The organism is Klebsiella sp. WP4-W18-ESBL-05, from assembly GCF_014169075.1.
Lineage (GTDB): Bacteria > Pseudomonadota > Gammaproteobacteria > Enterobacterales > Enterobacteriaceae > Kluyvera > Kluyvera ascorbata_B.
In genome coordinates, this window is sequence record NZ_AP022057.1 from 2,052,149 (window position 1) to 2,166,802 (window position 114,654).

A 114,654-nucleotide genomic window follows, 5' to 3' on the forward strand; every position below is an offset into this window, starting at 1 on the left:
AGGTTGCGGCACTTGGTCAGCGCAGTCGGACGACCGGCGTAGTTTTTCAGCAGGTCGGTAAATTCGGCCTGAAATTCGGGATCCTTCTGCGCGCTGACAAACGCTTCTTCCAGCTGGCGCAGGGCGGGCATCAGAATCTGCGGAACGTACATGCCGCCAAATTCGCCGAAGTAGGGGTTCAGTAAAGTACTCATTCTTGCTCCTTAATATGCGCGCAGCGTCTGAAACACCGAGGCCAGTTTGCTGGCATCTTTAATACCCGGTTTTGACTCGACACCTGAATTGAAATCCAGCCCGACGCAGCCGCTTTTGGCTGCATCTACGCAGTTGTCTGCGCTTAACCCACCGGCCAGCATCACATTGCTCAGATCCTGACCTTGTAACAGTGACCAATCAAACCGCTGGCCGGTGCCGCCCTGGCCGTTGTCGAACAGATATCTGTCGACGTGCTTCAGGCTGCGCGGCGGCAGTGCATTGGTGACGCTCAGCGCTTTCCAGATTTGTACATCGGCCGGTAGCGCGGCGCGCAGGTCATCGATGTAGGCCTGTTCTTCATCACCGTGCAGCTGTACCGCACGCAGGGAAAGCGCAGTCGCGCGACCAACAACCTCCGCAACCGGGGCATTGCGGAATACGCCGACGTAGCTCAGCGGCGCGGCGGCGATAACCTCGCGAGCCTGCTCAACGCTTACCGCGCGCGGTGAAGTGGGGACAAAAATCAGTCCGCCATAAATAGCGCCCGCTTCATAGGCCGCCTGGGCATCCTGCGCGCGGGTCAGCCCGCAGACTTTATTCTCCCCCAGCAGTACGCGGCGGACCGCCGCGTTGAGGTCATCGTGCGCCATCATCGCTGAACCGATCAGGAAACCGTTGGCGTAATGGGCCAGCTCACGAACCTGGGCATTCGTGTTGATACCGGATTCGCTGATGACGGTGACCTCGTGACCCAAACGCGGTGCCAACTGGCGGGTACGGTTGAGGTCGATGGAGAGATCGCGCAGGTCGCGGTTGTTGATGCCGACGACTTTTGCCTTCAGCGCAATGGCGCGCTCAAGCTCTTCTTCATTGCTCACCTCGGTCAGCACGCCCATGTTCAGGCTATGCGCCACCGCGGACAGCTGACGATACTGTTCATCGTCCAGCACGGAGAGCATCAGCAGACAGGCGTCCGCCTGGTAGAAACGCGCCAGATAAATCTGATAGGCGTCGATAATAAAGTCTTTGCACAGAATCGGTTGCGGTGCGATACCGCTGACGATCGGCAGAAAATCAAAGCTGCCCTGGAAGTACTTTTCATCGGTCAGTACCGAAATGGCGGAGGCGTAATGCTTGTAAACGTTGGCAATACGTGCCGGATCGAAATCATCGCGAATGACCCCTTTTGACGGAGAGGCTTTTTTGCACTCCAGAATAAACGCGGTGCGGGTGCCGCTGAGCGCATCATAAAAATGACGCTGGCTTGGTTGCACGTCGTTCTGGAACGAGGCTAACGGTTGTTGTTGTTTGCGGGCTTCTACCCAAATCGCTTTATCGGCAACGATTTTTGCTAATACGGTCTGCATTTATTATCCTCTTGCCGCTAATGCGGTTACGCGGTCGTAGGCTGCACCGCTGTGTAGCACGTCCAGCACTTTCTTGACGTTCGCCTTCAGGTCTTCATGACCGTACAGGCGCATCAACATGGCGACGTTTACCGCGACGGCGGACTCATGCGCGGTCTCGCCTTTACCTTGTAGCAAGCGCGTCAGAATGTCACGGTTTTCTTCCGGCGTACCGCCCGCCAGCTCGGCCTGGTGGTAGGGCTTGAGGCCGAAGTCGTCGGCAGTCAGCTGATAGCTTTTGATTTCGCCATGGTTCAGCTCGGCAACCACGGTCGGTGCATGCAGCGACACTTCATCCATGCCGCCGCTGTGTACCACCGCCGCACGCTCATAACCCAGCACACGCAGAGTCTCGGCAATCGGCAGCACCAGCTCCGGGCTGTAAACGCCGATCAGCGCCATCGGCGGGTGCGCCGGGTTAATCAGTGGCCCCAGCACGTTAAACAAGGTGCGGGTTTTCAACTGCTGGCGAACCGGCATGGCGTAGCGGAAACCGGTGTGATACTTCGGTGCGAACAGGAAACAGACGCCCAGTTCGTCCAACGCCGCGCGAGACTTGTCGGCGTTCATGTCGAGATTGATACCAAATGCCGCCAGCAGGTCTGACGAGCCTGATTTACTGGAGACGCTGCGGTTACCGTGCTTGGCGACCTTCAGACCACAGGCCGCGGCCACAAAAGCGCTGGCGGTAGAGATGTTAATGCTGTTGCTGCCATCACCGCCGGTGCCGACAATATCGGCAAACGGATAGTCCGGGCGTGGGAACGGTGCGGCGTTCTCCAGCAGCGCGGTGGCGGCGCCGGCGATTTCGTTCGGGCTCTCGCCGCGAATTTTCATACTGACCAGCGCGGCGGCCAGTTGCTCCGGTTTCACTTCGCCGCGCACCACGGCGGAAAACAGTACGTGGCTTTCCTGCTGGCTCAGCGTTTGTGCCTGATACAGTTTTTCCAGAATCGGCTGGATGGTGTTGCTCTGCTCCAGCTTCTGCAACGCCCATGCCAGCGTTTGTTCCAGCAGACGCGCACCCTGGGTAGTCAGGATGGACTCCGGATGGAACTGAAAGCCGCAGACGCGATCGGCATCGTGACGAACCGCCATCACCATGCCATTAAAGTGGGCGTTGATGGTCAAGCCGGCCGGAATGTTGCTGCCGACCAGCGAGTGGTAGCGCGCTACCGGTAGCGGATTGCTTAAGCCTTCAAACATGGCCTGGCCGTCGTGCTCAATGCTGGACGCTTTGCCATGCAGAATTTCGCCGGCCTGGCCGACGTAGCCGCCGTAGGCTTCCACGATGGCCTGATGGCCGAGGCAGATGCCGATAATCGGCAGCTTGCCGCGCATACGGGTCAGCAGCTCCGGCATGCAGCCGGCTTCGGACGGCGCCCCCGGCCCCGGGGAGAGCATCAGCACCGGGTTATCCATAGTGCCGAGACGGTCGATTAAGGTCTGAGCTGGAACGTGATTACGGTAAATGACCACGTTATGCCCGTTCGCGCGCAGCTGATCTGCCAGGTTATAGGTAAATGAGTCGATGTTATCGAGCAGCAGAATGTCAGCCATCAGAAAATCTCCTGTGCATGATGCGCGGTGGCAATGGCACGCAGCACCGCGCGCGCTTTATTACGGGTTTCATCGGCTTCAGACTGCGGGATGGAATCCAGAACCACGCCTGCGCCAGCCTGAACGGTGGCGATACCGTTTTCAACAAACGCAGAGCGAATAACAATACAAGTGTCCAGGTCGCCGTGTGCGGTGAAGTAGCCCACCGCACCGCCGTAGCTGCCGCGGCGCTTGCCTTCGGCGGCGGCAATCAGCTGCATCGCGCGCACTTTCGGTGCCCCGCTAAGGGTGCCCATGTTCATGCAGGCGCGATACGCGTGCAGCACGTCGAGATCTTTACGCAGCTCGCCGACCACGCGGGAGACGAGATGCATGACGAACGAGTAGCGATCAACTTTGGTCAGGTCCGCGACGTAGCGGCTGCCCGGGGTGCAGATGCGCGCCAGATCGTTACGCGCGAGGTCAACCAGCATTAAGTGCTCCGACAGCTCTTTGTGGTCGGTGCGCATCTCCAGCTCAATACGGCTGTCGAGGTCGCGATCCAGCGAACCGTCGGCGCGACGGCCGCGCGGACGGGTACCGGCAATCGGATAAATTTCAATCTGGCGGCTGGTAGCATCGTACTTCAGCGAACTTTCCGGCGATGCGCCGAACAGGGTGAAGTCGTTGTCCTGCATAAAGAACATGTACGGGCTCGGGTTGCTCTTCTTCAGCACGTCGTAGGCCGCCAGCGGTGACGGGCAGGGCAGTGAGAAGCGGCGAGACGGCACCACCTGGAAAATTTCCCCGGCGCGAATCGCTTTTTGCATCTTGCGCACGACGTCGCCGTACTCTTCATCGCTTTGGTTAGTTTCACAGCGCATGGTGCTGATTTCTTCTACCGGTAGCGCCGACGGCGGCTCATTGAGCTGCTGGCGAACCTGGGCAATACGCTCAAGCAGGCGATCTTTTTCCGCTGCTGATGGCGTAAACAGGCTGGCCTGAATGCGGGTGCTTTTGGTCTGATGGTCGATCACCAGCAGCGTTTCTGCCAGGTAGAAGCAGTAGTCCGGGCAGGCGGTGTCGCTGTCAAGATGCGGTAAATCTTCAAACCCGGCAACCAGGTCGTAGGCGAACAGGCCGCCAAAGAACATGGCTTCGCGTTCGTTCTGCGGCACGTTGACCAGCGTTTGTAACAGACGGAAGGCGTCGAAGACCGACAGCGAGCACAGGCGGGCATCTTCATCCAGCAGCGCACTGACCGCCGGGAAGCGCAGGACGCGGCCGTCAGGCTGATGCGTATTCTCAACGCCCGCGGGCAGTACCGCGTCCAGCAATGGCAGCAGAGACGCGCCGTTGGCGGAGAGCGCCTGAAGGGTGACGGTATCGCCCAGCGCGGTGATGCGCAGTGCGCTATCCACCAGCAGCAGGCTTTTTAAATCGTTTTTACTGTCAATGTCGGCTGATTCAAGCAGCAGCGTGGCCGGGCGCTTCGCGCAGAGTTGGTGAAACAGTGCGGTTGGGTTTTCACGGTAAATCGCGTCACTGGTCAGAAGCTCGAGCATGGGTTTTGGTGTTTGCATCGTTGTTCTCGCCTGTTCTGTATAATCTTTGCTTAATAAAAAGCCCGCTCATTGGCGGGCTGGTATCTGTATGCGTAACGCAGACGTGATGACTTCGCCCTATAGGGAAGTACGCCACCAACCGCCGTGCAGAGCAATCATTTTGCGAGCCATTTGCAGATACCTTTACTAAGTGAACTTGCGTACTAGTTAACTGGTTCATGAAGGCAAAGTCAACCCCTGATTTTAGAATTTCCCGTATTCCCGCTATGATAGGTCGCGAATAACTCTGAGTAGCACAAAGGAAGCCGTTTTGAGCGACACCAATTACGCAGTGATTTACGATCTGCACAGCCATACTCTCGCCTCGGATGGCCGCCTGACGCCGGAAGAACTGGTGCACCGCGCCGGGGAGATGCGCGTGGGGACGCTCGCCATCACCGATCATGATACCGTTGACGCCATTCCGCGCGCGCGGGCAGAAATTGCCCGCGCCGGGCTGCCGTTAACGTTAATTACCGGCGTTGAAATTTCGACGCTGTGGGAAAATCACGAAATTCATATCGTCGGGCTGAATATTGATATTGCTGACCCGGCGTTGACGGCGTTTTTACGCGCCCAGATCGAACGCCGCCAGCAGCGTGGCATGATGATTGCCGAGCGCCTGGAAAAGGCGCATATCCCCGGCGCGTGGGAAGCGGCGCTGGCGCTGGCCGACGGCGGAGCGGTTACCCGCGGCCACTTTGCCCGTTTTCTGGTCGAGCAGGGCAAGGCCAGCAATATCGGCGATGTCTTCAAAAAATATCTCGCGCGAGGGAAAACCGGTTACGTTCCGCCACAGTGGTGTACAATAAGGGAAGCTATTGATGTCATTCATCATTCGGGTGGGGTCGCCGTACTGGCCCATCCGGGGCGGTACAATTTGTCCGCCAAGTGGCTGAAAAGACTGCTGGCACACTTCAGTGAACACGGCGGTGACGCGATGGAAGTGGCCCAGTGCCAGCAGGCGCCTCACGAGCGCGCTCAGCTTGCCACCTATGCCCGTGAATACGGATTACTGGCGTCACAGGGGTCGGATTTCCATCAACCCTGCCCGTGGATTGAGCTGGGCCGCAAACTGTGGCTCCCGGCGGGCGTCGAGGGCGTCTGGCAGCGCTGGGAACAGCCGCAGAATACAACTGAGAGGGAAGCATGAGTCAGTTTTTTTATATCCATCCGGATAACCCGCAGGCGCGTCTGATTAACCAGGCGGTCGAAATTGTGCGTAAGGGCGGCGTTATCGTCTACCCAACCGACTCCGGCTACGCGCTGGGCTGCAAAATTGAAGATAAAGGCGCGATGGAGCGTATCTGCCGCATTCGTCAACTGCCGGACGGCCACAACTTTACGCTGATGTGTCGCGATCTGTCCGAGCTGTCGACCTATTCCTACGTCGACAACGTGGCGTTTCGCCTGATGAAAAACAACACGCCGGGTAACTACACGTTTATCCTGAAAGGGACGAAAGAGGTACCGCGTCGGCTGTTGCAGGAGAAGCGTAAAACCATCGGGATGCGCGTGCCGTCCAACCCGATCGCGCAGGCGCTGCTCGAAACCTTAGGCGAGCCGATGCTCTCTACCTCGCTGATGCTGCCAGGCAGTGAGTTTACCGAGTCTGATCCGGAAGAGATTAAAGATCGCCTCGAGAAAGTGGTCGATCTGATCATTCACGGTGGCTATCTCGGACAGCAGCCGACTACGGTTATCGACCTTACCGAAGATGCACCGGTGGTGGTGCGTGAAGGCGTGGGGGACGTTAAACCGTTCCTGTAATGCTTCTTATAACCCGGCGCCCGCCGGGTTATTGCTATTTCAAGGCTGCAATCTGCGCCAGCATCCACTGCTGTGCTTTTGCCTGTCCGCTGGATGGGCGGTAATAGACTTTTAGCGTATACGGTGGAATAGGGAATGGCGGTGCGTGTAGCGCCAGCTGGCGGGTATCAAACAGTTGATGCACACCACGGCGCGGTAGGGTAATCGCCAGATCGGTTCGACTGACGATGAACGGCGCCGACATAACGCTTGGCAGCTCTACCACCGTATTGCGGCTGACGTGGCGTGATAGCAGGTAGCTGTCAATCGGACGGTGGTGCTCGTTCCATGGGCTAACGACCACGTGACCGAGCTGGAGATACGTTTCTGGGGTCAGCGTCTCTCCCGCCAGCGGATGCCCTTTACGCACCGCAACAACATAATCATCGGTAAACAGCGCCAGCGACGCCAGGCCGTGGCGCGGTTGAACTTTTTCCTCTTCAAATCCCACCGCGAAATTAACGCGCCCTGCGAGTAAGTCTTCCAGCGCATCATATTCCCGTGAATAGATGATACGGACACGAATTCCCGGTGCAGCGGCCTGCAGGCGGGCAATCAGTTCGGGAAAGAAAACGGCGGCGGTATAATCGGTAGCCGCAAAGGTAAAGGTCTGAGTGCTGGTGGCGGGATCGAAGCTGTCGACTTTCCCCAATTCCCCATTGAGCGTTTCCAACGCACGGGAGATCGCGGGAAAAAGCGCGTCGGCTCTTGGCGTGGGCTGCATCTGGCTGTCCTGGCGGACGAAGAGCGGATCCTCTAACGCAACACGCAAACGCGCGAGCGCATGGCTAAAAGCCGATGGGCTGATGGCGAGCTCGCTGGCGGCTTCCGTCACGCTGCCAAGCCGGTAAAGCGCGTCGAACACCAGCAGCAGATTGAGATCGAGCAGGCGAAGATTATGATGCATGATATTCAGTTTAGTAGTGAAAAGAATGCAGCGTGTTCATATCATGTTAGCGCTAAAATAGCGACTTCTTATCGGAGTGCGTTAATCAGGAGGCATTGTGTCACACGTGACTTTTCGTCAGGCGACCGCGGCGGATATTGACCGCTGTTATGAAATCGAATCGGCGGCCTATCCGGCCGACGAGGCGGCAACCCGGGAAAAAATCGCCATACGTATCGCCCGCTATCCACAGGGCTTTTTGTGTATGGAGCTGCACGGAGAAGTGATCGGCTTTATTAATGCCGGCTGCGCCTGGGAGGTGGTGATGTCGGATGAGGCTTTTAAAGAGCTGGTCGGCCACGATCCGGCGGCACCCAATGCGGTCATTATGTCCGTCGTGCTGCATCCGGATTATCAGGGCCAGGGGCTGTCGACGCAAATGATGCAGGCCTTTATCGCCCACCTGCGTCAGCAGGGAAAAACGGCCATTTATCTGATGTGTAAGGCCCAGTACCTGGAGATGTATAAGCGTTTTGGCTATCAATTCCTTAAGCGCTCCGACTCGACGCACGGTGGCGAAGAGTGGTTCGAGATGATGCAAACCCTGTAGCGGGCGGCGGCGCTTTTGCTTCATTCAGACGCTATCATGTCGCGCGCGGTAGAAAAGGGCAGGAACAAGCTGCCCATTTCTTCTAAAATTCGTGTAGTATGTGCGGTCACCATTCTGGGCGGGTAGCCTGCGCTGTTGTAAAGCGCCGCTGCCGGCCTGTTTATGCGGCCCGGTGTATACTTCCCGCGCGGCTAATGAAGTCTCTAAGACGCCTGTGAAGGCGACACCTGAAGGAAGCTCAATGAGCGATAAAAGCGAAAAACTGCAAAAAGTGCTGGCACGCGCTGGCCACGGCTCCCGTCGTGAAATTGAAACGATTATTGAAGCGGGCCGCGTGAGCGTCGACGGCAAAATCGCCAAGCTGGGCGATCGCGTTGAAGTCATCCCTGGTCTCAAAATTCGTATCGACGGGCATCTGATCTCCGTTAAAGAATCCGTAGAACAAATTTGTCGCGTTCTGGCTTATTACAAGCCGGAAGGTGAACTGTGTACGCGTAATGATCCGGAAGGGCGTCCGACCGTGTTCGATCGCCTGCCTAAACTGCGTGGCGCACGCTGGATTGCCGTGGGGCGTCTGGACGTCAACACCTGTGGTCTGCTGCTGTTTACTACCGACGGTGAGCTGGCTAATCGCCTGATGCACCCAAGCCGTGAAGTTGAACGTGAGTACGCGGTACGTGTGTTCGGTGAGGTCGATGACACTAAGGTGCGTCAGCTTTCCCGCGGCGTGCAGTTGGAAGATGGCCCGGCGGCGTTCAAAACCATTAAATTCAGCGGTGGTGAAGGTATCAACCAGTGGTACAACGTGACCCTGACTGAAGGCCGTAACCGTGAAGTACGACGCCTGTGGGAAGCCGTTGGCGTACAGGTTAGCCGACTGATTCGCGTCCGCTACGGCGACATTCCGCTGCCGAAAGGCCTGCCGCGCGGCGGCTGGACCGAGCTGGATTTGGCGCAGACCAACTATCTGCGTGAGCTGGTTGAACTGCCGGCAGAAACGTCCTCAAAAGTGGCGGTGGAAAAAGACCGTCGCCGTATGAAGGCCAACCAGATTCGTCGCGCCGTGAAGCGCCATGCGACCACCGGCAATAGCGGTAACGGCGGCAACCGTCGTTCCAGCACGCGTAACAACCCGAAAGGGTAATGACGTAGGTTCCGGCGGGCGTCCGCCGGAACCATCTTCTCGTTTTCATTCTCTCCTGTGATTGCATTCACACTTCTGTATAAAGACAAAAAACAGGAATTCCCCAGACAAAGAACGCAAAGTGATAAAATAACCCCCGCCATATACTGTCGCTACAGATTACTTAAACAGGTAGCCCGAAATGGAAACAACCCAAAAACTCTCGGCAAGCTATGTGGTTATCGGCGTAAAAGAAAAAATTGGCTATGGCTTTGGCGATTTTGCCTCTAATTTATCCTTCGGTTTTGTTTCGCTCTTTTTATTATTTTTCTATACCAATATCTACGGCATTAGCGCCGTTCAGGCGAGCCTGATATTTGTGATTGCGCGGGTGGTTGACGCCATTTTCAATATTCTGATTGGCTTTGCGATTGATAAAACCCGCAGCCGTTACGGCAAGCTTCGCCCCTGGTTATTATATGGTTCAATCCCCCTTGGGTTATTAACCGTACTCTGCTTCCTGCCGTTTGGCGGTGAGGTGAAATTCTGGTTTGCGCTGTGCTCGTATACCCTTTATTGCCTGGCGTATACCGCCGTCAATACGCCGTATTCGGCCATGACTAACCGCTTAACGCAGCATGAAGCCTCGCGTTCATCGCTGTCCGTATATCGCTTCGTGCTGGCGATTGTCGGCTATCTGATTGTATCAACGACTGCAGATATTCTGATTTCTCCGTTTGATGACAAGCAAATGGGCTACGTTTTTGCCGTTTCCTGTTTTGCGCTGCTGGCGACGTTTTTGTTCCTGGCCTGCTTTGGCATGACCAAAGAGCGCGTGGGGGCAGAGGAAGATACGCCCGCGCCAACGCTGCGTGAAATGTTCCGTGCGGTAATGGGGAATGCGCCGTTGATTAACCTGTCTCTGTTTACCGTCTTTTTCTATATTGCCTATACGGTCTGGATGGCGATTGCTATCTACTTTATTAAATACATTATTGGTAATGAAGGTTTTACCTCCTCGTTCTTTATGATCCAGTCGGCGGCCTATATTTTGGGGACAGTCATTTCTGAGAAAGTCATCGCCGTCATGGGCAAAAAGAAAATGACCCTGGTGGCGCTGCTGATAGGCGTACTGGGGATGCTCATGCAGTATTTTGTTGCCGGTCATAATATCTGGCTGATTATGACCGGCGTCTGTTTATTCAGTATTACGCTAGGCATGGGATTCGTCGCCATGTGGTCAATGATTGCCGATACCGTTGAGTATGCTGAATGGCACCATGGCGTGCGTACGGAAGGCGCCATATACGGTTTCTTCAATTTCATCACCAAAATTGCCATGGCTATCGGCGGCGGCTGTGCCGGATGGATGCTCGATTACTACCACTACGATGCGGCTAACGTGAGCGCCAGCGCGCTGGCGGGAATCAATATTCTGATGACGCTGTTCCCCGGCGCGATGTTTGCGATCGGTGCCATCTTTGTGGCCAGTTACGCGCTGGATGAGAAAACCTATCGCGACATCGTACAAAAAATCAGCCTGCGTAAGCAGAATGCGCTTTAACCTCAGGGAGTCAGAGAAATGAATCGTGATTTTACCAGCATCATTACGGCAATGAGCGCCGAAGAGAAAGTTGCGCTGCTTACCGGAAGCGGCCTGTGGCGCACGGCGAACCTGCCACAGCATGGCATCCGCGACATTGTGATGACCGACGGCACCTATGGCGTGCGCTACAGCAGTGCGCAGATAGACGGTAGCGAGAAGTGGAGCATGGATGACTTCATCTCCGTCATCACGCAAACCGCCAATCAGGCCAGCGCTGAAGAATCGGCCGCGAAAGGGGGCAGTGAGGCTCTGTTTAGCGCGTCACTGCCGGCAACCTGCTTCCCGAACGGCTCCAGTCTGGCCTGTAGCTGGGACAGTGAACTGGTCTACCAAATGGGGCAGGCGCTTGGGCGTGAGTGCCAGCATATGGGTGTCGGCATTCTGCTTGGGCCGGGGATCAATATTCGCCGTACGCCGCTGGCCGGGCGCGGTTATGAATATTATGCCGAAGACCCGGTTGTAAGCGGCGATATTGCCGCCGCGCTGATTAACGGCCTGCAGGATGAGGGGGTGGGGGCAAGCCTCAAGCACTTTGCTGCCAACAACTCGGAATACCGTCGTACCGAGATGGATTCGATTATTGAAGAACGCGCGCTGCGTGAAATCTATCTCGCGGGGTTCCAGCGGGCGATTGCGAAGTCGCAGCCGTGGACGGTGATGTCCTCCTATAACCGCCTCAACGGCGTGCAAACCTCTCAGGACCCGTTCCTGCTGACGCAGGTGCTGCGTGAAGAGTGGGGATACGACGGTCTGGTGATGTCTGATTGGTACGGCGTGAAAGATCGCCCGGCGTCGCTGCTGGCGGGCAACGATCTGGCCATGCCGGAAACGCGTCGCGATAAACAGACGCTGCTGGCGGCCATTGAGGAAGGGACTGTACCGATGGCGGTGGTGGATCGAGCCTGTCTGCGAATGCTGACGCTACTGGATAAAGTACATCGTCACCGGCGGCCTGACGTGCAGGCGGACTTCCCTGCACATCACGCGCTGTCTCAACAATTGGCTGCTGAATCCATTGTATTGTTGAAAAATGAGCACGATCTTCTGCCGCTGCGTGCGGAAAAAACGCGACGTATTGCCGTTCTGGGCAAGCCCGCGCAGGAGCCGGTTATTCAAGGTTCAGGCTGTGCAACCACGGTACCGTACCTGCTTGACCGCCCGCTGGACGAAATTTTTGACCTCGCCGGGGACGATTTCAGCGTGAGCTGGGCGGTAGGGGCACCGGATGATGTCCACAGTGACGAAGCCGCGCTAGCGCAGGCGAAAGCGGTGGCCCAGGAAGCTGACGTCGCGGTGATTTTTGTCAGCACGGCCGTCGGTGAGGACGGTGAAAACGGCGATCGCCAGGATCTGAATATTCTCGCCGTGCATGAGCGGTTGATCCGCGAAGTCGCCTCGGTACAGCCTAATGTCGTGGTGGTGCTGGCTAACAGCGATGCGGTCGTGATGCCGTGGCTGGGGGAATGTAAGGCGCTACTGGAGACGTTCTTCGCCGGGCAGGGCATGGGGCGCGCGGTGGCCGAGATCCTCTTCGGCTTGCGTAACCCCAGCGGTAAGCTGACGGTGACGGTGCCAAATACGCTGGAAGAGACGCCCGCCTGGCTGCATTACCCGGGGGAAAACCTGCGCCATCACTACGGCGAAGGGCTGTTTGTTGGCTACCGCTACTATGATAAACGCCGCCTGACGCCGCTGTTCCCGTTCGGGTTCGGCTTAAGCTACACGCAATTTACCTACGCGAATTTGACTCTGGAGGCCACTCGGTTAGGGGCGGAGGACACGCTGGCGGTATCATTTGATTTGAGCAACGTGGGCCAGATTGACGGTAAAGAAGTCGTTCAGCTTTACGTCAGCGCGCCGCAGGGCGAGCTGATTCGTGAAGTCCGTGCCCTGAAAGGTTTTGATAAAATTGCGTTGGCGGCCGGGGAAACGCGGCGGGTAACGCTGAGGCTGCCGGTTGCGGAGCTGGCTTGCTATCATCCGGGGCTGGCAGATTGGCTGGTAACCCCGGGGACATGGCAGGTCCAGATTGGCGGCTCTTCCCGTGACCTGCCGTTGCAGGCGGAATTTACCGTTGACTGCCCGGCTCGCCATGTTCCGTTGCGCGACGATAACTCGCTGCAGCAGCTGATTCAGCAGCCGGAAGCGTTTGCCCGCGTGGTGCAGCTGATTAGCGATAAAAGCCATCTGCCTGCGGATCGGGTGCGGGAAAAGCTGATTCGCCTGGCCCCGGATCTGTTTTGCGGCCTGCTGATTGCATTGACGGAGTTCCTTGCGCTGGATATTGAGCGCGATGAGCTGAATGCAGTACTGGCAGGGCGGCCTTACCCGTAAGTACACAGGAGAGCGCGCGTGTTTCCTTTTTCAGTCACTCACCCGGGCCCGGTGGTACAAACCGGGCGGCAGACGGCCCACAGCGGCTATGAGCTGATTGCCTTCGACGCCGAGAAGCTGAACGTATTTGCCGCGGAGGTTCGCTACTGCGAACCCCACTGGCATCTTGCGCCGGAGCTTATCACCGTCCTCAGCGGCCGTTTTTCATTGACGGTTGGTCAGCGCAATGTGGAACTCGGGCAGGGGGAGATGCTGTACATCAATGCGGAAGAGGTACACGCGCTGAGTGCGCTAGAGGACGGGAGTCAACTGGTGACCGTCCAGTTTTCCCCCGGACTTTTTGATGAGCTGCACCCGGCGCCGGTACTGGACTGGCGGACATCTCGCCAGGCGCCGACTGACGCAGCTCGGCAGGTGTTTCAGCGGCTCATCGCGCTGCTGGCGCAGATTATTGATGAACGTGCGCCGTTTCAGCGCATCGCGGCAATTTACCTGTTGCTGGATGCATTAGTTGCCGGCGGCAAACCTACCCAGCGGGCGGAAAGTACGCTGCGGGAAGAGGCGATGATAAAAGAAGGCATTGACTACATTAACCAGCATTTCGACCGGCCGTTGACGCTTAGCGATGTCGCCCACCATAGCGGCATGAGCTACTCGTGGTTTTCCAGGCTGTTTAAAAAGGTCAGTCGACACAATTTTAAAGAGTATCTGACGCTGGTGCGGCTCAACAAAGCCCGCACGCTGCTGCGTGATACGCGAACGCCGATTACGGAAATCAGCCACAGCTGCGGTTTTCAGGAGCATAAATCGCTGATCGCCGCGTTTAATAAATACTGTGGCCTAACGCCGACCGAATACCGAAAGCGCTTTATTTCGCGTCAGAATCTGGCGGAGAGTACCCTGGCACAGGGGGAAGATTGCCTGTGCCTGCCGCTCAACCGCGCGTTGCTCGACAGGCTCACGCTGCTTAGTAATCGATGCCAATCTGCGCCTTAATACCGGCTTCGAACGCGTGTTTTACCGGGCGCAGTTCGCTGACCGTATCGGCATAGTCGAGGATGTCACGGTGACAGCCGCGACCGGTGATGATGACCGTCTGGTGATGCGGGCGGCTTTTCAGCGCGGTTAACACCTCTTCCAGCGGCAGATAATCATAGGCCACCATATAGGTCAGCTCGTCGAGCACCACCATATCCAGGCTATCGTCGGCCAGCATTCGTTTGGCATGCTGCCAGACTTCAAGGCAGGCCGCCGTATCGCTTTCGCGGTTCTGCGTATCCCACGTAAAGCCGGTCGCCATCACCTGAAACTCAACGCCTAGCGGCTCAAGCAGGTTACGTTCGCCGTTAGGCCACGTGCCTTTAATAAACTGAATCACGCCGACGTTATGGCCGTGGCCCACAGCTCGGGTGGCGGTGCCGAAGGCGGCGGTGGTTTTACCTTTGCCGTTGCCGGTAAAGACAATCACGATCCCCCGGCTATCCTGGGCGGCGGCGACGCGGGCGGCCACGCGCTCTTTTACGCGCTGCTGGCGTTCACGGTAACGTTCATCACTCATTGGGCAATTCCTGGTTTACGCCCTGGCTGGGCATCAAAAGTCATGCCGGTTTTCCGCCGGCTATCGTCGCCCATCAGCCACAGGTAAAGCGGCATAATATCGGCAGGGGTTTTTAACTTCATTGCATCTTCCGTCGGGAACGCACTGGCGCGCATTTTAGTGCGCGTGCCGCCCGGGTTAATGCAGTTTACGCGCAGATGGCGGCTTTGGTACTCCTCGGCCAGCACCTGCATCATACCTTCGGTGGCGAATTTAGACACCGCGTAGGCCCCCCAGTTAGCGCGGCCCTCGCGCCCGACGCTGGAGGAAGTGAAGACCAGTGAACCGGCTTCAGATTCCAGCAGCAGCGGCAACAGTGCCTGGGTGAGCATAAAGGTGCCATTGACGTTCACCTGCATCACCTGCTGCCAGACCTGCGGATCCTGCTCGGCCATCGGGACCACGTCGCCCAATAGCCCGGCGTTGTGCAGCACGCCGTCAAGGCGCGGGGAGTGCAAACGGATTCGCTGCGCAAGCTGCTGGCAGTCCTGCGGGGTGCAGGTTAACAAATCCAGCGTGTAAATGTGGGCAGGCAATTCGCTGATTTTGCTGATTTCCTGCGCAACTGAACGCAATTTTTCTTCGCTGCGGCCCAGTAAAATGACGCTGGCGCCGTAGCGCGCGTAGGTGATTGCGGCTTCCCGACCGATGCCGTCGCTGGCACCGGTGACCAGAATGATACGGTTTTGCAACAAGTCGAGCTGGGGTTGATAGTGCACGGTTGCTCCTCTATGGCCCTTGCTGACCATATTTTATGTACTTTTCATGGCTTTTGGGCTTTATGCCTGAATCTGCTCGCTATTTCAATCAGCGAGCCGGAGAGACAACGTCTGATTAACAATTTGCAATGATTTCATTTGCAAAAAAGTCATTTGGAAGCCGCCTCGAAGGCTGATACTCGGGCCGAGACGCGCCGGGCTCGGTGTTGTACACTGAGCGACAGAATATGTGATTTTTGTACAAGGTGGATGTGTGGAATTACTTTTTCAGTATGGTCTGTTTCTGGCGAAAATCGTCACCGTTGTCGTTGCCATCGCCGTGGTGGCGGTGCTGATTGTTAATCTGACGTCGCGTAAGCGGCAGCGCGGCGAGCTGCGGATCACCAACTTAAGCGAGCAGCACAAGGACATGCAGGAAGACTTAGCCGTGGCGCTGCTTGATGGCCCGCAGCAGAAGCTGTGGCAGAAAGCGCAGAAGAAAAAGCTGAAGCAGGAGGCGAAAGCCGCGAAGGCGAAGGCTAAACAGGGTGAGTCGTCAACATCCAGCAAGCCGCGCGCCTGGGTTCTGGATTTTAAAGGCAGCATGGACGCTCACGAAGTGGCCTCGCTGCGCGAAGAGATTACCGCCGTATTGACGGTTGCGACTCCGCAAGATCAGGTGGTGCTGCGTCTTGAAAGTCCTGGAGGGGTGGTGCACGGCTATGGTCTGGCGGCTTCCCAGCTACAGCGTATCCGCGATAAGCAAATCCCACTGACGGTGGCGGTGGATAAAGTCGCCGCCAGCGGCGGCTACATGATGGCCTGCGTGGCGAACAAAATTGTCGCGGCGCCGTTTGCGATCCTCGGTTCCATTGGCGTGGTGGCGCAGATCCCGAACCTGAATCGTTTTCTGAAAAATAAAGATATCGACGTAGAGCTGCATACCGCCGGCCAGTATAAGCGCACGCTGACTCTGCTGGGCGAGAACACCGAAGAAGGGCGACAGAAGTTCCGCGAAGAGCTCAACGAAACCCACCACTTATTTAAAGACTTCGTGAAAGCGATGCGTCCGTCGCTGGACATCGAACAGGTTGCCACCGGTGAACACTGGTACGGTTCGCTGGCGCAGGAAAAAGGGCTGGTGGATGAAGTGGGCACCAGCGATGAGCTGCTGCTGGGGCTGATGGCCGACCATGAAGTGGTGAACGTGCGCTACACTCAGCGTAAAAAAATGATGGATCGCTTTACCGGCAGTGCTGCAGAAAGCGCCGATCGTCTGATGATGCGCTGGTGGCAGCGTGGGCAGAAGCCGATGCTGTAAGAGGCCTCCGTCTGAAATGACGACGCCCGGTAAACATCGTTTACCGGGCGTTTTTGTTGGGGCTTAGGCCAAGGCCTTACGCTCAGTCAACCAGGTGATACTTTTCAGATAGCTCGTGGGCGAGATACTTGAACATATTAAACACGGCTGTGCTTTTCGGCGTCGGCAGGCCCTGTTCATCCAGGAAGTACTCTCCGCTGAAAACCAGCACGCCGTTACGCTGTTCAACGCCCGTTGCTTCAATTCCGGCCAGGGTATCTTCGTGTTCGCGGATAAGGCGATTGGCTTCAATCAGCAGCGTCTGACGATCGATAGGTTGGCTATTCTTTGACATATTCAACTCCTCAACATTCTCGCGCTAGTGTACGCCGGGAGGATGCTGTGGGCAAATATTCCCGACGTTTACCAGGGGCAATCATTTTATCGCAAAGTTGGCACGAATGGTGTTTGCATGCTAATAAAGTTGCGTAACGAATTTTATCAGGTACAGTGTGACGCTTTCGGCAATCTGGCAGCAGATTTGCTTGACATTCGACCAAATATTCTTCGTGCTATAGCACCTGACGAAAAAAAGTCTGTAAACTCAGCCGCCTGGCCGCTTGCCTCAAAAGCCGGTCAGTAAAGGGTTGATATCCATTGGCGTTGCCGCAACATACAAGGTTTGTCGCCAGTGGGATGTGGAACATGTGCGATGTATTCCTGGAAGAATCAAATTAGGTAAAGGTGAATATGGGTAAAGCTCTCGTTATCGTTGAGTCCCCGGCAAAAGCCAAAACGATCAATAAGTATCTGGGTAATGACTACGTGGTTAAGTCCAGCGTCGGTCATATCCGCGATTTGCCGACAAGTGGCTCAGCCGCCAAAAAGAGCGCTGACTCTACCTCCACCAAAACGGCCAAAAAGCCTAAAAAGGATGAACGAGGCGCGCTGGTTAACCGCATGGGCGTCGACCCATGGCATGACTGGGCGGCACACTATGAAGTGCTGCCAGGCAAAGAAAAGGTAGTTTCGGAACTCAAACAGCTGGCGGAAAAAGCCGACCACATCTATCTCGCAACCGACCTTGACCGCGAAGGGGAGGCCATTGCATGGCACCTGCGGGAAGTGATCGGTGGAGATGAAACGCGCTACAGCCGCGTGGTGTTTAACGAAATTACCAAGAATGCGATTCGTCAGGCTTTCGAAAAGCCGGGCGAACTGAATATCGACCGTGTTAACGCCCAGCAGGCGCGTCGCTTTATGGACCGCGTTGTGGGTTATATGGTCTCGCCGCTGCTGTGGAAAAAGATCGCCCGTGGTTTATCCGCCGGTCGCGTACAGTCCGTTGCGGTGCGCCTGGTCGTAGAGCGCGAGCGCGAAATTAAAGCCTTCGTTCCGGAAGAGTTCTGGGAAGTTGACGCCAGCACTACCACGCCGAGCGGCGATGCGCTGGCGCTGGAGGTAACCCATCAGGGTGACAAGCCGTTCCGTCCGGTAAACCGTGACGAAACCATGGCGGCGGTCAGCCTGCTGGAAAAAGCCAGCTATAGCGTGCTGGAACGTGAAGATAAGCCGACCAGCAGCAAGCCGGGTGCGCCGTTTATTACCTCCACGTTGCAGCAGGCGGCAAGCACCCGTCTGGGCTTTGGCGTGAAGAAAACCATGATGATGGCGCAGCGCCTGTATGAAGCGGGCTACATCACCTACATGCGTACCGACTCAACCAACCTGAGTCAGGATGCGGTCAACATGGTTCGCGACTATATCGGCGATAACTTCGGTAAAAAATATTTGCCGGAGAACCCGAACCAGTACGCCAGCAAAGAGAACTCGCAGGAAGCGCACGAAGCGATTCGTCCTTCCGACGTTTCCGTTCAGGCGGAAGCGCTGAAAGACATGGAAGCGGACGCGCAGAAGCTGTATCAGCTGATCTGGCGCCAGTTCGTGGCCTGTCAGATGACGCCGGCACAGTATGACTCCACCACGCTGACCGTGAAGGCCGGGGATTTCAAACTCAAAGCGCGCGGTCGTACGCTGCGCTTCGACGGCTGGACTAAAGTGATGCCAGCGCTGCGTAAAGGCGATGAAGACCGCACGCTGCCGATGGTCAACCAGGGCGATAAACTGAGCCTGGTTGAACTGACCCCGGCGCAGCACTTCACCAAACCGCCTGCGCGCTTTAGCGAAGCATCGCTGGTGAAAGAGCTGGAAAAACGCGGAATTGGCCGTCCGTCTACCTATGCGTCGATCATTTCGACCATTCAGGACCGCGGCTACGTGCGTGCCGAAAACCGTCGTTTCTACGCGGAAAAAATGGGCGAAATCGTCACCGATCGTCTGGAAGAGAACTTCCGCGAGCTGATGAACTACGACTTTACCGCGCAGATGGAAGACCACCTCGACCGCGTGGCGAACCATGAAGCCGAGTGGAAGCAGGTGCTGGATCTGTTCTTTGGTGATTTCACCAAGCAGCTCGAAAAAGCTGAGAAGCCGCCAGAAGAGGGCGGCATGCAGCCGAACGAGATGGTACTGACCAGCATCGACTGCCCGACCTGTGGCCGTAAGATGGGGATTCGTACCGCCAGCACCGGTGTGTTCCTCGGCTGCTCCGGCTACGCGCTGTCGCCGAAAGAACGCTGCAAAACCACCATTAACCTGGTGCCGGAAAACGAAGTCCTCAACGTGCTGGAAGGCGACGATGCCGAAACCAACGCGCTGCGCGCCAAACGTCGCTGCCAGAAATGCGGCACGGCGATGGACAGCTACCTGATCGATCCGAAGCGTAAGCTGCACGTTTGTGGTAACAACCCGACCTGCGACGGCTACGAGATTGAAGAAGGCGAGTTCCGCATCAAGGGCTATGACGGTCCGATCGTCGAGTGTGAAAAATGTGGTTCTGAGATGCACCTGAAAATGGGGCGTTTCGGTAAGTACATGGCCTGCACCAATGACGAATGTAAGAACACGCGTAAAATTCTGCGTAACGGTGAAGTGGCGCCGCCGAAGGAAGATCCGGTGCCGCTGCCGGAGCTGCCGTGCGAGAAGTCTGACGCCTATTTCGTGCTGCGTGATGGCGCCGCTGGGGTATTCCTGGCCGCTAACACCTTCCCGAAATCACGTGAAACTCGCGCGCCGCTGGTGGAAGAACTGTTCCGCTTCCGCGACCGTCTGCCGGAGAAACTGCGCTACCTGGCCGACGCGCCGCAGCAGGATCCCGCGGGCAACAAAACGATGGTGCGTTTCAGCCGTAAAACCAAACAGCAGTACGTTGCCTCTGAAAAAGACGGCAAAGCGACGGGCTGGTCAGCGTTCTTCGTTGACGGTAAATGGGTCGAAGCGAAAAAGTAACGTTTTTCATCAAAACATCACAAAGGGCCGCATTGCGGCCCTTTTTTATAACCTCGTTATTATTTTTTGTTTCCATCTATACACACTTGCTATAAATGATATAGTGGTTATAGCCGATGCATTTCTTATGATTAAATCGTCTTTATGATCGATTTCTGAGTACAGACTGGATACAACCGCATGAAATTACAGCAGCTCCGCTATATCGTTGAGGTGGTAAACCATAACCTCAACGTCTCCTCTACCGCAGAAGGGTTATACACTTCACAGCCGGGTATCAGTAAGCAGGTCAGAATGCTGGAGGACGAGCTGGGTATTCAGATTTTCGCCCGTAGCGGTAAACATCTGACGCAGGTTACCCCCGCTGGACAGGAAATTATCCGCATTGCGCGAGAGGTGCTGTCGAAGGTTGACGCCATCAAGTCGGTTGCCGGGGAGCACACCTGGCCGGATAAAGGCTCGCTGTACGTGGCGACAACCCATACGCAGGCGCGCTATGCGCTGCCGGGCGTGATTAAAGGCTTCATTGAGCGCTATCCGCGCGTGTCCCTGCACATGCACCAGGGGTCGCCGACTCAGATTGCCGAGGCGGTCTCTAAGGGGAACGCTGACTTTGCTATTGCTACCGAAGCGCTGCATCTTTATGACGATTTAGTTATGCTGCCGTGCTATCACTGGAACCGTTCTATCGTGGTGACGCCGGAGCATCCGCTGGCGTCGAAAACGTCGGTCACCATTGAAGAGCTGGCGCAGTACCCGCTGGTCACTTACACCTTCGGCTTTACCGGCCGCTCTGAGCTGGATACGGCATTTAACCGCGCGGGCCTGACGCCGCGCATCGTCTTCACCGCTACCGATGCGGACGTGATTAAAACCTACGTGCGTCTGGGGCTCGGGGTGGGGGTGATTGCCAGCATGGCGGTCGATCCGATTTCCGACCCCGATCTGGTGAAGCTCGATGCGGACGGTATTTTCAGCCACAGCACCACTAAGATAGGTTTCCGTCGCAGCACCTTCCTGCGTAGTTATATGTATGATTTTATTCAGCGTTTCGCCCCACATCTGACCCGAGATGTAGTGGATACAGCGGTTGCGCTGCGCTCGAATGAAGATATCGAGGCCATGTTTAAAGATATTAAGCTGCCTGAGAAGTAATCCGTAATGATTATCCGCCTTCAGCCCTTGAAGGCGGAAATGCTTATAATACTCCCTAATAATCCCCTGTTTTTTATGCTGTCATCCTGCAATTTCAAGAAGTAAGAATTGTTTCTATTAGCCATTTAGCCACAAAAGTAGAAATAAATTTAAGGTAAGGCAAACTTCTTCGCGTAAATAACCCATGGCTGTCAAAAGATTAAATAAATCTCCGCCGCGGGTTCGTAAAATCGCTGGATCTTTGCTTAAAATTTACTTAGGATTTATCTCAATGATGATTAGTTGTAACAATTAATTGGTGTGAAAGTGATAAGTAATATCGATTGTGAGAGGGCGGTAATGACGTCAGAAAATAAAGCATCAGGCGTGAAACGTAAAGCCTGGCTGAGCGTGTTCCTCGGGTCTGCGCTGTTCTGGATTGTCATTGCGCTGCTGATCTGGAAATTCTGGGGCTGACATGCTGGCGTCCGAACGCATTAAGCCGAAGAAACCTCGCGCCCCGTTGGTAGAGAAGCCGGCCCGCGATGATGAGAATAAGGTTAAGCTCCCTGAAGAATGGAAACTGACGCCGGAGCAAAAGGAATTTATCGAACTCTTCAATCAGGATGAGAATAAGAAACAATAACAATATAGCTGTTTTGCCGCCGTCCGATCCCTCCTGTTTACCAGCCTGCTATTCCCCTTAGCTCTTTATTACGTCCCATCGCTGTCCCTGAATAAGGCGTTGATCGCATTTGTCATTCCGAGCCCTTTTCCGGCGTGTTCGGGCCTGTGTGTTATCTTTAATAAGGACCCTAAGGAGTGTCTGAGTACCGCAATTCCCGCCATTTAAGGAGGAGCTATGTCGTCAACCCTACGAGAGGCCTGCAAGGAAACGCTACAGGTCGATAATAAAACGTACCACTACTACAGTTTAGCGCGCGCCGCTGAAGCCTTGGGCGATCTCTCCCGCCTGCCCAAATCACTCAAAGTCTTACTGGAAAACCTGCTGCGCTGGCAGGATGGCGACTCGGTTACCGCGCAGGATATTCAGGCGCTGGCCGGCTGGCTTCATGGTGCCCATGCGGACAGAGAAATTGCCTATCGCCCTGCGCGCGTGCTGATGCAGGATTTCACCGGCGTACCGGCGGTGGTGGACCTGGCCGCCATGCGTGAAGCGGTAAAACGGCTGGGCGGCGATACCCACAAGGTTAACCCGCTGTCGCCGGTCGACCTGGTGATTGACCACTCGGTGACGGTGGACCGCTTTGGCGATGATGAGGCGTTTGATGACAACGTCCGCCTCGAAATGGCGCGTAACCACGAACGTTATACCTTTTTGCGCTGGGGGCAGCAGGCCTTCAGCCGCTTCCGCGTCGTGCCCCCGGGCACCGGTATTTGCCACCAGGTCAACCTTGAGTACCTTGGCCAGGCGGTGTGGAGCGAACAGCAGGGCAATGAATGGGTTGCCTATCCCGACACGCTGGTCGGCACCGACTCGCATACCACGATGATTAATGGTCTGGGTGTTCTGGGCTGGGGCGTCGGGGGTATTGAAGCCGAAGCGGCGATGCTGGGGCAGCCGGTCTCCATGCTGATACCTGACGTGGTGGGCTTTAAGCTGACCGGTAAACTGCGTGAAGGCATTACGGCCACCGACCTGGTCCTGACCGTTACTCAGATGCTGCGTCAGCTTGGCGTCGTGGGTAAATTTGTCGAATTTTACGGCGATGGGCTCGACGCTTTGCCGCTGGCAGACCGTGCCACGATTGCCAATATGGCGCCGGAGTACGGCGCAACCTGTGGTTTTTTCCCGGTTGATGAGGTTACCCTTGGCTATATGCGGTTGAGCGGGCGTAGCGACGCGCAGGTCGCGCTGGTAGAAGCCTACGCCAAAGCGCAGGGGATGTGGCGACAGAGCGGAGACGAACCGGTATTCAGTCAGACGCTGGCGTTGGATATGGGCACTGTCGAAGCCAGCCTGGCTGGGCCGAAGCGCCCGCAGGACCGCGTTGCGCTGGGCAGCGTACCGAAAGCCTTTAGCGCCGCGACGGAGCTCGAGGTTAACGGCGCGCCGCGTGCGAAACCGGCCGTTGGCTTCACGCTCGATGGTAAACAGCATGCGCTGCCGGAAGGGGCGGTGGTGATTGCGGCCATCACGTCGTGTACCAACACGTCCAATCCCAGCGTGCTGATGGCCGCCGGGCTGTTGGCGAAAAACGCCGTCGCGCGCGGCCTGAAGCCCAAACCCTGGGTCAAGGCCTCGTTGGCACCGGGATCGAAGGTGGTGTCCGAATATCTGGATTACGCCGGGCTGACGCCGTATCTCGACCAGTTGGGCTTTAATCTTGTCGGCTATGGCTGTACAACCTGTATCGGCAACTCCGGCCCGCTACCGGAACCGATTGAGCACGCGATCAGGCAGGGCGACTTAACCGTTGGGGCGGTGCTCTCCGGTAACCGTAACTTTGAAGGGCGTATTCATCCGCTGGTGAAAACCAACTGGCTGGCTTCTCCGCCGCTGGTGGTGGCCTATGCGCTGGCGGGCACCATGACGGTTGACCTGACGCAGGAGCCGCTTGGGGAGGATAGCCTGGGTAACACGGTATATCTGAAGGATATCTGGCCGAGCAGCGCTGAGATTGCGCATGCGGTGCAGCAGGTGTCGACCGATATGTTCCATAAGGAGTATGCAGAAGTGTTCGCGGGGACGCCGGAGTGGAAGGCCATCAGCGTGCCTGCCTCTGATACCTATGGCTGGCAGGCGGATTCAACCTACATCCGGCTGTCGCCGTTCTTTGATGAGATGGGCGTAACGCCCGATCCGGTTGAGGATATCCACGGTGCTCGCGTGCTGGCCATGCTCGGCGATTCGGTGACGACCGACCATATCTCCCCTGCGGGCAGTATCAAGGCCGATAGCCCCGCTGGGCGCTATTTGCAGGAGAACGGCGTCGCCAGCCGCGACTTCAACTCCTACGGCTCACGCCGCGGTAACCATCTGGTCATGATGCGCGGGACGTTCGCCAACATCCGTATCCGCAATGAGATGGTGCCTGGCGTTGAAGGGGGAATGACGCGACTGCTACCGGGCAACGACGTGATGTCTATCTATGACGCGGCTATGCAGTATCAGGCCCAGGGAACGCCGCTGGCGGTGATTGCCGGTAAAGAGTACGGCTCAGGATCCAGCCGCGACTGGGCGGCAAAGGGCCCGCGTCTGCTGGGCGTTCGGGTCGTTATTGCCGAATCGTTTGAACGTATTCACCGCTCGAATCTGATCGGTATGGGCATTCTGCCGCTGGAGTTCCCGCAGGGCGAAACGCGCAAAACGCTGCAGTTGACCGGCGAAGAGCGGATTGATATCGGCGGGTTACAGCAACTGAAGCCCGGCGCAACTATTCCGGTGCTGTTCACCCGCGCGGACGGTCAGCAGCAAACCGTGCTGTGCCGCTGCCGAATTGATACGGCAACCGAGCTGACCTACTACCAGAACGACGGCATTTTGCATTATGTGATTCGCAATATGCTGCATTAAAAAAAGGGGGCCGGTGACGGCCCCCAAAACGGACGATTGCAAAAGGAAAAACGGACCTGGCATGTTGAACAGCATCATTAATGCGTCCATGCGCTACACCACTAGCGCTAAAACCGATTTATTAAACTTTCTTGCCAGATAGTCGATGCTCAACTCATCGTTGGCGTAATTATGATGTAAATAATTCAGTAAATAAATGATTGAGTCTTCTTTTACACGGTTATTAATAATCAGAGAAATATGACCGCGCTGCAAGAATATTGCCAGCTGTATTAATAACGTTTCGAGCATCAGGGGGCGGTGAGCGAGTTCATTAATCAGCTCTTCATTTAATTGATTCGTGTAAAAGGCGCTGTGAACAAGAGTTTGATGGGTCGCCATAAACTGTTTTTCTGGCGCAAATTCGGCGAGGAGGGCGAGCAGCGGCGGTGTGAGAAAGGCCGGACGAATCAGAATATTCAGCAGCGACAGCTTTTCCACTTTCTCAAAGTAGTGCTCTTCATGCGGGGCCACCACGAACACGGAACCGCGGCTGATGGGCCAGGAAATCCCGTCAATGACGTGCATGCCGCTGCCGGAGGAAACGCAGACCATTTCATAGAAATCGTGAGCGTGCAGCGGGCAGATATCCTGATCGGCAATATGTTTAATCATCAATGAGGCGTTATCTGGGAAATAGGTCGCGTGGCGACGTAGTGTCATAGCCGGTACCTCCAGAAATATATTGTTTTTCAATAATACAACCTGATAAAGAAAAATGAAATGTTCTTTCATTAATCTGTGTGGCTTCACAGCTAATTTTTATTAGCTGCTATTTAATGCCGTGGCAAGACGGCTTTTTCGACCGTAAGGAGACAACCGCAGCATGTTTTTATATATTAGAGGAATCTATGAACGAAAATAAACTATTAGGTCTGGCATGGATCTCGCCCTACATAATAGGGTTACTGGTGTTTACCGCATTCCCCTTTGTATCATCGTTCCTATTGAGTTTTACTCAATACGATCTGATGAGCCCGCCGCAGTTTACCGGTATTGAAAACTACCGGTATATGCTGACGGAGGATGGTCTGTTCTGGAAGTCCCTTGGCGTGACCTTTGCATACGTTTTTGTCACGATTCCCCTCAAGCTCGCGTTTTCGCTGTGCATTGCCTTCGTGCTTAACTTTAAGCTGCGTGGCATCGGTTTTTTTCGCACGGCTTATTACATTCCCTCGATCCTCGGCAGTTCGGTCGCGATTGCGGTGCTGTGGCGAGCGCTGTTCGCCATTGATGGGCTGCTGAACAGCTTTATTGGCGTATTTGGCGTTGACCCGATTAACTGGCTTGGGGAGCCGCCTTTAGCGCTGCTCTCGGTCACGCTGCTGAGCGTATGGCAGTTTGGTTCGTCGATGGTGATCTTTCTCGCTGCATTGCAAAACGTCCCGCAGTCGCAATATGAAGCGGCGATGATCGACGGTGCGACAAAATGGCAGATGTTTTTGAAAATCACGGTGCCGCTGATTACCCCGGTTATCTTCTTTAACTTCATTATGCAAACCAGCGGTGCCTTTCAGGAATTTACCGCGCCGTACGTTATCACCGGCGGTGGCCCAACGTATTACACCTACCTGTTCTCGCTGTACATCTATGATACCGCCTTTAAATACTTCGATATGGGCTATGGCGCTGCGCTAAATAGCTGCGCGGAATAGTAGATCACTGAAAGGGAACTCAGCCCGGATTGTGCGATCTGATCAATCGCCAAACCAACCAAAATCACCAACCGGACTGAGCGATGCCGATCATAGTACCAATACCCCGTGGCGAACGACGCCTGATGCAGAAAGCTATTCATAAAACGCGTGATAAAAATCATGCCCGCAGACTCACGGCCATGCTGATGCTTCATCGGGGTGAACGGGTCAGCGATGTTGCCAGAACTCTCTGTTGTGCCCGTTCATCCGTTGGTCGCTGGATTAACTGGTTTACGCACTCAGGTATTGAAGGCCTGAAATCCTTACCCGCAGGGCGCTCCCGACGCTGGCCTTTTGAACATATCTGCACCCTGTTACGTGAGCTGATAAAGCATTCTCCCGGCGATTTTGGTTATCAACGTTCACGCTGGAGCACCGAATTACTGGCAATAAAAATCAATGAGATAACCGGTTGCCAGTTACATGCAGGAACCGTTCGCCGCTGGTTGCCATCTGCGGGGCTTGTATGGCGCAGGGCCGCGCCAACTCTGCGTATCCGTGACCCACATAAAGATGAAAAGATGGCGGTAATCCACAAAGCGCTGGATGAATGCAGCGCAGAGCATCCGGTATTTTATGAAGATGAAGTGGATATCCACCTTAATCCTAAAATCGGTGCGGACTGGCAGTTGCGCGGACAGCAGAAACGGGTAGTGACGCCGGGGCAGAACGAAAAATACTATCTGGCCGGCGCACTGCACAGTGGCACGGGTAAAGTCAGCTACGTGGGCGGCAACAGCAAAAGTTCAGCGCTGTTTATCGCTCTGCTGAAGCACCTGAAAGCCACTTACCGGCGGGCGAAAACAATCACGCTGATCGTTGATAACTACATTATCCATAAAAGCCGCGAAACACAGCGCTGGTTGAAAGCAAATCCCAAGTTCAGGGTAATTTACCAGCCGGTTTACTCGCCGTGGGTGAATCATGTGGAACGGCTATGGCAGGCACTTCATGACACGATAACCCGTAATCATCAGTGCCGCTCAATGTGGCAGTTACTGAAAAAGGTCCGCCATTTTATGGAAACCGCCAGCCCATTCCCCGGAGGAAAACATGGTCAGGCAAAAGTGTAGCGGTATTAGGCGCAGCTATTTAGCGTGGGTGCTGTTCCTGGTCGTGGCTACCTTCGCCTTACTTGCCTTTAAATCGTCGAAATACTGGGTGTTTTATTCTGCCGATAAGGGAGGCAAAAATGAGTGAACTGACCCACCAGACCCCTTCGGAAATGGCAGCCGCGCGCGAGGTTGCACGTACGCTGCGGCGTGAAAAGATCAGCCGCAACATCCGTTATACCATCCTGCTGCTGGTGGGGCTGCTGATGCTTTACCCGCTGGCGTGGATGTTCTCAGCCGCGTTTAAACCGAACCATGAAATCTTCACCACGCTGAGTCTGTGGCCTTCACACGCCACCTGGGACGGCTTTATTAACGGCTGGAAGACCGGTACGGAATATCACTTCGGTCATTACATGCTCAACACCTTCAAGTACGTGATCCCGAAAGTTATTCTGACCATTATCTCCTCGACCATCGTGGCCTACGGTTTTGCCCGTTTTGACATCCCAGGGAAGAAATTCTGGTTTGCAACCCTGATTGCCACCATGCTGCTGCCGAGCACCGTGCTGTTGATTCCTCAGTACCTGATGTTCCGCGAAATGGGCATGCTCAACAGCTATCTGCCGTTGTATCTGCCCACCGCATTCGCCACTCAGGGGTTCTTCGTCTTTATGCTGATTCAGTTCCTGCGCGGCGTGCCGCGTGACATGGAAGAAGCCGCACAGATTGATGGCTGTAACTCCATTCAGGTGCTGTGGTATGTGCTGGTGCCGATTCTGAAGCCGGCGATCATCTCCGTGGCCCTGTTCCAGTTTATGTGGTCGATGAACGACTTTATCGGTCCGCTGATCTACGTCTACAGCGTGGATAAGTACCCGATCGCCCTGGCGTTGAAAATGTCTATCGACGTCACCGAAGGCGCGCCGTGGAACGAAATTCTGGCTATGGCAAGTATCTCCATTCTGCCTTCGATCATTGTCTTCTTCCTGGCGCAGCGTTACTTCGTCCAGGGTGTCTCCAGTAGCGGAATTAAAGGTTAAAAGGAAAATATCATGGCTGAAGTGATTTTTAACAAACTGGAAAAGGTGTACTCCAACGGCTTCAAAGCGGTGCATGGTATCGACCTGAAAATCGCCGAAGGCGAATTCATGGTGATCGTCGGGCCATCCGGCTGCGCTAAATCGACGACCCTGCGCATGCTGGCAGGGCTTGAAACCATCAGCGGCGGCGAAATTCGCATTGGTGACAAGGTGGTGAATAACCTCGCGCCGAAAGCGCGCGGCATCGCGATGGTGTTCCAGAACTATGCGTTGTACCCGCACATGACCGTGCGTGAAAACCTGGCGTTCGGCCTGAAGCTGAGCAAAATGCCGAAAGAGCAGATTGCGGCCCAGGTGAACGAAGCCGCCAAAATCCTCGAGCTGGAAGAGCTGCTGGACCGTCTGCCGCGACAGCTCTCCGGTGGGCAGGCGCAGCGTGTGGCCGTGGGCCGCGCGATTGTGAAAAAGCCGGACGTGTTCCTGTTTGATGAACCGCTGTCTAACCTTGACGCTAAGCTGCGTGCGTCGATGCGCATCCGTATTTCTGACCTGCATAAACAGCTCAAACAATCGGGTAAGCCGGCGACCACCGTTTACGTCACCCACGATCAAACCGAAGCAATGACCATGGGCGACCGCATCTGCGTGATGAAGCTGGGTCATATTATGCAGGTCGATACCCCGGACAACCTCTATCACTATCCACATAATATGTTTGTTGCCGGGTTTATCGGCGCGCCGGAGATGAACATCAAACCGGCGAAAATACTGAAAAAAGCGGACGGGCTGCACGTGACCGTTGGCCACGATACGCTGCCGCTGAGCGCCCAGCAGCAGCGTAAAGTCGTCGGCCACATCGACAAAGACGTGTTCTTCGGCATTCGCCCTGAATATGTTGCGGTATCAGTCCGTCCGTTCGCGGAAGGCGGCGGTAGGGGCACGCTGATCCGTGCGGAAAATATGGGCCATGAGTTCTTCCTCTATCTGCAGGTAGGGGAGTTTGAAATGACGGCGCGAATACCGTCAGACGATGCGAAAGAGATCCTTGATGCCGGTCTTCACCGCCCGGTTTGGTTTTGCTTTGATATGGAGAAATGTCACATCTTTGATGCGCAGAGCGAGCTGAATATTTCGCTGTAGGGTGGGGGACGGTCGCCGTTCAGGAACGTAACGGCGACCGCAAATATTACTTAGTCAGCAAATGCCCCATCTTGGCCGCTTTGGTGTCAAGATAGTGGGCATTTTTCGGGTTACGGCCAACGATCAGCGGCACGCGTTCCACGATATTGATTCCCGCTTCGGTCAGAATTTCGACCTTCTTCGGGTTGTTGGTCAGCAGACGCACCGCGTCAACGCCCAGCAGCTTGAACATATCGGCGCACAGGGTGAAGTCGCGCTCATCGGCGGCAAAGCCGAGCTGGTGGTTGGCTTCTACGGTATCGTAGCCCTGATCCTGCAGCGCATAGGCACGAATTTTATTCAGTAGACCAATGTTGCGACCCTCCTGGCGATGATACAGCAGGATCCCACGGCCTTCTTCCGCGATGTGCGACAGCGCGGCTTCAAGCTGGAAACCACAGTCACAGCGCAGGCTGAATAGCGCATCGCCGGTCAAACATTCAGAGTGTACCCGCGACAGCACCGGCGTTTGCCCGGTAATATCACCAAAAACCAGCGCGACGTGGTCGTGCCCGGTTGCCAGTTCTTCAAAGCCCACCATCAGGAAATCGCCCCAGGGGGTTGGCAGTTTGGCTTCTGCCACACGTTTAAGCTGCATGTGATTCTCCAGATTATGTCAGCGCCAACGACGCCTTCTGTTTTCCTTATTTTGCCACAACGTGCTTTACTTCACCTAATCGTGCGCGGGCGACCGCCGTTAAAGCGCACAAAATTGACACTTTATTGGGTTTCCACACTGTGACATTGCTGAAAAAAGGAAGAAAAATGCCGACCACTGCCACGCGAACCCTTATTGGAGCCGCCATACTTTTACTGATGCCGCTCGCGGTGTGGATAACCGGCTGGCAGTGGCTTCCGGGGCCGAGCGGCTGGGGGCTCAAGGCGCTGTACGCGGTAACGGAAACGGTCACTCAGCCCTGGGGGATTATCACCCATCTGCTGCTATGCGGCCTGTTTGTCTGGGCGCTGCGCCCGCGTCCGCGTGGCGCGATTGTGCTGGTGTTGATTCTGAGTGCAGCGGTTGTGCTGGGGCAGGGGGCAAAATCGCTGGTGAAGGGCATGGTGCAGGAACCCCGGCCGTTTGTGGTCTGGTTGGAAAAAACGCAGCAAATCCCGGTTGAGCAGTTCTACACTTTAAAACGGAGCGAACGCTCGGCGTTGGTCAAAGAGCAACTGGCGCAACAGCGTGATATTCCCGGTTTTTTACGCCATCACTGGCAAAAGGAGACCGGTTTTGCGTTCCCGTCAGGACACACCATGTTTGCCGCAACCTGGGCTCTGCTGGCCGCCGGGCTGCTGTGGGCGCGGCGTCGCGCGATTGCGGTAGCGCTGATGATGGCCTGGGCGATTGCCGTGATGGGCAGCCGTCTGCTGTTAGGGATGCACTGGCCGCTGGATTTGATGGTGGCCACCGTCATGTCGTGGGTGCTGGCGACGCTCGCCGGCTGGCTCGCCGTGAGGTACTGTGGGCTGCTGGAAAAAGAGACATAAAAACAGGGCGCGAAGCGATGAAAAGGGGAAAAGGGTTGATTTCCTTCGTTGTCACCCATAGATCCTGGTCTTACAGAACGCTTTTCCATTTCGTCGCCGCGGTGAAGATGTTATTTTATAAGGCTGGATGCTGTGTTAACACTGCAGAAGCCGCATAACGGGAAGTCATGTGAAATACTTACTCATATTCTTATTAGTGTTAGCGATTTTCGTCATTTCAGTGACGCTGGGTGCGCAAAACGATCAGCTTGTGACCTTCAACTATCTGCTGGCACAGGGTGAATTCAGAATTTCGACGCTGCTTGCGGTGCTGTTTGCCGTTGGCTTCGCCATTGGTTGGCTGGTTTGTGGCCTGTTCTGGCTGCGTGTGCGCGTGTCGCTGATGCGTGCGGAACGTAAAATCAAACGACTGGAACATCAACTTGCCCCAGAGACGGCCCCAGCGGTAACGCCGGCGGCAGCGGCGGCGAAGGAATAATTATCTATGCTGGAGTTGTTGTTTCTGCTTTTGCCTGTCGCCGCCGCCTATGGCTGGTATATGGGCCGCAGAAGTGCGCAACAGTCCAAACAGGACGAAGCGAACCGCCTGTCGCGTGACTACGTGGCAGGGGTCAACTTTCTTTTAAGCAACCAGCAGGATAAAGCGGTTGACCTGTTCCTCGACATGCTGAAAGAGGACACCGGCACCGTGGAAGCGCACCTGACGCTGGGCAACCTGTTCCGTTCACGCGGCGAGGTTGACCGGGCTATCCGCATTCACCAGACGCTGATGGAAAGCGCCTCCTTAACTTACGACCAGCGTCTGCTGGCGGTGCAGCAGCTTGGCCGCGACTATATGGCCGCCGGGCTGTACGACCGCGCCGAAGATATGTTCAGCCAGCTGGTCGACGAAACCGATTTTCGCATTAGCGCGTTGCAGCAGCTGTTGCAAATTTATCAGGCTACCAGCGACTGGCAGAAGGCGATTGATACCGCGGAGCGGCTGGTCAAACTGGGTAAAGACAAACACCGCGGCGAAATTGCCCACTTCTGGTGTGAACTGGCGCTTCAGCAGATGGGCAACGACGAGCTGGATAAAGCCCTGTCGTTACTCAAGCGCGGCGCGGCGGCCGATCCGTCCAGCGCCCGTGTCTCCATTATGATGGGCCGCGCGTGGATGGCGAAAGGCGACTACGCCAAAGCCATGGACAGCCTGCTGCGGGTGATTAACCAGGATAAAGAACTGGTTAGCGAAACCCTCGAGATGCTGCAAACCTGCTATCACCAGTTGGGCAAAGACAAAGAGTGGGAACCGTTCCTGCAGCGTTGCGTGGAAGAAAACACCGGCGCAGCGGCCGAACTGATGCTCGCGCAGGTCGTGGAGCAGAGCAAAGGCAGCGACGCGGCGCAAACCTACGTTACGCGCCAGCTCCAGCGTCACCCGACGATGCGCGTGTTCCATAAGCTGATGGACTACCACCTCAACGAGGCGGAAGAAGGGCGCGCGAAAGAGAGCCTGATGGTACTGCGCGACATGGTTGGCGAACAGGTGCGCAGCAAGCCGCGCTACCGCTGCCAGAAGTGCGGCTTCACCGCTTATACGCTTTACTGGCACTGCCCGTCGTGCCGGGCATGGTCAACCATAAAACCAATTCGTGGCCTTGATGGGCAGTAATTGTAAAAAAACGCCCTCCTTAGTTACAACATACTTTAATTTCCCCACCGTTGCCGCCTCTGCCATTGTGCCTGCTGGGTCACGCAGGTAGAATGCTGCCCGTTTACCTTTTCTGCACCGCGCGTGCCCATCAACAAGAAGGTCCAGTCATGTCCGTTGCTTCATCTTCTTCTCGTATCGTCACATCCTCTCCCGTTGTTGTTGCTCTCGACTATGATAATCGCGATAAGGCGCTCGCCTTCGTTGACCGTATCGATCCGCGCGACTGCCGCCTGAAGGTCGGCAAGGAGATGTTCACGCTGTTTGGCCCACAGCTGGTGCGTGATTTACAGCAGCGCGGTTTTGATATTTTCCTCGACCTGAAGTTTCACGATATCCCAAACACCACCGCCCACGCGGTGGCGGCAGCAGCCGATCTCGGCGTGTGGATGGTGAACGTCCACGCTTCAGGCGGCGCGCGCATGATGACCGCCGCGCGTGAAGCGCTGGTGCCGTTTGGCCACGATGCGCCGCTGCTGATTGCGGTCACCGTGCTCACCAGCATGGAGTCCAGCGACTTACAGGATCTGGGCATCGCGCTGACCCCGGCCGACTACGCGGCTAAGCTGGCGACGCTGACCAAGAACTGCGGGCTGGACGGCGTGGTATGCTCGGCGCAGGAAGCGGTACGCTTTAAGCAGGAGCTGGGACAAGCGTTTAAGCTGGTGACGCCGGGTATTCGTCCGGCTGGCAGCGCGGCGGGCGATCAGCGTCGTATTATGACGCCGGAACAGGCGCTGGCGGCGGGCGTGGACTATATGGTGATTGGTCGTCCGGTGACGCAGTCCGACAATCCGGCACAAACTCTGCGTGATATTAACGCATCGTTAAATCTGGGGGCGTAATGAGCGAGACGAACAGCCGTCTGGTTTACTCAACGGAAACCGGGCGTATTGACGAACCGAAAGTTGTCGCAGCGCGTCCGAAAGGCGATGGTATTGTGCGTATACAGCGCCAAACCAGCGGGCGTAAAGGGAAGGGCGTGTGCCTGATTACCGGCATCGATCTGGATGACGATGCGCTGGCAAAGCTGGCCGCCGAACTGAAGAAAAAATGCGGCTGTGGCGGTGCGGTGAAGGACGGCGTGATTGAAATTCAGGGCGATAAACGTGACCTGCTGAAATCACTGCTGGAAGCGAAAGGCATGAAGGTGAAGCTGGCGGGAGGCTGAGTAGCCTCCATGAAAAGGGCCCCGATTTTCATCGGAGCCCTGCAATTCTGCGTGCGACTTACTTGCCAACCTGATGGCCGATAATCCCGCCAACCGCCGCGCCACCCAGCGTACCCAGGGCGCTGCCGTCCGTTAATACTGCGCCACCGATGGCACCTGCACCGGCACCCAGCGCGGTGTTACGGTCACGTTTAGACCAGTTAGAACATGCGCTCAGCGACATGACCAGTGTTACTGCTACCATCGCGGCAGCCATTTTTTTGCTCATTGAAGTCATTTTGTTTCTCCTGAATGTTTCTATTCACGGAAGCGCTACCGTCATTATAGACATCGCAGGCGGTCCTCTCCCGTAAAGCTTGTTGCGCAGGTTGTAAATTTTGCTGCTAAAAGTCACGCAAGTGATAGTTACTTCCTGTTATATCGCTAACATTAATTTTACGGTTTTGTGATGTTGTAGACAGGTAAAAACTCTTAATTCCGTGGTCGGAAAAATCTCATAGCGAGGCGGGGGCGGGAAAGGGAAACAACCCGACGCGGTGCGCATCGGGTCAAGGCGTTACGGGCGTTTAACGATGTTCACGGTCAGACCCGTTTGCTCAAGCTGAAGCTGCTTTTCGGTGGTCAGATTATCGTCGGTGATCACCCGGTTGAATGCGCTCATCGGGCCGAGCGCGTAAGGGTGAATCGCACCGAATTTCGAGCTGTCGCTAAGTACAATCGCCTCGCTGCCTTTTTCCAGCACGGCGTTGACGATATCGGCACGCATCATATCGCGGCCGGTAAAGCCAGTCTCTGGCTGCCAGCCGTCAATGCCGATAAACGCCTTACTGAAATGCACCTGCTGAATATACTGACGCGTCAGTGGGCCGACCATACTCTCGCTTTTTTTCTGGTAAATGCCGCCCAGCAGAATCACTTCTCCCGGCGTCTCTTTGAGCAGATGGGCAATATAGCTGCTGACCGTAATAATGGTGATATCCGCCTGAGTTGCCAGCGCGCGCGCGAGCAGGGCGTTGCTGCTGCCGTTTTCGATAAATACGGTTTCACCCGGACGAACCAGCGAAGCGGCAAACTCTGCCAGCTCACGCTTGAGGGCGAAGTTGTTCATCATGCGCGTTTCGACGTCTTCGCTGTCCAGCGGCACCGCATAGCCGTGGGTACGGCGCAGGTAGCTCTGTTTTTCCAGCAGGTTCAGGTCCTGACGAATCGTCACTTCCGATACGCCGGTCATTTTCGCCAGATCGGCGACGCTCATACGGCCTTTATCAATGACCAGTTGGAGAATAGTTTGCTGTCGGGCGTTCATAATAAATCGATTAATTTCTCTATGCTAAGGCGTCCGTTACGCGATGGCAGGGCAAATGGCGTCAGATTTCCCACGGGGATTTAGGCTGACCTGTTTTGGCATCGCGTTCATCTGCGGCATACGCCAGCAGCTCGGCTTTTAATATTTCCAGATTATTGATGGCGGAGTGGGTATCGCCGCCGACCAGAATATCCAATACGGTATCAATACGTTGGGCAACCTGGCGCGCATCGAGCTCGGACATGGTGGGATCCTGTTAATAAATTCGATTGAAATCAATGATGCAAAATTTACAGACAAAAGAGAAGTGAAAAAAAAGCTTAGCTTATAACCCCCTGGCGCGCCGCTAGCCAGCTTTCCAGCTCGGATGCGGGCATGGGGCGGGCAAAAAAATAGCCCTGACGTTCCTCGACGCCGTTGTGGGTCAAAAATGCATCGTCGTTTGCATCCTCCACGCCTTCGGCAATAACGCGTAAATTCAGCGCGCGGGCCACCGCGATAATCGCCAGCACGAGCGATTGCGATACGGAATGCGTGTGTACGTGATGCACAAAAAGATGGTCCAGTTTGATGGTATCAATAGGGAAACGCGCCAGCTGCGAAAGAGAAGAATAGCCGGTACCAAAGTCATCAAGATGGATTTGCGCGCCCAGCGAACGAAACTGCTTGATGACCTCCAGCGCCAGTTCCGCGTTATCAATCAGACAGCTTTCGGTCAGCTCGATATCAATCGGGCATTCCGCAAAATGCTGCGCCTTTAGCGCCTGTTTGAGGTCGCTGACGATGGATTGATCGACCAGCTGGCGCGCTGAGACGTTCACTGCGACGCGCAGATGAATGCCGCGATCGCGCCACTGCGCCAGCTGGCGGATAGCCTCCAGCATCACCCAGCGCCCCAGCGGGACAATCAGCCCGGACTCCTCGGCGTAGGCAATAAAGTCCATCGGCGGGATCAGCCCGCGCTCCGGCGAATTCCAGCGTACCAGCGCCTCTACGCTTTGTACTTCACCGTTCATCGTCACCTTGGGCTGATAGTGAATGATGAGCTGATCGCTTTGCAGTGCTTTGCGCAGGTTGGTGTCCAGCCACAGGTATTCAAATACCCGCAGATTCATCTCAGGGGAAAATATGCTAAAACGACCGCGTCCGCGCTCCTTGGCGGTGTACATGGCGGTATCGGCATTGCGAATCAGGCTTTCCGGGTCTTCACCGTGCTGCGGGGCGAGCGAAATGCCGAGCGAGCAGCCGCTGTAAACTTCAATCAACCCAATGCGGAACGGATCGCGCAGGCGGCTCAGAACCCTGGATGCCATCGCCTCTAACGCCCCCTGCGACGTATTGACCGCCAGTACGATAAATTCGTCGCCGCCGAGCCGGGCCAGCGTCTGACCCTCTTCCAGGCAGCTTAAAATCGACAGCGCGACCGATTGCAACAGCTGATCGCCAAAAACGTGGCCATAGGCATCGTTTACTTTCTTAAAGTTATCAAGGTCAAAATAGACGATGCCAATCTGCTCGTCCCCCTGGCGGGCGTCAATGGCGTGGCCAATCATCTCAGTGATGGCGTGACGGTTGGGTAAGCCGGTGATGGTATCGGTATTCGCCAGCACCCGCAGCCGCTCCTGAGCCTTACGCTCTTCGGTAATATCGATGCCGGAGCAGATTAAGTAGATTTCATTTTTGCCGCTGCCGCTGTGGACGAAGCGGTTGCGGAACAGAAACAGACGTAGCCCCTTGCGGGTTTTAATCCAGCGTTCAACTTCATAGGGCCCGCCGTTAGTAAAAAAATGGGCAACGTTTTCCCGGGCGGCGGCGGCCTCCGGGGCGGACATAAACAGCTCAAACGCTGTTTTACCAATCACGTCCTGCTCTTTGACACCGCTGTATTCCTCGCACAGGCGGTTAAAGCGCTGAATTTTGCCTTCACGGTCGAGAATAACGATGACGGTATTGGCCTCGGAAACGACCTGTTCGGCAAACAGCAGACCCTGTAAAAGATCGCGGGCGACGGAAGAGGTGTCGAACCAGGAGGAGGCGGTACCGGCCCATTCGGTACAGCTGATTTTGCGGCCAATCAGATGAACAGGCACGTCATAGCCGTTGAGCTGAATAGAGATAGCCACGCTTGAGGTCGTAACGGTCATGGCGCGAATACGGCTGACGCTTTCTTCGCTTAGCGGAATGGCGAGGTCGGTGTTTCTGTCGGGGTCCGTCCCCATATGCAGCGCGGACTCACCGTGCGACATACGCCAGTACAGGCTGCTTTCACTGGAGTTTGGGTCGAGCAGACTTTGTGTCAGAGATTTCTCCATTTCTTCCCCTCGTACACCTGCGTTTGATGAGACCAATTTCCACGTCATTGGTATTCAGTGTGAACGCATTTGGGTAATTTCGCTGGAAAAAAAAGAGAAGGGTATCGCGGATAAAAAAACGGCCCCGTCAGGGGCCGTTTTACAGCATTATGCTGCTGGTCGGGCAATCACACTGCGTGTCTCCATGCGGACTTCCGCAATGGTGACATCAATAACGTCGGTCACTTTATAAACCACTTCGCCTTTGATTTGCACGGTGCCGTTTTCCTGGCTGCAGACCAGCTCGTCGCGCACGGCGTGCAGGAACGGTGCCGGGATAAAGGCAACCGCGCCGTTATCAACCAGACGCACGCGCATACCGCCGCGGCTGACGTCGATAATCTCAGCGGCAAAGCGGGTATCTTTACCCGCCTGCGGATTGAGGTAGCGTGCGTAGAGCCAGTCGGCCACGTCGCGTTCCGCCATGCGGTTCAGACGGCGGCGTTCGGCCATCTGCACGGTAACGTCGTCCTGAGGGCGCGTTGCGCTTTCACCTTTCACGATTGCTTTCAGCAGACGATGGTTGATCATGTCGCCGTACTTACGAATCGGTGAGGTCCAGGTGGCGTAGGCTTCGAGCCCTAACCCAAAGTGCGGGCCCGGCTCCGTGCTGATTTCAGCGAACGACTGGAAGCGGCGAATGCGGCTATCGAGGAAGCCTGACGGCTGTGCATCCAGCTCACGGCGCAGCTTGCAGAAGCCCGGTAGCGTCAGAACCTCAACCGGATCAACATGCACGTCATGGGTTTTCAGCAGGGCGGCCAGCGCTTCCGTGTTGTCCGGAGTGAAGCCGGTGTGAACGTTGTAAATACCAAACCCGAGCTTATCGCGCAGCACACGGGCAGCGCAGATGTTCGCCGCGATCATCGACTCTTCAACGATGCGGTTGGCAATGCGGCGCGGCTCGGCCACGATATCCAGCACTTCACCTTTTTCACCGAGGACGAAGCGATAGTCCGGGCGGTCTTTAAAGACCAGCGCGTGGATTTTACGCCACTCGCTGCGCAGCTGGCACACGCGCTGTAGCAGGGTGATTTGGCGCGCAATGGCATCGTTCTGCGGCTGCCAGCTACCGGTGTTCTCCAGCCAGTTGGACACGTCGTCATAGGCCAGTTTGGCTTTCGACTCGATGTTGGCGGCGAAGAACGCGATGTTGTCTTCGATGGTGCCATCGGCGGCCAGCGTCATTTGGCAGGCCAGCACCGGACGCACGACGTTAGGGCGCAGGGAGCACAAATCGTCAGACAGCTCACGCGGCAGCATCGGAATATTGAAGCCCGGCAGATAGTTGGTGAATGCGCGGATTTTTGCCGCCTCATCCAGCTTGCTGCCTTCGACTATCCAGGCCGTTGGGTCGGCGATGGCCACGGTGAGCAGCAGCTTGCCGTCGGCCGCTTCTTCTACGTACAGCGCATCATCCATATCTTCAGTGCTGGCGCTGTCGATAGTGACGAAGTCCAGCGCGGTCAGATCGCGGCGCTCAAGACCTTCGTCCTGCATTTCGGTGGCGACGCCGTTCGGCGCTTCTTTTTCCAGATTGTGACGGGCGAGGGTGACCCACCACGGCACAAAGTGGTCGTCACCGTAGGTGATAAACTGGGTGAGTTCGGCGTAGAAGCTACGATCGCCTTTCAGCGGATGACGGCGCATTTCAGCAACGGCCCAGTCACCCTCTTTAAAATCATGAGTTACGCCGCGTTCAGCGCGGCATGGAATCGCATCTTTCAACAGCGGATGGTCAGGCACGATAGACAGACGATCGTCTTTGCGGTGAACCTTGCCCACAAAGCGAGTCAGGAACGGCTCAACCAGTTCTTCGGGCTCGGCGCTCTCTTTCTCTTTTTCAGAGTGAATTACCGCGATAATGCGGTCGCCGTGCATCACTTTTTTCATCTGCGGCGGCGGAATAAAGTAGCTTTTCTGTGCGTCGACTTCGAGGAAACCGAAACCTTTTTCCGTGGCTTTGACGACCCCTTCCGCACGGGGCGTTTGGGAATGGAGTTGCTGTTTTAGCTGCGCAAGCAGCGGGTTGTCCTGAAGCATATTGATCTATTTTCGTGGCCAAAAGAGCGGCTGACATTTTTACGCGAATCGATGGGTTGCAGCAAGCGCTCTTTCACCCTTTTACGTAACTTGTTGTGCGCTACTAAACGCGATGCGCAGCCGGTTTAGCCAGCCGCTCAGCGCGCTCCAGACCAGCAGCGCAATTGCGTCAGGTGTTGATATGCCGCGCTCGGCGAGCGGGCTCAGCTGCGCGGCGCTAAATCGGTCCGGCGCGCGGGTCAACAGCTGTGTTGCCAGCGCAAGCGCGCGCTCGCAGGGATAGTGGTGGCTCCAGGCCTGAATCGCGCGCTCGCCGTTACGCACAGCGTCGGGCAGGCCGCTGGCGCCTTGCCAGAGGGTGCTGTAATGGTTAAAGCAGCTGACGCTGCCATTGACGCGCGCCGGGATCAGCGCCGCCAGCGGCAGCATCGGGTGGGCGAAAGTTAACGCATTAATCAGCTCGCCAAAGCCATCAAGCAGCGCCGCCTCGTGCGCCAGCACCGGCGCCAGTGCGTTCAGCTCAGGCAGATGTTGCCAGCGGGCGAGAACATCACTCTGCGGGGTATTGGCCTGCTGGGCCTCAATGGTCGGCAGATCGCTGTGCCAGCGCGCGTTCTCGTGGCGAAAACGTTCGGCGTCAGCATCTTCCTGCACCGGCATGCCGGGGATCCAGCGCACCGGAAAGCCGAGCTGAGCCTGGAATATCGCCACCACTCGCGCCTGGAAGCCGACAAACCCCACGATCTGGTTGATGAGAATCATATCGTGGAGCGTCAGGCCAACGTCGTCCAACTGCTGGCGCGCGCGTGGCGTGATGATTGACGGCGAGCTGGCGAGCTGGCGGGCATATTCGGTAATTTGCGCCAGACGGCGGTTGCTTTCACGCGAGGAGTCCGGGCCGGGCAACGGCGCCAGGCGTGCGGCATAGTGGTTACACAGCCGCTGAACGCCGGAAACCTGGGCGACGGTCAGCGCGGTGCTCAGCCTGTCGTACGCGCTGAAGGTCTGTAAACGGCTGACGGCGACGGTATCAGGGAACAGGGTATTGGCTAACCGCGTGGCGGCACTCAACCAGCGCAGATTGGCGTTTAGCAACGCATCGGGCAGGGCGAGATCCAGTAAAAAACGGTCGTCTACGTGCGCGGCTTCGGGAACCAGCGGCATCACGTCGCTGTGTTGGGTTCTCGACTGGGTTTCGTGATACCAGTGGTTTTTGCCGGAAACGCGGCGTGGCTCCATGGGTGTTCCTTGATCAGAAGGTGGCGAACCAGCAGCGTCGAAGGTGATGTTGCCGGATCGTTATGGGTAAATATCCTGGCGCATGCGTGACGAGGGAGAAAATATTGTTCGGCGATAATTAATAACTGACTGGAATAACAGAGGGGGAAGAAGGGAAACGTTGTCGCCCGGCAGAACGCAGTAACGCCGGAGAATGCAGGCCTGATAAGCGTAGCGCCATCCGGCAATGCGGAGCACATTGCCGGATGGCGGCGTTGCCTTACCCGGCCTACAGTTCCAGTTCGTTCATCGCGGCAATGCTGAAACCGCCGTCCACGTGCACCACTTCTCCGGTGATCCCAGCGGAAAGGTCAGAGCACAAGAAGGCAGCGGAGTTCCCCACGTCTTCGATAGTGACGGTGCGGCGAATCGGCGTGACGGCTTCGCAGTGCGCCAGCATTTTGCGGAAATCCTTGATGCCGGAGGCGGCGAGCGTGCGAATTGGGCCGGCCGAAATCGCGTTTACGCGCACCCCCTCTGGCCCCATAGCGTTCGCCATATAGCGCACGTTGGCCTCCAGCGACGCTTTAGCCAGCCCCATCACGTTGTAGTTCGGGATAGCGCGCTCGGCACCCAGATAGGAAAGGGTCAACAGCGCAGCGCCGGGATTCAGCATGCTGCGGCAGGCTTTCGCCATCGCCACAAAGCTGTAAGCGCTGATGTCGTGAGCGATTTTAAAACCTTCACGGGTCACGGCATTGACGTAATCACCGTCCAGCTGATCTGCCGGAGCAAAGCCAATAGAGTGAACAAAACCGTCAAACGTCGGCCAGACTTTAGCCAGCTCGGTGAACAGGGAATCGATGCTTGCATCTTCCGCCACGTCACACGGCAGAACGATGCTGGAGCCCAGAGAGGCGGCGAACTCGACTACGCGGCCTTTCAGTTTGTCGTTCTGATAGGTGAATGCCAGCTCGGCGCCTTCGCGCTGCATCGCCTGGGCAATACCGTAGGCGATGGAGAGCTTACTGGCGACGCCCGTAATCAGAATACGTTTACCGGAAAGAAAACCCATCGTATTTCATCCTTCTCTTCAGTGTTAGCGATCTTTACGCCAGGCGTCGGCGGTCAGCGCCTCGCCAAAGTGGCCAGCAATCAGTCGCTTGGTTAAATCGTGCAGCGGAGAGGCCAGCACATCAGCAGTGCTGCCGCGTTCCACAACCTCACCCTGGTGCATCACCAGCACCTGATCGCTGATGTGTTTCATCATGCCTAAATGCTGGGTCACGTAAATATACGAGATCCCCTGTTTTTCCTGCAATTCCAGCATCAGGTTAACCAGCTGCGAGCGCATCGACATATCCAGCGAGGCCAGCGCTTCATCACAGATGATTACTTTGGGACGTAGGATCAGCGCGCGCGCCAGCCCCAGACGCTGTTTCTGGCCCGGCGCCAGCATATGCGGATAGTAGCTGACGTGATCCGGCAGCAAGCCGACCAGACGCAGCGTGTCGATAATCTGCTTCTGCCGCGCCTCCGGCTCGAGATCGGTGTTCAGGCGCAGCGGGAAATCAAGGATCTGCGAAATACGCTGACGCGGGTTCAGCGAGGTGCTCGGGTCCTGGAAAATCATGCGAATACGCTGGCTACGGAACGAATAATCGCCGAATTCCAGCGGGTGATCGTCAATCAGCAGCTCGCCGGTGGTCGGCTCGACCATCCCCGCCAGCATTTTGGCCAGCGTCGATTTGCCGGAACCGTTCTCACCGATGATCGCCAGCGTCTGTTTTTCGCGCAGCGTAAAGCTCAACGGCTTCACCGCCTGTAGCGTCTGGCGGTGGAACCAGCCGGTGCGGTAGCGGAAGGTTTTACTCAGGTTGCGAACTTCAAGCAGCGTTTCAACCATGTCACTCTTTCTCCATGTTCAGCGGGAAATGACAGGCGAACAGGTGGTTCTTCGCTCCCGTCAGGCGCGGGGTTTCAATGCATTTGCGCTGTGCATAAGGGCAGCGCGGCCCCAGGCGGCAGCCCATCGGCAGCTGTTCGAGCAGCGGAATGGCCCCGGAAAGGGTGTTCAGGCGGCTCTTATGCGGCATCGAACGGCCGAAGTCCGGAATAGCGCGAATCAGCGCCTGGGTATACGGGTGATGTGGAATCGTCACCAGCTCTTCGCTGGGCGCGCTCTCCACCGTCTGCCCGCAGTACATGACGTTAATCTTATCCGCCCAGTGGGTCAGCATTTGCAAGTCGTGTGAAATCAACAAAATGGTGGTGTTGTTATTCTGGTTAAGGCCGGTCAGCAGGCGGAAGATTTGCGCCTGAGTGGTGGGCTCCATGGCGTTGGTTGGCTCGTCGGCAATCAGCAGACGCGGCTGGTTGGCGAGCGCAATCGCGATCATCACTTTCTGACATTCGCCTTCGGTCAGCTCGTAGGGGAAGCTACGCATCGCGTCTTTGTGATCTTTAATCCCCACGCGGTGTAAAAGCTCGATGGCGCGGCGCTTACGCCAGCCCAGACGCTGCCACCAGCGGCCTTTAAAGGTCCAGCCAGGGATATTTTGCATCAGCTGCATGCCCACACGTTCAGACGGATCGAGACAGGACTGCGGCTCCTGGAAAATCATCGATACGTTGTGGCCGACCAGCCTGCGGCGCTCGCGGTTGGACAGGCGCAGCAGGTCAATATCATCAAAGCGCATACGGTCGGCGGTGACCCGCCAGTTGTCTTTGGTGACGCCGCAAATTGCTTTGGCAATCAGGCTTTTGCCCGAGCCAGACTCCCCTACCAGGCCGCGAATTTCACCTTCTGCCAGCGTCATGCTGACGCGATCGACGGCCTTCACCCAGCCTTCGTTGGTTTTAAACTCAATGGTTAAGTTGCGAATATCCAGTAACGGCATTATTCCACCCCCGCATTAATCGCGCGGCGAATGCCGTCGCCCAGCAGGTTGACCAGCAGTACGCTGACCATAATGGCCGCGCCGGGCAGCATCACCGTCCACGGCGCAACATAGATAAGTTCCAGCGCATCACCCAGCATCGCGCCCCATTCGGGGGAAGGCAGCTGCGCGCCAAGATCAAGAAAGCCCAGCGCGGCAATGTCCAGAATCGCCATCGACAGGGCGCGGGTAATTTCGGTGACCAGCCCGGCGGCGATGTTCGGCAGAATGGCAAACCATAAAATATTCAGCGTCGTCGCGCCGTCCAGACGCGCGGCGATGACGTAATCGCGCTCCAGCTCGTCGTGCACCATGCTGTAGATAGAGCGCACCATGCGCGGCAGCAGCGCCAGCCAGACGGCAAACATCGCGTGCGTCAGGTGTGGCCCGGCAAAGGCCACCACGATAATCGCCAGCAGCAAAGAGGGGATGGATAAAAGCGTATCAAGGATGTGGTTCAGCACCGCCGAGCGCAGGCCGTGGGTTGACCCGGCAAACGCGCCCAGCACCAGCCCAAAAGCGGTAGCCGCGAGGGTCACCACAAACGCGCCGCCAACGGTGGGGGCCGCGCCGCTCAGCAGACGGCTTAAGACATCACGGCCCAGGTCGTCGGTGCCGAGGAAGAAGGAGACCTCGCCGTAGCGCGACCACGACGGCGGCAGCAGCTGATAGCCGAGGAACTGTTGATCGATACCGTATGGCGCAAACCAGCCGCCGAGAATGCAGATTACCGCCAGGGCGATGCAGCCGTAAAAGCCGATCATCGCGGTGGTGTCACCGTAGAACTTACGCCACACGGTGCGCAGGGCGCCCGGCGGGCGCTTCTCAAGGTAGACGCTATCGTAAGGCATACCATTCCTTATGTTTCAGCGGGTTAGCCATAGCACCCAAAATATCGGAAATCACGTTAACGATGATCACCAGCGCGCCAATCACCATCACACCGGCCGAAATGGCCGCGTAGTCCTGCTGGCGAATGGCGTTAATCAGCCAGCGTCCGAGCCCCGGCCAGCTAAAGACCATTTCGGTGATCATTGCCAGCGTCAGCATGGTGGAAAACTGCAGCCCCAGGCGGGGAATAACCGGCGGCAGCGCGTTGTGCAGCACGTGACGGCGCAGAATGGTCAGGCGCGATACGCCGCGGGTGGCGGCGGCCTTCACGTAGTTGGTGTCGTAGACAGCGATGGTGCTGATACGCATCAGGCGCACCACTTCGGTGGTTGGGGCGACGGCCAGCGTCAGTACCGGCAGCACCATATGACGCAGGGCGCTGACGATCATCTCATGGCGCCACGGCGAGTCGGAAAGCCACGCGTCAATCAGCGCAAAACCGGTGACGTTTTTCACTTCATACAGCAGATCAAAGCGGCCGGAAACCGGCAGCCAGCCCAGCGTCAGCGAGAAGAACAGCGTCAGCAGCAGCGCCAGCCAGAAAACAGGAATGGAGAAGCCGAGCAGCGCGAAGAAGCTGATGACTTTGTCCTGCCATTTGTTGCGGGTGATCCCGGCCAGCATACCGACCGGAATGCCCATCAGCAGCGCAAAGCCGAACGCCAGAATGCACAGCTCCATCGTGGCGGGGAAGACCTCGCGCAGCTGCTCGGAGATCGGCTGGCCGTTGATGCTCGACACGCCGAAATCCCAGTGCAGGACGCTTTCAAACCAGAACGTCCATGCGTTCCACAGCGATGCGCCCTGAAGCGGTGCGTGCGGGGTAAAGTAGCTCAGGCTGAAGCCAACGAAGGTCAGGAAAAAGAGCGTAACCAGCAGCAGCAACAGGCGACGAAGGGTGAAAATAATCATGGTTTTTGCACCTTCTCTTCTTTTTCCCGCGAGACGCCGGCGAACGAGGCGTTACCAAACGGGCTCAGCACCAGCCCTTTAATATCGTACCGGTAGGCCTGCAGCCGCAGCGAGGAGGCCAGCGGCAGTATCGGCAGCTCGCGAGCCAGAATCTGCTGGGCTTCGTCGTAGGCGTCAATACGTGATGCCAGCTGCTGCGAGTCCAGCGCTTTGCGCAGCACGTTGTCGAATTCGCGGTTGCACCAATGGGCAAAGTTGGTTTGCGAGTTAATCGCCGCACAGCTCAACAGCGGGCGGAAAAAGCTGTCCGGGTCGTTACTGTCGGTGGCCCAGCCGGAGAGGGTCAGGTCGTGGTTCATGTCCATCAGCCTGGCCTCCTGGAAGCGGCCTTCCACCGGGACGATAATCACTTTGACGCCAATCTGCGCCATATCGGCCTGAATCAGCTCCGCGGTTTTCAGCGGGCTGGGGTTCCACGCCTGAGAGCTGGTAGGCACCCACAGGCGCAGCGTCAGCTTATCGAGGCCCAGAGCCTGCAAACGGCGCCGCGCTTCTTTCGGGTTGTATTCGGTAATTTTAGCTTCGTTATCGTAGGCCCAGGAGGCACGAGGCAAAATCGACGCCGCCGTTTCGGCGGTACCGTAATAAATCGACTGCATCAGACGCTGATTATTGATAGCCAGCGACAGCGCATGACGTACCTCAGGATTATTGAGCGGCGGTTTGTCGGTATTGAAGGCCAGATAGGCGATGTTCATCCCCGGGCGCAGCGTCAGGCGCAGGCGCGGATCGTCACGTAAAATGGTTAACTGGCTGGCGGCAGGCCAGGCCAGAACATCGCACTCGCCGGTCAGCAGCTTCGACAGCCGCCCGGTGCCGCCGGAACCGAGGTCAACCACCACCTGCGGCATCAGCGGCGTACCGCGCCAGAACTGCGGGTGACGCTGCAAGCGGATATATTGCCCGGCGCGATATTCATCAAGCTGGAACGGCCCTGTGCCTACCGGCTGGCGATCCAACTGCTCCTGACGATCCTCTTGGGTGAGCCTGGCGGCGTATTCTGCTGACATCACCGACGCGTAGTGGGTGGCCAGATGCCAGAGGAAAGACGCGTCCGGCCGCGCGAGGCGAAACTCAACCGTGTGGCTATCGAGCTTGCGCACGCTCTGTACGCTGTCGGCAAACTGCAGGCTATCGAAATAGGGGAACGCGCTGCCGTTGACGTTATGCCACGGGTGCTGACGATCGAAAATGCGCTCGAAGGTAAACACCACGTCGTCGGCGTTCAGCGCGCGCGACGGCGTAAACCAGCGGGTGGTCTGAAACTGCACGTTATGGCGCAGATGGAAACGGTAGGTTGCGCCGTTGTCCAGCACCTCCCAGCTTTCCGCCAGCTCCGGTACCAGACGATAGGTGTACGGGTCGACGTCCAGCAGACGGTCGTAAAGCTGTGCGGCGAGGGTATCGACAATCAGCCCGCTGCCCGCTTTTTGCGGGTTAAAGGTGTTAACCTGCCCGCTAACGCAGTAGACAAAGCCGCTGTCGCGAATGTCGGCATGGGGTGGGGCAAGCGGCTGCGGTGCGGCAATCGCCTGGCCGCAGATTAACCCCAACGCTGCCAGGAAAGGTGACAAATTCAGGCGCATAGTTTCTGTATTTTTTCGATTGATCTGCAAAGTGTATCGCACTTACGGCTGCCAGGTACAAATGTCTGCGCGTAACTGCTTTAAAAGTCATCAAATCAGTGGGGTTAACGCGTATCACACCCGCGTGTTGCTCTCTGATCGCCACGCAAAATTCGCCGCTGGTGCGGCGCGTCGTGCCGTTGTCAGATCTGATGCTTTTTCAACAGCGCGCGCAGTTGATGGTAGGTTAGCCCCAGCAGTTCTGCGGCGTTTTTCTGATTAAACCGGGCCTGTTGCAGGCTTTGCTGTAGCAGGCTTTTTTCTTGCTCCAGCTGAAACTGGCGCAGGTTAAGCGGCAGCGCGGGGCGGGCGGTAGCCTCTTGCGTTGCGCTGCTGATGGCGGGCTGGCGGTGGAAGGGGTCGATAATAATGTCGTCCAGCGGTTCATCAATGGAGCCATGGCGATAAACTGAACGCTCCACCACGTTTTTCAGTTCGCGAATATTACCCGGCCAGCGGTAGTGCCGCAGCGTGTCGCGCGCGCGTTCGGTAAAGCCCGGGAACAGCGGCAGCTTCAGCTCGCGGCACATCTGAATCGCAAAATGTTCGGCCATCAGCATGATATCGCTCTGGCGCTCGCGTAAGGGCGGTAGCAGCACCACGTCAAACGCTAGACGGTCAAGCAGGTCGGCGCGGAAGGCGCCTTCCGCAACCTGCTGGGGCAGATCGGCGTTGGTGGCGCAGACCAGGCGGACGTTGACCTGCAATGGCTGACTGCCGCCGACGCGTTCGAGCTCGCCGTATTCAATGACGCGCAGCAGTTTCTCCTGTACCAGCATTGGCGCGGTGGCCAGTTCATCAAGGAACAACGTGCCGCCATCGGCGCGCTCGAAACGGCCTGGATGACGCTTTTGCGCGCCGGTAAAGGCGCCGGCCTCATGGCCGAACAGCTCGGAATCGAGCAGGTTTTCATTCAGCGCCGCACAGTTGAGCGAAATAAACGGCCCCTGCCAGCAGGAGGAGAGGTAGTGCAGACGGTTGGCGATAAGCTCCTTGCCCGTCCCGCGCTCACCGATAATCAGCACCGGTTTATTCAGCGGCGCCAGCCGGGAAACCTGCTCCAGCACTTCGAGAAAGCGGTTGTCCTCGCCGAGAAGGTTATCTTTGTATTCTGCCATGATGAAATTCGCCACTTGTTGGTGTAATTCGCCATTTCACTGTAGGCGTTTGCGGCGCAAAATTCAATCACCTCTTTTATAATCAATGAGATAAAAAGTTGGCACGGAAGTTGTAATAAGCATTACGCAGGGCTAAGCCCGAAACACAGAACTATGAGGATTGAACAATGGGTATTTTTTCTCGTTTTGCCGACATCGTGAACGCCAACATCAACTCGCTGCTCGAGAAAGCAGAAGATCCGCAGAAGCTGGTGCGACTGATGATCCAGGAAATGGAAGATACGCTGGTGGAAGTGCGCTCCACCTCCGCCCGCGCGCTGGCGGAAAAGAAAGACCTGACCCGCCGCGTGGAACGTGCGCTGGCGCAACAGGTTGAGTGGCAGGAGAAAGCCGAGCTGGCGCTGCGCAAAGATAAAGAAGATCTGGCGCGCGCGGCGCTGATTGAAAAACAAAAGCTGACCGACGTTATCGATACGCTGGAGCATGAAGTCACGCTGGTGGATGAAACGCTGGCGCGAATGAAAAAAGAGATTGGCGAGCTGGAAAACAAGCTGAGCGAAACCCGCGCCCGTCAGCAGTCGCTGGCGCTGCGTCATCAGGCGGCCAGTTCGTCCCGCGATGTGCGTCGTCAGTTGGACAGCGGTAAACTGGATGAAGCGATGGCCCGCTTCGAGTCCTTTGAACGTCGTATCGATCATATGGAAGCCGAGGCTGAGAGCCACCGCTTTGGTAAACAGCCGTCGCTGGACCAGCAGTTTGCTGAGCTGAAGGCGGACGATGAAATCAGCGAGCAGTTGGCCGCGCTGAAAGCCAAAATGAAGCAAGATAACGAATAATTATTCCAGCGGCGCGCCATCCCCGCGCCGCTGCTCATACATGATAAGGAGTTATTATGAGCGCGCTTTTTCTTGGCATACCGCTGACGCTGTTTGTGCTGTTCGTATTGCCAATTTGGCTCTGGCTTCACTACAGCAACCGCTCCCGTTCGGGTGAGCTTTCGCAGGGCGAGCAGCAGCGTCTGCTGCAGCTGACCGATGACGCGAAGCGAATGCGCGAACGCATTCAGGCGTTGGAGGCGATTCTCGATGCCGAGCATCCAAACTGGAGAGACAAATAATGGCGCTGGATTTTAACAAAAAGCTGTGGCGAATCCCGCAGCGGGGCATGGTGAAAGGGGTCTGTGCCGGCATTGCCGAGTACCTCGACGTGCCGGTGAAGCTGATTCGTATTATTACCGTGCTGGCGATGCTGTTCGGCCTGTTTTTCTTCGTCCTCGTCGCCTACGTCATTCTGACCTTTGCCCTCGATCCGATGCCGGAAGGGGCCATGAACGGCGAGCATCAGCCCACCAGCCGCGACTTGCTGGACGCGGTCGATGCCGAACTGGCCGCTGGCGAACAGCGGTTACGCGAGATGGAACGCTACGTGACGTCCGATACCTTTACGTTGCGCAGCCGCTTCCGTCAGCTCTGATAAAGAGGTAAACGATGAGCAATAAATGGCAGCGGGCGGGACAGAAGGTGAAGCCCGGTTTGAAAATCGTCGGCAAACTCGCTCTGCTGACCGCACTGCGTTACGGTCCGGCGGGCGTCGCCGGATGGGCGGTGAAGTCCGTGGCACGCCGTCCGTTGAAAATGATCCTGGCGGTGGCGCTGGAACCGCTGCTGTCGCGCCTCGCCAAACGCTATTTCCCCATGGCAAAATAGCGCTATCGGCGTGGACGGGAGTGTCTGATAAGCAATGAAGCGACTCAAAAATGAATTCAATGCGCTGGTCAACCGTGGCGTTGACCGGCATCTTCGTCTTGCCGTTACCGGCCTGAGCCGGAGCGGCAAGACCGCATTTATCACCGGCCTGGTGAATCAACTGCTGAACGTGCATACCGGCGCGCGGCTGCCGCTGCTGAGCGCGGTGCGTGAGGAGCGCCTGCTGGGCGTGAAGCGCATTCCCCAGCGCGATCTCGGCATTCCACGCTTTACCTATGACGAAGGGCTGGCGCAGCTCTACGGCCAGCCGCCGGCGTGGCCGACGCCCACTCGCGGAGTGAGTGAAATTCGCCTTGCGCTACGCTACAAATCCAACGATTCGCTGCTGCGTCATTTCAAAGAGACCTCCACGCTGTATCTGGAGATTGTCGACTATCCCGGCGAATGGCTGCTCGATCTGCCGATGCTGAATCAGGACTACCTGACCTGGTCGCGACAGATGACCGGTCTGCTGAACGGCCAGCGCGGCGAGTGGTCGGCAAAATGGCGCCAGCTGTGCGCCGGGCTGGATCCGCTGGCTCCCGCCGATGAAAACCGTCTGGCGGAAATCGCCCAGGCCTGGACCGACTATCTGCACCGCTGTAAGCAGGAAGGGCTGCACTTTATTCAGCCAGGGCGCTTTGTGCTGCCCGGTGATATGGCGGGCGCCCCGGCATTACAGTTCTTCCCGTGGCCTGACGTCGACGGTGCGGGTGAGGCAAAACTGGCGCAGGCGGACAAACACAGCAATGCGGGGATGCTGCGCGAACGCTTCCATTATTACTGCGAAAAAGTGGTGAAAGGGTTCTACAAAGAGCATTTCCTGCGTTTCGACCGCCAGATCGTGCTGGTTGACTGTTTACAGCCGCTCAACAGCGGGCCGCAGGCGTTTAACGATATGCGTCTGGCCCTGACTCAGTTGATGCACAGCTTCCACTATGGTCAGCGCACGCTGTTCCGCCGCCTGTTTTCGCCGGTGATTGATAAGCTGCTGTTTGCCGCTACCAAGGCGGATCACGTGACCGTCGATCAGCACGGCAATATGGTGTCGCTGCTACAACAGCTGATTCAGGATGCCTGGCAGAATGCCGCCTTTGAAGGTATCACCATGGACTGCCTGGGGCTGGCTTCGGTGCAGGCGACGCAAAGCGGGTTGATTGAGGTCAACGGCGAGAAGATCCCCGCGCTGCGCGGCCATCGTTTGAGCGACGGCCAGCCGCTGACGGTTTATCCTGGCGAAGTTCCGGCACGGCTGCCGGGCCAGGCTTTCTGGGACAAACAGGGCTTCCAGTTCGAGGCTTTTCGCCCGCTAACGATGGACGTTGACCAGCCGCTGCCGCACATCCGCCTGGATGCGGCGCTGGAGTTTTTGATTGGAGATAAGCTGCGATGACCGATTCTTTTAAACCGCGAATCGATTTTGACGGGCCGCTTGACGAAGCGAAGGCGGAACAGTTTAAAGGCGCGCAGGCGTTTGACGGTGAAGCGGCGGAAAAATTCGCCCCCGTGGCGCTGGATGACATCGGCGAGCCGGAAGGGCAGGCCGAAGCTACCGTGGAAGCGGCGCTGCGCCCGAAACGCAGTCTGTGGCGTAAAATGGTCGCCGCCGGGCTTACGCTGTTTGGCGCCAGCGTGGTTGCGCAGGGCGTGCAGTGGACGGTGAATGCCTGGCAAACCCAGGACTGGGCCGCGCTGGGCGGCTGCGTTGCGGGCGCGCTGATCGTTGGCGCGGGCGTGGGCTCGGTCGCGACCGAGTGGCGCAGGCTGTGGCGTTTACGCCAGCGCGCGCAGGAGCGTGATGAGGCCCGCACGCTGATGCACAGCCACAGCGTCGGCAAAGCGCGTGCCTTCTGTGAGAGCCTGGCGCGTCAGGCTGGGCTGGATCAATCTCATCCGGCGCTACAGCGCTGGTATGCCGCAATACACGAGACCCAAAGCGACCGTGAAGTGGTGAGCCTGTATGCACACCTGGTGCAGCCGGTGCTCGATGCGCAGGCGCGGCGCGAAATCAGCCGCTCAGCGGCAGAATCGACCTTGATGATCGCCGTCAGTCCGCTGGCGCTGGTGGACATGGGGTTTATCGCCTGGCGTAACCTGCGGCTGATTAACCGTATTGCTAACCTGTACGGCATTGAGCTCGGTTACTACAGCCGTTTGCGCCTGTTCCGACTGGTGCTGATCAATATCGCTTTTGCCGGTGCCAGCGAGCTGGTGCGTGAAATTGGCATGGACTGGATGTCGCAGGATCTGGCCGCGCGTCTTTCGACCCGCGCAGCGCAGGGTATTGGTGCCGGGCTGCTCACGGCACGACTGGGCATTAAAGCCATGGAACTGTGCCGCCCGCTGCCGTGGATCGACAACGACAAACCGCGTCTGGGGGATTTCCGCCGCGAGCTGGTCGGGCAGTTGAAGGCGACGGTACAGAAGGGCAAAAGCGCGCCGTCGCGGGACGATTGAACGAGATAAAATAACCTTATGCGAAAATAGCATAAGGTATATCTATACTTATCTTTACTGAAAGTGACAAGCGGCGCTACCTTAGCGGGTATCGCCAACCGCATGATCATTATCAGGAAGTCCCGATGACAAGAAAATTGCTGCCGTTTTTGGTGCTGACCGCGCTGTCAGCTTCTGCCTATGCCGCTACGCCGCCCACGACGCTGGTGGTCGCACAGGGCCTGGATGATATCGTCAGCCTTGACCCGGCGGAAGCGAACGAGCTTTCCAGCATCCAGACGGTGCCGAGCCTGTACCAGCGGCTGGTCCAGCCGGACCGCAACGATCCGGCAAAAATAACGCCGATTCTCGCCGAAAGCTGGCAGGCCGATGCGGCGGCGAAAACGCTGACCGTCAAGCTTAAGAGTGACGCCAAATTTGCCTCCGGCAACGCCCTTCGTCCAGAAGACGTGATTTTCTCTTACACCCGCGCCGTGACGCTCAACAAGTCGCCGGCATTCATCCTCAACGTTTTAGGCTGGCAGCCGGATAACATTGCTAGCCAACTGAAGAAAGTTGACGATCACACGCTGCAAATTCACTGGACCGCTGACGTCAGTCCGGCGGTGGCGCTGAATATTCTGTCGACGCCAATTGCCTCTATCGTGGATGAAAAATTGGTCGCGCCAACGTGAAGGGGAATGACTTTGGCAACGAGTGGCTAAAAATGCACTCGGCCGGCAGCGGTGCGTTTAAAATGCGCGTTTACCAGCCGCACCAGGCCATCGTACTGGAAGCAAACGCTACCTCGCCAACCGGTGCGCCGAAGCTGAAAAGCGTGATCATTAAAAACGTGCCCGATCCGGCCTCGCGCCGCCTGCTGATTCAGCAGGGTGACGCTGACGTGGCGCGCGATCTCGGCGCCGACCAAATTGATGCCTTGCAGGGCAAGCCAGGCCTACAGGTGCTGAGCATTCCTTCTGCGGAGCAAAACTACGTTGCCTTCAACACTGCCAATACCGCCAACCCGCTGCTGGCTAACCCGGCGTTCTGGGAGGCCGCGCGCTGGCTGGTCGACTATAACGGGATTACCAAAGATCTGCTGAAAGGGCAGTATTTTGTGCATCAGAGCTTCCTGCCGGTCGGCTTCCCGGGCGCGCTGGACAACACGCCGTTTAAATTTGACCCTGAAAAAGCGAAAGCGATTCTGGCGAAAGCGGGCATTAAAGATGCGCACTTTACCCTCGATGTGGAAAACAAGCCGCCGTTTATCACCATCGCGCAATCGATGCAGGCCAGCTTTGCCCAGGGTGGCGTGAAGGTTGAACTGCTGCCGGCCGCGGGCAGCCAGGTGTACGCTCGCGTGCGTGCGAAGCAGCACCAGGCGGCCATCCGTCTATGGATCCCGGACTACTTCGATGCGCACTCTAACGCCAGCGCTTTTGCCTTTAATGACGGTAAATCAAGCACCGTCGCCGGGCTAAACGGCTGGAAAATTCCTGAGCTGAACAAAGCGACGCTGGCGGCAGTGGCTGAGCCGGATGCGGCTAAACGTCTTGACCTGTATAAGAAAATGCAGGAAGAGCTACAGCGCAGCTCGCCGTATATCTTTATCGATCAGGGGAAAACGCAGATTGTTATCCGCGATAATGTGAAAGGCTACCAGCAGGGGCTTAACGCCGATATGGTCTGGTACGATCGCGTGACCAAGTAACCGCTATCGCCGCCGCGGCCCGCAGGTATCCGCCTACGGGCCGCGGCCGTTTGTTTTGTCGTTGATAGAAATACGGAATTCCCATGCCCGCCGTTTTACCGAATCTAACCGCTCTGCGAACCCGGCGTCTGCTGTCGGCGCTGCTTCAGGGGCTACTGACGCTGGCGCTGACGCTTCTGGGGCTGCTGCTGGTGACCTTTGCGCTTTCTGCGCTTTCGCCCGTCGATCGGGTGCTGCAAATTGTTGGCGACCATGCCAGCCAATCTACCTATGACCAGGTGCGCCACCAGTTGGGGCTGGATCGATCGCTGCCGGTACAGTTCTGGCACTATCTGGTGAATCTGACCCACGGCGATCTGGGTACCGCGAGCGCCACCGGACAGCCGGTACTGCACGATCTACTGGCGGCATTTCCGGCCACGTTGGAACTGGCGACGCTGGCGCTGATTATCGGTGCGATTTTCGGCGTTATCGCCGGGGTCTTGTGCGCCCGCTATGCTGGCTCGCCGTGGGATTTTGCCGTGCGCACGTTGACGCTGCTGGGTAACTCGGTGCCGATTTTCTGGCTCGGGCTGCTGATGCTGGCGCTGTTTTACGCGAAGCTACAGTGGAGCCCCGGCCCCGGTCGCCTTGACGATATTTATCAGTTCACCATTGAGCCAAAAACCGGCTTTGCGCTGATCGATACCTGGCTTTCCGGCGATAAAGAGGCTTTCCGCAACGCTTTCAGCCACCTGGTGCTGCCGGTGCTGCTGTTGGCCTACTATTCGATGGCCAGCATTACGCGCCTCACGCGTTCGGCCTGTCTGAGCGAAATGAATAAAGAATACATCCTGCTGGCGCGCGCCAAAGGGGCGGGAGAAATGAGCATTCTGCTGCGCCACGTACTGCCGAACATTCGCGGCACGCTGCTGACGGTGATTGCGCTGGCCTATACCGCCATGCTGGAAGGCGCGGTGCTGACCGAAACGGTTTTTTCCTGGCCGGGCATCGGGCGTTACCTGACGACGGCACTGTTTGCCGGTGATACGTCGGCGATTATGGGCGGAACGCTGCTGATTGGCGTGTGTTTTGTCCTGATAAATAACCTCACCGACGTGCTGGTGCGGCTAACTGATCCGAGGGTTCGCTAATGCCCACTTCGCTATTTTTACGTCGTCTGCTGCGTTCACCTGCGGCGTGCTGTGGGCTGACGGTTATTGCTTTACTGGTCCTGACGGCGCTGTTTGCGCCGTGGCTCGCGCCGCAGGACCCGAACTGGCAGGATGCCGCCGCGCGTCTGCAAATGCCCAGCGCGCAGCACTGGCTGGGGACCGACAGCTACGGGCGCGATCTGCTTTCCCGGCTGATCTACGGTACCCGGCCTGCGCTGGGGCTGGTCGCGCTGGTGACGGTGATTACCCTGCCGGTCGGGCTGCTGATTGGCATCCTCTCCGGTTATTACGGCGGCTGGCTGGAACGCGTTCTGATGCGCTTTACCGATGTCGTGATGTCGATGCCGAGGCTGATTCTGGCCTTCGCATTTGTCGCGATGCTCGGCCCTGGCCTCGTGAACGGTGCGCTGGCGCTGGCCTTAACCACCTGGCCTGCCTATGCGCGCCAGGCGCGCAGCGAGATTCAGCGTCTGCGCCACAGCGACTATCTGGCCGCCGCCGAAATGATGGGCATTCGTGGTCTACGGCTGCTGGTGGGCCACATTCTGCCGCTGTGCCTACCGTCCGCCATTGTGCGTCTGGCATTGGATCTGGCGGGCATTATTCTTGCGGCGGCGGGACTCGGTTTCCTCGGGCTGGGCGCTCGCCCGCCGATGGCGGAGTGGGGGGCGATGATTGCCGATGGTATGCAGGTTATCTTTGACCAGTGGTGGATTGCCGCCGCGCCGGGCGCGGCCATTCTGCTGGCCAGCCTGGCATTTAACCTGCTAGGCGATGGTTTACGTGACGTACTGGAGCCGCAACATGACTGAACAACGTCTCTGCGTACAGGGGCTGAATATTGACTATCCTGCTGCCCGGGTGGTCAATAATATGAATTTTACCCTGGGTAATGAACGCCTGGCGCTGGTGGGCGAATCGGGCTCCGGTAAGTCGATGACCGCACGGGCGTTGATGGGGCTGGTGCGTAAGCCCGGTATCGTCAGCGCCGAACGACTGAGCGTGCTAGGCCGCGATGTGCTGACGCTCAACGCGCGTGGCTGGCGTGAGCTGCGCGGTAACGATATCGCCATGGTATTACAGGACCCGCGCTATGCGCTGAACCCGGTGAAAACCATACGGGCACAGCTGGAAGAAGCGCTGACCCTGCATCAGCGTCTGGGGCGACGCGAGCGGCAGGAAAAAATAGAATCCGCCGTGCTGGCCATGGGGCTGGACGTGCGCGTGCTGGATCGCTATCCCGGCGAACTGTCCGGTGGAATGGGGCAACGGGTGATGATCGCCATCGCGCTGATTAACGACCCGCAGGTGCTGATCGCCGATGAACCGACCTCGGCGCTGGATGCCCGGCTGCGCAACCAGATCCTTGAGCTATTGGTCGCCCAGTGCGAGCAACGCCATATGGCCATGCTACTGATCAGCCACGACCTGCCGCTGGTGGCGCAGCACTGCCACCGCGTGCTGGTGATGTACCAGGGCAACGGCGTTGATGAGATGGCGGCTGCAGACCTGCCGCAGGCTACGCATCCCTATACGCGCACCCTGTGGACCTGTCGCCCGAATGCGCAAACCTATGGACAGATGCTGCCGACGCTGGACCGTACGCAGAATTTTGAGGAGGCGGCGCATGGCGATCGTTAATCTTGAGTCGCTTCAGGTGACCTTTGGTGACAAAACGGCAGTCTCTGCTGCCAGTTTTCAGGTCGAGGAGGGCGAAACGTTCAGCCTGATCGGCGAGTCCGGCTGCGGGAAGTCGACCATTCTGCGGGTGATTGCCGGGCTTCAGCGGGAATGGCGCGGGAAGGTGGCGCTGTTCGGCCGCCAGATTGGCGCGGGGGCGCGCTTTCACGGCGATCTGCGGCGCAATGTGCAGATGGTATTCCAGGACCCTTACGCCTCGCTGCACCCGAATCATACGCTGTGGCGCACGTTGGGCGAACCGCTGCGCATTCACGGCGAGACGGAGGTCGACATGCGCGTGCGCACCGCGCTGGAGCAGGTGGGCCTGCCCGCCGATGCCGCGCGGCGCTATCCGCATCAGCTCTCCGGCGGCCAGCGTCAGCGCGTTGCCATTGCCCGCGCGCTGTTGTTGCGTCCAAAAATCCTGCTGCTGGATGAACCCACATCGGCGCTGGATATGTCGGTGCAGGCGGAGATCCTTAATTTGCTTAACCGTCTCAAACAGGCGCACGGCATGACCTATCTGTTAGTCAGCCACGATGCGGACGTGATTGCGCATATGTCGGATCGCGCGGCGTTTATGGCCGGCGGCGTCATTCAGCGCTTTTTCGATCGCGAAGCGTTAACGCGCGGCGAACACCGTATGGGGTAACCCCTCAATGCCCGACACAGTCCGCGCCCTCACCCTTAAAAGGGAGAGGGCGCGGGTGCGGTTTAGTGATTCTGTCCGATTGATCGTATAACTTTACGGCACAAAGGCCATTTTTCCGCCATACTGTCAATAATTGTTGACAGTCATCTTCCCGCCGACCGATAACTGTCTTATTATTCATACGTCTTTGGCTCTTAAGGGTGAACACTCCCATGCGTCTTGAAGTCTTTTGTGAAGACCGCCTTGGTCTGACTCGTGAACTGCTCGATTTATTGGTCCTGCGCGGTATTGATCTGCGCGGTATCGATATCGACCCTGTTGGCCGAATCTACCTTAATTTCGCGGAGCTGGATTTCTCCAGCTTCAGCAGCCTGATGGCGGAAATCCGCCGTATCGCCGGCGTCATTGACGTACGTACCGTACCGTGGATGCCCTCCGAGCGCGAACACCTGGCGCTGAGCGCGCTGCTGGAAGCCATGCCGGAGCCGGTGCTGTCGCTGGATACTCGTAGCAAAATCGAACGTGCCAACCCAGCGAGCTGCCAGCTGTTTGGCATGAGTCAGGATCGCATGCGTAACCACAACGTGGCGCAGCTGATTAGCGGCTTCAACTTCCAGCGCTGGCTGGAGAGCGATGCGGTGGAATCACATGCTGAGCATGTGGTGATCCACGGGCAAAACTTCCTGCTGGAAGCCACGCCGGTCTACATCAACGGCGAGGGCGATAGCCGAATCCTGGCGGGGGCAGTCGTCATGCTGCGCTCGACATTGCGTATGGGCCGTCAGCTGCAAACCATGACCACGCAGGATGTTAGCGCGTTCAGCCAGATTGTCGCCGTCAGCCCGCGTATGCGGCAGGTGGTCGATCAGGCTCGTAAGCTGGCGCTGCTGACCGCGCCGCTGCTGATTGTGGGGGAAACCGGCACCGGTAAAGATCTGCTGGCTCACGCTTGCCATCTGGCGAGCCCGCGCGCGGCGAAGCCGTACCTGGCCCTGAACTGTGGTTCTATCCCGGAAGATGCCGTCGAGAGCGAGCTGTTTGGCGATGCTGCCGATGGCAAAAAAGGGTTCTTTGAGCAGGCTAACGGCGGCTCGGTGCTGCTGGATGAAATTGGCGAAATGTCGCCGCGTATGCAGACGAAACTGCTGCGCTTCCTCAATGACGGCACTTTCCGCCGGGTGGGTGAAGATCATGAAGTGCACGTTGACGTGCGCGTTATCTGTGCCACGCAGAAAAACCTGGTCGAGCTGGTGCAAAAGGGATTATTCCGTGAGGATCTCTACTATCGCCTCAACGTGCTGACGCTCAACCTGCCGCCGCTGCGCGATCGTCCGCAGGACATCATGCCGCTGACCGAGCTGTTCGTGGCACGCTTTGCCGATGAGCAGGGGATCGCGCGGCCGAAGCTGTCTGCTGATTTGAATACGGTGCTGACCCGCTATGGCTGGCCGGGCAACGTGCGGCAGCTGAAAAATGCAGTCTATCGTGCGCTGACGCAGCTGGAAGGCTACGAACTGCGTCCGCAGGACGTGCTGCTGCCGGATCACGATGTCTCAAGCGCGGCGGTCGGTGAAGAGGCGATGGAAGGTTCGCTGGATGACATTACCCGCCGTTTCGAGCGCTCGGTGCTGACTCAGCTTTATCGCAGCTATCCGAGTACGCGCAAGCTGGCTAAGCGTCTTGGCGTATCGCATACGGCGATTGCCAATAAATTGCGGGAATATGGCTTGAGTAATAAGAAGGGCGAAGAGTAATCCCTGCCGCGTAATAACCCGGTGGTGCCGTGCCACCGGGTTATTCTGGACATATCAAAATAGAAAAGTTTGCATCATAATTCCAAACTTTTTCCCCGCCCCGACGACAATTACTTCCACGTTTTTAGCAGAATGATTTTTTTTGTGATCTCAATGCCGTTTTAGAACAGGTTGCCCGAATACTGTTGGCACTCCAAAATAGGAGAGCCTATGAATACGTGCGACGAAGCAGTAAAAGCAAAGCGTAAAATTTATATTACGTTGAGCTTATTTATATTAGTGTACTTTTTTTCATGGAAAGCCACCCTGGATACCTATTCCTTCTGGTTATCAGAAAAAATAGGTCTGGACGGCGTGGCGATCGGTATTGTTTTCGCAGTAAACGGTTTTTGTGCGGTATTGATTAAACCGGTTTACGGATTTTTAATCGATCGGCTTGGGCTGCGTAAGGATTTGCTTTTTTTCATATCACTTATTTCTATTACCGTGTTTCCATTCTTCTTTTATATTTACAAACCGCTATTACAGAATGTTCTTTATCTGGGGATCGTGGCGGGTGCGGTCTTTTTAAGTATGGGGTATTACGCGGGCTGCGCGGCGGCCGAGTCATATCTTGACCGCTTTGGTCGCCTGTTTGACCTTGAGTTTGGGCAAATTCGCATGTGGGGAGCGATTGGCTCAGTTTTCTCGGCGGCCAGCACTGGCTACATTTTTAATATTAACCCCATGATTAACTTTGGCATCAGCTCTGCCGGTGCGCTGGTCATTCTGATTATTGTTCTGACCATGAAGATTGAGGTCAGCGATGAGGTGAAAAGCCGGATTATCGCCAAAGAAAAAACGACGCTGAAAGACATTACGGCCCTGTTCCGCCAGCGCAATTTCTGGACGTTTGTCCTTTATGTTTGCGGCGTGGTGTGGGTATTGTTTGTCGCGGAGCAGCAGTATCCTCGTTTCTTTATTACCTTTTATGACAGTAAAGAGACGGGACATCAGATGTACGGCTATCTTGGCGCAGCGAGCCTTGGCTGCGAGTTTCTGTGCATGATGGTTGCGCCGGGAATCGTTAACCGGCTGGGGCCAAAAGCGGGGATGCTGATCACCGGTTTTGTCGTCGCCGCGCGTTTTATCGGTTCCGGGATGGTCACCAGTGCGCTAGCGATTGGTATTATCAAACTTTCCTGGGGCATTGAAATGTCCTTTCTACTGGTGTCGGTATTTAAATACCTCGAGATAAATTTTGATAAAAAAATTAACGGCACCATGTATTTATTAGGCTATCAAAGCGTGAACTATGTGGGCACCGTTTTGCTGTCACCGTTGAGCGGTTATTTATACGAAAAAATCGGCTTTGCTGATACCTATTTATTAATGGGCGGTACCGCACTGCTGTTTACGGTTTTATCAGCGGTGCTGCTGAATAATAATCGTAAAACAGTGCAATTAACCTTGAACCACCAACACTCATGAGCCGAAAATGACAAGAGCGCGAATTATCAGTCGACTTTACCAGATAATAAATAGCACCGTAACCCGAACGCTGAATAAACAACAAAGCTTTGCTCAGACATTAACATTAGCGGGGGATCCCTATATTAGCGGGAAGTTTTCGCTGGCGTTGAGCCTGCTGCTTGAACAGTCTCCAGAGCGTTGCGCGGAATGGGAAAGCCTTTGGCCTGAACTGGTGAGTGCGCCTTGCGATAACTGGGGCAAATATTATTTCCTCCAGGCGCTGCTGAGGCTGCAACAACAAAGGGTGCTGGAACAGGTATTGACCGCCGGGCAGCTCGCGGTGCTGCGTGGTAAGCTAGACTGGCAGGAGATGGTCGAAGAGACGACGTGGCAGCTGAAATCGTGCTTTCCCACTAACTTCTACGGCGTTGCGTTCAGCGTGGCGCGGCTCAGGTTCCTGCTGGGGTGGGAAAGCGAACGGGCATCGCAGGAAATCTTACAGCGGCTCCTTGAGCATTACCGCGCCCACGCGGAGAACGGCTGTTGTGACGAAACCCGTGGGCATGGCCGCTTTGATCGTTACAGCGTGCTGCTGGTAGCGGAAATTTGCCAGCGCCACCTCGAAACCGGGTTGCCGGTCGCCGATTGGTTACAAGCGTCGCTGCGCCAGGCGGCAACGCTGGTGCTGTCGATGTGTACCGATAATGGTAGCGGTTTCCAGTGGGGACGTTCGATCGGTGCCTATGGCGACAGTGCCTTTAATGAGATTCTGGCGGTCAGTGCGCGTCTTGGGTTGCTGAATGCGCAGGAACTGGCGGCGGCAGGCGCGTTTTCTCTGGCCTGTAGCGAACGCTTCCTGAGCTTCTGGTATGACCCGGATGAGCAGAGCGTAAATTTGTGGTTTAAGGGCCGTCAGACCGACGCCTATCGTGCCGAGCATCGGCTGGTCGGGGAGAATATTAGCCTTTGCGTGCAGCACCTGAACGTCCAGCAGGTCTGGTCCGCGCGAGCTGCCGCATCGGCGTCAGTGCCACGTCCGGCGCAGCTTGCGCTAACCTTCACCGCATTTCGTGAAGCGCGCTATGCTCGCGGCCTGTATCAGTGGTATGACGGGCAGCGTGCTTTTGTGCTGCCGCTGATAAACGGTGCTCGCCCCTACCACGGTACGTCGCCTTATTTCCCTATTCCGTTCAGTGAAGGGCTGTTTACCGGCGTGGCGCAGGGCGATGCGCCGCTATGGGTGCCCGGTATTTATGATGAGCGCGGCCGCGTGCTGCGTCCGCTGGTCTGGTTTCGCGGTACTCGGCAGCAAAAGACCGCCGGGGGATGGGAAGTTATTATCGAATATGACGGGCTGGACGTGGTCGCCGAAGCTGGTGAGGTGGTGCAAGAACCGCTGCGCGACGCCGAATTCGGTTGCAGGACGCGCTTTCTGATCGCGCCCGGGAGCGTGACGCGCGAGGATACCTTTACCTGTCCGCCGGGTAGATCGCTGCGCATTGAGCTGATCGCGGCGGTTTATGCTGAAAGCACGCCGGTCCGGTTGCAAGGGTATACGCAGATCCAGCGTCGGGCGACCACGCTACGTAGCCCGACCGGCCCGCTGGCGCAGGAAATCGTTGGCAGCCTCGCGTGCGCCGAACGAACGGAGTTCACCGTTAGCTGGCAGGTACAATACAATGAATAAATTGCCTCTGGCGGGGCGATAAAATACACGACGCGTCATCAATCTATTTATCACCTCCTTTTATATTACGATGATTTTATATCACTCGCTTAAGGGCTTCTGCGGCTATTTGAATATGACCATGCGGGTGAGCAAGATCATCATATTGACGGACGCAGGAGGCTGGAACATTAATTGATTGATTTAATGTGATGGGTCTCTGGGTTTAACCTGGTCAGCACGAAGACAATTCTATTGTCGTCTCGAACGGGCGGCCAGGCGTAAGCCCGGATAAATTTACTTTCTCTGAACTGAGGTTCTATGGCGACATCGCGCGGCTATGGAAAAGATGCCACCCTATTGGAAACCCTTGAAATTGATGAAACGGCCATCTATTTCAATCGAATGAAAAATACATCAGCTGATTATTATCATTTTCATGAATGCCCTGAAATGCTTTTTATTACGAGGGGTATTGGCATTGCCGTCGCCGAACATCAGCAGTTTACGGTGAAACCCGGGCGGCTATTTATTTTTCCGCCTGGGCGAGTGCATAAAATTTATGTTGAACAAGGGGCGAACAATCAATATCACCGTACAACGCTACATTTCAATAGCACTCTGCTGGAACCTTTCTTTCGTGACTTTCCCCGGCTGCAGATACTGCTGCGCCAGTTGAGCAGTTACGGTGAGAAAATACGTATTTTCGATGTTTCTGCTATTCAGCCAATGATTGAAATGCTGCTCGAGCGCTTCGACGGTCTGGGGCATGATGGCCTGGTCACAATCAATGATAGCGCGCTGTTGCTGATGCAACTGATTAGCTTTCTGCCGGGGCAGGAACTGGAGAATGCGCTGCATTCAGAGCAGAATGCGTTTTCCGCCAGTATTATTCGCTGGATTGAAGAACACTTTCAGGAGCACTGCTCGCTGGAGGCGCTGGCTGCCGCATCGGGCTGTTCGGAGGGGCATGCATCGAGGCGCTTTCGTCGCGAAACGGGCGGTACGTTGCAGGAATATTTGATCATGAGGCGGATCCGCCATGCCTGTGAACTGCTCGTGCATACAACCCTGTCGGTCAGGGAAGTGGGGAAGCGCTCGGGATTTACGGAATATGCCTGGTTTATCACCAGTTTTCGAAAATATATGGCAAAAACCCCCCTCCAGTACCGCAAATCATATAGTCTAAGAGGCTGAGGGATAAGAAATTGTCCTGACCGCAGTGCGGTCAGGACAAGAATATTACGCTTTCAGCGCTGCCAGCGCAGCGTCGTAGTCCGGCTCGTTGGTGATTTCGTTCACCAGTTCGCTGTATACCACGTTGTCGTTCTCATCAATCACGACAACCGCGCGAGCGGCCAGGCCTTTCAGCGCGCCATCGGCAATGCCGACGCCGTAGGTCTGCAGGAATTCCGGCGCACGCAGAGTAGACAGCGTCACGACGTTGCTCAGGCCTTCTGCGCCGCAGAAGCGAGACTGGGCGAACGGCAGGTCAGCGGACACGCACAGAACAACGGTGTTCTCCAGTTCGCCAGCCAGCTGGTTGAATTTACGCACGGATGCCGCGCATACGCCGGTATCGATGCTCGGGAAAATGTTCAGAACTTTACGTTTGCCAGCGAACTGGCCCAGGGTGACGTCGGACAGATCTTTTGCCACCAGCGTAAACGGTTGAGCTTTATCGCCCGCCTGTGGGATAGAACCTTGAACAGCAACGGGATTGCCCTGGAAATGTACGGTTTGCGACATGATTATCTTCCTGTTTACATATAGTTAACGTCAACCCTAGTGTATGACAACAGACGTTAACACGGCAAACCCTATTTACGCCTGAATAAAAGGAGCCAAAATGAGAAACCTGCGCGTGTTTGAAGAGGCCTGGCCGCTGCATACGCCTTTTGTGATTGCCCGCGGCAGCCGCAGCGAAGCAAAAGTGGTGGTGGTTGAACTGGAGCAGGATGGTGTAAAAGGCGTCGGTGAGTGCACGCCGTACCCGCGCTATGGCGAGAGCATCGCCTCGGTGATGGCGCAGATTATGACCATCGGGGAGCAACTGGAGCGCGGGATAACCCGCGAACAGCTTGCTCAACTGCTGCCGGCCGGGGCCGCCCGCAATGCGGTCGACTGCGCGTTGTGGGATCTGGAAAGCGCACTGGCCGGTCGCTCCGTCGTCAAGCAGCTGGGCGTCACGCTGCCCGGCACGGTGACGACGGCGCAAACGGTGGTGATCGGCACGCCCGAACAAATGGCCGCCAGCGCAAAGGCACTGTATGCCAGCGGCGCCAGGCTGCTGAAGGTGAAGCTGGACAATCATTTTATCTGTGAGCGAATGGTGGCGATTCGCGAAGCCGTACCGGAGGCGACGCTGATTGTCGATGCCAATGAGTCCTGGCGCGGAGAGGGGCTGGCCGCACGCTGCCAGCTGCTGGCGGACCTGCGCGTCGCCATGCTGGAGCAGCCGCTGCCGGTGGGTGAAGATGACGCGCTGGAGACGTTTATTCACCCGTTGCCGATCTGCGCTGACGAAAGCTGCCATACCCGTGAAGACCTGTCGATGCTGCACGGGCGCTATGAGATGGTGAATATCAAACTCGATAAAACCGGCGGGTTGACCGAAGCGCTGGCGCTGGCGGCCGAGGCAAAAGCGCAGAATTTTGCGCTGATGCTTGGCTGTATGCTTTGCACGTCGAGGGCCATTGCCGCCGCGCTACCGCTGGCACCACAGGTACGTTTTGCCGATCTCGACGGCCCCACGTGGCTCGCCGCCGACGCGCAGCCGGCGCTACGCTTTACCTGCGGTGAGCTTCATTTGTGAGGTTTCGGCTGCCAGTGCAGCAGCCTGGTCATCGCCGCCAGATAACGCTCGCTGGCCTCGTCTGAGGAGATGGGCGGGAACTCGGCGGTAATACAGTGCAGCCCGATATCGTTGCACCAACTGCCGAATGAACCGGGCGTCTCGTAGCCGACGCTGCTGACCAGCGGCAGAGTGAAGGCGTCCGCCAGCCAATGCCCCAGCTCGCTGCTGCGGGTGTCTTCAATGCAGGCCAGCGGGTCGTGGAACGATACCACCCACGCGGGGCTAATCTGGTGAATCAACTGGCACAGCGCGCGGCTTTCCGGCTCGGAGGCCGGGCGGCTGCCGGTGAGCAATACTACGTCGCGCTGTTCCGCAGCGCTATTCCAGCGATATACCGTTTCCCCTTGCTTCCAGTTTGCCGCTGGGAAATTGCGATTCAGATCCACGCCGTTGGCGTTGGCGCGCAGTCCGAGCTGGCAGCCGTCCGGATTGACTGCCAGCACCACGTGATGCCGACGCAGATCCGGCGACAGGGTGCGCAGAGCGCAGGAGAGCGTGACCACCGAGGAATTTTCATCCCCGTGGGTGCCTGCGATGATTAAGCCACTCTGCGGTCCGGCCAGCGGCGCAGGGAACCAGATCAGCGGCGCGCCCAGCAGCGAGCGGCCATAGTGTTGTGTCCCGGGTGGGAAAGCGCCGCGCTGGGCGCGGGGGCGGGTAGCAGACATAGCGTGAGTCCTGATACATAAAGGGGATATTGTGCAGTGTTGTGCAAAATTCGCCGTGAATCAAATAGTTTCCTGCATATGAATTGACGGTGTAAATCAACTTTCTGCGACATGGCGTTTGCAATTATGGCAAGTGAAACAAATAATATTTTCATTATGTTGTGTGGGTTTATCTACTTTTAAGGGGATGTCATGAAGTATCCTTTCACCTTGACCTGCTGTGCTGCGCTGTTAGTGGGTCTGAGTACTGTCGCCGTGGCGGCGGAAGTGCCTGCCGGGACGACGCTGGCGAAGCAGCAGGAGCTGGTTCGCCATATTAAAGATGAACCCGCTTCATTAGATCCGGCAAAAGCCGTCGGGCTGCCGGAAATTCAGGTTATTCGCGATCTGTTTGAAGGCCTGGTTAACCAGGATGCTAACGGCAATATCATTCCTGGCGTGGCTGCCCGCTGGCAAACGAACGATCAGAAAACCTGGACCTTTACCCTGCGCAGTGATGCGAAATGGTCGGACGGAACGCCGGTCACCGCGCAGGACTTCGTTTACAGCTGGCAGCGTCTGGTCGATCCGAAAACCACCTCGCCGTTTGCCTGGTTTGCCGCACTGGCGGGGATCATGAACGCGCAGGACATCATCGATGGTAAAGCGAAGCCTGAAACGCTGGGCGTGACGGCGGTTGATACCCATACGCTGCGCGTGCAGCTCGACAAACCGCTGCCGTGGTTCGTCAACCTGACCGCTAACTTCTCGCTCTATCCGGTCAATAAAGCCGCCGTTGACAGCGATAAAAACTGGACGCGTCCGGGCAAACTGGTGGGCAACGGCGCCTACGTGCTGGCCGATCGTGTGGTTAACGAAAAGCTGGAGCTGGTGCCGAATAAGCATTACTGGGATAACGGCAAAACGGTGATCCAGAAAGTCACCTTTATGCCGATTAACCAGGAGTCAGCCGCCACTAAACGCTATCAGGCCGGGGATATTGATATCACTGAATCTTTCCCGAAAAACCTGTATCAGAAGCTGAAAAAAGAGCTGCCGGGCCAGGTCTTTACGCCCCCACAGCTGGGAACTTACTACTACGCTTTTAACACCCAGAAGGGGCCGACCGCCGATGCGCGCGTGCGTCTGGCGCTCAGCATGAGCATCGATCGGCGCATTATCGCCGATAAAGTGCTGGGAACCGGTGAAAAACCGGCGTGGCGCTTTACTCCGGATGTCACGGCAGGCTTTAAGCCGCAACCGTCAGCGCTGGAAGAGAGTAGCCAGGCTGAGCTGAACGCGCAGGCCAAAATGCTGCTACAGGCCGCAGGCTACGGTCCGAATCGCCCGCTGAAGCTGACGCTGCTGTATAACACCCAGGAAGTTCACCAGAAGATTGCCATTGCCGTGGCGTCGATGTGGAAGAAAAATCTGGGCGTCGACGTGAAGCTGCAAAATCAGGAATGGAAAACCTATATCGACAGCCGCAACACCGGCAACTTCGATGTGATCCGCGCGTCGTGGGTTGGAGACTACAACGAGCCGTCGACTTTCTTGTCGTTGCTCACCTCAACCAACAGCGGCAATATCGCACGCTTTAACGATGCGGCGTATGACAAGGTGATTCGCCAGGCCAGCCTGGAGAGCAGCGCCGAGGCGCGTAACGCCGATTACAACATGGCCGAGAAAATTCTGGCGGAAAAAGCGCCGATTGCGCCGATTTACCAGTATACCAACGGGCGCTTAATTAAGCCTTGGGTGAAAGGATACCCGATCACCAATCCGGAAGACGTGGCCTATACGCGCACGATGTATATTATCAAGCACTAACCTCTTCGCTGGCGCAGTGAACCGCGCCAGCGGTCTTTCTTCTCTTACCGCTGCAACACCTCTGCGAACCTGGCCAGCCACTGTGGGTGCGCGGGCCAGGCAGGAGCCGTCACCAGATTACCGTCCACGTGCGCCTGATCGATACCAATGTCGGCATACTGACCGCCGCTAAGCCTGACTTCCGGCGCGCAGGCGGGATAGGCGCTACAGGTACGGCCCTTTAATACGCCAGCGGCTGCCAGCAGCTGTGGGCCGTGGCACACGGCGGCAATCGGCTTGTTAGCTGCATCGAAGTCTTGCACCAGCTTAATCACCTGCTCATTGAGGCGCAGATACTCGGGCGCACGTCCGCCGGGGATCAGCAGGGCGTCATAATCCTGCGCGTTTGCCGAGGCGAAATCGGCGTTCAGCACAAAGCGGTGGCCGGGCTTTTCGCTGTAGGTTTGGGCACCGTCAAAATCGTGGATCGCCGTCATAATGTAATCGCCTTTCGGCTTATCCGGACAGACCGCATCAACCTGATGGCCAATCATCTGCAGCGCCTGAAATGGCACCATGGTTTCATAATCTTCCGCATAATCACCAACCAGCATGAGAATTTTCTTGCCAACCATAATCTACCCTCAAGAAATCAAGATGTTTAAGATATAGCCTGGCGGTGAAGGGATAGCGAACCGCAAACCGCGCGCTGCATCACGGATATGACGAGAGCCCGCGCGGTAGACGGCGAGGACAGCGTCAGGCACCGAATGCGCCGTCGATGGTGTGCATCGCGCCGGTAACAAATGCTGCTTCAGGCCCCGCGAGCCAGGCCACCATCCCGGCGACTTCTTCCGGGCGTCCGTGGCGTTTCAGCGCCATAAAGCTGTGCATCAGCTCTTTTAGCGGGCCGGATTCCGGATTGGCGTCGGTGTCAATCGGCCCCGGCTGCACCACGTTCACCGTGATACCGCGCGGGCCAAAATCGCGCGCCAGCCCGCGAGCCAACCCCTGTAGCGCCGATTTACTCACCGCATAGGCGGCCAGGCCGGGAAGGGGCATTCGGTCGCCATTGACTGAACCAATCACAATAATCCGCCCGCCGTCGGGCATGAGGCGGGCGGCTTCCACCGCAGCATGATAGGGCGCATGGATGTTAATCCGGAACAGGCGGTCGATGGCGTCGCTGTCTTGCTCTAACGCATCACCGAAAATAATGATACCCGCGTTAATCACCACAATATCCAGCGGACCGCAATCGCCTACCAGTTTGATGACCGCATCGCGGTCAGCGCTATCCGCCACTACGGCAGTGCTGCCCGTTTCTGCCGCCAGCCGTTCGGCGGCTTCTCGTGAGCCAGCATAGCTGAACGTGACCGCCGCGCCCTCGGCGGCAAAGCGCCTGACGATGGCCGCGCCGATGCCGCGGCTGCCGCCTAAAACCAGTACGGATTTATTCTGAAAGACAGACATAGAATCGACCCTCATGCAGATGATGCGACGATGATGATGACGTGCGGCAGACCGCGCTGCCAGCAAGGAGTATAGCTGCTTGCGTAGCGCTCCATTTGCCGCCGCCGCTGCTATACTTGCTCAAGCAATTTTCCCATTCTGGCTGCGGGCAAACTGAGATGATCTATGCATCTGATATCATGATCTTTGGCAAAGTGTTGCTCGCCATTCTTTTGCTGCTGTTGCTGGCAAGCTATCTTTTCGCAAAATTCAATTTCCCGATTTCCGTGCTATTGACCACCTGGCTTTCTACTGCCGCGGCGTTTGCGTTGCTGGTGGTGTTGGTATTGATGCCGGGGATCCGGGAGGATGAAGTGTCGCTGGGCAAACGCTGGCTGGAAGAGTGTTCAGTGGTGGAGAAATATGAGCGACATTCGCTAGGTGAATCGACCAATCGGTTACGGTGTCACGGTGTGGAAGAGCGGGTGGATGCGCGCGATTATCAGACATTTACTCTGGCATACCTCGAACGCGGGGCGCGCTGAGATAGCCCGGCATGACGAGAGTATCGTCTCCGGGCTGCCGTGGTTATCGCCCTACGCGTGCCTGAAGCGCCGCCGGGTAACGGTCACCGACTATCTTCACGGCGTCCAGCGCCCGGGTGATTTGCTGGCGTTCATCGGCGGTCAGTTGGATATCCACCGCGCCGAGGTTTTCCTCCAGCCTGTACCGTTTTGTGGTGCCGGGAATCGGCACAATCCACGGTTTTTGCGCCAGCAGCCAGGCAAGCGCAATCTGCGCGGGCGTCGCCTGACGTTCGGCGGCCAGCGCGCCCAGTACGGTTATCAGCTGCGCGTTAGCGGCCAGCGCATCGGCCTGAAAACGGGGCACCTGGCTGCGAAAATCGTCGCTGCCAAAAGCGGTGCTGGCGTTAATCGCCCCGGTCAGGAAACCTTTTCCCAGCGGGCTGAACGGCACAAATCCGATTCCGAGCTCTTCCAGTAACGGAATGATTTCCTCTTCAGGCTCGCGCCACCACATAGAGTATTCGCTCTGTAACGCCGCGACCGGCTGTACGGCATGCGCGCGGCGAATGGTTTGTGCACCGGCCTCAGACAGGCCGAAGTGTTTCACCTTACCTTCGGCAATCAGGTCTTTGACGGCGCCCGCCACCTCTTCAATCGGCACATTCGGATCGACGCGATGCTGATAAAGCAGGTCGATGGTCTCTGTTTTCAGGCGGCGCAGCGAGCCTTCTACCGCTTGGCGGATATGCTCCGGACGACTGTTTAAGATCTGTTGTTTGTTATCATTGCCGAATGTGAATCCGAACTTGGTAGCAATGACCACACGTTCACGAAACGGTTTCAGCGCCTCACCGACCACGTCTTCGTTGACATAAGGGCCATAAACTTCGGCGGTATCGAAGAACGTCACGCCGCGTTCGACGGCAGCGCGAATTAATGCGATAGCTTCATGCGTGTTCGTTGCCGGGCCATAGCCGTGGCTCAGCCCCATGCAACCTAGGCCAAGCGCGGAAATGGTGAGGCCGGAACGGCCAAGAGTGCGTTGTTGCATATCAAGCTCCTCAATACGTGAAACGGCGGCCCGCCGGTCGAGGGTGCTGCGGGCTGTCTTGTGTGAGCAGAGAATAGCGCGGGTGGATTTATTTTATCAGAGGGTCTAATTCGATAAGCTTAATGAATTTTATTCATAACCGATGGCCAGACCTGCCGGCCATCGGCGTTCAGGCGTGCTTTTTCTTCCCGGCGGAAGAGGAGATATCGCGGCGCAGCGCAGCGGGGGCATTCAGCTCGCCGCTGAGCGGGAGATTATTGAGCATCACTTCAATATCTTCTGCTGGGACCGGATCGGAGAACCAGAAGCCCTGTAGCGCATCGCAGCCCAGCCCGGTGAGAATGCGCTGCTGTTCCTGCGTTTCTACGCCCTCCGCCACGACGGCCATATTCATCGAATGCGCAATCGAGATAATCGTGGAGACGATTTTGATATGTTTGCTGTTTTCCCGCATGTCTTTCATAAAGCTTCTATCAATTTTCAGCTCTCCGGCAGGGAGGTCCTGCAGCGCCAGCATGTTGGAATAACCGACGCCGAAGTTATCAATTGAGATCGTGATACCGATACGGCAGAAATCGTGAAAGATCTGAACGCTGCGATCAAATCCGTGCAGCGCTGCGGTTTCGGCGAGTTCGAGCGTTAAGCGCGTTGGCGAGACGCGATGGCGGACCAGCGTGTCGCAAACCAGTTCATAGAAGTTCTGCTGCTCAAACTGCACCGGGGAAATGTTAATCGACAGCGTCCAGTCATCGTGCCCGGCAAGACTCCATTTATGCAGCTGCGCGCTGGCTTGTTCCAGGATCCAGTTACCCACCGGTACAATGAGCCCGGTGTTTTGCAGCGTCGAGAGGAACACTTCCGGCAGCAGGATGCCTTTTTTCGGGTGGCGCCAGCGCAGCAGCGCTTCAAAACCGTAAATGCGCTTTTCATTGACATGATATTTGGGTTGATACCACAACTCAAACTGGCCGCGCTCCAGCGCTTGAGTCAGGTCCTGCAAGAAGTGCGCGCCTTGCCATGTGCTGTCGAGCATCGACTCATGATAAAACACCCAGCCGTTGCGACCATTGTGCTTCACGTGATACATCGCTGTATCGGCAGAAAGCTTCAAATCCTGCGGCGTTTCGCCGTGACCCGGGTACAGGCTGATGCCGACGCTCAGCGATATTTGCAGAATCTGCCCGGAGTGATAAAACGGCCGCCGGATGCTTTCGACCATGCGCGTACAGATATCGGCAATCTCGGCTTCGGTGCTGTCGGGGGCCAGCAGAATAAATTCATCGCCGCCGATACGGGCAAGGGTCATTTTAGGCGTCAGGCAGGCGCTCATACGGTTGGCAACGGAGACCAGTAGATTATCCCCAACGTGATGCCCCCAGGCGTCGTTGACCAGTTTAAAACGATCAAGATCCATCAGCACCAGAGCAAAAGTGCTACCCGCCAGCCGAGCCTGGTGCAGGCAGGCCAGCAGACGCATATCGATCTGGCTGCGGTTGGCAAGGCCAGTCAGACCATCGTAGCGGGCCTGCTGTTCAAGCTGCTGGTTCAAACGCTGCAGGTTTTCGGTAAGCCGCGTGGTGCGGACCTGAGAGTCGACCATGGAAATCATCAGCATCAGCCCCAGCAGCAGCAGCGTGGTGACGGAGACCCAAATAGACAGGCCTTCTTCGCTGACCATCGCCGTATGGCTTACCATGATGTGGCCATGCCCGGTAAAGGTGGCGGCGCTCATGCCGGTATAGTGCATGGCGGCAATCGCTATCCCCATCGCCAGCGCTGCACCAATGCGCGTCAGCAGGACGCCTTTGCTGTTCAGTCGCAGGCTGAACGCCAGCCACAGGGCGACGCAGGAGGCGACAATGGCTATCACCACCGAGACGATAATCAGCGGAATGCTCCAGGTTATTTCATCGTGAGCCATCAGTGCCGCCATGCCCACATAGTGCATGGTCACGACGCCGCTGCTCAGCAGCGCGGTGGCAATACACAACCGCTTAAGCGATAGCGTGTTACCGGCAACGGCAATATTAATGGCCAGCGATGACGCAATAATCGCGGCCAGCAGCGAAATAACCGTGAGCCCCAGGTGATAGCTCATGGGCATCGACATTTTCATCGCCAGCATGCCGATAAAATGCATTGACCAGATACCAATGCCGAGCGTGGTGCCACCGGTTATGCGCCAGAAGATAGCCGCTTTCTTATTTGAAGCAGCGATTTTTGCAGCACTATCAAGCGCAACGAAAGATGCGATGAATGCCACCAAAAATGAAATACCGACCAGTATCGGGTCCCACGAAGCGTGCAGCATCATGCAATCCATACCTTTTCATAAAGTGGGTTCTATTTAATCTATCAGCATAATCCGAATTTTATCCAGAAAAATAACTATCAAAATCCGTTTTTTTTCACGGATTAGATACCTTTAGAAATTAATTAAGCAGGGCTTAAACACGGTGAAATGACAGTGAATAATACAGCGTCGGGCATTATATTGTGCTTACTTTCTATGGAGTTAATCTATTTTCTGGTGGCTGTGATAATAAGTTTTGCTTTGGTTGAGATAATGCGCTGAAAAAAGTGAAACTCGCACAGCTAAGGAAGGTGCGAACAAGTTCCTGATATGAGATCATCATATTCATCCGGAGCGCATCCCAGAGGGACATCATGAGCCATCAACTCACCTTCGCCGATAGTGAATTCAGCACTAAGCGCCGTCAGACCCGAAAAGAGATTTTCCTCTCCCGCATGGAGCAGATTCTGCCATGGCAGAATATGACCGCTGTCATCGAGCCGTTTTATCCCAAGGCGGGCAATGGCCGACGGCCCTATCCGCTGGAGACCATGCTGCGTATTCACTGCATGCAGCATTGGTACAACCTGAGCGACGGTGCCATGGAAGATGCCCTGTACGAAATCGCCTCCATGCGCCTGTTTGCCCGATTATCCCTGGATAGCGCCCTGCCGGATCGCACCACCATCATGAATTTCCGCCACCTGCTCGAGCAGCATCAACTGGCCCGTCAATTGTTCAAGACCATCAATCGCTGGCTGGCCGAAGCAGGCGTCATGATGACCCAAGGCACTTTGGTGGATGCCACCATCATTGAGGCACCCAGCTCTACCAAGAACAAAGAGCAGCAACGCGATCCGGAGATGCATCAGACCAAGAAAGGCAATCAGTGGCACTTTGGCATGAAGGCCCACATTGGTGTCGATGCCAAGAGTGGCCTGACCCACAGCCTAGTCACCACCGCGGCCAACGAGCATGACCTCAATCAGCTGGGTAATCTGCTTCATGGAGAGGAGCAATTTGTCTCAGCCGATGCCGGCTACCAAGGAGCGCCACAGCGCGAGGAGCTGGCCGAGGTGGATGTGGACTGGCTGATCGCCGAGCGTCCCGGCAAGGTAAAAACCTTGAAGCAGCATCCGCGCAAGAACAAAACGGCCATCAACATCGAATACATGAAAGCCAGCATCCGTGCCAGGGTGGAGCACCCGTTTCGCATCATCAAGCGGCAGTTCGGCTTCGTGAAAGCCAGATACAAGGGGCTGCTGAAAAACGATAACCAACTGGCGATGTTATTCACCCTGGCCAACCTGTTTCGGGTGGACCAAATGATACGTCAGTGGGAGAGATCTCAGTAAAAACCGGAAATAACGCCAGAAATGGTGGAAAAAATAGCCTAAATAGGCTGATTCGATGTGTTTGCGGGAAAAAAATCGGCCCAGATCCGCGAAATTTTAATCAGCGAGTCAGCTTGGGAAGAAATGACCTGCTTATTCGCACCTTCCCTAACGGTTAAAGTGATGAAAATATTTAAAAGAGTCTGGAAAATACATCTTCTGGTGATATAACAAAATGACACAACGAGCGTTGAGGGGAATTTATGTTTAAAAACATTAGCGTCCGAACGTTTATCCTGGTGTTTATTTTGGCGGTATTTTTTATTGCGGATGTGATCTGCCTTATATTGTCTAAAAATATATTCTTGCTTTTGGCTATTAATATTATATGGGTGGCAGCGATCGCCTTGCTGTGGCTGTATATGACCAAATATCTGGTCACGCCTATCAATGCGGTGAAACGCAGTATAGATGAAGTCAATGATGGCAACCTGTCGGTACGTATTCCGGTCTTTGGCAATAACTGTGCAGGCCGCTTAATTCCGGGGATCAATAACTTATCGAATAATATCTCGACGCTGGTCGCCGAAATACGCAGTTCGTCAGACACGGCGATGACGTTGTCTGAACAGCTGGCGACCCGCAGCGGCGAACTGTCGGTAAAAACGGAACAGCAGTCGGCCACGCTGATGGAAACCGCCGCGAGCATGGAACAAATTGCCGCCAGTACCAAAAATAACGCCGAGCATACGCGGCTGGCCAGCGAGCGCGCGGGTGACGCAACCCAGTGCGCCCGCAAAGGCGGCGCGCTGATGGGGGAAGTGGCGACCAATATGCAGTCTATTACCGACTGCGCCCGGCAGATGACGGAAATTATCGCCATGATCGACGGTATTGCCTTCCAGACCAATATTCTGGCGCTGAACGCGGCGGTTGAGGCGGCGAGGGCGGGCGACCACGGAAAAGGCTTCTCGGTGGTGGCCGGTGAAGTGCGTAATCTGGCGCACCGCAGCGCGGAAGCGGCGAAGAGCATCAAGACCTTGATCAATGTCACCAGCGAAAACGTCACCCAGGGGGCAAGTATTGTCGCCGAAGCGGAGAAAAATATGCAGGAGATCGTGACCGGCTCTGGCGAGCTGAACGGTCTGATGGAGCAGATTGCGGTGTCGACGTCCGAGCAGGAAAAAGGTATCGACCAGATAACCCTGGCGCTGAATGAGCTCGAGACCGTCACGCAAAGCAATATTACGGTGGTCGAAGAGCTGGCGAGATCGTCGGATATTCTGAAACGTCAGGTTATTGAGCTACAGTCGCGGACGCAGAATTTCCGCGTTGGTGACGAACAGCAGGCTGCATCTCCACGCCCGGCCATCGTAGGTCAACCGCTACAGCCTGCGGTGGCGGGCAGCAGCGAGCAGAATTTCTGGCAATCGTTTTAACCCGTTTTGCTTCCCTCACCCCGGCAGAAATGCCGGGTTTTTTTTGCCTTACGCCCACTCACTGCCGCTTTTATGAACGATTTCAGCGCCATGGCGCAGTCACAAGTTGCTTAACAAAGCGAGATGGCTAAATAGCTGCGCCTAATACCGCTACACTTTTGCCTGACCATGTTTTCCTCCGGGGAATGGGCTGGCGGTTTCCATAAAATGGCGGACCTTTTTCAGTAACTGCCACATTGAGCGGCACTGATGATTACGGGTTATCGTGTCATGAAGTGCCTGCCATAGCCGTTCCACATGATTCACCCACGGCGAGTAAACCGGCTGGTAAATTACCCTGAACTTGGGATTTGCTTTCAACCAGCGCTGTGTTTCGCGGCTTTTATGGATAATGTAGTTATCAACGATCAGCGTGATTGTTTTCGCCCGCCGGTAAGTGGCTTTCAGGTGCTTCAGCAGAGCGATAAACAGCGCTGAACTTTTGCTGTTGCCGCCCACGTAGCTGACTTTACCCGTGCCACTGTGCAGTGCGCCGGCCAGATAGTATTTTTCGTTCTGCCCCGGCGTCACTACCCGTTTCTGCTGTCCGCGCAACTGCCAGTCCGCACCGATTTTAGGATTAAGGTGGATATCCACTTCATCTTCATAAAATACCGGATGCTCTGCGCTGCATTCATCCAGCGCTTTGTGGATTACCGCCATCTTTTCATCTTTATGTGGGTCACGGATACGCAGAGTTGGCGCGGCCCTGCGCCATACAAGCCCCGCAGATGGCAACCAGCGGCGAACGGTTCCTGCATGTAACTGGCAACCGGTTATCTCATTGATTTTTATTGCCAGTAATTCGGTGCTCCAGCGTGAACGTTGATAACCAAAATCGCCGGGAGAATGCTTTATCAGCTCACGTAACAGGGTGCAGATATGTTCAAAAGGCCAGCGTCGGGAGCGCCCTGCGGGTAAGGATTTCAGGCCTTCAATACCTGAGTGCGTAAACCAGTTAATCCAGCGACCAACGGATGAACGGGCACAACAGAGAGTTCTGGCAACATCGCTGACCCGTTCACCCCGATGAAGCATCAGCATGGCCGTGAGTCTGCGGGCATGATTTTTATCACGCGTTTTATGAATAGCTTTCTGCATCAGGCGTCGTTCGCCACGGGGTATTGGTACTATGATCGGCATCGCTCAGTCCGGTTGGTGATTTTGGTTGGTTTGGCGATTGATCAGATCGCACAATCCGGGCTGAGTTCCCTTTCAGTGATCTACTATTCCGCGCAGCTATTTAGACTATCAGGATAAAGAGCGGTGAGCGGAGGCGAAGTGGAAGCCATAAAAGGATCTGACCTTAACGTACCCGATGCGGTATTTGCGTGGCTGCTGGATGGCAAGGGCGGCGTGAAGCCGTTAACCGATGCGGACTGTGTCAGCCAGGACAATCCGTGCTGGCTGCACCTGAACTATACCCATCCAGACAGCGCCCAATGGCTGGCGACCACGCCGCTGCTGCCAAACGTGGTGCGCGATGCGCTTGCTGGCGAGAGCCTGAGGCCGCGGGTGAGCCGCTTGGGTGAGGGGACGCTGATTACGCTGCGCTGCATTAACGGCAGCACCGATGAACGACCCGATCAGCTGGTGGCGATGCGTCTGTATATTGACGAACGTATGATTGTCTCTACCCGCCAGCGGAAAGTGCTGGCGCTTGATGACGTGGTCAGCGATTTGCAAGAGGGCAGCGGCCCGACGGACTGTGGCAGCTGGCTGGTGGATATTTGCGATGCGTTGACCGATCACGCCAGCGAGTTCATTGAACAACTGCACGATAAAATTATCGACCTTGAGGATAACCTGCTGGAGCAGCAGGTACCGCCGCGCGGTTTTCTGGCGCTGCTGCGTAAGCAGCTTATCGTCATGCGCCGGTATATGGCTCCACAGCGTGATGTTTACGCCAGGCTCGCCAGCGAACGTCTGTCGTGGATGACCGATGACCAGCGCCGACGGATGCAGGATATCGCCGATCGTCTGGGACGCGGGCTGGATGAGATTGACGGCTGTATTGCGCGTACGGCAGTCATGACCGATGAAATTGCCCAGATGATGCAGGAATCGCTCTCCCGACGAACCTATACCATGTCATTGATGGCGATGGTTTTTCTGCCGAGTACCTTCCTGACCGGGCTGTTTGGCGTCAACCTTGGCGGCATCCCCGGCGGCGGATCGCATCTGGGTTTTTCGCTCTTCTGCATTATGCTGGTGCTGCTGATAGGCGGTGTTACGTGGTGGTTACATCGTAGTAACTGGTTGTAAAAAATCGCCTTTTTTACCCCCTTAGGATAGGGTAACGCCACTTAATTTGAGCGAAGTCAATAAAACGGTATGCCAATCGAGGCAATATCGATCTCGCAGGTGAATGCAACGTCAAGCGATGGGCGTTGCGCTCCATATTGTCTTACTTCCTTTTTTTGAATTACTGCATAGCACAATTGATTCGTACGACGCCGGCTTAGAATAGTCGGCTTTTTTTTGTCCTTTTTCCGCGGCCTGACCGCACCCGCCGATTAATTTGTCGCATCCCGCGGCGAGATCTGCGACGATACGCGCCTGCTGACCGTTAGCCCCCTAATTCGCGAGAAAATATTGTGACCGCTTTTGCCACCCTGAATGCCCTTCCTGCCGCCCAGCTCGATAATCTGAACGATCTGGGCTATCTCTCTATGACGCCGGTTCAGGCCGCGTCGCTGCCGGCAATTCTGGCCGGGAAGGACGTGCGCGTGCAGGCAAAAACCGGCAGCGGTAAAACGGCGGCGTTTGGTCTCGGTCTGCTTCAACACGTTGATGCCAGCCTGTTCCAGACCCAATCGCTGGTGCTGTGCCCCACGCGTGAGCTGGCCGATCAGGTCGCTGGTGAAATTCGTCGACTGGCCCGCTATCTGCCGAATATTAAGGTGCTGACGCTGTGCGGCGGTCAGCCGTTCGGCGCACAGCGGGATTCCTTACAGCACGCGCCGCATATTATTGTGGCGACGCCGGGCCGCCTGCTGGATCACCTGCAAAAGGGCACCGTTTCGCTGGATGCCCTGCATACGCTGGTGATGGATGAAGCAGACCGCATGCTCGATATGGGCTTTAGCGATGCGATGGATGAGGTGATCCGCTTTGCGCCCGCATCTCGCCAGACGCTGCTGTTCTCCGCCACCTGGCCGGAGGCCATTGCCGCCATCAGCGGCCGCGTGCAGCGCTCGCCGGAGACAATCGAAATCGACAGCGTTGATGCATTACCGGCGGTAGAGCAACAGTTCTTTGATGTGCCGCGCCACGGTAAAATTGCACTCTTACAGCAGCTGCTGAGCCAGCATCAGCCAGCATCCTGCGTCGTGTTTTGTAATACCAAAAAAGATTGCCAGGCCGTGTTTGAGGAGCTGAATGCCGCAGGGCAGAGCACGATCGCCTTACACGGCGACCTTGAACAGCGCGACCGCGATCAGACGCTGGTGCGCTTTGCCAACGGCAGCGCGCGTATTCTGGTGGCAACCGACGTCGCGGCTCGCGGGCTGGACATCAAATCGCTGGCGATGGTGGTGAACTACGAGCTGGCGTGGGATCCGGAAGTGCATGTTCACCGTATTGGCCGTACCGCCCGCGCGGGTAACAGCGGGCTGGCGGTAAGTTTCTGCGCGCCGGAAGAGGCGCAGCACGCCAATATCCTGGCCGAAATGCTGCAATTAAAGCTGAACTGGATGCCGGAACCGGCCAAAACGCGCGTTACGCCGCTGGCGCCGGAAATGATGACCCTGTGCATCGACGGCGGTAAAAAGGCCAAGATGCGCGCGGGAGACGTGCTGGGCGCATTAACCGGTGACGTGGGGCTGGTGGCTGCGGATATCGGGAAAATTGACGTGCACCCGGCGCATGTCTACGTGGCGGTGCGCGAAGGCGTGGCCCATCAGGCCTGGAAACTGCTGCAGAAAGGGAAAATCAAAGGCAAAGCGTGCCGTGCGCGTCTGCTGAAATAACCGCTTGAATCAGCGTCTCAGGCCGCAGCCTGAGACGCTAAATCGCTTACTTCACTTCGACCACGTTCAGACGCAGCTCGTCCAGCTGGCCGTCTTCTTCTTCCGGCTGCCAGCCCATCGGCTGTAGCGGCAGCTCTTCCCGATCAAACGCCAGGTCACCGCCGTCAACCACTTCAGAACCGTGGGTCAGTCCTTTGAAGTCAAACAGGCTGGTATCGCACAGGTGCGACGGTACCACGTTCTGCATCGCGCTGAACATGGTCTCAATACGGCCAGGATAGCGTTTATCCCAGTCACGCAGCATATCGCCAATCACCTGACGCTGCAGGTTCGGCTGCGAACCACACAGGTTACACGGAATGATCGGGAACGCTTTCGCTTCGGAGAAGCGCTCGATGTCTTTTTCACGGCAGTAGGCCAGCGGGCGGATAACGATATGTTTGCCGTCATCGCTCATCAGCTTCGGCGGCATCCCTTTCATTTTCCCGCCGTAGAACATGTTCAGGAACAGGGTTTGCAGAATGTCATCGCGGTGATGGCCGAGGGCAATTTTCGTCGCACCCAGTTCGGTGGCTGTCCGATAGAGAATACCGCGGCGCAGGCGAGAGCACAGCGAGCAGGTGGTTTTGCCTTCCGGGATCTTCTCTTTCACGATGCCGTAGGTGTTCTCTTCGACAATTTTGTACTCGACGCCCAGCTTCTCAAGGTATTCCGGCAGAATATGCTCCGGGAAGCCCGGCTGCTTCTGGTCGAGGTTGACCGCCACCAGGCTGAAGCTGATCGGCGCGCTCTGCTGCAGGTTGCGCAGAATTTCCAGCATCGTGTAGCTGTCTTTGCCGCCGGACAGGCAGACCATAATACGGTCGCCATCTTCAATCATGTTGAAGTCGGCGATGGCTTCGCCCACGTTACGACGCAGACGCTTCTGTAATTTGTTCAGATTGTATTGTTCTTTTTTGCTAATTTCTTGATTTTGTTGCATTTAATAGTTACTCAGAAATCTAAATGGAAACTCAGGCCCACTACAGCGTCTTCCAGTCCATTTGATTTACGATAAAAGCGCTGTCCCGCGCTGACGGCGAATCAGCGAATGTGTGGCGTGTATGGTACGGATTACGGCGACGAATGCCAGCATGTTTTGCACGACAGCGCCGACTGACCCGCCGATGGTCGTTGCCACGCGGTAAATGTTGTTCGTCTTCAATGGGTTCGCGCCGTGGGGCACGGGATGACTTGATCTTTTTATGTGTCCTATAATACTGTATATATAAGGGTCTTCCCTTGTTGTGGTGGCTGAAGGCATGATAATGGTGTATTTAATCGCCAGAGGTCACCGCCATGGACGAAAAGTCCCTCTACGCTCATATTCTCAACCTGTCCGATCCGTGGCAGGTAAAGTCCCTTTCTCTCGATGAAAATGCCGGTTCTGTTACTGTCACTATTGAGATCGCTGAAAACACCCGGCTAGCCTGTCCGACCTGCGGTAAATCCTGTTCTGTTCACGATCACCGTCATCGTAAATGGCGCCATCTTGATACCTGCCAGTTCACCACTATTGTTGAAGCCGATGTTCCACGAATTATGTGTCCGGAGCATGGCTGCCTGACGTTGCCTGTTCCGTGGGCTGGCCCCGGAAGCCGGTATACGTTGCTATTCGAATCGTTCGTTCTCTCATGGCTGAAAATCAGCACCGTTGATGCTGTCAGGAAGCAACTTAAGCTCAGTTGGAATGCGGTTGACGGCATTATGACCCGGGCAGTTAAGCGAGGTCTTGCCCGGATAAAAAAGCCATTATCCGCCCGTCATATGAATGTGGATGAGGTCGCCTTTAAAAAAGGACATCGTTACATAACGGTGATCTCCGATCGCGATGGTCGGGCGCTGGCCTTAACGGATGATCGCGGCACAGAGAGTCTTGCCGGCTATCTTCGCACGCTCACTGATGGGCAGTTGCTGGCTATCAAAACGCTCTCAATGGACATGAACGCGGGCTATATAAGAGCAGCGCGTATCCACTTACCCAGTGCGGTTGAGAAAATCGCCTTTGACCGCTTCCATGTGGCGAAGCAACTGGGCGAGGTAGTTGATAAAACCCGTCAGAATGAACATCCGCACCTCCCTGTTGAAAGCCGACACCAGGCAAAAGGAACCCGCTTCCTGTGGCAGTACAGCGATAAGTGGATGACCGAATCCCGGCAGGAAAAGCTGATGTGGCTGCGTGCACAGATGAAGCTGACGAGCCAGTGCTGGGCGCTGAAAGAGCTGGCAAAGGATATCTGGAACAGGCCATGGAGCGAGGAAAGACGGAGTGACTGGCAGAGATGGTTGGCGCTGGCGGCTAACAGTGACGTTCCCATGATGAAAAATGCCGCGAAAACGATAGGAAAAAGGCTGTACGGGATCCTGAATGCGATGCGACACAGTGTCTCAAACGGAAATGCGGAGGCACTTAACAGCAAGATCAGGCTGCTGAGGATAAAAGCCAGGGGATACCGAAACCGGGAGCGCTTTAAACTGGGGGTGATGTTCCACTACGGAAAGCTGAATATGGCGTTCTGAGCCTTCCCACCATGATCGGGGAAGACCCATATATAAACAGTATTATTGAGTAATTGAATATGAAGGTGCTTTATCTCTCTAAACCCGAACCCCCTGTCAAACTGCCGCTGTTCTTAGAGCGGGTTCCCTGCGGTTTTCCTAGCCCGGCGCAGGATTATGTGGAAGAAAGTCTGGATCTGACTGCGCTGGTGGTCAAGCATCCCAGTGCGACCTATTTTATCCGGGTGAGCGGGGATTCGATGATTGGCGCGGGGATCGGTGATGGCGACCTGCTGGTCGTGGATCGCTCACTAAAAGCCTGCCATGGCGACATCGTGGTGGCGGCGGTGGCGGGGGAGTTTACGGTTAAAGAGCTGCGAATCCGGCCATCGGTTCAGCTGGTTGCGCATAATGCTCGCTATGCGCCGATTGTTTTTCACGCGGAAGAGGAGCTGCAAATCTTCGGCGTCGTGACCTTTAGTTTAAAAGCCCATAAATATGTTCGCGCTGGTTGATGTTAACAATTTCTATGCTTCCTGTGAGACGGTCTTTCGCCCCGATCTCCAGGGTAAACCAGTGGTCGTGGTGTCCAATAACGATGGGTGCATTATTTCGCGCTCGGCAGAGGCAAAAGCGCTCGGTATCAAGATGGCTGCGCCGTATTTTAAAATTAAGGATGAGCTGCGCCGTCAGGGAGTAACTGTTTTTAGCTCAAACTACGCGCTGTATGCCGATCTCAGCCATCGGGTCATGCAGACGCTGCTGGCGTTCGTGCCGAATGTCGAGATTTATTCTATTGATGAAGCGTTTATCGATCTGTCGGGCTGCCGTTCGCTGGAATCATTTGGCCACCAGATACGCGAAACGGTGCAGAAGCATACCGGGCTGACGGTCGGCGTGGGGATCGGGCCAACCAAACCCTCGCCAAACTGGCGAACCTGGCCGCTAAAACCTGGCGTAAAACCCATGGCGTGGTGGATCTTTCAGCGACAGAGCGCCAGCGCAAGCTGCTGGCGCTGCTCCCGGCACATGAAGTCTGGGGAGTCGGGCGTCGCACGCGTAAAAAACTCGAACTGATGGGTATTGAGACAGCATTGCAGCTTGCTGACACGTCAACATGGGTGATTCGCCAGCATTTTAACGTGGTGATGGAGCGTACGGTGCGGGAGCTGCGCGGCGAGTCTTGCCTGGCGCTTGAGGAGTTTGCGCCTATTAAGCAGCAAATTATCTATAGCCGTTCGTTTAGCCACCGCATCACGGACTACGATGAAATGCATCAGGTTGTTTGTGCTTATGCTGAACGCGCAGCGGAGAAACTGCGTGCGGAAAGGCAGTACTGTTGTGTGATTAGTCTGTTTATGCGCACCAGCCCGCATGCGGTAAATGAGGTATTTTACGCGCCGCAGTCTAGCGGCAGGCTGGCCGTTCCGACCTGTGACACCCGAGATATTATTCGTGCAGCGACCCGTTCGCTGGACACCGTCTGGCGCGAGGGTTTTCGTTATATGAAGGCGGGGGTGATGCTAAGCGATTTTTTCAGCCAGGGCGTAGCGCAGCTTAACTTGTTTGACCCTCATCCGCCGCAGGCTAACGGGCACGCGTTGATGCAGGTTATCGATAGTATTAATCACTCGGGACGGGGGCACATTGGCTTTGCCGGTAAAGGGATTGAACAGGCATGGGCAATGAAGCGAGCGATGCTGTCTCCTGGCTACACAACGCGCTATACGGATCTGCCGGTTGCCAGATAGCGGGCTGCCATTAAGGCCACGCTGAGCGGCCTTAATGGGCGTGCTTTCACCGTTTAACGCGGTGAGAACGGGGGACTGATTAGTTGAGCCCCAGGCGGATCAGATCAATCGGGCAAAACGTACCGTCCTGACCATCAATCTCTACGCAGCTTGCGCGGCGTAGCTGTTCCGCCGTTTTGCCTTCTCCGTGGATAGTGGTAATCACACCGGTTGCGCCATTGTTGGCGATCATCACACGGCTACCAGTGGTGATAGCGTTACGGTTACGATCGTAAGTTTTCATCGTCTCCTCCTTTCACATTGTAAGACGGGTTAGATTGGCGGTATGAATTAATAGCGCGGTAGACGGTGTCATGTTTTGCGCTCTGTCAAAATGCGGCTTTTTTTGTCGGGATTTATGGACAAAACAACTGTTCCCTTGCCCGCTTAATACCTATCCCGATGGACAAGCTGAATGTTGTTCGGGCTGACACACTGGCCATCGGCATCGACAAAAACGCCGGAAGCCGCTTTACCGCTTGTCTTATTCGCCAGCATCAGATGCGGCTCACCATGTAAAATATGCGCGTGCTTCTTCAGAACACCACTCCGTGAACAGAGGACATTTTCCCATCAATTGATAACAAAAAGTTGAATTTTATTTATCAATAAGATGACTAAGATTGACCTGTGATTTTGATTACAGGAAGCAAACAATGAATGCAAAAATAAGTCTGGCGTTGTTACTGACCTCTCTGTTAGCGCCGGTGGCGTACAGCGCACCAATAGGAACGCTCAGCGTCCACATTCTCAACCAGCAAACCGGGATACCGTCAAAAGACGTTGATGTGACGCTGGAAAAACAGCAGGCGACGGGCTGGGATATGCTGGCGAAAGGAAAAACGGACAGCGATGGCCGGATTAAATCGCTGTATCCTGACGATCGGGACATGCAGCCAGGCGTTTATCGGGTCACGTTTAAAACCGGGGAGTATTTTAAGCGTGAAAAGTACGCGTCGTTCTTCCCTGAAGTCCCGGTATTATTCACGGTGACAAAGACCAATGAAAAGCTGCATATTCCACTTCTGCTGAGTCAGTATGGATATTCGACCTATAAAGGAAGCTGAGTTTCGTTCTCTGCCCGAACGACCGCCAGGCCAGCCTGAACGCTGGCTTTTTTTATGCATTATTCGGATGGTGCGGGGAAAAATCCAGTCGGACGAAGGGGATTTATTATCCACCCTCCATTGCCCACGATGAAATGAAACCGCCGTATGCTGGTGTTTTTCGCACCGCGGTGGTTTTGCATGGAACCCAAATCGCCAGCGTTTATGTCTAATCTACGCTGCTTCCATGGGAGAAAACTGGTCAGATATCACCCCATTATGGGGTATGTTATTGTCATATTTTTAATGGGGGTAATATGTGCACTAATCTTTTTGATAATGCTCGTCGTTACACTGACGAGAAAAAATAACAACGAAAGCCGCAGATTGCGGCTTTTTTCATACACCTGAAAAGAAGGGGCGTTCTGGTGATTAATTATTCACCTATATTATGCGTATTGATTAACTCGGGTTTCAGGCGGTCGAATGGCACGCAATCGCGCATGTCGTAATACAGCCCTTTGTCGATGTAGCGGCTGCAAACCAGGTCTACAGCATTGCCAACATCCAGATCTTTCAGCCACTGAATGTCTTCAGATTTCGTATTGTGCGGGCGGAAAGAAAATCCCATGCCGCCTTCTTTACTCACTGCGTAACAATCAACGTCTGTTTCACATTGAATACGGTCGATAGTCATTGAGAATCTGATCCAGCCTCGTTTAAGTTGGTCTTTCAGCTTCAGTTCGTTTTTAAGCCGCTGCTCGGATACGCTATCGATGCTGTATGTGTAAACCTCAATTTTCGGTTGTGGCTTTACTTCCTGCTGGTACGGAACTGATGGTGGGATTTCCCCTGCGCTATCGTGGGAGTTGCCAGCAAAATGGTAACCGGCGAGGCCGCCTATTATTAAACAACCCAATCCTGTGGCTAAAACACCATAAGTCTTCATCGTAATTCTCATTCAGTGGATTCATTCGCCGCAAAGTATACAGGATATGAATATGTATTTTTAAAGCGGTGATTGATTTCATCCCTCCGATAATAGGGGGGGATGTGCTATCTAGCCGAAATTCACCAACCCAGCAGAGCTGCTGGCGCGGCAATGGGAAGACGGACTCAAACGGTGTGAGGCGCTGGACAAACTGAGCCAGAAGCGCGGACAGATAAAATCTGCAGTGGTTCCGGCATTAAACGCCTGCATCGCAGCTGTACGTTCGCCAACGACGAAGGGTCCAGCGAGCAACAGCGCAAGGCCTACACCATAGCGAAAAGCTACGCGCAGAACTTCGGGAATGGCTTTGCTCGCTTCGTGTTTAGCTGCGGCCGGGGTACCGGGAAAAACCATCTTGCCGCGGCGATTGGTAACCATCTACTGTCTGCTGGTTATTCGGCCCTGGTCGTCACCATTCCGGATCTGATGCTTCGGGTTTGAGAGTGCTACGACGGCGGCCAGTCGGAAGCCTCTCACCAGGAGAATCTATGCACGGTTGACCTGCTTGTGCTGGACGAGGTCAGCATTCAGCGCGGCCGCAGCGGCGAGAAGACCATGATCAGCCATAGCCGGGAGAAGTTCTTTGAAGAAATCGCTCTAGTGGCGCAGTAAATTTGGCCACCTGATTAAAGGTGATATTCTCACCACAACATAAAACAGGTGGCTTAATGAACAAGAAAGCCAAACGTACGTTCCTCCTGCGCAGGCATTGTGGAGCGTGCGGTTGGGCTCCGGCACGGAAGGGCTAGTGCGTCTTTGTAATGGCTGAATTAATCGTCAACATTGACCTCCATCTCCCCTTGTGGCAGTTCACCCTTAGCGCAGTCAGTAAGTTGCGCACTGTAGCGATCATCTATTTTGTTACAGTCAATGATGGATACATAGGCTCACTGAGCGTGGGCCTGAATTACTGGCAGACAGAATGTCGTATTTCTTGCTACGAAGCCGAAATTAAAAAACCTTCCAGAACGGGCGAGAACATATTTTTTTAACATTCCAATATTTAACTGGATTATTGCTGTATTGTTTTACCACCTCTTCTGAGCTGACTGACGCGTCAGGAACAAAGTCCGCAGGGACCTGAACCGCGTGGCTTCCGGATGATATGTAATAGTACTTTCCTGCTTCTGGAATAAGTGATGAATGAGTGCTACTAATAAATGAGCCGAGATTCTTTAATTGTGAGACAGAATACAAAGCACCCGGTTTTACTTTACTGACGACTACGTTTCCTTTTGATTTGAAAACATTAGAATCAAGCTCATAACGATCAGCCATTTCGAAACAATCATCTTTACTATTCAGGACGTAAGAGCCGAGATAGATAGTTCCTATGTTTCCCTGACGATTCAGTACATACAATGTTGCAGCATCACTGCCATTATAATTATCATAATCAAGGGGCAGTACCCTTGCGCATCCAGTAACCCCAAGAGATATTGCTGCAATTATGATTATTTTCTCTATTTTCATATCATATCAACCTTAATTAGATAGATAGTTTTCATCATTAACAAAATTTGTGATTTTGGCTTATGATACAGATAGTTATGGGAGTCGAATAGCCGCCTTGTTCACAAAGTTGATAATACACCTTGTAGAAATGATGAAGCTGTTTGCTTCAGGGTATTGAGGTATTTAAAGACTGGCAGTCTTGACGTCGGTAGGAATGCTCAGAACACATCTCTCCTTGTTCAGGTGAGGGAACAGCCCCTATAAGTATCCATGGCAAACCGAACCATTCACTTTCAAAGACTATCTGGAGAACGGTTCAGTTATCCTGTAAGCCTAATGTCCGTTACTCGCTTACTGCGGAACTTCAGTTCAGCTAAATAGCTGCGCCTAATACCGCTACACTTTTGCCTGACCATGTTTTCCTCCGGGGAATGGGCTGGCGGTTTCCATAAAATGGCGGACCTTTTTCAGTAACTGCCACATTGAGCGGCACTGATGATTACGGGTTATCGTGTCATGAAGTGCCTGCCATAGCCGTTCCACATGATTCACCCACGGCGAGTAAACCGGCTGGTAAATTACCCTGAACTTGGGATTTGCTTTCAACCAGCGCTGTGTTTCGCGGCTTTTATGGATAATGTAGTTATCAACGATCAGCGTGATTGTTTTCGCCCGCCGGTAAGTGGCTTTCAGGTGCTTCAGCAGAGCGATAAACAGCGCTGAACTTTTGCTGTTGCCGCCCACGTAGCTGACTTTACCCGTGCCACTGTGCAGTGCGCCGGCCAGATAGTATTTTTCGTTCTGCCCCGGCGTCACTACCCGTTTCTGCTGTCCGCGCAACTGCCAGTCCGCACCGATTTTAGGATTAAGGTGGATATCCACTTCATCTTCATAAAATACCGGATGCTCTGCGCTGCATTCATCCAGCGCTTTGTGGATTACCGCCATCTTTTCATCTTTATGTGGGTCACGGATACGCAGAGTTGGCGCGGCCCTGCGCCATACAAGCCCCGCAGATGGCAACCAGCGGCGAACGGTTCCTGCATGTAACTGGCAACCGGTTATCTCATTGATTTTTATTGCCAGTAATTCGGTGCTCCAGCGTGAACGTTGATAACCAAAATCGCCGGGAGAATGCTTTATCAGCTCACGTAACAGGGTGCAGATATGTTCAAAAGGCCAGCGTCGGGAGCGCCCTGCGGGTAAGGATTTCAGGCCTTCAATACCTGAGTGCGTAAACCAGTTAATCCAGCGACCAACGGATGAACGGGCACAACAGAGAGTTCTGGCAACATCGCTGACCCGTTCACCCCGATGAAGCATCAGCATGGCCGTGAGTCTGCGGGCATGATTTTTATCACGCGTTTTATGAATAGCTTTCTGCATCAGGCGTCGTTCGCCACGGGGTATTGGTACTATGATCGGCATCGCTCAGTCCGGTTGGTGATTTTGGTTGGTTTGGCGATTGATCAGATCGCACAATCCGGGCTGAGTTCCCTTTCAGTGATCTACTATTCCGCGCAGCTATTTAGCTGGTCCGCGTTGTGCCAAAAGCGGACACTTCCAAAACAGAATGGATAAATAAATGTCAAATAGCGCGTACAGAAGTCCACTCACAGTTTGACCCTGTCTGTGGTTTGCTTATAGTATTGTTCGGCTTTGAACGAATTCAGGTTCCGGCCTTATGCCTGTCAGTTGCCCCCAGGCAACACGCGGACAATACATATACACCAGCAATGGAGAATCTGATAACCGTTATGCGTATTACGCCACCCTGAGTTTTTCCTACCACCGTCGTACTGAGCGAGTCTCAGCACGCACTCAATTACATCCCGTCTGCGGATGTGCTTTATCGTACGTAAAATCGTTGCCCTCCAGGGCTGACTGTATCTAAAAACTGAGAAATTATTATGCTGCTGTCCTCGACACGTAGGGACTGGCTGGGTAACGTCCGTGGTGACGTTCTTGCTGGTATTGTTGTCGCGCTCGCGCTCATTCCAGAAGCGATCGCATTTTCCATTATTGCCGGTGTGGATCCCCAGGTAGGCCTCTACTCAGCGTTCTGTATCCCTCTCGTTACGGCCTTCTTTGGCGGGCGTTCGGCAATGATTTCGTCCTCCACGGGGGCAATGGCGCTGCTGATGGTGACTCTGGTGAAAGATCAAGGCCTGGAATATTTACTGGCCGCGTCCATTCTTACAGGGGTATTCCAACTGATAGCCGGCTATCTGAAGCTCGGCGGGCTGATGCGCTTTGTTTCACGCTCAGTGGTGACGGGATTCGTTAATGCGCTGGCAATACTGATATTCATGGCCCAGTTGCCAGAACTGACCAACGTAACCTGGCATGTCTATGCCATGACTGCAGCGGGCCTGGGGCTTATCTATCTCTTCCCCTATCTCAACAAAACCATTCCTTCACCTCTTGTCTGCATCGTGGTACTGACCGGCATTTCCGTGTTGCTGCAGCTTGATGTTCGGACCGTCGGGGACATGGGGAAACTTCCCGACAGCCTGCCGGTATTCCTGCTTCCTGACGTACCTTTAAATCTCCAGACGCTGCTCATCATCCTGCCTTATTCTGCCGGGCTTGCGGTGGTTGGCCTGCTTGAGTCGATGATGACCGCCACGATTGTGGATGACATGACCGACACGCCAAGTGACAAAAACCGGGAGTGCAAAGCTCAGGGTATCGCGAATATCTGCACATCCTTTATCGGAGGAATGGCAGGCTGCGCGATGATTGGGCAATCCGTTATCAACGTAAAATCTGGTGGACGTGGACGGCTTTCAACCCTCACGGCGGGCGTGGTTCTGCTTTGCCTGATTGTGTTCCTGCGCGACTGGGTATCTCAAATACCGATGGCGGCGCTGGTCGCAGTGATGATTATGGTTTCCATCGGAACATTCTCCTGGCGCTCTATTACAAACCTGCGTTCACACCCCCTTTCAACCAGCGTGGTCATGCTTGCCACCGTCCTGGTTGTGGTGGCAACACATAATCTGGCCTTCGGTGTACTGACCGGTGTACTGATTGCTTCGCTTAACTTTGCCACTAAAGTATCCCGGTTCATGCGTGTAACCTCAGTTCTGGAAGGGATGAGCCGGACGTATACCGTTACCGGCCAGGTATTCTTTGCATCAGCAGATCGCTTTACCAGCCACTTTGATTTCCGTGAAGCGATTGAGAATGTGGTGATAGACGTTTCACATGCCCATTTCTGGGACATCACTTCGGTTACAGCCCTGGACAAAGTGGTTATTAAGTTCCGCAGAGAGGGTACTGAGGTTGAGATTCGCGGGATGAATGATGCCACCCGCACCCTTGTTGATCGGTTTGGTATGCATGATAAACCCGAAGAAGTTGATAAATTAATGGGAGGTCATTAATGTCCGGAAGTCATGAAATGAACAACACCGTTGTTGCCTGTGTGGATGGTTCGTCATCAACACAGGCCGTCTGTAAATATTCGGCTTGGGCGGCCTCCACGCTGAAGGTCTCTCTGGCCCTGCTTCATGTACTGGAAAAAAGTAGCCAGCCTGTGGCTTCGGACCTGACAGGAACCATCGGCTTAGACAGTTGGGAACATTTTACAGAAGAGCTGGTTCACCTTGAGGGCGAACGTAACCGATTATTGATGGCGCAGGGTAAAGCCATTCTGAAAAATTGTTCTGAGCTGCTGGCAGAGACGGGGCTACAAGCACCACAACAATTGCAAAAACATGGCACGCTAGATGGGATTTTGGCTGAATTAGGGGAGGCGCGTCTTATGGTGCTGGGGCGTCGAGGGGCATCAAATCCGGTCGGAAGCCATCTTGAGAATGTTATTCGTCTGCAAAAAAATCCTGTCTTAATTGTACCCGAAACCTTCTCTGTTCCTTCACGTGTCATGTTCGCCTATGACGGAAGTGAAGCGGTAATCATCCCATTTTTAATGGACGTTAGAAGTAGAAGGTTGCGTTATTAAAGCCTGCTTGTATTTCGGTGGTATGCCACCAATTGCTTTGTTTGGTCGTTCATTGTTGTAAAACCAAAGCCATTCTGTCGCATGCTCTTGTACCTCGGCAATACTGCTGAATAAATATTGGTTGAGCCAGTCGTAGCGAACTGTACGGTTATACCGCTCCACATAGGCATTCTGCTGCGGGTTGCCAGGCTGGATAAACTTCAGCTCAACATCATGTTTTGCTGCCCACTCCGCCAGTAAAGCACTGATGTATTCAGGACCATTGTCACTGCGAATTTGTCTGGGCTTGCCGCGCCATTCAATCACTTGATTGAGAGTGCGGACAACACGCTCAGCTGGCAGCGAGAAGTCGACCTCAATCGCCAATCCTTCGCGGTTAAAATCATCAATGATATTAAGCAGTCTGAAGCTGCGGCCATCCTCGAGCTGGTCATGCATAAAGTCCATAGACCAGCACTGATTTATCGACTCCGGCACCACTAATGCATCAGGCACATCACGTTTTAAGCGCCTCTTCGGCTTGATCCGCAGATTAAGTTCCAGCTCACGGTAAATCCTAAGCACCCGTTTATGGTTCCAACCAAAGCGTTTCACATTGCGTAAAAAGTAAAAGCACATTCCAAAACCCCAGCTGCGGTGAGCCTCAGTTAACCGAAGCAGCCAGTCGGCGATTTGAGCATTCTCATCACTGAGTTTGGCCTGATAGCGGTAACAGGTTTCGCTCAGCCCAAATAGACCACATGCAAACTTGATGGTAATGGAATGGTTTTGCACCGCCTTTTGCGCCAACTCCCGTCGGCGCGACGGCTTTACCACTTTTTTTCGATAGCCTCTTTGAGGATTTCGGCTTTGAGCCGCTCTTCGGCATACATCTTTTTCAGTCGGGCATTTTCGGCTTCCAGCTCTTTCAGGCGCGCCATCATTGACGCATCCATCCCGCCAAACTTAGCTCGCCATTTGTAAAAGGTGGCTGAACTCATGCCATGCTCACGACACAGCTCAGGAACAGGTGCTCCAGCTTCGGCTTGTTTTAAAATCGCCAGAATTTGGCTGTCACTAAATTTTGATGTTTTCATATGCAGAATCTCCTGCGTTTATCGTACGAGAAAATTCTACTTTTAGCGTCTGTTAATTTACGGGATGATTACCAAGCGAGTCTGGAAAATTTGCGCCAATTATCCGTAAGTCCATTGTTTTTGAATCTGACATGCCATCTGGTGATGGTGAATGGAAGGTCAGAGTCGCTGGAGGTCGCTCAGTCTCTGCTGCAAAGAGCAGGCATAACCAGTCAGGCAAGTTTGCTAAAAGCCGATACTGTGGCTCATGCGCTGTGCCGCTACGCCGAGGAACACGGGATTGATCTTATGGTTATGGGAGCGTACGGACATTCACGGCTGCGCAAATTCTTTATCGGCAGCAACACAACAGAGATGCTATCTGATAGCCGTCAGCCCCTGCTAATGCTCAGATAAAACAGGCGGGCCCTGATTTCGGGGCTGCTTCTAGCTCACAGCAGCCCTTTAGCTCTGTGATCTTTTCCGCTTTGTGCCAGAGGCGGACGTTAGCTATACCGTGACATGATGATTTATTAGGAGCCGGTAGGGGGAGTTACCATTGCAGCACACTACCAGAGATTCTACGATTTAAAATTCCCTGCGCATGTAAACGATCATTAAGAGGTTACAGCGAAATGCAATAGCACGAATCTGGGGGGAATGGGGGCAAAAGGTATTGTGGGGGCATGTTTGGGGGCATAAAAAAGTCTGTATATGTCCCTATATAGCTATACAGTAGTTTCCGTAACCCATTGATAGTGCTCTAACCCCTTGATTCACAGAACACGCCAAAACCGATTAAATAAATAGGCATTAGCTATGCATCTTTAATTCTCTGCCGCATTAAGCCTATCAATGCAATTAAATCTATTATTTTTCAAAGTATTGCAAAATTTTCTCTATCCCATTCACCTGCCGTAGCAGGGTCTATGCTTATAAAAAGCGATACACAAAGGGGCGCAGGCGCAATACCCCCACGCGGCGCGGGTTGAAGTGATAATCATTATCACTAACATGGCGTTATTCCCTTTGTGGCTCCACTGATGAGGTAGACCTATGGAAGTGCATTCTGGAACCTTTGATCCCAACGATGTGACCTGGCGCGGTATCACGCTGACGCCTTCGGCAGCGGCGCATATTCGCGAACTGGTCAAACAGCAGCCGACGCTCCAGGGCGTGCGTTTGGGGGTTAAGCAAACCGGCTGTGCGGGCTTCGGCTACGTGCTGGACGCAGTCAGCGAGCCGGATCGTGACGATCTGTTGTTTGAGTACGAGGGCGCGAAGCTGTGGGTGCCTTTACGCGCAATGCCGTTTATTGACGGTACAGAGGTGGATTACGTGCGCGAAGGGCTGAATCAGCTGTTCAAATATCATAACCCCAAGGCGCAGAACGAATGCGGCTGTGGCGAAAGCTTCGGGGTATAGGCGGTACATAATGACGCGTAATACTGACGCAACTGACGATGTCCAGACCTGGGCCGGCGGCCCGCTGAACTATAAAGAAGGCTTTTTCACTCAGCTGCAAACCGACGAGCTGGCGAAGGGCATTAACGAAGACGTGGTTCGGGCGATCTCCGCCAGGCGCAACGAGCCGGAATGGATGCTGGCATTTCGCCTCAAGGCCTATCGTGCCTGGCTGGAAATGGAAGAGCCTCACTGGCTGAAGGCGCACTATGATGCGCTGAACTATCAGGACTACAGCTATTATTCCGCGCCGTCCTGCGGAAACTGCGACGATAGCTGCGCCTCTGAACCTGGCGCACAGCAGCAAACCGGGAGCAGCAGCTTTTTGACCGATGAGGTTGAAGCCGCGTTTAACCAGCTTGGCGTTCCGGTACGTGAAGGTAAAGAGGTGGCGGTAGACGCCATTTTTGATTCGGTGTCGGTGGCGACAACCTACCGGGAAAAACTCTCTGAACAAGGGATTATTTTTTGCTCGTTTGGTGAAGCGATTCATGACCATCCGGAGCTGGTCCAGCGTTACCTCGGTACGGTTGTTCCGGAAAATGACAACTTTTTTGCTGCGTTAAACGCGGCGGTGGCTTCAGACGGTACCTTTATTTATATCCCTAAGGGCGTCCGCTGCCCGATGGAGCTGTCGACCTATTTCCGTATCAACGCAGAAAAAACCGGCCAGTTTGAGCGCACGATTTTGATAGCCGACGAGGGCAGCTATGTGAGCTACATTGAGGGCTGCTCGGCGCCGGTGCGCGATAGCTATCAGCTGCATGCGGCGGTGGTAGAGGTGATCATTCATAAAGATGCCGAGGTGAAATACTCTACCGTGCAGAACTGGTTCCCCGGTGACAACAACAGCGGCGGGATCCTCAACTTCGTGACCAAGCGCGCGCTGTGCGAAGGTGAAAATAGCAAAATGTCGTGGACGCAGTCGGAAACGGGCTCGGCCATTACCTGGAAATACCCTAGCTGTATTTTGCGCGGCGATAACTCGGTGGGGGAATTTTTCTCCGTGGCGCTGACCAGCGGTCACCAGCAGGCTGATACCGGCACCAAGATGATCCACATCGGTAAAAACACAAAATCGACCATCATCTCGAAGGGGATTTCCGCCGGGCATAGCCAGAACAGCTATCGCGGGCTGGTGAAAATTATGCCGACGGCGACCAACGCCCGCAACTACACCCAGTGTGACTCGATGCTCATCGGCCCTGACTGCGGTGCACATACGTTTCCGTACGTGGAGTGTCGCAATAACAGCGCCCAGCTGGAGCACGAGGCGACCACTTCGCGTATTGGTGAAGACCAGCTGTTCTATTGTCTGCAACGCGGCATCAGCGAAGATGATGCCATCTCAATGATTGTTAACGGATTTTGTAAGGATGTTTTCTCGGAGCTGCCGCTGGAGTTCGCCGTGGAAGCGCAAAAACTGCTGGCTATCAGCCTTGAACACAGCGTCGGTTAAGCATTAAGGGAAACGATATGTTGAATATCAAAGATTTACAGGTCTCCGTTGAGGATAAAGAGATTCTGCGCGGCGTCAGCCTGAACGTCCGCCCGGGCGAAGTCCACGCCATTATGGGACCGAACGGGTCGGGGAAAAGTACGCTCTCTGCGACGCTGGCTGGCCGTGAAGACTATACGGTGACCGGAGGGGCTGTCACCTTTAAAGGCCATGACCTGTTAGCGCTGTCGCCGGAAGAGCGGGCCGGGGAAGGGATTTTTATGGCCTTCCAGTACCCGGTTGAAATTCCCGGCGTGAGCAACCAGTTTTTCCTGCAAACCGCGCTCAACGCGGTGCGCGCCCATCGTGGGCAAGAGCCGCTGGATCGCTTCGATTTTCAGGATTTGATGGAAGAGAAAATCGCCTTGCTGAAAATGCCGGCGGACCTGCTGACCCGGTCGGTGAACGTCGGGTTTTCTGGCGGTGAAAAAAAACGCAACGATATCTTGCAGATGGCTGTGCTGGAGCCTGAATTATGCATTCTTGATGAAACCGATTCCGGGCTGGATATCGATGCGCTGAAAATTGTCTCGGAAGGCGTTAACGCGCTGCGGGACGGCAAACGCAGCTTTATTATCGTCACTCACTACCAGCGTATCCTGGACTATATCAAGCCTGACGTGGTGCATGTGCTGTATCAGGGGCGGATCGTGAAATCGGGTGATTTTCGGCTTGTGAAACAGCTGGAGGAGCAGGGCTATGGCTGGCTTAGCGAACAATAGTAGCGCGCTGCAGCAGTGGCATGCGCTATTGCAGGCGCGCGGCGGACAGCCGTCGCCGCAGGCGCTGGCGCACCTGCAGCAGATCCATCAGCTTGGCCTGCCTACACGCAAGGATGAAGACTGGAAGTACACCGCGCTTGATAAGCTGCTCGCCAGCACCTTTGTCGCGCCCGCGCTGCCTGCATTGACCGCTCAACAGCGCGATGCTCACGCGGTAGCGCTGGCGGCGCATCGGCTGGTGTTCGTTGACGGTCAGTTTGATGCACGTCTCAGCGATGATCCTGGCGGTAGCGGGTTTGAGGTGACGGTGGATAATCAGCGCCAGTCGCTGCCGGATGCGGTTCATCCCGAGGCCTTCCTGCATCTGACGGAAAGTCTGGCCACCAGCGTGACGCGTATCCGCGTACGGCGTAATCAGCGTCCCGAAAAACCGCTGCTGCTGCTGCATCTGACGCGCGGCCTGGAAACGGGCGAGATGAATACGGCGCATTACCGCCACCATTTACAGCTAGAGGAAGGGGCCCAGGCGACGGTTATCGAGCACTATGTCAGCCTGAATGCGCTGCGCCACTTTACCGGCGCAAGGTTGACGATGGACGTGGCCGATAATGCCCAGCTACAGCATCTGAAGCTGGGGTTTGAAAACGATCAGAGCTACCACCTTTCCCATAACGATCTACGGCTAGGGCGAGACGCAGCCGCTTTCAGCCACAGCTTCCTGTTGGGCGCGGCGGTTGCCAGACACCACACCAGCAGCCAGCTGAATGGCGAAAACAGCACGTTGCGTTTGAATAGCCTGGCGATGCCGGTTAACGCTGAAGTGTGCGATTCCCGCACCTGGCTTGAACATAATCAGGGCTACTGTAACAGCCGGCAGCTGCATAAAACCATCGTCAATGATAAGGGGCGGGCGGTATTCAACGGTGTGATTACCGTGGCGCCGCACGCCGTTAAAACCGACGGCCAGATGACCAACAACAATCTGCTGCTGGGTCGGCTGGCAGAAGTCGACAGCAAACCGCAGCTCGAGATTTACGCTGACGATGTGAAATGCAGCCACGGTGCCACCGTCGGGCGAATCGACGACGAGCAGCTCTTTTATTTACGTTCACGCGGCGTGGCGCTGGAGGAAGCGAGGAACATCATCCTTTATGCGTTTGCCGCCGGGCTGACTGATGCCATTACCCTGGAGGCGCTGAAGCAGCACGTACTGGCGCGGATCGGGCTGCGTCTGGCAGGAGGTAAACAATGACTTTTTCCGTACAACAGGTGCGCGCCGATTTTCCGGTACTCTCCCGCGAAGTCAACGGCCAGCCGCTGGCGTATCTGGACTCCGCGGCCAGCGCGCAGAAACCCGAGCAGGTGATCCACGCGGAAGCGGCGTTTTATCGCAACGGCTACGCGGCGGTACACCGGGGCATTCACACGCTGAGCGCCGAAGCCACCCAGCGAATGGAAGAGGTGCGCCAGAAGGTCGCGCGTTTTCTTAATGCGGCCAGCGCCGAAGAGATCGTCTTTGTGCGCGGTACGACAGAAGCGATTAATCTGGTCGCCAACAGCTGGGGCAACCGTAACGTTCAGGCGGGCGATAATATCGTGATCACGGCGATGGAGCACCACGCCAATATTGTGCCGTGGCAAATGCTCTGTGCACGTGCGGGGGCACAGCTGCGGGTCATCCCGCTCAACGCCGATGGCACGTTGCAGATGGCGGCGGTCGAGGGGCTATTTGATGCGCGCACCCGCCTGCTGGCGGTGACCCAGGTGTCTAACGTGTTGGGGACCGAGAACCCGCTGTCGGAGCTGATTGCCATCGCGCATCGCCATAACGCGAAAGTGCTGGTGGACGGCGCGCAGGCGGTGATGCATCACCCGGTCGACGTACGGGCGCTGGGCTGCGACTTCTACGCCTTCTCTGGCCATAAACTCTACGGCCCCACGGGAATTGGCGCGCTGTATGTTACCGCCGACATCCTACAGACGATGCCGCCGTGGGAAGGCGGTGGGTCAATGATTGCCACCGTTAGCCTGACGGAAGGCACCACGTGGGCGAAAGCGCCATGGCGTTTCGAGGCCGGTACGCCGAATACCGGCGGCATTATCGGTCTGGGCGCCGCGCTGGATTATGTCAACGGCCTGGGGCTGACGCACGTTGCTGAATATGAACAGACGCTGATGCGCTACGCGCTGGACGCGCTGGCAGACGTGCCGGATCTGCATTTGTACGGGCCCGCCGAACGCCTGGGGGTCATCGCTTTTAATCTCGGCAAGCATCATGCCTACGACGTTGGCAGCTTTCTCGATAACTATGGGATTGCCGTACGCACCGGCCATCACTGCGCGATGCCGCTGATGGCGTTTTATCAGGTGCCCGCGATGTGCCGGGCGTCGTTGGCCATGTACAACACCGTTGAAGAGGTCGACCGCCTGGTGGCGGGCCTGCAGCGCATTCGCCGATTACTGGGGTAACAGGGAGCAACCATGGCGGCTTTACCGGACAAAGATAAACTGTTGCGCAACTTTAACCGCTGCGCCAACTGGGAAGAGAAGTATCTCTATATTATTGAGCTGGGCCAGCGTCTGGCGCCGCTCAGCCCCGAGCAGCACCGCCCGGAGAATATTATTCAGGGGTGCCAGAGCCAGGTGTGGATTGTGATGGGGCGTGACGATCGGGGTCGTATCACGCTGCAGGGCGACAGCGATGCGGCAATTGTTAAAGGCTTGATTGCCGTGGTGTTTATCCTCTACGATGGGATGACCGCTGCGGACGTACAGGCTTTTGATGTACGGCCCTGGTTTGAACAGATGGCGCTGGCGCAGCATCTGACGCCGTCACGATCTCAGGGGCTGGAGGCCATGATTCGCGCTATCCGCACGCAGGCGGCAAGTTTTAGCTAATATCAAATAGACAGCTTTCATTCTGTTACGAAAGGTGGGCGGGCAGCCCACCACGCTGGTGGTTCAGCTTTCTGGCATGTTGTCAGTGAATATGAATAAGGAATCCAGATATGAAGCGCGCGTCCCTCTTAACACTCGGCATTTTAGGCGCCCTCAGCGCGATCTCAAGCGCCTGGGCGGTTGACTACCCATTACCCCCTGCCAACAGTCGTTTAATCGGCCACAATCAAACCTACACGGTTCAGGAGGGGGATAAGAACCTACAGGCCATCGCCAGACGCTTTGATACGGCGGCGATGCTGATTCTTGAAGCCAACAATACCATCGCACCGGTTCCCCGTCCCGGCACCGTGGTGACGATTCCGTCGCAGATGCTGCTGCCGGACGTCCCGCGTGAAGGGATTGTCGTCAACCTCGCCGAGCTGCGCTTGTATTACTTCCCGCCGGGTGAACAGCAGGTCCAGGTCTATCCGATAGGCATCGGCCTGCAGGGGCTGGAAACGCCGGAAATGACGACTCGGGTCGGGCAGAAGATCCCGAACCCGACCTGGACGCCAACGCCGGGTATCCGCGCGCGTTCGCTGGAGCGCGGCGTGACGTTGCCCGCTGTCGTGCCTGCCGGGCCGCATAACCCGCTAGGGCTGTATGCGCTGCGTCTGGCGTACGGTAACGGTGAATACCTTATCCATGGTACCAACGCGCCGGATAGCGTCGGGCTGCGCGTCAGCTCGGGCTGTATTCGCATGAATGCGCCGGACATTAAGGCGCTGTTCGCCCAGGTGCGCAGCGGGACGCCGGTGCGGGTGATCAATGAGCCGGTGAAATATTCAGTGGAACCGAACGGCGCGCGCTATCTGGAAGTGCACCGCCCGCTGTCGCAGAACGCCGAGCAGGACACGCAAACGATGAAGATGACGCTGTCATCCGGCTTTAAAGCGTTTGCTGGTCACGGTAGCGTGGATGAAGCGCAGGTGAAGCGCGTGCTGTCTCGTCGTGCCGGATATCCGGTGGCGGTGTCTCAGGGCGCTGGGGCGGCTTCAGCTTCGGAGCCGGTCGTGTCAGCACAGAATGCGGACATGACATCAGGGAAGGTTACGCAGTAGGGCGGGGGATTTACAGGCAAAAAAAATGGCGCACAATGTGCGCCATTTTTATTACCAGAACTCTTACTTACGGTAAGAGTGAGCCTGGTTGTCCAGACGCTGGTTAGCACGAGCTGCGTCGTCTTTAGCAGCCTGAACGTCGGAACGCACTGCGTTCACGTCGTTGCTCAGCTGGTCAACTTTAGCGTTCAGAGTCTGAACGTCAGAAGACAGCTGATCGATTTTAGCATTGCTGGAGCAACCTGCCAGCAGAGTAGAACCCAGGATTACCGCGCCCAGTACCAGTTTAGTACGATTCATTATAAATACCCTCTAGATTGAGTTAATCTCCATGTAGCGTTACAAGTATTACACAAACTTTTTTATATTGAGAATATTTTTTTATGCGTTTTCCCTTATTTTTGATCGTTCGCTCAAAGAAGCACCGACTTTGCGCTTTTGCCGGGAAAATGCGTGTGAAAACAGAGGACTTCCATCGGATTCATCTTAGATAATCGAAGTTTAAATAGTGAGAGCCTATTTGATTTTTTATTGAGCAGGGTTATCTGAGTGTATAAAAAAAGCGCCCAATGGGCGCTTTTTAGGCAAACTATAATAAGTATGTGGATTATTACAGTACGTGTACGGAGGCGGTGTTGGTGGTGCCGCTCGGTACCAGCGCGCCGGAAACCATCACCACGACGTCGCCTTTCTGTGCCAGACCGCTTTCTACAGCGACTTCTTTGCCCAGACGGTAGAAATCATCGGTAGAGCTGATTTCTTTGACAACCTGTGCGACAACGCCTTTGCTCAGCACCAGCTGACGCGCAGTCGTTTCGTTGGTGGTCAGCGCCAGGATGGTGGCATCCGGGAAGTATTTACGGATAGCGCGTGCGGATTTACCGCCCTGGGTTGCTACCACGATCAGCGGTGCGTCCAGTTTCTCAGCGGTTTCTACTGCGCCACGGCAGACGGCTTCGGTGATGCGCAGCTTACGGCTGTCGTTGTTGAACTCCAGACGGCTGGTCATCACGCGGTCAGTACGTTCACAGATGGTGGCCATAATGGTCACGGCTTCCAGCGGGTACTTACCTTTTGCGGATTCACCGGACAGCATGACTGCATCGGTGCCGTCGAGGATGGCGTTTGCTACGTCGCCGGCTTCAGCGCGGGTCGGACGCGGGTTTTTGATCATGGAATCCAGCATCTGGGTCGCAGTGATAACGACTTTGCGCGCGCGGATACATTTTTCGATGATCATTTTCTGGGCGAAGATAACTTCTTCAACCGGGATCTCAACGCCCATGTCACCACGAGCAACCATGATGCCGTCAGAGGCTTCGAGGATTTCGTCGAAGTTGTTCAGGCCTTCCTGGTTTTCAATTTTGGAGATGATCTGGATGTTTTCGCCGCCGTGCGCCTTCAGGTGCTCGCGGATTTCAATAACGTCAGAACGTTTACGAATGAAGGATGCGGCAACGAAGTCAACGCCCTGTTCGCAACCGAAGATCAGGTCCTGTTTGTCTTTTTCAGCCAGCGCTGGCAGCGCGATGGAAACGCCCGGCAGGTTAACGCCTTTGTTCTCACCCAGGTCGCCGTTGTTCAGCACTTTACAGATAACTTTGTTACCTTCGATAGCGGTCACTTCCATACCGATCAGGCCATCGTCAACCAGCACGGTGTTGCCCACTTTCAGGTCAGAGGTGAAGCCTTCGTAGGTGACCGCAACGATTTCGCTGTTGCCGATAACGGATTTGTCGGTGGTGAAGGTGAAGGTCTGGCCCGCTTTCAGGGAGACGTCGTTACCGCCTTCCAGTTTGATGGTACGGATTTCCGGACCTTTGGTATCCAGCAGGATAGCGGCTTTCTTACCGGTTTTGCTCATCACGTTGCGCAGGTTCTTGATGCGCTGACCGTGTTCAGCATAGTCGCCGTGGGAGAAGTTCAGACGCATAACGTTCATGCCCGCGTCGAGCATTTTGCCTAACATCTCTTCGGATTCGGTTTTCGGCCCGATGGTGCAAACAATTTTGGTCTTTTTCATGACAGTCTTAGTCTTTAAGTTGAGATTGAGAAGGATTTGGAATTCTCGCCCCATGCGCGCACGGCCACGGAGTCAAACCTGTGTTACGAAAGTTGCTATGCCACGCCATAAGGATAGGTGACATAAAAAAAGCGTGCAGAGGAAAGTGTGCTAGAGGTTCAGCATAGTCAAAAAGGCGATGTTTTAATCGTTTATTGATGTAGTCCAATGAGCTGAAACCATTCAAGAAAGAAACGCGGCGGATTATACGATGTTATGGCGAAAAAAGAAAATAAAAACGCTGTTTCAAAATGAATGAAGGCTGTTTAACAAAATAAAAACGAATTATAGGTGAAAATGTAACAGCATAGATGCGCAACGGCAGACGCCGGGAGCCTGCTGATTTGCTTTCTGTGCGAAACGAAACAATAATAATTTGATTCTTAATGGAAATTAGCGAGCGTAAACGATGGGAAATCAGGCAAAAGACGACGTTTTATACCAGGAAATGTGCCGCGTAGTGGGAAAAGTTGTGCTGGAAATGCGCGATTTGGGCCAGGAACCGAAGCATATTGTGATCGCTGGCGTGGTCCGCACGGCGCTGGCAAACACCAAGGTCCAGCGTTCAGAGCTGACGCGTGAAGCGATGCAGAAGGTGGTGACCGCGCTGTCAGGGCAGGCCTGACAGCGGATCAGGCGATCACAAAGCGCAAAATCGATTTCACCGCCAGCTCGCTGTGGTGATGAATCAGCCCCTCATCGTTGATATCCGGAAGCGGACCGTCCAGATAGAGGCTGTTAAAGCTGTAAAAATTAGACACCTGATAAAAGCTGAAGCTGCTAATCAGACGGTGAACGTCGCGCGCGTCTAACGCGGGCTGGAATATGCCCTGTTCTTGCCCGCGGTGCAGAATCTGCTCCAGCAAGGAGAGGGCGCTTTTATTCAGCCGCTTCAGATCGCCCGAAGCCAGCAGCCATTTCCCGCGCTGCATATTCTCCATACAGATAATCCGCATAAAATCAGCGTGCTCGGCGTGATAACGTACGCTCCATTTCACCAGTTGGACGAGTGCTTCCACCGGCGGCAGGTTCTCCAGCCCCAATTGCTGCTCGGTCTCGCGAATGCGCGTATAGACGTACTGCAGTACCGCCTGGTACAACAGCTCTTTAGTCTTAAAGTAGTACACCACCATACGCTTGGTCGTCTGCGCCTCGCCGGCTATCTGTTCCATACGCGCACCGGCCAAGCCGTGTTCCGCAAAAACCGCGATTGCGGCGGTAAAAATCCGTGTTTTTAGCGACTGCGCTTCATCGTGAGCGATGGCTGACATAACCACTCCTGTTCATTTTTACCGGGCACAAAAAATACACACAATGATCACAAATTGGCAACCAAATCTGGCGCGCTTGAACCAAATGATTCATATTCGATGCAACTGCTACCGCCAAAGCCAGGTGAAACCATGTTGCGTTCAATTGCTACCGTATCCCTTTCTGGAACCCTGCCTGAAAAGCTCAGCGCGATTGCCGCTGCCGGTTATCAGGGCGTTGAAATCTTTGAAAACGATTTGCTCTATTATACCGGTACGCCGACGGATGTCCGTAATATGGCCGACGATCTGGGGCTTAAAATCACGTTATTTCAGCCTTTTCGCGATTTTGAAGGCGGCCCGCGCGAGCGGTTTGCGGCTAACCTGGCGCGAGCCGAGCGCAAATTTGCGCTGATGCACGAGCTGGGCTGCGACACGCTGCTGCTGTGCAGTAACGTTCAGGCCGACTGTTCTGCCGACTTTTCCCTGCAGGTTGAAGATTTGCGCGCGCTGGCGACGCTGGCGGAGCGGGAAAATATCCGCATTGGCTATGAAGCGCTGGCGTGGGGTACCCACGTAAATCGCTGGTATCAGGCCTGGGAGCGGGTGAAAGCGGTAGATAGCCCGGCGTTGGGGATCGTGCTCGATAGCTTCCATATCCTGGCATTAGGCGACGATCTGCGTCGTCTGCACGAAGTGCCGATGGACAAGATCACCTTCCTCCAGCTGGCCGATGCACCGTTGATGAAAATGGATGTGCTCGAGTGGAGCCGCCATTTCCGCTGCTTTCCGGGGCAGGGTGAACTGCCGCTGGTGGCGTTTACTCAAGAACTGACGCGCCTTGGTTACCGTGGCCCATGGTCGCTGGAAATTTTTAACGACGGCTTCCGCGCCTCGCCCAACGGCGCGACGGCCAAAGACGGCTATCGCTCGTTGCTGTGGCTGGAAGAGCAGACTCAACGCACACTCGGTGAGAGCGGGGCGGATCTGTTCCACACGGCCAATCTACCAACTTTTGAGGGCATTGAGTTTATTGAGTTCGCCGCGAGCCCTGGCGAAGCGAAAAAGCTGAGCACCATGCTCGGCGGTATGGGATTCCAGCTGGAGGGGATGCACCGTTCCAAGCAGGTCGCGCTGTGGCGTAACGGCGGCGCGCGGGTAATTATCAACTATCAGCCCCACAGCTGGGCGGATCACTTCTATCAACGTCACGGCGTCTCGCTGTGTGCGATTGCGCTACGGGTCAGCGAAAGTGTGCCAGCGATCGCTCGCGCCAAAGCCTATGGCTACGCCACCTGGCAGGGCGAAGCCGGGCCGAATGAAAGCACCATCCCGGCGGTATGCGCACCGGACGGCAGCCTGATTTATCTTGTCGATAGCCAACAGGATATTTACGCGCAGGATTTTACCCTCACCGAAACGGCGAACGTGGGGCCGCTGCTGGGGATCGACCATCTGGCGCTAGGGATGGAGGCCGACAGCCGTGACAACTGGGTGATGTTTGTTCGCGCGGTGCTGGGTTTTACGCTGGAGCATGAACAAACGCTACCAGACCCTTACGGCCTGGTGCGCAGCCTGGCGGTGCAAAGCCCGCAGGGCACCGTACGCCTGGCGCTGAATATCTCTCAAAGCCGCGCAACGCAGATTGCCCGCTCGGTGGCCTGCTATCAGGGGGCCGGGCTACAGCACGCGGCGTTCGCGGGTCGCGATCTCCCCACGCTGCTGGACAACCAACCGCTGGCAGCCGCGCTGTCGCTGCCGGTTCCGGCAAACTATTACGATGATTTGCAGGCGCGATTTGGCGATAGCGCGCAGGTGGAAACCCTACGCCGCCAGCAGATTCTCTACGATCGTGACGGTACGGGCGGCGAATTTTTACACCGTTACACCTTACCGTTCAGCGAAGGGCGCTTCTTCTTTGAATTTACCGAACGTCGTCACGGCTACGCGCAGTACGGCGCGGTGAATGCTGCCGTACGACTGGCGGCAATGCAGTACCGTTAGCGCCGGAATGTACCATTCGGTACGCTGGGGCCACAGGCTAGACCATAACAATAAACATTCATCTGCACTCGACAACGACAGGTAAACACTATGAATTCACTCGGCCAACCTCGTGTGGCCACCGCTGCGGCGGTGAACGCGATCCCTCGCTCCCGGCGGCGCATTGGTATTCTGGCGCTGCTGGCCGTGGGGACCATGATCAACTATCTCGACCGCACGGTGCTGGGGATTGCCGCGCCGCAGCTGACCCAGGAGCTGGGCATTAGCGCCGCGGTGATGGGGATTGTCTTTTCCGCCTTTGCCTGGACCTACGCGCTGGCGCAGATCCCCGGCGGCATGTTCCTCGATCGCTTCGGCAACAAGTTGACCTATTTTCTGGCGCTGAGCTTCTGGTCGCTGTTTACGTTGCTGCATGGTTTTGCCGTAGGTCTGAAAACGCTGCTGCTGTGCCGTTTTGGTCTTGGCGTCAGCGAAGCACCGTGCTTCCCGGTGAATAGCCGGGTGGTGAGCGCCTGGTTTCCGCAGCATGAACGAGCAAAAGCGACCGCGGTGTATACCGTTGGTGAATATCTCGGGCTGGCCTGTTTTGCGCCGCTGCTGTTCTGGATTATGGGCGGTTTTGGCTGGCGCACGCTGTTTATCTCGGTAGGTGTCGTCGGCATGTTATTTGCGCTGGTCTGGTGGCGATGCTATCGCGAACCGCATGAGGACAGCCGTCTGAGCCAGCAGGAGCGCGAGTACATTGCCGCCGGCGGCGGCATCAGCTCTGGCGCTGAGCAGCGCAAGGCGTTCAGCTGGCCGCTGGTACGTCAGCTGTTGCGCAAACGGCAAATTATTGGCGCCAGTATCGGCCAGTTTGCGGGCAATACCGTGCTGGTATTTTTCCTGACCTGGTTCCCCACCTATCTGGCGACCGAGCGGCATATGCCGTGGCTGAAAGTCGGGTTCTTCGCCATTCTGCCGTTTCTGGCGGCGGCGGGCGGCGTGATGTTCGGCGGTTGGGTGTCGGATAAGCTGCTGAAAGCTACCGGCAGCGCCAACCTGGGCCGTAAGTTGCCCATTATCGCGGGGCTGCTGATGGCGAGCTGCATTATTAGTGCTAACTGGCTGTCCAGCGACACGGCGGTGATCCTGGTGATGTCGTTCGCGTTCTTTGGCCAGGGGATGGTCGGGCTGGGCTGGACGTTAATTTCCGATATGGCACCGAAGGGGCTGGGCGGGCTGACCGGCGGGCTATTTAACTTCTGCGCCAACCTGGCGGGGATCCTCACGCCGCTGGTGATTGGTTTTATCGTGGCGGCGTTTGGCAGCTTCTTCTACGCCCTGGTGTATATCGGCGGCGCGGCGCTGCTTGGCGTGGTGGCGTATCTGTTTATTCTCGGTGATGTGAAGCGCATCGAACTGGATCTGCCTGAACAGGAGGAAACGCATGCACATTAGTGGGCGTACGCGGTTGATTGCGCATTTGGGATATCCGACGGAAAGCTTCAAGGCACCAATGATCTATAACCCCTGGTTTGAAAACCAGAGCGTCGACGTCAAAGTGGTGCCGATGGGCATCAAGCCGGAAGATTATGCGTCGTTGATCCCCGCGCTGTTTTCGCTAACCAATATTGCGGGCGCACTGGTGACGATGCCACATAAAGTGGCGACCTGCGGGCTGGTCGACCGGATGAGTCCCACCGCGCAAATTGCCGGTGCCTGCAACGCTATCCGCCGCGAAGCCGATGGTTCGCTGACCGGCGATATGTTTGACGGTGACGGCTTTGTGCGTGGCATTCAGCGCAAGGGCTTTGGTACCGTCGGGGCACGCGCGATGGTGGTGGGCAGCGGCGGCGTGGGGTCGGCGATTGCGGCTTCGCTAGCGGCAGCGGGCGTCAGTGCGTTGACGCTATACGATGCGCGGGAAAGCACGGCGCACGCGCTGGCTGACCGTTTACAGGGGCATTACCCGCAGCTCGAACTGACGGTGATGGACAACGATCCTGCGGGGCATGGCCTGGTTGTCAATGCGTCACCGTTGGGCATGCTCCCTGCCGATCCGCTGCCGATGGACGTTCAGCGAATAGAGCCCGGCACGTTCGTGGGCGAAGTCGTCATGAAGCAGACGTTTACGCCTTTCTTGCAGGCGGCAATGGCGCGCGGGTGTCCGGTACAGCCAGGGACGGATATGCTGTTTGAAATGATCCCGGCCTATCTGGACTTCTTCCATCTGCCGGTGGCAACGCCGGATCGGCTGCGGATGCTGGCGGAAATTCACGACTAAAGTGCTGGTCAGAAGCGTAATAGCCCAGATAATATAACGCTTATGTCTGGGCTACTTCGTTTCTTCTTATGCATTCCACGTTAACACTTCTGGCGGCCGGCAGCCTGCGCCGCGCGTTTATCCCGTTACAGGCGCAGTTTTCCGGGCAAACCGGCATTGCGCTGAAGCTGGTTTTTGGCCCCGCAGGTTTACTGCGCGAGCGTATTGAAAGCGGTGAACCGTGTTCGCTGTTTGCATCGGCGAATCGCCAGCATCCTCAGGCGCTTTGTGACGCCGGCCGCGCAAGCGGTCTCCATCTTTTTGCCCGCAATTCGCTGATGCTTACCGTGCGAAATACCCCGCAGACGAAGGGAAAAACGTGGCGGGAACTGCTGGCGGATGAGACGCTGCGGTTAGCGACTTCGACGCCGCTGTGCGACCCTTCCGGTGACTACACCTGGCAGCTTTTTGAGCGTATAGCGTCCTGCTATCCGGCGCTGGGCAATGCGCTCAAGCAGCGCGCAATGCCGCTGGTTGGCGGGCGGCATTCGCTCGCGCTGCCGAACGGGGCGATGGCCAGCCAATGGTTGATTGATGAGGGGGTCGCCGATCTGTTTATCGGCTATGCTCACTACGCCACCGCGCTGGAGAATCAAAGCAACGTTCGCTGCGTCGTTATTCCCGAGCCGTGGAATATTCACTGTGAATATTACCTGACCGATGTTGATGAGCATGACGACGCGCGGGTGTTCCGCCAGTTTATACTGGGTGAAGAGGGGCAGCGCTGCCTGCGCGACGCCGGGTTTATGTCGGCGAGCGGTGAATAGTAAAAAGCGGAGTCACCACCGGGGAAGGGTAATCCTCAAGCTGAAGCTTACGAACCCGTACGCCGTAAGCGCGCTGGAGATTGGCTTCCTGTACCACCTCGGCTGTTCGTCCGGCCAGCCATTGACGGTCAGGCATCAGCAGTAGCGTATGGCTCGCCACCTGAAGCGCGTGGGTAGGATCGTGGGTGGTAAACATCACGGTACGCGACTGGGCGCGCGACAGATCGCTTATCAACTGTAATACCGTCTGCTGATTGCCCAAATCGAGCGCCGAGCAGGGTTCATCCAACAGGATATTCTGGCTGGCGCTGACCAGCGCGCGGGCGATCATCACCAGCTGCTGCTGACCGCCGGACAGATTGCTGAACAGCGCGTCAGCCAGATTGGCGATATTCAGCTGAACCAACGCCGCCTGGACCTGACGTTCGTCCTCTTCCTGCGGCTGTGAAAACAGGGCAATATGGCGCGCGCGTCCCATCAGTACGATTTCTCGAACCCGCCAGCCAAAAGCGGGGCGAAAAGACTGTGGAACAATCCCTACGCCACCGCTGGCCACCACCCGGCCGGATAACGACGGCAGTACGCCGGTAATGGTGTCCAGTAACGTACTTTTCCCCCGACCATTGGCCCCCAGAATCGCCCACACTTCGCCGGGCTGGCAGTGCAGATTCAGCGGGGTAAACAGCGGCAAGTGGTGACCATATTCGAGCTGCGAGAATGTGAGCGTCGGGGTCATCAGATCGTTCCTTTTCGGCTGGCGCGTACCAGCATAATGGCAAACAGCGGCGCACCGACCAGCGCAGTAATAATCCCGATGGGGATTTCTGCCGCGGTCAGCGTACGGGCGAGATCGTCAACCAATACCATAAAGCTGGCACCGATCCAGAAGGCGCAGGGGAGCAGGCGACGGTGATCGGCGCCGCTGAGCATTCGCGCGAGGTGAGGGATCACCAGACCAACCCAGGCAATACTGCCGCTGACGGCCACCTGCGCCGCGACCAGCAGCGCGCAGCACAGCAGCACGACGCGGCGCAACGCGGTTACGCTAACGCCCAGCGCGCGGGCGTCTTTATCATCCAACGACAGCAGGTTGATGCGCCAGCGCAGCGTGTAAAGCACCAGCGAGGCGGCCGCCACCGGGATGACGAGCAGCAGCACTTTGTGCCAGTTGGCGGTGGCAAAACTACCAAGCAGCCAAAAGACAATATTCGGCAATACCTCTTCCGTGTCGGCCATGTACTGCATCAGGCTGACCAGTGCGGCGAAGAAACCGCTGAGAATAATCCCGGCAAGTATCAGCACCAGCGTGCTTTCCCGGCCTTGAAGCGCCGCCAGAAGGTAAACCAGCGTGAGCGCCAGCAGGCCAAAGAAGAAGGTGGTGCCCATCATCAGCGGCATACTGAGTCCGAGCAGAATAGCCAGCGTGCCGCCAAAGGCAGAGCCCGAAGTGACGCCGATAATATGCGGGTCGACCAGCGGATTCTGGAACACGCCCTGGAGCGTCGCGCCGCATAGCCCCAGCGCGCCGCCGGCGAGCAGCGCCATCAGAATGCGCGGCAGGCGAACGGACCAGACGATCTGGTGGGCGATATCGCGGCTATGCGGGTGTATCAACTGCGCCAGCACTTCACCGATAGATAAACCGTATTGACCAAAACACAAAGAGAGCACGGCAACGGTGAGCGTGAGCAGCATCAGCCCACCCTGTAACGTTTTGGGGCGACTACGGATGTGCATTAGCCTGCCAATCGGTACGGTAGAAACGATGGTAGTAATCCTGCGCCTGCGCATCGACGTCGATATCTTTGTAGCGCTGCGGGTAGAGTTTTTTCGCCAGCCACAGTTCGCCAATAGCCAGCGCTTCCGGCATTGGATAGCCCCATGCTTTCGCGTATTCCGGCATCAGCCAGACGCGGTGATTTTTCACAGCATCAATGCCTTGCCACTGCGGGTCGTTGACTATCTGTTTCACCACCTCGGGGTAGCGGTCCTGCACGAAGATAACCTGCGGATCCCACTGCAACACTTGTTCCATCGACACCTGGCGTGCGCCTTTTACGGTTGCGGCGGCCACGTTGATAGCGCCCGCATGTTGCATCATCAGGCCGGTATACTTCCCTGAACCATAGGTATTCAGATCCGGGTTAGCCATGTACACACGAACTTTCTCTGCGGACGGAATGGCGGCGACCGGCGCGTTGAATTTGGCGCGCGCGGCAAAGGTGTAATCAATGAGCGCATCCGCCTGCGCCTGACGGTTAACCACGTCACCAATCAGGCGAATACCCTGTTTCAGGCCTTCGTTATACGCGCGTTCTTCATCGGCCATGGTGGGATTCATTTTATTTTGCTCACCGGCGGCGTCTTCACGAAGAGAGATGGCAACGACGGGGATCCCCGCATGGGAAATTTGCTGAATCATGGCCGCCGGTGCGTAGTTGGCGACAAACACCACCTGTGGGTGCAGCGCCAGCAGGCTTTCAATATTGACCTGGGTGAGGTCGCCCGGCATCGGCAGCGTTTCAATGCCAGGCATGAAGCGGGCAAAACCCGGGCCGAGCTGTTTTTTCCAACTGCTCAGGACGCCAACGATATCCGCAGAGGCGTCCAACTGTACCAGCAGGTTTAAGGTCTGGTGTTGGAGCACCACCACGCGGTTGACCGTATCGGGAAGGGTAACCTGGCGGCCAAGCTGGTCGGTTACGGTACGGTCGGCAAGCGCAGGGGTCACTGCCGCCAGGCTGGCGCAGGCTAGCGTCAGACCAACAAGTAAACGGTGTAATGTAGACATGAGTCGCTCATTCAGGAGGGGAAGTAATCGGTGTGTATTTGATTATATAACGAAGGGAAATGCAAACCGTCTGACGGAAATACCCCTAAATTTCTCCTGAAAACAAAAAAGGCCGCAGCGTTTTCGCGGCGGCCTGGTTCGGGCGCATGCTGCCATTCAGGCAAAAATGGTCATCAGGTATGCGGCAAACAGCGCCAGGTGCGCCGCGCCGTTCAGCACGTTGGTACGCCCGGTCGAGAACGAGATGTGGCACAGTATCAGCGAGGCAACCATCACGATCATCTCCGGCATCCCCAGGCCGAACATCAGTTCGTTACCGGTCAGCCAGGCGATCAGCGTCACCACCGGCACGGTGAGGGAAATGGTCGCCAGCACCGAGCCAAAGAACAGGTTCATCGCACGCTGCACCTGGTTATTAAGAACCGCCTTCAGCGCGCCTAAGCCTTCCGGCGAGAGGATCAGCAGAGCGACCAGGAAACCGGTAAACGCGACCGGCGCGTTCATGCTGGTCAGCAGCGTCTCCAGCGGGTTTGCGTTCATTTTGGTCACTGCAATCACCGCCACCAGATGGACAATCAGCCACAGGGCGTGCCAAAGGCTGCTGTGCGCCGACGGTTTACCGTGGTGCGGGTCATCATCGTCGCTGTCGTCCTCATGCTCGTAGACAAACAGACTCTGGTGCGTTTTGGTTTGAATAAGCAGAAATACGCCGTACATGGCGGCGGAAATCAGCGCCACGAGCAGCGACTGGCCGATGGTAAAATTGGCCCCCGGCAGCGCCGTCGGGAACACCAGCACAATAATGGCCAGCGGAAACAGGGCAATCAAATATTGTTTGATGCCGAACAGGTTCATATATTGCGTGGCAAATTTGCGCCCGCCAAGCAACAGCGAAAAGCCCACCAGTCCGCCGGTCACGATCATAATGATCGAATACAGCGTATCGCGCATCAGGGTGGGGGCGGCATCGCCGGTGGCCATCAGCGCAGAAATCAGGCTGACTTCCAGAATGACGACAGAGAGACTTAAAATCAGGGAGCCGTAGGGCTCGCCGAGACGGTGGGCTAAGACGTCGGCGTGGCGAACCACGCTAAAGGCGCTGCTCAGAATACCAACCAGAGCGAGAGCATTAATCGCAATAACCACTGGCAATGACTGACTGCTTCCCCAGAAGAACAGGATTGCCAGCGCGATGACCGGGAAAATGAGCGACGTCTCCTTGTGGCGAGTTTTCACCGCCTCATGTGCGTGGGTCATGTGTTTCTCCATATATGCAGGTATTTATAATTATAGAAAAAATCAGGGGCATAAATTAACAAATTTTTCCATGTGTCAGGCAATCTTTTACTAAAATTTACCCATGGCGCGAATTTTATGGTTAAAGGTCTATAATATAAAACAACTGATAAATATCTATTAAATAACAGTCAATTGCCATGTTGTTATTTTTATTATTCGTCCGGAGTGTTCACGGTGAAACGCAATAGGGATCCGGCAGACAAATTGCATCCGAGGGCGTAAAGCTGGATAATATTTCGTCAATGACAGCGCCGGAAGTCGCCATCCGTTCCCTTGAGAGCGTATGTGTTGCAAGGACGAGTTGTGGTGGTGGAGGTTTAAAGTGTTAACGCGTGATTTCTTAATGAAGGCGGATTGTACGACGGCGTTTGGCGCCATTGAGGCGTCGCTGCTATGGTCAGCTGAACAGCGCGCGGCATCGCTGGCGGCAACGCTGGCCTGTCGGCCGGATGATGGCCCGGTATGGATATTTGGCTACGGTTCGCTGATGTGGAACCCGGCGCTCAACTACAGCGAGTCGGTTACCGGCACGCTGGTTGGCTGGCATCGGGCCTTCTGCCTGCGCCTGACGGCGGGGCGCGGCAGCGCGTGCCAGCCGGGCCGTATGCTGGCGCTGAAAGAAGGCGGGCGCACCACGGGCGTCGCCTATCGGTTGCCGGATGACGAAATTGAAAACGAGCTGTCGCTGCTGTGGAAACGCGAGATGATCACCGGCTGCTACCTGCCCACCTGGTGCAAACTGGCGCTCGACGATGGGCGTACGGTAAATGCGCTGGTGTTTATTATGGACCCGCGCCATCCGCTGTATGAATCCGACACCAGCGTGCAGGTCATTGCCCCGCTGATTGCGCGCGCAAGCGGCCCGCTTGGCACAAATGCGCAGTATCTTTTCTCGCTGGAACAGGAACTGCAAAAGCTGGGTATGCCGGACGATGGATTAAATGAACTGATTCATAAAGTGCGGCTGCTGGTGGGGGGCGTCAATCCGCCGGGGCTGGCTTAGTCGCAGGACCACCCCGGAAGCGTGCTTCCGGGGCAGGGCTCAGGCAGCGACGTAGCTGATAGAGTGCTCAAGAGACTGGCTATGACTGTCAATCAGTACGTTCCAGGTACCGCTGTAAGGCACGGTCAGGTATGCCTTTTCTTCGTTCTGTACGCTCAGAATATCGGCGCCGTGATTGCTGGCGCTCTTTTGGGTGCTCATTAAATGAATGTGGCAACGCTCAGAGCAACGCACCACCACCGTATCTCCGCCAAATAACGTCAAACTTGCCTTTACCATCACCAAATACCCCGCTGCCATGAGTCAATGCGCTCCCTGCGATGAAATCCTGCTTGTGATGTTGTTCACAATTCACTCATCGCATAACACCAAACCCTGTGCCTGCGGATGCTGATTTTGATCAAAAAATGCCGCAATGC

104 protein-coding genes, 6 pseudogenes and 1 other annotated feature (1 of these 111 running past the window's edge) are annotated in these 114,654 nt (G+C 55.8%); of the genes and pseudogenes, 66 read left to right on the forward strand and 44 right to left on the reverse strand.

The features are described from left to right. The 4 genes in view from trpB to H7R58_RS09855 are tightly spaced (at most 9 nt apart) and all read right to left on the reverse strand, a layout consistent with a single transcriptional unit that may run on beyond the window. On the reverse strand, positions 1-194 hold the 5' end (the start) of the coding sequence (gene trpB, locus H7R58_RS09840; RefSeq protein ID WP_106926581.1) for a tryptophan synthase subunit beta. Its footprint begins 1,000 nt before the window's first position; only the first 194 of its 1,194 coding nucleotides appear in the window; it begins with the start codon at positions 192-194; its stop codon lies beyond the left edge, outside the window. A 9-nt stretch (positions 195-203) separates the two neighbouring features. Further along, the gene (trpCF, locus tag H7R58_RS09845) at positions 204-1,562 is read right to left on the reverse strand and encodes a bifunctional indole-3-glycerol-phosphate synthase TrpC/phosphoribosylanthranilate isomerase TrpF (RefSeq protein WP_106926583.1); all 1,359 of its coding nucleotides are present in this window, start codon (positions 1,560-1,562) and stop codon (positions 204-206) included. Positions 1,563-1,565: 3 nt separating this feature from the next. After that, a complete protein-coding gene (gene trpD / locus H7R58_RS09850; RefSeq protein ID WP_182929043.1) occupies positions 1,566-3,161 on the reverse strand; it encodes a bifunctional anthranilate synthase glutamate amidotransferase component TrpG/anthranilate phosphoribosyltransferase TrpD in 1,596 nt (531 codons plus the stop codon). After that, positions 3,161-4,723 carry an anthranilate synthase component 1 gene (locus H7R58_RS09855; RefSeq protein ID WP_106926587.1) on the reverse strand — a complete coding sequence of 521 codons (1,563 nt, stop codon included), beginning with the start codon at positions 4,721-4,723 and terminating at the stop codon, positions 3,161-3,163. The genes trpD and H7R58_RS09855 overlap by 1 nt, the downstream gene beginning before the upstream one ends. A 34-nt stretch (positions 4,724-4,757) precedes the next feature. After that, positions 4,758-4,849 (reverse strand) — a sequence feature (Trp leader region). A 166-nt stretch (positions 4,850-5,015) separates the two neighbouring features. Between H7R58_RS09855 and rnm the strand changes: the two genes are divergently transcribed. Both rnm and H7R58_RS09865 read left to right on the forward strand, forming a co-directional pair. Next, positions 5,016-5,897, forward strand: a complete 882-nt coding sequence (gene rnm / locus H7R58_RS09860; RefSeq protein WP_106926589.1) for an RNase RNM — start codon at positions 5,016-5,018, stop codon at positions 5,895-5,897. Next, positions 5,894-6,514 carry an L-threonylcarbamoyladenylate synthase gene (locus H7R58_RS09865; RefSeq protein WP_106926591.1) on the forward strand — a complete coding sequence of 207 codons (621 nt, stop codon included), beginning with the start codon at positions 5,894-5,896 and terminating at the stop codon, positions 6,512-6,514. The genes rnm and H7R58_RS09865 overlap by 4 nt, the downstream gene beginning before the upstream one ends. A 34-nt stretch (positions 6,515-6,548) precedes the next feature. Here H7R58_RS09865 and H7R58_RS09870 read toward each other — a convergent pair whose 3' ends face one another. Then, positions 6,549-7,460: a LysR family transcriptional regulator gene (locus tag H7R58_RS09870; protein WP_197974839.1), complete on the reverse strand. Its 912-nt coding sequence runs from the start codon at positions 7,458-7,460 to the stop codon at positions 6,549-6,551. A 97-nt stretch (positions 7,461-7,557) separates the two neighbouring features. Here H7R58_RS09870 and H7R58_RS09875 point away from each other — a divergent pair, with 97 nt between their 5' ends. The 5 genes from H7R58_RS09875 to H7R58_RS09895 all read left to right on the forward strand — a co-directional run bounded on the left by H7R58_RS09875 (position 7,558) and on the right by H7R58_RS09895 (position 14,108). Continuing rightward, on the forward strand, positions 7,558-8,049 hold the full coding sequence (locus H7R58_RS09875; RefSeq protein WP_182929042.1) for a GNAT family N-acetyltransferase: 492 nt from the start codon (positions 7,558-7,560) through the stop codon (positions 8,047-8,049). Positions 8,050-8,290: 241 nt separating this feature from the next. After that, a complete protein-coding gene (gene rluB, locus H7R58_RS09880) occupies positions 8,291-9,193 on the forward strand; it encodes a 23S rRNA pseudouridine(2605) synthase RluB (protein ID WP_182929041.1) in 903 nt (300 codons plus the stop codon). Positions 9,194-9,374: 181 nt separating this feature from the next. Beyond that, the gene (locus tag H7R58_RS09885; protein ID WP_182929040.1) at positions 9,375-10,736 is read left to right on the forward strand and encodes an MFS transporter; all 1,362 of its coding nucleotides are present in this window, start codon (positions 9,375-9,377) and stop codon (positions 10,734-10,736) included. Positions 10,737-10,754: 18 nt separating this feature from the next. Beyond that, the gene (locus tag H7R58_RS09890) at positions 10,755-13,112 is read left to right on the forward strand and encodes a beta-glucosidase (RefSeq protein WP_182929039.1); all 2,358 of its coding nucleotides are present in this window, start codon (positions 10,755-10,757) and stop codon (positions 13,110-13,112) included. An 18-nt stretch (positions 13,113-13,130) separates the two neighbouring features. Then, positions 13,131-14,108, forward strand: coding sequence for a helix-turn-helix transcriptional regulator (locus tag H7R58_RS09895; RefSeq protein WP_106929044.1), 978 nt, complete (start codon positions 13,131-13,133; stop codon positions 14,106-14,108). Here H7R58_RS09895 and cobO read toward each other — a convergent pair. Both cobO and H7R58_RS09905 read right to left on the reverse strand, forming a co-directional pair. After that, positions 14,080-14,670, reverse strand: a complete 591-nt coding sequence (gene cobO, locus H7R58_RS09900) for a cob(I)yrinic acid a,c-diamide adenosyltransferase (RefSeq protein ID WP_106929043.1) — start codon at positions 14,668-14,670, stop codon at positions 14,080-14,082. The genes H7R58_RS09895 and cobO overlap by 29 nt on opposite strands. Continuing rightward, positions 14,667-15,428, reverse strand: coding sequence for a YciK family oxidoreductase (locus tag H7R58_RS09905; protein ID WP_182929038.1), 762 nt, complete (start codon positions 15,426-15,428; stop codon positions 14,667-14,669). Before H7R58_RS09905 ends, cobO begins: the two co-directional genes overlap by 4 nt. 253 nt (positions 15,429-15,681) lie before the next feature. On the opposite strand from H7R58_RS09905, the gene sohB reads away from it, so the two are divergent. Next, a complete protein-coding gene (sohB, locus tag H7R58_RS09910) occupies positions 15,682-16,728 on the forward strand; it encodes a protease SohB (protein ID WP_182929037.1) in 1,047 nt (348 codons plus the stop codon). 82 nt (positions 16,729-16,810) lie between these two features. Here sohB and H7R58_RS09915 read toward each other — a convergent pair whose 3' ends face one another. Then, positions 16,811-17,062, reverse strand: a complete 252-nt coding sequence (locus H7R58_RS09915) for a YciN family protein (RefSeq protein WP_106929037.1) — start codon at positions 17,060-17,062, stop codon at positions 16,811-16,813. A gap of 395 nt (positions 17,063-17,457) precedes the next feature. Between H7R58_RS09915 and topA the strand changes: the two genes are divergently transcribed. The 5 genes from topA (at position 17,458) to acnA (ending at position 24,727) form a co-directional block, all read left to right on the forward strand. Continuing rightward, on the forward strand, positions 17,458-20,055 hold the full coding sequence (topA, locus tag H7R58_RS09920) for a type I DNA topoisomerase (protein ID WP_182934709.1): 2,598 nt from the start codon (positions 17,458-17,460) through the stop codon (positions 20,053-20,055). A 180-nt stretch (positions 20,056-20,235) separates the two neighbouring features. Next, a complete protein-coding gene (cysB, locus tag H7R58_RS09925) occupies positions 20,236-21,210 on the forward strand; it encodes an HTH-type transcriptional regulator CysB (protein WP_035892921.1) in 975 nt (324 codons plus the stop codon). A gap of 339 nt (positions 21,211-21,549) precedes the next feature. Then, positions 21,550-21,666 (forward strand): YmiA family putative membrane protein, encoded by a 117-nt coding sequence (locus H7R58_RS09930; protein ID WP_106929033.1) that lies wholly within the window; start codon positions 21,550-21,552, stop codon positions 21,664-21,666. A 1-nt stretch (position 21,667) separates the two neighbouring features. After that, complete coding sequence (locus tag H7R58_RS09935) at positions 21,668-21,835, forward strand: hypothetical protein (RefSeq protein ID WP_182929035.1); 168 nt, start codon at positions 21,668-21,670, stop codon at positions 21,833-21,835. Positions 21,836-22,051: 216 nt separating this feature from the next. Next, positions 22,052-24,727, forward strand: a complete 2,676-nt coding sequence (acnA, locus tag H7R58_RS09940) for an aconitate hydratase AcnA (RefSeq protein WP_182929034.1) — start codon at positions 22,052-22,054, stop codon at positions 24,725-24,727. 93 nt (positions 24,728-24,820) lie between these two features. Here acnA and H7R58_RS09945 read toward each other — a convergent pair whose 3' ends face one another. Further along, positions 24,821-25,501 (reverse strand): AraC family ligand binding domain-containing protein, encoded by a 681-nt coding sequence (locus tag H7R58_RS09945; RefSeq protein ID WP_106929029.1) that lies wholly within the window; start codon positions 25,499-25,501, stop codon positions 24,821-24,823. Between the two features lie 116 nt (positions 25,502-25,617). Between H7R58_RS09945 and H7R58_RS09950 the strand changes: the two are divergent. From H7R58_RS09950 to H7R58_RS09970, 5 genes and pseudogenes are all read left to right on the forward strand, one after another. Continuing rightward, positions 25,618-26,403: pseudogene (locus H7R58_RS09950) on the forward strand (carbohydrate ABC transporter permease); the annotation flags it as partial. A 101-nt stretch (positions 26,404-26,504) separates the two neighbouring features. Next, positions 26,505-27,536 (forward strand): IS630-like element ISEc33 family transposase, encoded by a 1,032-nt coding sequence (locus tag H7R58_RS09955; protein WP_001395480.1) that lies wholly within the window; start codon positions 26,505-26,507, stop codon positions 27,534-27,536. 19 nt (positions 27,537-27,555) lie between these two features. Next, positions 27,556-27,663: pseudogene (locus tag H7R58_RS09960) on the forward strand (sugar ABC transporter permease); the annotation flags it as partial. After that, positions 27,656-28,558 carry a carbohydrate ABC transporter permease gene (locus tag H7R58_RS09965; RefSeq protein ID WP_182929033.1) on the forward strand — a complete coding sequence of 301 codons (903 nt, stop codon included), beginning with the start codon at positions 27,656-27,658 and terminating at the stop codon, positions 28,556-28,558. The pseudogene H7R58_RS09960 and the gene H7R58_RS09965, both read left to right, overlap by 8 nt. A 12-nt stretch (positions 28,559-28,570) precedes the next feature. Continuing rightward, on the forward strand, positions 28,571-29,698 hold the full coding sequence (locus H7R58_RS09970; protein WP_106929023.1) for an ABC transporter ATP-binding protein: 1,128 nt from the start codon (positions 28,571-28,573) through the stop codon (positions 29,696-29,698). Between the two features lie 46 nt (positions 29,699-29,744). Here the strand turns inward: H7R58_RS09970 and ribA are convergent, their stop codons facing one another. Further along, entirely contained in the window at positions 29,745-30,335 is a 591-nt protein-coding gene (ribA, locus tag H7R58_RS09975) for a GTP cyclohydrolase II (protein ID WP_106929021.1), read from the reverse strand. Positions 30,336-30,502: 167 nt separating this feature from the next. Between ribA and pgpB the strand changes: the two genes are divergently transcribed. From pgpB to yciH, 5 genes are all read left to right on the forward strand, one after another. Continuing rightward, complete coding sequence (gene pgpB, locus H7R58_RS09980; protein WP_182929032.1) at positions 30,503-31,228, forward strand: phosphatidylglycerophosphatase B; 726 nt, start codon at positions 30,503-30,505, stop codon at positions 31,226-31,228. Between the two features lie 169 nt (positions 31,229-31,397). Then, positions 31,398-31,706, forward strand: a complete 309-nt coding sequence (locus tag H7R58_RS09985; RefSeq protein ID WP_106929017.1) for a LapA family protein — start codon at positions 31,398-31,400, stop codon at positions 31,704-31,706. Positions 31,707-31,712: 6 nt separating this feature from the next. Continuing rightward, a complete protein-coding gene (lapB, locus tag H7R58_RS09990; protein ID WP_106929014.1) occupies positions 31,713-32,882 on the forward strand; it encodes a lipopolysaccharide assembly protein LapB in 1,170 nt (389 codons plus the stop codon). Between the two features lie 149 nt (positions 32,883-33,031). Further along, a complete protein-coding gene (gene pyrF, locus H7R58_RS09995; RefSeq protein WP_181358023.1) occupies positions 33,032-33,766 on the forward strand; it encodes an orotidine-5'-phosphate decarboxylase in 735 nt (244 codons plus the stop codon). Beyond that, positions 33,766-34,092, forward strand: a complete 327-nt coding sequence (yciH, locus tag H7R58_RS10000; RefSeq protein WP_182929031.1) for a stress response translation initiation inhibitor YciH — start codon at positions 33,766-33,768, stop codon at positions 34,090-34,092. Before pyrF ends, yciH begins: the two co-directional genes overlap by 1 nt. A gap of 58 nt (positions 34,093-34,150) precedes the next feature. Here yciH and osmB read toward each other — a convergent pair whose 3' ends face one another. The 13 genes from osmB to pspF all read right to left on the reverse strand — a co-directional run bounded on the left by osmB (position 34,151) and on the right by pspF (position 48,555). Next, on the reverse strand, positions 34,151-34,369 hold the full coding sequence (osmB, locus tag H7R58_RS10005) for an osmotically-inducible lipoprotein OsmB (RefSeq protein ID WP_064545993.1): 219 nt from the start codon (positions 34,367-34,369) through the stop codon (positions 34,151-34,153). 279 nt (positions 34,370-34,648) lie between these two features. Further along, positions 34,649-35,398, reverse strand: coding sequence for a DNA-binding transcriptional regulator YciT (locus H7R58_RS10010; protein ID WP_106929009.1), 750 nt, complete (start codon positions 35,396-35,398; stop codon positions 34,649-34,651). A 61-nt stretch (positions 35,399-35,459) separates the two neighbouring features. Then, the gene (locus tag H7R58_RS10015) at positions 35,460-35,642 is read right to left on the reverse strand and encodes a YciZ family protein (protein ID WP_106929007.1); all 183 of its coding nucleotides are present in this window, start codon (positions 35,640-35,642) and stop codon (positions 35,460-35,462) included. Positions 35,643-35,718: 76 nt separating this feature from the next. Next, positions 35,719-37,710, reverse strand: a complete 1,992-nt coding sequence (gene pdeR, locus H7R58_RS10020; protein WP_182929030.1) for a cyclic di-GMP phosphodiesterase — start codon at positions 37,708-37,710, stop codon at positions 35,719-35,721. Between the two features lie 147 nt (positions 37,711-37,857). Then, on the reverse strand, positions 37,858-39,792 hold the full coding sequence (locus H7R58_RS10025; RefSeq protein WP_106929003.1) for an exoribonuclease II: 1,935 nt from the start codon (positions 39,790-39,792) through the stop codon (positions 37,858-37,860). Positions 39,793-39,873: 81 nt separating this feature from the next. Then, entirely contained in the window at positions 39,874-41,031 is a 1,158-nt protein-coding gene (locus H7R58_RS10030; protein WP_182934710.1) for a carboxymuconolactone decarboxylase family protein, read from the reverse strand. Between the two features lie 268 nt (positions 41,032-41,299). Continuing rightward, positions 41,300-42,085, reverse strand: coding sequence for an enoyl-ACP reductase FabI (gene fabI / locus H7R58_RS10035; protein WP_106928999.1), 786 nt, complete (start codon positions 42,083-42,085; stop codon positions 41,300-41,302). A 24-nt stretch (positions 42,086-42,109) separates the two neighbouring features. Next, entirely contained in the window at positions 42,110-42,916 is an 807-nt protein-coding gene (gene sapF / locus H7R58_RS10040) for a putrescine export ABC transporter ATP-binding protein SapF (protein WP_106928998.1), read from the reverse strand. Between the two features lies 1 nt (position 42,917). Further along, complete coding sequence (gene sapD / locus H7R58_RS10045; protein WP_106928996.1) at positions 42,918-43,910, reverse strand: putrescine export ABC transporter ATP-binding protein SapD; 993 nt, start codon at positions 43,908-43,910, stop codon at positions 42,918-42,920. Beyond that, entirely contained in the window at positions 43,910-44,800 is an 891-nt protein-coding gene (gene sapC / locus H7R58_RS10050) for a putrescine export ABC transporter permease SapC (RefSeq protein WP_106928994.1), read from the reverse strand. The genes sapD and sapC overlap by 1 nt, the downstream gene beginning before the upstream one ends. Continuing rightward, the gene (gene sapB, locus H7R58_RS10055) at positions 44,787-45,752 is read right to left on the reverse strand and encodes a putrescine export ABC transporter permease SapB (RefSeq protein WP_106928993.1); all 966 of its coding nucleotides are present in this window, start codon (positions 45,750-45,752) and stop codon (positions 44,787-44,789) included. The genes sapC and sapB overlap by 14 nt, the downstream gene beginning before the upstream one ends. Then, positions 45,749-47,398, reverse strand: coding sequence for an ABC transporter substrate-binding protein SapA (gene sapA, locus H7R58_RS10060; protein ID WP_106928991.1), 1,650 nt, complete (start codon positions 47,396-47,398; stop codon positions 45,749-45,751). The genes sapB and sapA overlap by 4 nt, the downstream gene beginning before the upstream one ends. Positions 47,399-47,580: 182 nt before the next feature. Beyond that, complete coding sequence (gene pspF / locus H7R58_RS10065) at positions 47,581-48,555, reverse strand: phage shock protein operon transcriptional activator (RefSeq protein ID WP_182929029.1); 975 nt, start codon at positions 48,553-48,555, stop codon at positions 47,581-47,583. Between the two features lie 167 nt (positions 48,556-48,722). Here pspF and pspA point away from each other — a divergent pair, with 167 nt between their 5' ends. The 15 genes and pseudogenes from pspA to H7R58_RS10140 all read left to right on the forward strand — a co-directional run bounded on the left by pspA (position 48,723) and on the right by H7R58_RS10140 (position 64,005). Further along, positions 48,723-49,391 (forward strand): phage shock protein PspA, encoded by a 669-nt coding sequence (gene pspA / locus H7R58_RS10070; protein WP_106928987.1) that lies wholly within the window; start codon positions 48,723-48,725, stop codon positions 49,389-49,391. 56 nt (positions 49,392-49,447) lie between these two features. Next, positions 49,448-49,672, forward strand: a complete 225-nt coding sequence (pspB, locus tag H7R58_RS10075; protein WP_106928985.1) for an envelope stress response membrane protein PspB — start codon at positions 49,448-49,450, stop codon at positions 49,670-49,672. Next, positions 49,669-50,028: an envelope stress response membrane protein PspC gene (gene pspC, locus H7R58_RS10080; protein ID WP_182930645.1), complete on the forward strand. Its 360-nt coding sequence runs from the start codon at positions 49,669-49,671 to the stop codon at positions 50,026-50,028. Before pspB ends, pspC begins: the two co-directional genes overlap by 4 nt. A gap of 14 nt (positions 50,029-50,042) precedes the next feature. After that, positions 50,043-50,261: a phage shock protein PspD gene (gene pspD, locus H7R58_RS10085; RefSeq protein WP_106928981.1), complete on the forward strand. Its 219-nt coding sequence runs from the start codon at positions 50,043-50,045 to the stop codon at positions 50,259-50,261. A gap of 34 nt (positions 50,262-50,295) precedes the next feature. Further along, complete coding sequence (locus H7R58_RS10090) at positions 50,296-51,693, forward strand: YcjX family GTP-binding protein (protein ID WP_106928979.1); 1,398 nt, start codon at positions 50,296-50,298, stop codon at positions 51,691-51,693. Continuing rightward, complete coding sequence (locus H7R58_RS10095; RefSeq protein WP_182929028.1) at positions 51,690-52,757, forward strand: YcjF family protein; 1,068 nt, start codon at positions 51,690-51,692, stop codon at positions 52,755-52,757. The genes H7R58_RS10090 and H7R58_RS10095 overlap by 4 nt, the downstream gene beginning before the upstream one ends. Before the next feature lie 125 nt (positions 52,758-52,882). Beyond that, a pseudogene (locus tag H7R58_RS10100) lies at positions 52,883-54,450 on the forward strand (ABC transporter substrate-binding protein). Positions 54,451-54,533: 83 nt separating this feature from the next. Continuing rightward, entirely contained in the window at positions 54,534-55,583 is a 1,050-nt protein-coding gene (locus tag H7R58_RS10105) for an ABC transporter permease (protein WP_106928972.1), read from the forward strand. Beyond that, the gene (locus H7R58_RS10110; protein WP_106928970.1) at positions 55,583-56,416 is read left to right on the forward strand and encodes an ABC transporter permease; all 834 of its coding nucleotides are present in this window, start codon (positions 55,583-55,585) and stop codon (positions 56,414-56,416) included. Before H7R58_RS10105 ends, H7R58_RS10110 begins: the two co-directional genes overlap by 1 nt. Continuing rightward, positions 56,409-57,245: an ABC transporter ATP-binding protein gene (locus H7R58_RS10115; RefSeq protein WP_182929027.1), complete on the forward strand. Its 837-nt coding sequence runs from the start codon at positions 56,409-56,411 to the stop codon at positions 57,243-57,245. Before H7R58_RS10110 ends, H7R58_RS10115 begins: the two co-directional genes overlap by 8 nt. Next, entirely contained in the window at positions 57,232-57,936 is a 705-nt protein-coding gene (locus H7R58_RS10120) for an ABC transporter ATP-binding protein (RefSeq protein WP_106928967.1), read from the forward strand. Before H7R58_RS10115 ends, H7R58_RS10120 begins: the two co-directional genes overlap by 14 nt. Before the next feature lie 212 nt (positions 57,937-58,148). After that, on the forward strand, positions 58,149-59,690 hold the full coding sequence (gene tyrR, locus H7R58_RS10125; protein WP_182934711.1) for a transcriptional regulator TyrR: 1,542 nt from the start codon (positions 58,149-58,151) through the stop codon (positions 59,688-59,690). A gap of 171 nt (positions 59,691-59,861) precedes the next feature. Further along, positions 59,862-61,160: an oligosaccharide MFS transporter gene (locus H7R58_RS10130; protein WP_227674106.1), complete on the forward strand. Its 1,299-nt coding sequence runs from the start codon at positions 59,862-59,864 to the stop codon at positions 61,158-61,160. Positions 61,161-61,167: 7 nt separating this feature from the next. Then, positions 61,168-62,829: a hypothetical protein gene (locus H7R58_RS10135; RefSeq protein ID WP_182934712.1), complete on the forward strand. Its 1,662-nt coding sequence runs from the start codon at positions 61,168-61,170 to the stop codon at positions 62,827-62,829. 300 nt (positions 62,830-63,129) lie between these two features. Then, a complete protein-coding gene (locus tag H7R58_RS10140) occupies positions 63,130-64,005 on the forward strand; it encodes an AraC family transcriptional regulator (RefSeq protein WP_106928959.1) in 876 nt (291 codons plus the stop codon). Positions 64,006-64,050: 45 nt separating this feature from the next. On the opposite strand, the gene tpx is transcribed toward H7R58_RS10140, so the two are convergent. Next, positions 64,051-64,557 carry a thiol peroxidase gene (gene tpx, locus H7R58_RS10145; RefSeq protein WP_106928957.1) on the reverse strand — a complete coding sequence of 169 codons (507 nt, stop codon included), beginning with the start codon at positions 64,555-64,557 and terminating at the stop codon, positions 64,051-64,053. A 100-nt stretch (positions 64,558-64,657) separates the two neighbouring features. Here tpx and ycjG point away from each other — a divergent pair, with 100 nt between their 5' ends. Then, positions 64,658-65,623 (forward strand): L-Ala-D/L-Glu epimerase, encoded by a 966-nt coding sequence (gene ycjG / locus H7R58_RS10150; RefSeq protein WP_106928955.1) that lies wholly within the window; start codon positions 64,658-64,660, stop codon positions 65,621-65,623. Here ycjG and mpaA read toward each other — a convergent pair. After that, positions 65,614-66,333 carry a murein tripeptide amidase MpaA gene (mpaA, locus tag H7R58_RS10155; RefSeq protein ID WP_182929025.1) on the reverse strand — a complete coding sequence of 240 codons (720 nt, stop codon included), beginning with the start codon at positions 66,331-66,333 and terminating at the stop codon, positions 65,614-65,616. The two genes, ycjG and mpaA, sit on opposite strands and share 10 nt — an antisense overlap. Before the next feature lie 192 nt (positions 66,334-66,525). Here mpaA and H7R58_RS10160 point away from each other — a divergent pair, with 192 nt between their 5' ends. Then, positions 66,526-68,142: a peptide ABC transporter substrate-binding protein gene (locus tag H7R58_RS10160; RefSeq protein WP_106928951.1), complete on the forward strand. Its 1,617-nt coding sequence runs from the start codon at positions 66,526-66,528 to the stop codon at positions 68,140-68,142. A gap of 44 nt (positions 68,143-68,186) precedes the next feature. Here the strand turns inward: H7R58_RS10160 and H7R58_RS10165 are convergent, their stop codons facing one another. Both H7R58_RS10165 and bdcA read right to left on the reverse strand, forming a co-directional pair. Continuing rightward, entirely contained in the window at positions 68,187-68,756 is a 570-nt protein-coding gene (locus H7R58_RS10165; protein ID WP_106928949.1) for a DJ-1/PfpI family protein, read from the reverse strand. Between the two features lie 124 nt (positions 68,757-68,880). Beyond that, positions 68,881-69,594 carry an SDR family oxidoreductase gene (gene bdcA / locus H7R58_RS10170; protein WP_106928947.1) on the reverse strand — a complete coding sequence of 238 codons (714 nt, stop codon included), beginning with the start codon at positions 69,592-69,594 and terminating at the stop codon, positions 68,881-68,883. Between the two features lie 158 nt (positions 69,595-69,752). Here bdcA and H7R58_RS10175 point away from each other — a divergent pair, with 158 nt between their 5' ends. Continuing rightward, a complete protein-coding gene (locus H7R58_RS10175) occupies positions 69,753-70,118 on the forward strand; it encodes a hypothetical protein (RefSeq protein ID WP_146145729.1) in 366 nt (121 codons plus the stop codon). A gap of 43 nt (positions 70,119-70,161) precedes the next feature. Here the strand turns inward: H7R58_RS10175 and H7R58_RS10180 are convergent, their stop codons facing one another. Continuing rightward, complete coding sequence (locus H7R58_RS10180) at positions 70,162-71,151, reverse strand: aldo/keto reductase (RefSeq protein WP_106928943.1); 990 nt, start codon at positions 71,149-71,151, stop codon at positions 70,162-70,164. Between the two features lie 169 nt (positions 71,152-71,320). Then, on the reverse strand, positions 71,321-73,465 hold the full coding sequence (locus H7R58_RS10185) for a putative bifunctional diguanylate cyclase/phosphodiesterase (protein WP_227674966.1): 2,145 nt from the start codon (positions 73,463-73,465) through the stop codon (positions 71,321-71,323). Positions 73,466-73,818: 353 nt separating this feature from the next. Here H7R58_RS10185 and H7R58_RS10190 point away from each other — a divergent pair, with 353 nt between their 5' ends. After that, positions 73,819-74,799: an IS5-like element ISKpn26 family transposase gene (locus tag H7R58_RS10190; RefSeq protein ID WP_000019445.1), complete on the forward strand. Its 981-nt coding sequence runs from the start codon at positions 73,819-73,821 to the stop codon at positions 74,797-74,799. Between the two features lie 242 nt (positions 74,800-75,041). Then, entirely contained in the window at positions 75,042-76,217 is a 1,176-nt protein-coding gene (locus H7R58_RS10195) for a methyl-accepting chemotaxis protein (protein WP_106928940.1), read from the forward strand. Between the two features lie 150 nt (positions 76,218-76,367). Here H7R58_RS10195 and H7R58_RS10200 read toward each other — a convergent pair whose 3' ends face one another. Next, positions 76,368-77,399, reverse strand: coding sequence for an IS630-like element ISEc33 family transposase (locus H7R58_RS10200; RefSeq protein ID WP_001395480.1), 1,032 nt, complete (start codon positions 77,397-77,399; stop codon positions 76,368-76,370). A 138-nt stretch (positions 77,400-77,537) separates the two neighbouring features. On the opposite strand from H7R58_RS10200, the gene zntB reads away from it, so the two are divergent. Continuing rightward, positions 77,538-78,521 (forward strand): zinc transporter ZntB, encoded by a 984-nt coding sequence (gene zntB, locus H7R58_RS10205; protein WP_182930643.1) that lies wholly within the window; start codon positions 77,538-77,540, stop codon positions 78,519-78,521. 332 nt (positions 78,522-78,853) lie between these two features. Continuing rightward, a complete protein-coding gene (dbpA, locus tag H7R58_RS10210; protein ID WP_182934713.1) occupies positions 78,854-80,227 on the forward strand; it encodes an ATP-dependent RNA helicase DbpA in 1,374 nt (457 codons plus the stop codon). A gap of 46 nt (positions 80,228-80,273) precedes the next feature. Here dbpA and ttcA read toward each other — a convergent pair whose 3' ends face one another. Then, positions 80,274-81,209: a tRNA 2-thiocytidine(32) synthetase TtcA gene (gene ttcA, locus H7R58_RS10215; protein ID WP_182929023.1), complete on the reverse strand. Its 936-nt coding sequence runs from the start codon at positions 81,207-81,209 to the stop codon at positions 80,274-80,276. A gap of 356 nt (positions 81,210-81,565) precedes the next feature. On the opposite strand from ttcA, the gene H7R58_RS10220 reads away from it, so the two are divergent. From H7R58_RS10220 to umuC, 3 genes and pseudogenes are all read left to right on the forward strand, one after another. Beyond that, complete coding sequence (locus tag H7R58_RS10220; protein WP_000343760.1) at positions 81,566-82,786, forward strand: ISL3-like element ISKox3 family transposase; 1,221 nt, start codon at positions 81,566-81,568, stop codon at positions 82,784-82,786. A gap of 59 nt (positions 82,787-82,845) precedes the next feature. Further along, positions 82,846-83,280 (forward strand): translesion error-prone DNA polymerase V autoproteolytic subunit, encoded by a 435-nt coding sequence (umuD, locus tag H7R58_RS10225; RefSeq protein WP_182929022.1) that lies wholly within the window; start codon positions 82,846-82,848, stop codon positions 83,278-83,280. Beyond that, positions 83,264-84,516 (forward strand): annotated as a pseudogene (gene umuC, locus H7R58_RS10230) (translesion error-prone DNA polymerase V subunit UmuC). The gene umuD and the pseudogene umuC overlap by 17 nt, the downstream one beginning before the upstream one ends. Positions 84,517-84,595: 79 nt before the next feature. Here umuC and ydfZ read toward each other — a convergent pair. Beyond that, entirely contained in the window at positions 84,596-84,799 is a 204-nt protein-coding gene (ydfZ, locus tag H7R58_RS10235) for a putative selenium delivery protein YdfZ (protein WP_106928930.1), read from the reverse strand. 412 nt (positions 84,800-85,211) lie between these two features. Between ydfZ and uraH the strand changes: the two genes are divergently transcribed. Beyond that, positions 85,212-85,622, forward strand: a complete 411-nt coding sequence (gene uraH, locus H7R58_RS10240) for a hydroxyisourate hydrolase (RefSeq protein ID WP_182929021.1) — start codon at positions 85,212-85,214, stop codon at positions 85,620-85,622. A 415-nt stretch (positions 85,623-86,037) separates the two neighbouring features. Here uraH and H7R58_RS10245 read toward each other — a convergent pair whose 3' ends face one another. Then, the gene (locus tag H7R58_RS10245; RefSeq protein ID WP_182929020.1) at positions 86,038-86,550 is read right to left on the reverse strand and encodes a hypothetical protein; all 513 of its coding nucleotides are present in this window, start codon (positions 86,548-86,550) and stop codon (positions 86,038-86,040) included. 115 nt (positions 86,551-86,665) lie between these two features. Here H7R58_RS10245 and H7R58_RS10250 point away from each other — a divergent pair. After that, positions 86,666-87,156 (forward strand): annotated as a pseudogene (locus H7R58_RS10250) (ATP-binding protein); the annotation flags it as partial. A 387-nt stretch (positions 87,157-87,543) separates the two neighbouring features. Here the strand turns inward: H7R58_RS10250 and H7R58_RS10255 are convergent. Further along, complete coding sequence (locus H7R58_RS10255) at positions 87,544-88,065, reverse strand: hypothetical protein (protein ID WP_106928925.1); 522 nt, start codon at positions 88,063-88,065, stop codon at positions 87,544-87,546. 378 nt (positions 88,066-88,443) lie between these two features. Then, complete coding sequence (locus H7R58_RS10260) at positions 88,444-89,475, reverse strand: IS630-like element ISEc33 family transposase (protein WP_001395480.1); 1,032 nt, start codon at positions 89,473-89,475, stop codon at positions 88,444-88,446. 482 nt (positions 89,476-89,957) lie between these two features. Between H7R58_RS10260 and H7R58_RS10265 the strand changes: the two genes are divergently transcribed. Further along, a complete protein-coding gene (locus H7R58_RS10265) occupies positions 89,958-91,436 on the forward strand; it encodes a SulP family inorganic anion transporter (RefSeq protein ID WP_106928923.1) in 1,479 nt (492 codons plus the stop codon). A gap of 17 nt (positions 91,437-91,453) precedes the next feature. After that, a pseudogene (locus H7R58_RS10270) lies at positions 91,454-91,960 on the forward strand (universal stress protein); the annotation flags it as partial. A gap of 18 nt (positions 91,961-91,978) precedes the next feature. Here the strand turns inward: H7R58_RS10270 and H7R58_RS10275 are convergent. Next, positions 91,979-93,090, reverse strand: a protein-coding gene (locus tag H7R58_RS10275) for an IS3 family transposase (RefSeq protein ID WP_110198830.1) whose coding sequence is annotated in 2 segments (ribosomal slippage) — positions 91,979-92,829 and positions 92,829-93,090 — 1,113 coding nt in all. Because the reading frame shifts where the segments join, the coding sequence is not laid out codon by codon here. Here H7R58_RS10275 and H7R58_RS10280 point away from each other — a divergent pair. The 8 genes from H7R58_RS10280 to ldtE all read left to right on the forward strand — a co-directional run bounded on the left by H7R58_RS10280 (position 93,091) and on the right by ldtE (position 100,754). Then, positions 93,091-93,486, forward strand: coding sequence for a universal stress protein (locus H7R58_RS10280; protein ID WP_182934715.1), 396 nt, complete (start codon positions 93,091-93,093; stop codon positions 93,484-93,486). Positions 93,487-94,125: 639 nt separating this feature from the next. Next, the gene (sufA, locus tag H7R58_RS10285; protein WP_106928919.1) at positions 94,126-94,494 is read left to right on the forward strand and encodes a Fe-S cluster assembly scaffold SufA; all 369 of its coding nucleotides are present in this window, start codon (positions 94,126-94,128) and stop codon (positions 94,492-94,494) included. A 10-nt stretch (positions 94,495-94,504) separates the two neighbouring features. Then, on the forward strand, positions 94,505-95,992 hold the full coding sequence (sufB, locus tag H7R58_RS10290) for a Fe-S cluster assembly protein SufB (RefSeq protein ID WP_182929018.1): 1,488 nt from the start codon (positions 94,505-94,507) through the stop codon (positions 95,990-95,992). Between the two features lie 17 nt (positions 95,993-96,009). Next, positions 96,010-96,753, forward strand: coding sequence for a Fe-S cluster assembly ATPase SufC (sufC, locus tag H7R58_RS10295; RefSeq protein ID WP_182929017.1), 744 nt, complete (start codon positions 96,010-96,012; stop codon positions 96,751-96,753). Further along, the gene (sufD, locus tag H7R58_RS10300) at positions 96,731-98,005 is read left to right on the forward strand and encodes a Fe-S cluster assembly protein SufD (RefSeq protein ID WP_182929016.1); all 1,275 of its coding nucleotides are present in this window, start codon (positions 96,731-96,733) and stop codon (positions 98,003-98,005) included. The genes sufC and sufD overlap by 23 nt, the downstream gene beginning before the upstream one ends. Next, positions 98,002-99,222 carry a cysteine desulfurase SufS gene (gene sufS, locus H7R58_RS10305; RefSeq protein ID WP_106928911.1) on the forward strand — a complete coding sequence of 407 codons (1,221 nt, stop codon included), beginning with the start codon at positions 98,002-98,004 and terminating at the stop codon, positions 99,220-99,222. Before sufD ends, sufS begins: the two co-directional genes overlap by 4 nt. A 12-nt stretch (positions 99,223-99,234) precedes the next feature. Beyond that, positions 99,235-99,651, forward strand: coding sequence for a cysteine desulfuration protein SufE (sufE, locus tag H7R58_RS10310; RefSeq protein WP_106928909.1), 417 nt, complete (start codon positions 99,235-99,237; stop codon positions 99,649-99,651). A 110-nt stretch (positions 99,652-99,761) separates the two neighbouring features. Next, on the forward strand, positions 99,762-100,754 hold the full coding sequence (gene ldtE / locus H7R58_RS10315) for a L,D-transpeptidase LdtE (protein ID WP_106928907.1): 993 nt from the start codon (positions 99,762-99,764) through the stop codon (positions 100,752-100,754). Positions 100,755-100,817: 63 nt separating this feature from the next. Here the strand turns inward: ldtE and H7R58_RS10320 are convergent, their stop codons facing one another. Together H7R58_RS10320 and pykF are read right to left on the reverse strand one after the other, a co-directional pair. Continuing rightward, positions 100,818-101,054, reverse strand: a complete 237-nt coding sequence (locus tag H7R58_RS10320) for a major outer membrane lipoprotein (RefSeq protein ID WP_006118977.1) — start codon at positions 101,052-101,054, stop codon at positions 100,818-100,820. A gap of 310 nt (positions 101,055-101,364) precedes the next feature. Continuing rightward, positions 101,365-102,777, reverse strand: coding sequence for a pyruvate kinase PykF (pykF, locus tag H7R58_RS10325; protein WP_106928905.1), 1,413 nt, complete (start codon positions 102,775-102,777; stop codon positions 101,365-101,367). Positions 102,778-103,225: 448 nt separating this feature from the next. Here pykF and fumD point away from each other — a divergent pair, with 448 nt between their 5' ends. Further along, the gene (gene fumD, locus H7R58_RS10330) at positions 103,226-103,441 is read left to right on the forward strand and encodes a fumarate hydratase FumD (protein ID WP_106928903.1); all 216 of its coding nucleotides are present in this window, start codon (positions 103,226-103,228) and stop codon (positions 103,439-103,441) included. Positions 103,442-103,448: 7 nt separating this feature from the next. Here fumD and H7R58_RS10335 read toward each other — a convergent pair whose 3' ends face one another. Next, positions 103,449-104,087, reverse strand: coding sequence for a TetR/AcrR family transcriptional regulator (locus H7R58_RS10335; protein WP_106928901.1), 639 nt, complete (start codon positions 104,085-104,087; stop codon positions 103,449-103,451). A gap of 132 nt (positions 104,088-104,219) precedes the next feature. Between H7R58_RS10335 and H7R58_RS10340 the strand changes: the two genes are divergently transcribed. The 4 genes from H7R58_RS10340 to H7R58_RS10355 all read left to right on the forward strand — a co-directional run bounded on the left by H7R58_RS10340 (position 104,220) and on the right by H7R58_RS10355 (position 109,142). Beyond that, complete coding sequence (locus H7R58_RS10340; RefSeq protein ID WP_182929015.1) at positions 104,220-106,070, forward strand: bifunctional sugar phosphate isomerase/epimerase/4-hydroxyphenylpyruvate dioxygenase family protein; 1,851 nt, start codon at positions 104,220-104,222, stop codon at positions 106,068-106,070. 90 nt (positions 106,071-106,160) lie between these two features. Continuing rightward, the gene (locus H7R58_RS10345) at positions 106,161-107,510 is read left to right on the forward strand and encodes an MFS transporter (protein ID WP_182929014.1); all 1,350 of its coding nucleotides are present in this window, start codon (positions 106,161-106,163) and stop codon (positions 107,508-107,510) included. After that, positions 107,500-108,336 carry a shikimate dehydrogenase family protein gene (locus H7R58_RS10350; RefSeq protein ID WP_106928895.1) on the forward strand — a complete coding sequence of 279 codons (837 nt, stop codon included), beginning with the start codon at positions 107,500-107,502 and terminating at the stop codon, positions 108,334-108,336. The genes H7R58_RS10345 and H7R58_RS10350 overlap by 11 nt, the downstream gene beginning before the upstream one ends. A 68-nt stretch (positions 108,337-108,404) precedes the next feature. Beyond that, the gene (locus tag H7R58_RS10355; RefSeq protein WP_182929013.1) at positions 108,405-109,142 is read left to right on the forward strand and encodes a substrate-binding domain-containing protein; all 738 of its coding nucleotides are present in this window, start codon (positions 108,405-108,407) and stop codon (positions 109,140-109,142) included. Here H7R58_RS10355 and H7R58_RS10360 read toward each other — a convergent pair. The 4 genes from H7R58_RS10360 to chaA form a co-directional block, all read right to left on the reverse strand. Beyond that, a complete protein-coding gene (locus H7R58_RS10360) occupies positions 109,120-109,878 on the reverse strand; it encodes an ABC transporter ATP-binding protein (protein ID WP_106928891.1) in 759 nt (252 codons plus the stop codon). The two genes, H7R58_RS10355 and H7R58_RS10360, sit on opposite strands and share 23 nt — an antisense overlap. Further along, a complete protein-coding gene (locus tag H7R58_RS10365) occupies positions 109,878-110,879 on the reverse strand; it encodes a FecCD family ABC transporter permease (protein ID WP_106928889.1) in 1,002 nt (333 codons plus the stop codon). The genes H7R58_RS10360 and H7R58_RS10365 overlap by 1 nt, the downstream gene beginning before the upstream one ends. Then, positions 110,866-111,933, reverse strand: a complete 1,068-nt coding sequence (locus H7R58_RS10370; RefSeq protein ID WP_182929012.1) for an ABC transporter substrate-binding protein — start codon at positions 111,931-111,933, stop codon at positions 110,866-110,868. The genes H7R58_RS10365 and H7R58_RS10370 overlap by 14 nt, the downstream gene beginning before the upstream one ends. 156 nt (positions 111,934-112,089) lie before the next feature. Then, entirely contained in the window at positions 112,090-113,190 is a 1,101-nt protein-coding gene (gene chaA / locus H7R58_RS10375) for a sodium-potassium/proton antiporter ChaA (protein ID WP_182929011.1), read from the reverse strand. A gap of 364 nt (positions 113,191-113,554) precedes the next feature. Here chaA and H7R58_RS10380 point away from each other — a divergent pair, with 364 nt between their 5' ends. Then, on the forward strand, positions 113,555-114,235 hold the full coding sequence (locus tag H7R58_RS10380) for a gamma-glutamylcyclotransferase (protein WP_182929010.1): 681 nt from the start codon (positions 113,555-113,557) through the stop codon (positions 114,233-114,235). Positions 114,236-114,274: 39 nt separating this feature from the next. On the opposite strand, the gene H7R58_RS10385 is transcribed toward H7R58_RS10380, so the two are convergent. Continuing rightward, on the reverse strand, positions 114,275-114,520 hold the full coding sequence (locus H7R58_RS10385) for a DUF1883 domain-containing protein (protein WP_064544976.1): 246 nt from the start codon (positions 114,518-114,520) through the stop codon (positions 114,275-114,277). Positions 114,521-114,654: the final 134 nt, after the last annotated feature.

What these genes read in the sequence shown, in the direction of transcription:
- H7R58_RS09855 (WP_106926587.1), bottom strand. Translation starts at nt 4,723, where the DNA reads ATGCAAACACCAAAACCCATGCTCGAGCTTCTGACCAGTGACGCGATT.
- H7R58_RS09885 (WP_182929040.1), top strand. Translation starts at nt 9,375, where the DNA reads ATGGAAACAACCCAAAAACTCTCGGCAAGCTATGTGGTTATCGGCGTA.
- ribA (WP_106929021.1), bottom strand. Translation starts at nt 30,335, where the DNA reads ATGCAGCTTAAACGTGTGGCAGAAGCCAAACTGCCAACCCCCTGGGGC.
- H7R58_RS09955 (WP_001395480.1), top strand. Translation starts at nt 26,505, where the DNA reads ATGCCGATCATAGTACCAATACCCCGTGGCGAACGACGCCTGATGCAG.
- H7R58_RS10340 (WP_182929015.1), top strand. Translation starts at nt 104,220, where the DNA reads ATGTTGCGTTCAATTGCTACCGTATCCCTTTCTGGAACCCTGCCTGAA.
- H7R58_RS10160 (WP_106928951.1), top strand. Translation starts at nt 66,526, where the DNA reads ATGAAGTATCCTTTCACCTTGACCTGCTGTGCTGCGCTGTTAGTGGGT.
- H7R58_RS10095 (WP_182929028.1), top strand. Translation starts at nt 51,690, where the DNA reads ATGACCGATTCTTTTAAACCGCGAATCGATTTTGACGGGCCGCTTGAC.
- ycjG (WP_106928955.1), top strand. Translation starts at nt 64,658, where the DNA reads ATGAGAAACCTGCGCGTGTTTGAAGAGGCCTGGCCGCTGCATACGCCT.
- H7R58_RS10010 (WP_106929009.1), bottom strand. Translation starts at nt 35,398, where the DNA reads ATGAACGCCCGACAGCAAACTATTCTCCAACTGGTCATTGATAAAGGC.
- sufC (WP_182929017.1), top strand. Translation starts at nt 96,010, where the DNA reads ATGTTGAATATCAAAGATTTACAGGTCTCCGTTGAGGATAAAGAGATT.
- H7R58_RS09945 (WP_106929029.1), bottom strand. Translation starts at nt 25,501, where the DNA reads ATGAAAGAACATTTCATTTTTCTTTATCAGGTTGTATTATTGAAAAAC.
- H7R58_RS10190 (WP_000019445.1), top strand. Translation starts at nt 73,819, where the DNA reads ATGAGCCATCAACTCACCTTCGCCGATAGTGAATTCAGCACTAAGCGC.
- H7R58_RS09970 (WP_106929023.1), top strand. Translation starts at nt 28,571, where the DNA reads ATGGCTGAAGTGATTTTTAACAAACTGGAAAAGGTGTACTCCAACGGC.
- H7R58_RS09930 (WP_106929033.1), top strand. Translation starts at nt 21,550, where the DNA reads ATGACGTCAGAAAATAAAGCATCAGGCGTGAAACGTAAAGCCTGGCTG.
- yciH (WP_182929031.1), top strand. Translation starts at nt 33,766, where the DNA reads ATGAGCGAGACGAACAGCCGTCTGGTTTACTCAACGGAAACCGGGCGT.
- pgpB (WP_182929032.1), top strand. Translation starts at nt 30,503, where the DNA reads ATGCCGACCACTGCCACGCGAACCCTTATTGGAGCCGCCATACTTTTA.
- H7R58_RS10245 (WP_182929020.1), bottom strand. Translation starts at nt 86,550, where the DNA reads ATGAAGACTTATGGTGTTTTAGCCACAGGATTGGGTTGTTTAATAATA.
- tyrR (WP_182934711.1), top strand. Translation starts at nt 58,149, where the DNA reads ATGCGTCTTGAAGTCTTTTGTGAAGACCGCCTTGGTCTGACTCGTGAA.
- H7R58_RS09890 (WP_182929039.1), top strand. Translation starts at nt 10,755, where the DNA reads ATGAATCGTGATTTTACCAGCATCATTACGGCAATGAGCGCCGAAGAG.
- sufA (WP_106928919.1), top strand. Translation starts at nt 94,126, where the DNA reads ATGGAAGTGCATTCTGGAACCTTTGATCCCAACGATGTGACCTGGCGC.
- sufS (WP_106928911.1), top strand. Translation starts at nt 98,002, where the DNA reads ATGACTTTTTCCGTACAACAGGTGCGCGCCGATTTTCCGGTACTCTCC.
- sapA (WP_106928991.1), bottom strand. Translation starts at nt 47,398, where the DNA reads ATGCGCCTGAATTTGTCACCTTTCCTGGCAGCGTTGGGGTTAATCTGC.
- H7R58_RS10365 (WP_106928889.1), bottom strand. Translation starts at nt 110,879, where the DNA reads ATGCACATCCGTAGTCGCCCCAAAACGTTACAGGGTGGGCTGATGCTG.
- H7R58_RS10165 (WP_106928949.1), bottom strand. Translation starts at nt 68,756, where the DNA reads ATGGTTGGCAAGAAAATTCTCATGCTGGTTGGTGATTATGCGGAAGAT.
- topA (WP_182934709.1), top strand. Translation starts at nt 17,458, where the DNA reads ATGGGTAAAGCTCTCGTTATCGTTGAGTCCCCGGCAAAAGCCAAAACG.
- acnA (WP_182929034.1), top strand. Translation starts at nt 22,052, where the DNA reads ATGTCGTCAACCCTACGAGAGGCCTGCAAGGAAACGCTACAGGTCGAT.
- H7R58_RS10180 (WP_106928943.1), bottom strand. Translation starts at nt 71,151, where the DNA reads ATGCAACAACGCACTCTTGGCCGTTCCGGCCTCACCATTTCCGCGCTT.
- cobO (WP_106929043.1), bottom strand. Translation starts at nt 14,670, where the DNA reads ATGAGTGATGAACGTTACCGTGAACGCCAGCAGCGCGTAAAAGAGCGC.
- chaA (WP_182929011.1), bottom strand. Translation starts at nt 113,190, where the DNA reads ATGACCCACGCACATGAGGCGGTGAAAACTCGCCACAAGGAGACGTCG.
- H7R58_RS10110 (WP_106928970.1), top strand. Translation starts at nt 55,583, where the DNA reads ATGCCCACTTCGCTATTTTTACGTCGTCTGCTGCGTTCACCTGCGGCG.
- bdcA (WP_106928947.1), bottom strand. Translation starts at nt 69,594, where the DNA reads ATGTCTGTCTTTCAGAATAAATCCGTACTGGTTTTAGGCGGCAGCCGC.
- pspD (WP_106928981.1), top strand. Translation starts at nt 50,043, where the DNA reads ATGAGCAATAAATGGCAGCGGGCGGGACAGAAGGTGAAGCCCGGTTTG.
- sapC (WP_106928994.1), bottom strand. Translation starts at nt 44,800, where the DNA reads ATGCCTTACGATAGCGTCTACCTTGAGAAGCGCCCGCCGGGCGCCCTG.
- pspB (WP_106928985.1), top strand. Translation starts at nt 49,448, where the DNA reads ATGAGCGCGCTTTTTCTTGGCATACCGCTGACGCTGTTTGTGCTGTTC.
- cysB (WP_035892921.1), top strand. Translation starts at nt 20,236, where the DNA reads ATGAAATTACAGCAGCTCCGCTATATCGTTGAGGTGGTAAACCATAAC.
- pspA (WP_106928987.1), top strand. Translation starts at nt 48,723, where the DNA reads ATGGGTATTTTTTCTCGTTTTGCCGACATCGTGAACGCCAACATCAAC.
- H7R58_RS10335 (WP_106928901.1), bottom strand. Translation starts at nt 104,087, where the DNA reads ATGTCAGCCATCGCTCACGATGAAGCGCAGTCGCTAAAAACACGGATT.
- H7R58_RS10260 (WP_001395480.1), bottom strand. Translation starts at nt 89,475, where the DNA reads ATGCCGATCATAGTACCAATACCCCGTGGCGAACGACGCCTGATGCAG.
- lapB (WP_106929014.1), top strand. Translation starts at nt 31,713, where the DNA reads ATGCTGGAGTTGTTGTTTCTGCTTTTGCCTGTCGCCGCCGCCTATGGC.
- H7R58_RS10345 (WP_182929014.1), top strand. Translation starts at nt 106,161, where the DNA reads ATGAATTCACTCGGCCAACCTCGTGTGGCCACCGCTGCGGCGGTGAAC.
- H7R58_RS10265 (WP_106928923.1), top strand. Translation starts at nt 89,958, where the DNA reads ATGCTGCTGTCCTCGACACGTAGGGACTGGCTGGGTAACGTCCGTGGT.
- H7R58_RS10015 (WP_106929007.1), bottom strand. Translation starts at nt 35,642, where the DNA reads ATGTCCGAGCTCGATGCGCGCCAGGTTGCCCAACGTATTGATACCGTA.
- H7R58_RS10350 (WP_106928895.1), top strand. Translation starts at nt 107,500, where the DNA reads ATGCACATTAGTGGGCGTACGCGGTTGATTGCGCATTTGGGATATCCG.
- H7R58_RS10185 (WP_227674966.1), bottom strand. Translation starts at nt 73,465, where the DNA reads ATGATGCTGCACGCTTCGTGGGACCCGATACTGGTCGGTATTTCATTT.
- H7R58_RS10370 (WP_182929012.1), bottom strand. Translation starts at nt 111,933, where the DNA reads ATGTCTACATTACACCGTTTACTTGTTGGTCTGACGCTAGCCTGCGCC.
- trpCF (WP_106926583.1), bottom strand. Translation starts at nt 1,562, where the DNA reads ATGCAGACCGTATTAGCAAAAATCGTTGCCGATAAAGCGATTTGGGTA.
- H7R58_RS10175 (WP_146145729.1), top strand. Translation starts at nt 69,753, where the DNA reads ATGATCTATGCATCTGATATCATGATCTTTGGCAAAGTGTTGCTCGCC.
- H7R58_RS09865 (WP_106926591.1), top strand. Translation starts at nt 5,894, where the DNA reads ATGAGTCAGTTTTTTTATATCCATCCGGATAACCCGCAGGCGCGTCTG.
- H7R58_RS10255 (WP_106928925.1), bottom strand. Translation starts at nt 88,065, where the DNA reads ATGAAAATAGAGAAAATAATCATAATTGCAGCAATATCTCTTGGGGTT.
- rluB (WP_182929041.1), top strand. Translation starts at nt 8,291, where the DNA reads ATGAGCGATAAAAGCGAAAAACTGCAAAAAGTGCTGGCACGCGCTGGC.
- uraH (WP_182929021.1), top strand. Translation starts at nt 85,212, where the DNA reads ATGAATGCAAAAATAAGTCTGGCGTTGTTACTGACCTCTCTGTTAGCG.
- sapB (WP_106928993.1), bottom strand. Translation starts at nt 45,752, where the DNA reads ATGATTATTTTCACCCTTCGTCGCCTGTTGCTGCTGCTGGTTACGCTC.
- pykF (WP_106928905.1), bottom strand. Translation starts at nt 102,777, where the DNA reads ATGAAAAAGACCAAAATTGTTTGCACCATCGGGCCGAAAACCGAATCC.
- H7R58_RS10135 (WP_182934712.1), top strand. Translation starts at nt 61,168, where the DNA reads ATGACAAGAGCGCGAATTATCAGTCGACTTTACCAGATAATAAATAGC.
- pdeR (WP_182929030.1), bottom strand. Translation starts at nt 37,710, where the DNA reads ATGGAGAAATCTCTGACACAAAGTCTGCTCGACCCAAACTCCAGTGAA.
- ldtE (WP_106928907.1), top strand. Translation starts at nt 99,762, where the DNA reads ATGAAGCGCGCGTCCCTCTTAACACTCGGCATTTTAGGCGCCCTCAGC.
- H7R58_RS10355 (WP_182929013.1), top strand. Translation starts at nt 108,405, where the DNA reads ATGCATTCCACGTTAACACTTCTGGCGGCCGGCAGCCTGCGCCGCGCG.
- H7R58_RS09915 (WP_106929037.1), bottom strand. Translation starts at nt 17,062, where the DNA reads ATGTCAAAGAATAGCCAACCTATCGATCGTCAGACGCTGCTGATTGAA.
- H7R58_RS10030 (WP_182934710.1), bottom strand. Translation starts at nt 41,031, where the DNA reads ATGGAGCCACGCCGCGTTTCCGGCAAAAACCACTGGTATCACGAAACC.
- osmB (WP_064545993.1), bottom strand. Translation starts at nt 34,369, where the DNA reads ATGACTTCAATGAGCAAAAAAATGGCTGCCGCGATGGTAGCAGTAACA.
- pyrF (WP_181358023.1), top strand. Translation starts at nt 33,032, where the DNA reads ATGTCCGTTGCTTCATCTTCTTCTCGTATCGTCACATCCTCTCCCGTT.
- sufB (WP_182929018.1), top strand. Translation starts at nt 94,505, where the DNA reads ATGACGCGTAATACTGACGCAACTGACGATGTCCAGACCTGGGCCGGC.
- H7R58_RS10360 (WP_106928891.1), bottom strand. Translation starts at nt 109,878, where the DNA reads ATGACCCCGACGCTCACATTCTCGCAGCTCGAATATGGTCACCACTTG.
- H7R58_RS09935 (WP_182929035.1), top strand. Translation starts at nt 21,668, where the DNA reads ATGCTGGCGTCCGAACGCATTAAGCCGAAGAAACCTCGCGCCCCGTTG.
- H7R58_RS10220 (WP_000343760.1), top strand. Translation starts at nt 81,566, where the DNA reads ATGGACGAAAAGTCCCTCTACGCTCATATTCTCAACCTGTCCGATCCG.
- fumD (WP_106928903.1), top strand. Translation starts at nt 103,226, where the DNA reads ATGGGAAATCAGGCAAAAGACGACGTTTTATACCAGGAAATGTGCCGC.
- tpx (WP_106928957.1), bottom strand. Translation starts at nt 64,557, where the DNA reads ATGTCGCAAACCGTACATTTCCAGGGCAATCCCGTTGCTGTTCAAGGT.
- pspF (WP_182929029.1), bottom strand. Translation starts at nt 48,555, where the DNA reads ATGGCAGAATACAAAGATAACCTTCTCGGCGAGGACAACCGCTTTCTC.
- H7R58_RS09870 (WP_197974839.1), bottom strand. Translation starts at nt 7,460, where the DNA reads ATGCATCATAATCTTCGCCTGCTCGATCTCAATCTGCTGCTGGTGTTC.
- sufE (WP_106928909.1), top strand. Translation starts at nt 99,235, where the DNA reads ATGGCGGCTTTACCGGACAAAGATAAACTGTTGCGCAACTTTAACCGC.
- fabI (WP_106928999.1), bottom strand. Translation starts at nt 42,085, where the DNA reads ATGGGTTTTCTTTCCGGTAAACGTATTCTGATTACGGGCGTCGCCAGT.
- H7R58_RS10115 (WP_182929027.1), top strand. Translation starts at nt 56,409, where the DNA reads ATGACTGAACAACGTCTCTGCGTACAGGGGCTGAATATTGACTATCCT.
- sapD (WP_106928996.1), bottom strand. Translation starts at nt 43,910, where the DNA reads ATGCCGTTACTGGATATTCGCAACTTAACCATTGAGTTTAAAACCAAC.
- mpaA (WP_182929025.1), bottom strand. Translation starts at nt 66,333, where the DNA reads ATGTCTGCTACCCGCCCCCGCGCCCAGCGCGGCGCTTTCCCACCCGGG.
- H7R58_RS10280 (WP_182934715.1), top strand. Translation starts at nt 93,091, where the DNA reads ATGCAGAATCTCCTGCGTTTATCGTACGAGAAAATTCTACTTTTAGCG.
- H7R58_RS10200 (WP_001395480.1), bottom strand. Translation starts at nt 77,399, where the DNA reads ATGCCGATCATAGTACCAATACCCCGTGGCGAACGACGCCTGATGCAG.
- H7R58_RS10120 (WP_106928967.1), top strand. Translation starts at nt 57,232, where the DNA reads ATGGCGATCGTTAATCTTGAGTCGCTTCAGGTGACCTTTGGTGACAAA.
- H7R58_RS10320 (WP_006118977.1), bottom strand. Translation starts at nt 101,054, where the DNA reads ATGAATCGTACTAAACTGGTACTGGGCGCGGTAATCCTGGGTTCTACT.
- ttcA (WP_182929023.1), bottom strand. Translation starts at nt 81,209, where the DNA reads ATGCAACAAAATCAAGAAATTAGCAAAAAAGAACAATACAATCTGAAC.
- ydfZ (WP_106928930.1), bottom strand. Translation starts at nt 84,799, where the DNA reads ATGAAAACTTACGATCGTAACCGTAACGCTATCACCACTGGTAGCCGT.
- sufD (WP_182929016.1), top strand. Translation starts at nt 96,731, where the DNA reads ATGGCTGGCTTAGCGAACAATAGTAGCGCGCTGCAGCAGTGGCATGCG.
- H7R58_RS09965 (WP_182929033.1), top strand. Translation starts at nt 27,656, where the DNA reads ATGAGTGAACTGACCCACCAGACCCCTTCGGAAATGGCAGCCGCGCGC.
- H7R58_RS10090 (WP_106928979.1), top strand. Translation starts at nt 50,296, where the DNA reads ATGAAGCGACTCAAAAATGAATTCAATGCGCTGGTCAACCGTGGCGTT.
- H7R58_RS10105 (WP_106928972.1), top strand. Translation starts at nt 54,534, where the DNA reads ATGCCCGCCGTTTTACCGAATCTAACCGCTCTGCGAACCCGGCGTCTG.
- trpD (WP_182929043.1), bottom strand. Translation starts at nt 3,161, where the DNA reads ATGGCTGACATTCTGCTGCTCGATAACATCGACTCATTTACCTATAAC.
- sapF (WP_106928998.1), bottom strand. Translation starts at nt 42,916, where the DNA reads ATGGTTGAAACGCTGCTTGAAGTTCGCAACCTGAGTAAAACCTTCCGC.
- H7R58_RS10025 (WP_106929003.1), bottom strand. Translation starts at nt 39,792, where the DNA reads ATGCTTCAGGACAACCCGCTGCTTGCGCAGCTAAAACAGCAACTCCAT.
- H7R58_RS10195 (WP_106928940.1), top strand. Translation starts at nt 75,042, where the DNA reads ATGTTTAAAAACATTAGCGTCCGAACGTTTATCCTGGTGTTTATTTTG.
- umuD (WP_182929022.1), top strand. Translation starts at nt 82,846, where the DNA reads ATGAAGGTGCTTTATCTCTCTAAACCCGAACCCCCTGTCAAACTGCCG.
- H7R58_RS10140 (WP_106928959.1), top strand. Translation starts at nt 63,130, where the DNA reads ATGGCGACATCGCGCGGCTATGGAAAAGATGCCACCCTATTGGAAACC.